Annotated in this window: 103 protein-coding genes and 2 tRNA genes (1 of these 105 only partly in view); 50 read left to right on the forward strand and 55 right to left on the reverse strand. The window is 66.8% G+C overall.

From position 1 onward, the window contains the following. From FOA17_RS19900 to FOA17_RS10735, 8 genes are all read left to right on the forward strand, one after another. On the forward strand, positions 1 to 334 hold a 334-nt coding region (locus FOA17_RS19900), incomplete at its 5' end, for a hypothetical protein (protein ID WP_203232309.1). Between the two features lie 185 nt (positions 335 to 519). Beyond that, a complete protein-coding gene (locus FOA17_RS10705; protein WP_149141487.1) occupies positions 520 to 960 on the forward strand; it encodes a DUF805 domain-containing protein in 441 nt (146 codons plus the stop codon). After that, the gene (locus FOA17_RS10710) at positions 960 to 1,703 is read left to right on the forward strand and encodes a hypothetical protein (RefSeq protein ID WP_149141488.1); all 744 of its coding nucleotides are present in this window, start codon (positions 960 to 962) and stop codon (positions 1,701 to 1,703) included. The genes FOA17_RS10705 and FOA17_RS10710 overlap by 1 nt, the downstream gene beginning before the upstream one ends. Beyond that, positions 1,696 to 3,051, forward strand: coding sequence for a hypothetical protein (locus tag FOA17_RS10715; protein ID WP_149141489.1), 1,356 nt, complete (start codon positions 1,696 to 1,698; stop codon positions 3,049 to 3,051). Before FOA17_RS10710 ends, FOA17_RS10715 begins: the two co-directional genes overlap by 8 nt. Beyond that, the gene (locus tag FOA17_RS10720) at positions 3,038 to 4,033 is read left to right on the forward strand and encodes an AAA family ATPase (protein ID WP_238991791.1); all 996 of its coding nucleotides are present in this window, start codon (positions 3,038 to 3,040) and stop codon (positions 4,031 to 4,033) included. The genes FOA17_RS10715 and FOA17_RS10720 overlap by 14 nt, the downstream gene beginning before the upstream one ends. Beyond that, entirely contained in the window at positions 4,033 to 5,340 is a 1,308-nt protein-coding gene (locus FOA17_RS10725; RefSeq protein ID WP_149141490.1) for a DUF58 domain-containing protein, read from the forward strand. Before FOA17_RS10720 ends, FOA17_RS10725 begins: the two co-directional genes overlap by 1 nt. Further along, positions 5,337 to 6,365: a stage II sporulation protein M gene (locus FOA17_RS10730; protein WP_149141491.1), complete on the forward strand. Its 1,029-nt coding sequence runs from the start codon at positions 5,337 to 5,339 to the stop codon at positions 6,363 to 6,365. Before FOA17_RS10725 ends, FOA17_RS10730 begins: the two co-directional genes overlap by 4 nt. After that, positions 6,362 to 7,255: an RDD family protein gene (locus tag FOA17_RS10735; RefSeq protein WP_149141492.1), complete on the forward strand. Its 894-nt coding sequence runs from the start codon at positions 6,362 to 6,364 to the stop codon at positions 7,253 to 7,255. Before FOA17_RS10730 ends, FOA17_RS10735 begins: the two co-directional genes overlap by 4 nt. Before the next feature lie 35 nt (positions 7,256 to 7,290). Here FOA17_RS10735 and FOA17_RS10740 read toward each other — a convergent pair whose 3' ends face one another. The 10 genes from FOA17_RS10740 to FOA17_RS10785 all read right to left on the reverse strand — a co-directional run bounded on the left by FOA17_RS10740 (position 7,291) and on the right by FOA17_RS10785 (position 18,676). Then, on the reverse strand, positions 7,291 to 7,494 hold the full coding sequence (locus FOA17_RS10740) for a YgaP family membrane protein (RefSeq protein WP_149141493.1): 204 nt from the start codon (positions 7,492 to 7,494) through the stop codon (positions 7,291 to 7,293). A 26-nt stretch (positions 7,495 to 7,520) separates the two neighbouring features. After that, on the reverse strand, positions 7,521 to 8,807 hold the full coding sequence (locus FOA17_RS10745) for an NAD(P)/FAD-dependent oxidoreductase (RefSeq protein WP_149141494.1): 1,287 nt from the start codon (positions 8,805 to 8,807) through the stop codon (positions 7,521 to 7,523). A gap of 92 nt (positions 8,808 to 8,899) precedes the next feature. Then, entirely contained in the window at positions 8,900 to 12,079 is a 3,180-nt protein-coding gene (locus FOA17_RS10750; RefSeq protein ID WP_149141495.1) for an efflux RND transporter permease subunit, read from the reverse strand. Then, positions 12,072 to 13,055, reverse strand: a complete 984-nt coding sequence (locus tag FOA17_RS10755) for an efflux RND transporter periplasmic adaptor subunit (protein ID WP_420841710.1) — start codon at positions 13,053 to 13,055, stop codon at positions 12,072 to 12,074. The genes FOA17_RS10750 and FOA17_RS10755 overlap by 8 nt, the downstream gene beginning before the upstream one ends. A 121-nt stretch (positions 13,056 to 13,176) precedes the next feature. After that, positions 13,177 to 14,241, reverse strand: a complete 1,065-nt coding sequence (locus FOA17_RS10760) for a DUF475 domain-containing protein (RefSeq protein WP_149141497.1) — start codon at positions 14,239 to 14,241, stop codon at positions 13,177 to 13,179. Between the two features lie 221 nt (positions 14,242 to 14,462). Continuing rightward, entirely contained in the window at positions 14,463 to 15,098 is a 636-nt protein-coding gene (locus FOA17_RS10765; RefSeq protein WP_149141498.1) for a response regulator transcription factor, read from the reverse strand. Between the two features lie 30 nt (positions 15,099 to 15,128). After that, entirely contained in the window at positions 15,129 to 15,521 is a 393-nt protein-coding gene (locus FOA17_RS10770) for a hypothetical protein (RefSeq protein WP_203232310.1), read from the reverse strand. A 95-nt stretch (positions 15,522 to 15,616) separates the two neighbouring features. Next, complete coding sequence (locus FOA17_RS10775; protein ID WP_149141500.1) at positions 15,617 to 17,692, reverse strand: hybrid sensor histidine kinase/response regulator; 2,076 nt, start codon at positions 17,690 to 17,692, stop codon at positions 15,617 to 15,619. Further along, a complete protein-coding gene (locus FOA17_RS10780; protein ID WP_162528232.1) occupies positions 17,692 to 18,165 on the reverse strand; it encodes a putative pterin-binding protein in 474 nt (157 codons plus the stop codon). Before FOA17_RS10780 ends, FOA17_RS10775 begins: the two co-directional genes overlap by 1 nt. A gap of 91 nt (positions 18,166 to 18,256) precedes the next feature. Next, the gene (locus FOA17_RS10785) at positions 18,257 to 18,676 is read right to left on the reverse strand and encodes a MarR family winged helix-turn-helix transcriptional regulator (protein ID WP_149141502.1); all 420 of its coding nucleotides are present in this window, start codon (positions 18,674 to 18,676) and stop codon (positions 18,257 to 18,259) included. A 114-nt stretch (positions 18,677 to 18,790) separates the two neighbouring features. Here FOA17_RS10785 and FOA17_RS10790 point away from each other — a divergent pair, with 114 nt between their 5' ends. From FOA17_RS10790 to FOA17_RS10815, 6 genes are all read left to right on the forward strand, one after another. Further along, a complete protein-coding gene (locus FOA17_RS10790; RefSeq protein ID WP_149141503.1) occupies positions 18,791 to 20,131 on the forward strand; it encodes a hypothetical protein in 1,341 nt (446 codons plus the stop codon). 82 nt (positions 20,132 to 20,213) lie between these two features. After that, on the forward strand, positions 20,214 to 21,482 hold the full coding sequence (locus FOA17_RS10795) for an ABC transporter substrate-binding protein (RefSeq protein ID WP_149141504.1): 1,269 nt from the start codon (positions 20,214 to 20,216) through the stop codon (positions 21,480 to 21,482). Positions 21,483 to 21,527: 45 nt separating this feature from the next. Continuing rightward, positions 21,528 to 22,406, forward strand: a complete 879-nt coding sequence (locus tag FOA17_RS10800; RefSeq protein ID WP_149141505.1) for a branched-chain amino acid ABC transporter permease — start codon at positions 21,528 to 21,530, stop codon at positions 22,404 to 22,406. After that, entirely contained in the window at positions 22,403 to 23,332 is a 930-nt protein-coding gene (locus FOA17_RS10805) for a branched-chain amino acid ABC transporter permease (RefSeq protein WP_149141506.1), read from the forward strand. The genes FOA17_RS10800 and FOA17_RS10805 overlap by 4 nt, the downstream gene beginning before the upstream one ends. After that, positions 23,320 to 24,039: an ABC transporter ATP-binding protein gene (locus tag FOA17_RS10810; RefSeq protein WP_149141507.1), complete on the forward strand. Its 720-nt coding sequence runs from the start codon at positions 23,320 to 23,322 to the stop codon at positions 24,037 to 24,039. The genes FOA17_RS10805 and FOA17_RS10810 overlap by 13 nt, the downstream gene beginning before the upstream one ends. Further along, positions 24,026 to 24,721 carry an ABC transporter ATP-binding protein gene (locus tag FOA17_RS10815; RefSeq protein WP_149141508.1) on the forward strand — a complete coding sequence of 232 codons (696 nt, stop codon included), beginning with the start codon at positions 24,026 to 24,028 and terminating at the stop codon, positions 24,719 to 24,721. The genes FOA17_RS10810 and FOA17_RS10815 overlap by 14 nt, the downstream gene beginning before the upstream one ends. A gap of 36 nt (positions 24,722 to 24,757) precedes the next feature. Here the strand turns inward: FOA17_RS10815 and dapD are convergent, their stop codons facing one another. After that, positions 24,758 to 25,582, reverse strand: coding sequence for a 2,3,4,5-tetrahydropyridine-2,6-dicarboxylate N-succinyltransferase (gene dapD / locus FOA17_RS10820; protein ID WP_149141509.1), 825 nt, complete (start codon positions 25,580 to 25,582; stop codon positions 24,758 to 24,760). A gap of 83 nt (positions 25,583 to 25,665) precedes the next feature. Between dapD and FOA17_RS10825 the strand changes: the two genes are divergently transcribed. After that, on the forward strand, positions 25,666 to 26,490 hold the full coding sequence (locus tag FOA17_RS10825; protein WP_149141510.1) for an LOG family protein: 825 nt from the start codon (positions 25,666 to 25,668) through the stop codon (positions 26,488 to 26,490). A gap of 92 nt (positions 26,491 to 26,582) precedes the next feature. Here FOA17_RS10825 and FOA17_RS10830 read toward each other — a convergent pair whose 3' ends face one another. After that, positions 26,583 to 27,785, reverse strand: a complete 1,203-nt coding sequence (locus FOA17_RS10830; RefSeq protein WP_149141511.1) for a winged helix-turn-helix domain-containing protein — start codon at positions 27,783 to 27,785, stop codon at positions 26,583 to 26,585. Between the two features lie 119 nt (positions 27,786 to 27,904). On the opposite strand from FOA17_RS10830, the gene FOA17_RS10835 reads away from it, so the two are divergent. Continuing rightward, a complete protein-coding gene (locus FOA17_RS10835) occupies positions 27,905 to 28,492 on the forward strand; it encodes an EF-hand domain-containing protein (RefSeq protein WP_149141512.1) in 588 nt (195 codons plus the stop codon). 15 nt (positions 28,493 to 28,507) lie between these two features. Here FOA17_RS10835 and rlmN read toward each other — a convergent pair whose 3' ends face one another. Both rlmN and FOA17_RS10845 read right to left on the reverse strand, forming a co-directional pair. Further along, the gene (gene rlmN / locus FOA17_RS10840) at positions 28,508 to 29,704 is read right to left on the reverse strand and encodes a dual-specificity RNA methyltransferase RlmN (protein ID WP_149141513.1); all 1,197 of its coding nucleotides are present in this window, start codon (positions 29,702 to 29,704) and stop codon (positions 28,508 to 28,510) included. A 90-nt stretch (positions 29,705 to 29,794) separates the two neighbouring features. After that, positions 29,795 to 30,334 carry an invasion associated locus B family protein gene (locus FOA17_RS10845; RefSeq protein ID WP_149141514.1) on the reverse strand — a complete coding sequence of 180 codons (540 nt, stop codon included), beginning with the start codon at positions 30,332 to 30,334 and terminating at the stop codon, positions 29,795 to 29,797. 164 nt (positions 30,335 to 30,498) lie between these two features. Between FOA17_RS10845 and FOA17_RS10850 the strand changes: the two genes are divergently transcribed. Together FOA17_RS10850 and FOA17_RS10855 are read left to right on the forward strand one after the other, a co-directional pair. Further along, entirely contained in the window at positions 30,499 to 31,494 is a 996-nt protein-coding gene (locus FOA17_RS10850) for an asparaginase (protein ID WP_149141515.1), read from the forward strand. 240 nt (positions 31,495 to 31,734) lie between these two features. After that, positions 31,735 to 32,091, forward strand: coding sequence for a DUF2794 domain-containing protein (locus tag FOA17_RS10855; protein ID WP_149141516.1), 357 nt, complete (start codon positions 31,735 to 31,737; stop codon positions 32,089 to 32,091). A gap of 9 nt (positions 32,092 to 32,100) precedes the next feature. On the opposite strand, the gene FOA17_RS10860 is transcribed toward FOA17_RS10855, so the two are convergent. From FOA17_RS10860 to FOA17_RS10915, 12 genes are all read right to left on the reverse strand, one after another. Continuing rightward, positions 32,101 to 33,444: a Hint domain-containing protein gene (locus FOA17_RS10860; protein ID WP_149141517.1), complete on the reverse strand. Its 1,344-nt coding sequence runs from the start codon at positions 33,442 to 33,444 to the stop codon at positions 32,101 to 32,103. Beyond that, the gene (locus tag FOA17_RS10865) at positions 33,437 to 34,195 is read right to left on the reverse strand and encodes a hypothetical protein (RefSeq protein ID WP_149141518.1); all 759 of its coding nucleotides are present in this window, start codon (positions 34,193 to 34,195) and stop codon (positions 33,437 to 33,439) included. Before FOA17_RS10865 ends, FOA17_RS10860 begins: the two co-directional genes overlap by 8 nt. 21 nt (positions 34,196 to 34,216) lie before the next feature. Continuing rightward, positions 34,217 to 41,575, reverse strand: coding sequence for a hypothetical protein (locus FOA17_RS20305; protein ID WP_149141519.1), 7,359 nt, complete (start codon positions 41,573 to 41,575; stop codon positions 34,217 to 34,219). 2 nt (positions 41,576 to 41,577) lie between these two features. Further along, positions 41,578 to 41,991 carry a toxin-activating lysine-acyltransferase gene (locus FOA17_RS10875; protein ID WP_162528233.1) on the reverse strand — a complete coding sequence of 138 codons (414 nt, stop codon included), beginning with the start codon at positions 41,989 to 41,991 and terminating at the stop codon, positions 41,578 to 41,580. Beyond that, the gene (locus FOA17_RS10880) at positions 41,988 to 44,198 is read right to left on the reverse strand and encodes an AHH domain-containing protein (RefSeq protein WP_149141521.1); all 2,211 of its coding nucleotides are present in this window, start codon (positions 44,196 to 44,198) and stop codon (positions 41,988 to 41,990) included. The genes FOA17_RS10875 and FOA17_RS10880 overlap by 4 nt, the downstream gene beginning before the upstream one ends. A 39-nt stretch (positions 44,199 to 44,237) precedes the next feature. Continuing rightward, positions 44,238 to 44,870 (reverse strand): hypothetical protein, encoded by a 633-nt coding sequence (locus tag FOA17_RS10885; RefSeq protein WP_149141522.1) that lies wholly within the window; start codon positions 44,868 to 44,870, stop codon positions 44,238 to 44,240. 177 nt (positions 44,871 to 45,047) lie between these two features. Next, entirely contained in the window at positions 45,048 to 46,472 is a 1,425-nt protein-coding gene (locus FOA17_RS10890) for a gamma-aminobutyraldehyde dehydrogenase (RefSeq protein ID WP_149141987.1), read from the reverse strand. A gap of 20 nt (positions 46,473 to 46,492) precedes the next feature. Further along, positions 46,493 to 47,299 (reverse strand): ABC transporter permease, encoded by an 807-nt coding sequence (locus tag FOA17_RS10895; RefSeq protein WP_149141523.1) that lies wholly within the window; start codon positions 47,297 to 47,299, stop codon positions 46,493 to 46,495. Then, complete coding sequence (locus FOA17_RS10900) at positions 47,289 to 48,230, reverse strand: ABC transporter permease (protein WP_149141524.1); 942 nt, start codon at positions 48,228 to 48,230, stop codon at positions 47,289 to 47,291. Before FOA17_RS10900 ends, FOA17_RS10895 begins: the two co-directional genes overlap by 11 nt. Before the next feature lie 2 nt (positions 48,231 to 48,232). After that, positions 48,233 to 49,216, reverse strand: coding sequence for an ABC transporter ATP-binding protein (locus FOA17_RS10905; RefSeq protein ID WP_149141525.1), 984 nt, complete (start codon positions 49,214 to 49,216; stop codon positions 48,233 to 48,235). A gap of 118 nt (positions 49,217 to 49,334) precedes the next feature. Then, on the reverse strand, positions 49,335 to 50,501 hold the full coding sequence (locus tag FOA17_RS10910) for an ABC transporter substrate-binding protein (protein WP_149141526.1): 1,167 nt from the start codon (positions 50,499 to 50,501) through the stop codon (positions 49,335 to 49,337). Positions 50,502 to 50,634: 133 nt separating this feature from the next. Next, positions 50,635 to 51,537 (reverse strand): LysR family transcriptional regulator, encoded by a 903-nt coding sequence (locus tag FOA17_RS10915; protein ID WP_149141527.1) that lies wholly within the window; start codon positions 51,535 to 51,537, stop codon positions 50,635 to 50,637. A 357-nt stretch (positions 51,538 to 51,894) separates the two neighbouring features. Between FOA17_RS10915 and FOA17_RS10920 the strand changes: the two genes are divergently transcribed. Then, the gene (locus tag FOA17_RS10920; protein ID WP_162528234.1) at positions 51,895 to 52,944 is read left to right on the forward strand and encodes an NAD-dependent epimerase/dehydratase family protein; all 1,050 of its coding nucleotides are present in this window, start codon (positions 51,895 to 51,897) and stop codon (positions 52,942 to 52,944) included. On the opposite strand, the gene FOA17_RS10925 is transcribed toward FOA17_RS10920, so the two are convergent. Continuing rightward, positions 52,923 to 53,918 (reverse strand): polysaccharide deacetylase family protein, encoded by a 996-nt coding sequence (locus FOA17_RS10925; protein ID WP_149141529.1) that lies wholly within the window; start codon positions 53,916 to 53,918, stop codon positions 52,923 to 52,925. The two genes, FOA17_RS10920 and FOA17_RS10925, sit on opposite strands and share 22 nt — an antisense overlap. Before the next feature lie 87 nt (positions 53,919 to 54,005). On the opposite strand from FOA17_RS10925, the gene FOA17_RS10930 reads away from it, so the two are divergent. The 3 genes from FOA17_RS10930 to FOA17_RS10940 are packed head-to-tail and all read left to right on the forward strand — an operon-like array spanning position 54,006 to position 57,447. Then, complete coding sequence (locus FOA17_RS10930) at positions 54,006 to 54,998, forward strand: glycosyltransferase family 2 protein (RefSeq protein ID WP_149141530.1); 993 nt, start codon at positions 54,006 to 54,008, stop codon at positions 54,996 to 54,998. Beyond that, positions 54,995 to 56,302 (forward strand): lipopolysaccharide biosynthesis protein, encoded by a 1,308-nt coding sequence (locus FOA17_RS10935; protein ID WP_149141531.1) that lies wholly within the window; start codon positions 54,995 to 54,997, stop codon positions 56,300 to 56,302. The genes FOA17_RS10930 and FOA17_RS10935 overlap by 4 nt, the downstream gene beginning before the upstream one ends. Continuing rightward, entirely contained in the window at positions 56,299 to 57,447 is a 1,149-nt protein-coding gene (locus tag FOA17_RS10940; protein WP_149141532.1) for a glycosyltransferase family 4 protein, read from the forward strand. The genes FOA17_RS10935 and FOA17_RS10940 overlap by 4 nt, the downstream gene beginning before the upstream one ends. Here the strand turns inward: FOA17_RS10940 and FOA17_RS10945 are convergent. Both FOA17_RS10945 and FOA17_RS10950 read right to left on the reverse strand, forming a co-directional pair. Next, positions 57,417 to 58,598, reverse strand: coding sequence for a glycosyltransferase (locus tag FOA17_RS10945; RefSeq protein ID WP_149141533.1), 1,182 nt, complete (start codon positions 58,596 to 58,598; stop codon positions 57,417 to 57,419). The genes FOA17_RS10940 and FOA17_RS10945 overlap by 31 nt on opposite strands. Continuing rightward, positions 58,595 to 60,091, reverse strand: a complete 1,497-nt coding sequence (locus FOA17_RS10950; RefSeq protein WP_149141534.1) for an O-antigen ligase family protein — start codon at positions 60,089 to 60,091, stop codon at positions 58,595 to 58,597. The genes FOA17_RS10945 and FOA17_RS10950 overlap by 4 nt, the downstream gene beginning before the upstream one ends. Positions 60,092 to 60,245: 154 nt before the next feature. Between FOA17_RS10950 and FOA17_RS10955 the strand changes: the two genes are divergently transcribed. Genes FOA17_RS10955 through FOA17_RS10980 form a run of 6 tightly spaced genes read left to right on the forward strand, consistent with a single transcriptional unit; the run spans position 60,246 to position 66,357 of the window. Beyond that, positions 60,246 to 61,142 carry an NAD-dependent epimerase/dehydratase family protein gene (locus FOA17_RS10955; RefSeq protein ID WP_149141535.1) on the forward strand — a complete coding sequence of 299 codons (897 nt, stop codon included), beginning with the start codon at positions 60,246 to 60,248 and terminating at the stop codon, positions 61,140 to 61,142. 39 nt (positions 61,143 to 61,181) lie between these two features. Continuing rightward, complete coding sequence (locus tag FOA17_RS10960) at positions 61,182 to 62,171, forward strand: GDP-mannose 4,6-dehydratase (RefSeq protein ID WP_149141536.1); 990 nt, start codon at positions 61,182 to 61,184, stop codon at positions 62,169 to 62,171. 16 nt (positions 62,172 to 62,187) lie between these two features. Next, a complete protein-coding gene (locus tag FOA17_RS10965; RefSeq protein WP_149141537.1) occupies positions 62,188 to 62,907 on the forward strand; it encodes a nucleotidyltransferase family protein in 720 nt (239 codons plus the stop codon). Continuing rightward, positions 62,904 to 64,103 (forward strand): polysaccharide biosynthesis/export family protein, encoded by a 1,200-nt coding sequence (locus FOA17_RS10970; RefSeq protein ID WP_149141538.1) that lies wholly within the window; start codon positions 62,904 to 62,906, stop codon positions 64,101 to 64,103. The genes FOA17_RS10965 and FOA17_RS10970 overlap by 4 nt, the downstream gene beginning before the upstream one ends. Beyond that, entirely contained in the window at positions 64,100 to 65,749 is a 1,650-nt protein-coding gene (locus FOA17_RS10975) for a GumC family protein (protein WP_149141539.1), read from the forward strand. The genes FOA17_RS10970 and FOA17_RS10975 overlap by 4 nt, the downstream gene beginning before the upstream one ends. Further along, complete coding sequence (locus tag FOA17_RS10980; protein ID WP_149141540.1) at positions 65,746 to 66,357, forward strand: cellulose synthase operon protein YhjQ/BcsQ; 612 nt, start codon at positions 65,746 to 65,748, stop codon at positions 66,355 to 66,357. The genes FOA17_RS10975 and FOA17_RS10980 overlap by 4 nt, the downstream gene beginning before the upstream one ends. A 2-nt stretch (positions 66,358 to 66,359) precedes the next feature. Here FOA17_RS10980 and rfbG read toward each other — a convergent pair whose 3' ends face one another. From rfbG to FOA17_RS10995, 3 genes are read right to left on the reverse strand one after another with little or no spacing between them, the layout of a single operon-like run. Then, positions 66,360 to 67,454: a CDP-glucose 4,6-dehydratase gene (rfbG, locus tag FOA17_RS10985; protein ID WP_149141541.1), complete on the reverse strand. Its 1,095-nt coding sequence runs from the start codon at positions 67,452 to 67,454 to the stop codon at positions 66,360 to 66,362. Then, complete coding sequence (locus FOA17_RS10990) at positions 67,451 to 68,383, reverse strand: NAD-dependent epimerase/dehydratase family protein (RefSeq protein WP_149141542.1); 933 nt, start codon at positions 68,381 to 68,383, stop codon at positions 67,451 to 67,453. The genes rfbG and FOA17_RS10990 overlap by 4 nt, the downstream gene beginning before the upstream one ends. Further along, complete coding sequence (locus tag FOA17_RS10995; protein WP_203232312.1) at positions 68,380 to 69,186, reverse strand: sugar phosphate nucleotidyltransferase; 807 nt, start codon at positions 69,184 to 69,186, stop codon at positions 68,380 to 68,382. Before FOA17_RS10995 ends, FOA17_RS10990 begins: the two co-directional genes overlap by 4 nt. Positions 69,187 to 69,429: 243 nt before the next feature. Here FOA17_RS10995 and FOA17_RS11000 point away from each other — a divergent pair, with 243 nt between their 5' ends. The 5 genes from FOA17_RS11000 (at position 69,430) to FOA17_RS11020 (ending at position 74,770) form a co-directional block, all read left to right on the forward strand. Continuing rightward, entirely contained in the window at positions 69,430 to 70,410 is a 981-nt protein-coding gene (locus FOA17_RS11000) for a glycoside hydrolase family protein (RefSeq protein WP_149141543.1), read from the forward strand. Positions 70,411 to 70,437: 27 nt separating this feature from the next. After that, a complete protein-coding gene (locus FOA17_RS11005; RefSeq protein WP_162528237.1) occupies positions 70,438 to 71,268 on the forward strand; it encodes a class I SAM-dependent methyltransferase in 831 nt (276 codons plus the stop codon). Continuing rightward, entirely contained in the window at positions 71,268 to 72,479 is a 1,212-nt protein-coding gene (locus tag FOA17_RS11010) for a glycosyltransferase (RefSeq protein WP_149141545.1), read from the forward strand. The genes FOA17_RS11005 and FOA17_RS11010 overlap by 1 nt, the downstream gene beginning before the upstream one ends. Then, positions 72,476 to 74,650 (forward strand): sugar transferase, encoded by a 2,175-nt coding sequence (locus tag FOA17_RS11015; RefSeq protein WP_149141546.1) that lies wholly within the window; start codon positions 72,476 to 72,478, stop codon positions 74,648 to 74,650. Before FOA17_RS11010 ends, FOA17_RS11015 begins: the two co-directional genes overlap by 4 nt. A 48-nt stretch (positions 74,651 to 74,698) precedes the next feature. Continuing rightward, positions 74,699 to 74,770, forward strand: a tRNA-Thr gene (locus FOA17_RS11020). A 20-nt stretch (positions 74,771 to 74,790) separates the two neighbouring features. On the opposite strand, the gene FOA17_RS11025 is transcribed toward FOA17_RS11020, so the two are convergent. After that, positions 74,791 to 75,543: an RNA methyltransferase gene (locus FOA17_RS11025; protein WP_149141547.1), complete on the reverse strand. Its 753-nt coding sequence runs from the start codon at positions 75,541 to 75,543 to the stop codon at positions 74,791 to 74,793. A gap of 67 nt (positions 75,544 to 75,610) precedes the next feature. Between FOA17_RS11025 and FOA17_RS11030 the strand changes: the two genes are divergently transcribed. The 5 genes from FOA17_RS11030 to FOA17_RS11050 all read left to right on the forward strand — a co-directional run bounded on the left by FOA17_RS11030 (position 75,611) and on the right by FOA17_RS11050 (position 83,478). Then, on the forward strand, positions 75,611 to 75,961 hold the full coding sequence (locus FOA17_RS11030; protein WP_149141548.1) for a TfoX/Sxy family protein: 351 nt from the start codon (positions 75,611 to 75,613) through the stop codon (positions 75,959 to 75,961). A gap of 39 nt (positions 75,962 to 76,000) precedes the next feature. Next, positions 76,001 to 76,621 (forward strand): thiamine phosphate synthase, encoded by a 621-nt coding sequence (locus tag FOA17_RS11035; RefSeq protein WP_149141549.1) that lies wholly within the window; start codon positions 76,001 to 76,003, stop codon positions 76,619 to 76,621. Positions 76,622 to 76,766: 145 nt separating this feature from the next. Continuing rightward, positions 76,767 to 80,192, forward strand: a complete 3,426-nt coding sequence (locus tag FOA17_RS11040; protein ID WP_149141550.1) for a transglutaminase family protein — start codon at positions 76,767 to 76,769, stop codon at positions 80,190 to 80,192. A gap of 7 nt (positions 80,193 to 80,199) precedes the next feature. After that, complete coding sequence (locus tag FOA17_RS11045; RefSeq protein WP_149141551.1) at positions 80,200 to 82,590, forward strand: circularly permuted type 2 ATP-grasp protein; 2,391 nt, start codon at positions 80,200 to 80,202, stop codon at positions 82,588 to 82,590. Between the two features lie 3 nt (positions 82,591 to 82,593). Beyond that, entirely contained in the window at positions 82,594 to 83,478 is an 885-nt protein-coding gene (locus FOA17_RS11050) for a transglutaminase family protein (protein WP_149141552.1), read from the forward strand. A gap of 102 nt (positions 83,479 to 83,580) precedes the next feature. Here FOA17_RS11050 and clpB read toward each other — a convergent pair whose 3' ends face one another. Further along, positions 83,581 to 86,196 (reverse strand): ATP-dependent chaperone ClpB, encoded by a 2,616-nt coding sequence (gene clpB, locus FOA17_RS11055; protein ID WP_149141553.1) that lies wholly within the window; start codon positions 86,194 to 86,196, stop codon positions 83,581 to 83,583. 331 nt (positions 86,197 to 86,527) lie between these two features. On the opposite strand from clpB, the gene FOA17_RS11060 reads away from it, so the two are divergent. Then, the gene (locus tag FOA17_RS11060; RefSeq protein WP_149141554.1) at positions 86,528 to 86,908 is read left to right on the forward strand and encodes a hypothetical protein; all 381 of its coding nucleotides are present in this window, start codon (positions 86,528 to 86,530) and stop codon (positions 86,906 to 86,908) included. Here FOA17_RS11060 and FOA17_RS11065 read toward each other — a convergent pair. From FOA17_RS11065 to FOA17_RS11080, 4 genes are read right to left on the reverse strand one after another with little or no spacing between them, the layout of a single operon-like run. Then, positions 86,886 to 87,692 (reverse strand): TolB family protein, encoded by an 807-nt coding sequence (locus FOA17_RS11065; protein ID WP_149141555.1) that lies wholly within the window; start codon positions 87,690 to 87,692, stop codon positions 86,886 to 86,888. The two genes, FOA17_RS11060 and FOA17_RS11065, sit on opposite strands and share 23 nt — an antisense overlap. Further along, the gene (locus FOA17_RS11070; RefSeq protein WP_149141556.1) at positions 87,689 to 88,462 is read right to left on the reverse strand and encodes a hypothetical protein; all 774 of its coding nucleotides are present in this window, start codon (positions 88,460 to 88,462) and stop codon (positions 87,689 to 87,691) included. The genes FOA17_RS11065 and FOA17_RS11070 overlap by 4 nt, the downstream gene beginning before the upstream one ends. Before the next feature lie 50 nt (positions 88,463 to 88,512). Further along, positions 88,513 to 89,226 (reverse strand): copper homeostasis protein CutC, encoded by a 714-nt coding sequence (locus FOA17_RS11075; protein ID WP_238991793.1) that lies wholly within the window; start codon positions 89,224 to 89,226, stop codon positions 88,513 to 88,515. Continuing rightward, a complete protein-coding gene (locus FOA17_RS11080; RefSeq protein ID WP_149141558.1) occupies positions 89,220 to 90,107 on the reverse strand; it encodes an ROK family protein in 888 nt (295 codons plus the stop codon). Before FOA17_RS11080 ends, FOA17_RS11075 begins: the two co-directional genes overlap by 7 nt. Before the next feature lie 109 nt (positions 90,108 to 90,216). On the opposite strand from FOA17_RS11080, the gene pyrF reads away from it, so the two are divergent. Further along, positions 90,217 to 90,912 carry an orotidine-5'-phosphate decarboxylase gene (pyrF, locus tag FOA17_RS11085; protein WP_149141559.1) on the forward strand — a complete coding sequence of 232 codons (696 nt, stop codon included), beginning with the start codon at positions 90,217 to 90,219 and terminating at the stop codon, positions 90,910 to 90,912. A gap of 59 nt (positions 90,913 to 90,971) precedes the next feature. Here pyrF and FOA17_RS11090 read toward each other — a convergent pair whose 3' ends face one another. The 3 genes from FOA17_RS11090 to FOA17_RS11100 all read right to left on the reverse strand — a co-directional run bounded on the left by FOA17_RS11090 (position 90,972) and on the right by FOA17_RS11100 (position 92,468). After that, a complete protein-coding gene (locus FOA17_RS11090) occupies positions 90,972 to 91,262 on the reverse strand; it encodes a hypothetical protein (protein ID WP_149141560.1) in 291 nt (96 codons plus the stop codon). Between the two features lie 63 nt (positions 91,263 to 91,325). After that, positions 91,326 to 91,586: an NfeD family protein gene (locus tag FOA17_RS11095; RefSeq protein WP_149141561.1), complete on the reverse strand. Its 261-nt coding sequence runs from the start codon at positions 91,584 to 91,586 to the stop codon at positions 91,326 to 91,328. Between the two features lie 3 nt (positions 91,587 to 91,589). Next, the gene (locus FOA17_RS11100) at positions 91,590 to 92,468 is read right to left on the reverse strand and encodes an SPFH domain-containing protein (RefSeq protein ID WP_149141562.1); all 879 of its coding nucleotides are present in this window, start codon (positions 92,466 to 92,468) and stop codon (positions 91,590 to 91,592) included. A gap of 209 nt (positions 92,469 to 92,677) precedes the next feature. Between FOA17_RS11100 and FOA17_RS11105 the strand changes: the two genes are divergently transcribed. Together FOA17_RS11105 and FOA17_RS11110 are read left to right on the forward strand one after the other, a co-directional pair. Continuing rightward, entirely contained in the window at positions 92,678 to 94,039 is a 1,362-nt protein-coding gene (locus FOA17_RS11105) for a D-amino acid dehydrogenase (protein ID WP_275260031.1), read from the forward strand. Positions 94,040 to 94,138: 99 nt separating this feature from the next. Then, positions 94,139 to 95,392 carry a DNA polymerase IV gene (locus FOA17_RS11110; RefSeq protein WP_149141564.1) on the forward strand — a complete coding sequence of 418 codons (1,254 nt, stop codon included), beginning with the start codon at positions 94,139 to 94,141 and terminating at the stop codon, positions 95,390 to 95,392. A gap of 137 nt (positions 95,393 to 95,529) precedes the next feature. On the opposite strand, the gene FOA17_RS11115 is transcribed toward FOA17_RS11110, so the two are convergent. Together FOA17_RS11115 and FOA17_RS11120 are read right to left on the reverse strand one after the other, a co-directional pair. After that, positions 95,530 to 95,606: transfer RNA gene (locus tag FOA17_RS11115), tRNA-Arg, on the reverse strand. A gap of 90 nt (positions 95,607 to 95,696) precedes the next feature. Beyond that, a complete protein-coding gene (locus tag FOA17_RS11120) occupies positions 95,697 to 97,067 on the reverse strand; it encodes a sensor histidine kinase (protein WP_149141989.1) in 1,371 nt (456 codons plus the stop codon). 371 nt (positions 97,068 to 97,438) lie between these two features. Between FOA17_RS11120 and rpmH the strand changes: the two genes are divergently transcribed. Both rpmH and rnpA read left to right on the forward strand, forming a co-directional pair. Then, positions 97,439 to 97,573 carry a 50S ribosomal protein L34 gene (rpmH, locus tag FOA17_RS11125; protein ID WP_149141565.1) on the forward strand — a complete coding sequence of 45 codons (135 nt, stop codon included), beginning with the start codon at positions 97,439 to 97,441 and terminating at the stop codon, positions 97,571 to 97,573. 40 nt (positions 97,574 to 97,613) lie between these two features. Continuing rightward, positions 97,614 to 98,039, forward strand: a complete 426-nt coding sequence (rnpA, locus tag FOA17_RS11130) for a ribonuclease P protein component (RefSeq protein ID WP_149141566.1) — start codon at positions 97,614 to 97,616, stop codon at positions 98,037 to 98,039. Between the two features lie 26 nt (positions 98,040 to 98,065). Here rnpA and pheT read toward each other — a convergent pair whose 3' ends face one another. The 4 genes from pheT to mobA all read right to left on the reverse strand — a co-directional run bounded on the left by pheT (position 98,066) and on the right by mobA (position 102,738). Further along, a complete protein-coding gene (gene pheT, locus FOA17_RS11135) occupies positions 98,066 to 100,483 on the reverse strand; it encodes a phenylalanine--tRNA ligase subunit beta (protein WP_149141567.1) in 2,418 nt (805 codons plus the stop codon). 256 nt (positions 100,484 to 100,739) lie between these two features. Then, on the reverse strand, positions 100,740 to 101,342 hold the full coding sequence (locus FOA17_RS11140; protein ID WP_149141568.1) for a GNAT family N-acetyltransferase: 603 nt from the start codon (positions 101,340 to 101,342) through the stop codon (positions 100,740 to 100,742). Beyond that, positions 101,342 to 102,178, reverse strand: coding sequence for a molybdopterin guanine dinucleotide synthesis (locus FOA17_RS11145; protein WP_149141569.1), 837 nt, complete (start codon positions 102,176 to 102,178; stop codon positions 101,342 to 101,344). The genes FOA17_RS11140 and FOA17_RS11145 overlap by 1 nt, the downstream gene beginning before the upstream one ends. Then, a complete protein-coding gene (gene mobA, locus FOA17_RS11150; RefSeq protein WP_149141570.1) occupies positions 102,175 to 102,738 on the reverse strand; it encodes a molybdenum cofactor guanylyltransferase MobA in 564 nt (187 codons plus the stop codon). Before mobA ends, FOA17_RS11145 begins: the two co-directional genes overlap by 4 nt. 70 nt (positions 102,739 to 102,808) lie before the next feature. Between mobA and FOA17_RS11155 the strand changes: the two genes are divergently transcribed. Beyond that, positions 102,809 to 103,519: an AzlC family ABC transporter permease gene (locus FOA17_RS11155; RefSeq protein WP_238991794.1), complete on the forward strand. Its 711-nt coding sequence runs from the start codon at positions 102,809 to 102,811 to the stop codon at positions 103,517 to 103,519. Beyond that, a complete protein-coding gene (locus FOA17_RS11160) occupies positions 103,509 to 103,850 on the forward strand; it encodes an AzlD domain-containing protein (protein ID WP_149141571.1) in 342 nt (113 codons plus the stop codon). Before FOA17_RS11155 ends, FOA17_RS11160 begins: the two co-directional genes overlap by 11 nt. Here FOA17_RS11160 and FOA17_RS11165 read toward each other — a convergent pair whose 3' ends face one another. From FOA17_RS11165 to FOA17_RS11185, 5 genes are read right to left on the reverse strand one after another with little or no spacing between them, the layout of a single operon-like run. After that, positions 103,851 to 104,468, reverse strand: a complete 618-nt coding sequence (locus FOA17_RS11165) for a hypothetical protein (protein ID WP_149141572.1) — start codon at positions 104,466 to 104,468, stop codon at positions 103,851 to 103,853. A 35-nt stretch (positions 104,469 to 104,503) separates the two neighbouring features. Then, positions 104,504 to 104,638: an aa3-type cytochrome c oxidase subunit IV gene (locus tag FOA17_RS11170; RefSeq protein ID WP_149141573.1), complete on the reverse strand. Its 135-nt coding sequence runs from the start codon at positions 104,636 to 104,638 to the stop codon at positions 104,504 to 104,506. A gap of 58 nt (positions 104,639 to 104,696) precedes the next feature. After that, the gene (locus FOA17_RS11175) at positions 104,697 to 105,194 is read right to left on the reverse strand and encodes a DUF6173 family protein (protein WP_149141574.1); all 498 of its coding nucleotides are present in this window, start codon (positions 105,192 to 105,194) and stop codon (positions 104,697 to 104,699) included. Then, positions 105,191 to 106,216, reverse strand: coding sequence for an MBL fold metallo-hydrolase (locus tag FOA17_RS11180; protein ID WP_149141575.1), 1,026 nt, complete (start codon positions 106,214 to 106,216; stop codon positions 105,191 to 105,193). The genes FOA17_RS11175 and FOA17_RS11180 overlap by 4 nt, the downstream gene beginning before the upstream one ends. Beyond that, positions 106,213 to 107,913: an acyl-CoA dehydrogenase gene (locus FOA17_RS11185; protein ID WP_149141576.1), complete on the reverse strand. Its 1,701-nt coding sequence runs from the start codon at positions 107,911 to 107,913 to the stop codon at positions 106,213 to 106,215. Before FOA17_RS11185 ends, FOA17_RS11180 begins: the two co-directional genes overlap by 4 nt. Positions 107,914 to 108,029: 116 nt before the next feature. Here FOA17_RS11185 and FOA17_RS11190 point away from each other — a divergent pair, with 116 nt between their 5' ends. After that, a complete protein-coding gene (locus FOA17_RS11190; RefSeq protein WP_149141577.1) occupies positions 108,030 to 108,980 on the forward strand; it encodes an L-threonylcarbamoyladenylate synthase in 951 nt (316 codons plus the stop codon). Here FOA17_RS11190 and yidD read toward each other — a convergent pair. Beyond that, the gene (yidD, locus tag FOA17_RS11195) at positions 108,940 to 109,224 is read right to left on the reverse strand and encodes a membrane protein insertion efficiency factor YidD (protein WP_149141991.1); all 285 of its coding nucleotides are present in this window, start codon (positions 109,222 to 109,224) and stop codon (positions 108,940 to 108,942) included. The two genes, FOA17_RS11190 and yidD, sit on opposite strands and share 41 nt — an antisense overlap. A gap of 144 nt (positions 109,225 to 109,368) precedes the next feature. Here yidD and aroC point away from each other — a divergent pair, with 144 nt between their 5' ends. Then, positions 109,369 to 110,469: a chorismate synthase gene (gene aroC / locus FOA17_RS11200; protein WP_149141578.1), complete on the forward strand. Its 1,101-nt coding sequence runs from the start codon at positions 109,369 to 109,371 to the stop codon at positions 110,467 to 110,469. A gap of 7 nt (positions 110,470 to 110,476) precedes the next feature. Here the strand turns inward: aroC and FOA17_RS11205 are convergent, their stop codons facing one another. Continuing rightward, complete coding sequence (locus FOA17_RS11205) at positions 110,477 to 111,067, reverse strand: TetR/AcrR family transcriptional regulator (RefSeq protein ID WP_149141579.1); 591 nt, start codon at positions 111,065 to 111,067, stop codon at positions 110,477 to 110,479. Positions 111,068 to 111,180: 113 nt separating this feature from the next. Between FOA17_RS11205 and FOA17_RS11210 the strand changes: the two genes are divergently transcribed. Continuing rightward, entirely contained in the window at positions 111,181 to 111,750 is a 570-nt protein-coding gene (locus FOA17_RS11210; RefSeq protein WP_149141580.1) for a carboxymuconolactone decarboxylase family protein, read from the forward strand. A gap of 36 nt (positions 111,751 to 111,786) precedes the next feature. Here the strand turns inward: FOA17_RS11210 and FOA17_RS11215 are convergent, their stop codons facing one another. Continuing rightward, positions 111,787 to 112,521 (reverse strand): esterase/lipase family protein, encoded by a 735-nt coding sequence (locus tag FOA17_RS11215; protein ID WP_149141581.1) that lies wholly within the window; start codon positions 112,519 to 112,521, stop codon positions 111,787 to 111,789. A gap of 24 nt (positions 112,522 to 112,545) precedes the next feature. Between FOA17_RS11215 and FOA17_RS11220 the strand changes: the two genes are divergently transcribed. Further along, positions 112,546 to 112,809, forward strand: partial view of an NUDIX domain-containing protein gene (locus FOA17_RS11220; protein WP_420841705.1) — the 5' portion only. The gene runs 219 nt beyond the window's last position; 264 of the gene's 483 nt are visible here — the first part of the coding sequence; it begins with the start codon at positions 112,546 to 112,548; its stop codon lies beyond the right edge, outside the window.

The raw sequence follows: 112,809 nt of genomic DNA on the forward strand, positions 1-112,809 counted from the left end.
GCCAAGTCCCCTCAGGAACAAGACCCACAAACGTGAAGCTGACACTCACATCATCGCCGAAGCTAGTGAGCCGATATGCAAACGTCCGCCGTCGAAAACGACCAAACCGCCCGCATATCCCTTCATTTCCATCAATGTCAAAGAGCACCCGAAGAACAAAAACCAGCACCGCGCCTCTTACTTGGCGCGCCGCCAACCTCATCTCCAGTCCCGCTTCAGCCTCAACCGCTGCGGTGAAGCGGCTTCTAGACCCACCCAACAAAACCCGCAAGCCAAAAATCACTCCCCAAACGCTTTTTCTTCACCAAACAACAAATCTCCCTTGTTTCATTGAGCCTATGATCAGCATCCAGGCAGCCCAACCACGCGGGAACCAGAACGCCAGCCCCGAGGGCAAGGAGAATCGGCGCAGGATACCGCCTGAACCTGCGCCTGATCTTCGGCTTTCGCATTGGGGTTGCGCGCGGGGTGTAACGGGCGCTAGATTCAATCCGTAGCGATCTTCAGGAGTTCGAAAAAATGGGATTCTCCCAAGCGATTCAAACGGTTCTTGTTCGGAAATATGCGACATTCTCGGGGCGGGCCGCGCGTTCCGAATATTGGTGGTTCGCGCTGTTCACCTTTCTTGCGGTCTTCGTGCTGATGATCCCCGCCATGATGACGATGGATTTCAGCACGGGCGAGCCTTCGACCCTGTCCTTCATCTTCTTCGGCCTGCTCGGGATCTTCTATCTGGCGATTCTGATCCCCACGATCGCCGTGGGCGTGCGCCGGCTGCATGACCGCAACATGTCGGGCTGGTGGTATCTGGGCTTCATCGCGGCGAGCTTCATCCCCTTTGTGGGCTTCCTCGCCTCGATCGCCATGCTGGTGATCTTCTGCCTGAAGGGCACCGATGGCGACAACCGCTTTGGCCCCGATCCGCTGAAGCCGATGGGCCGCGCCGATATCTTCGCCTGATGCGGCGAAGCCTTGCGGGCCCGGCGATCCTCGTCGGGCTTGCGCTTCTGACGCCCGCCGCCCGCGGGCAGGAGCGCGCGAGACTGGATGAGACGGTGACGCCCGCCCGCAGTGCCGCGGGACAGGCGGCGGCGGATCTTGCCGCGCGCCAGGGCATTCATGCCGAAATGACCTATGCGACCCGGATCACAGGCGATCTGTCCACTGGCTGGACCGAGGTCGCGCGCCCGGAAAGCCGCGCCGATCCGGCGGGACTGCGTCCGGTGATGGGGCGGGGTTCCACGCTGGTTGTCGTGCTGGTGCTGCTGGTGGCGCTGCTCTTGTGGTTGCGCTTTGGCGGGGCGGGGATGTTGCTGCGCCGCGCGCCCGAAACCCCGCGCCAAAAGACAGCCGCGCCCGAGGCCTGGAACATCAGCGCCGAAGATCAGGCGGGCGACCCCCGCGCCTTGCTGGAACGGATCGCCGCCATGCCCGACCGGAGCGCGGCGCTGGTGCTGCTGTTGCGGCATTGCCTGCTGGCCGCCGCAGGCGAGACCGATACAAGGCTGGCCCGCGCCGATACGGAACGCACGGCCTTTCGTCGTGTGCCGTCCCCCTGGCGGCAAAGACCCGCGCTGCGCCGCATCCTGGAGGCGGCAGAGCTGGCCCATTATGGCGGGCATCCGGTGACGGAACCGGGCTTTGCCGACGCGCTCGATCTCGGGCGGGGGATCTTGCTGAAGCAGGGGGCGGCGCATGCGTGACCGCGTGCCGCTGATCCTTGTAGCGGTCCTGGTTCTGGGCGGGCTGGCGGGGCTGGTGCTGCTGCGCCCGTCAGAGGAGGGGCGGCTGAACGCCTCGGTCATCGGGGTCGATCTGCTGGCGCCGGTGCTGCGCGCATCGGGGCTGGAGGTCGAGCGGTCGAACCCCCGCATCCGCCCCGATATCGAGGAACTGTCGCTGCGCATCCTGCCGCTATACGACACCGATCTGGCGCAAGAGGCGCGCGAACCCGCCACACAGCGTCAGGCGTTTTACGCCACCACCCTGCGCGATGTGACGCTGTCGGATGTGGCCGCGCGCCATTACGGCATGCCGACGCTGATCATGCTGCCCAAATGGGTGGCGGGCACGGTCACCAGCGAAATCGCGCATGAAAGCGTGCTGATCCCCAAGGCCGGGCTGGCGCGCCTGACCGGCCAGCTGGGGGTGGGCAGTCTGCGCCTGCGTCGCGATATCCATGGCATGTGGCAGGCCCCGCTGGAGCTGGCGCCCGGCGTCCGCGCCACGCTTACCCTGTTCGAGCCGCAATTGTTCGACGCCGCGCGCCTGCCCGATATCTGCAAGCCGGAACTGGCGGTCGATGCGGGGGTGCTGCTGGCGCGCTGTCGCTGGCCGCAAAGCGGCTTTGACAGTTTCGTGCTGTCGGATCCGGATCTGTTGAACAATCACGGGCTGACGCTGGGCGAGAATGCCACCCTCGCGGTCGCGCTGATCCGGCGCCTGTCGGGCGCCGCCGATGACGGCGAAAAGAACATGCGTGCCGCGCCCCTGCCCGCCGCCGAGCGCCGCATCTATATCGACACCGAGGGCGAGAACCTCGTCACCTGGTATGATTATGATGACGAGCGGCGCGCCTATGACCGCGACGCGCTTGACCTCGCGCGGTTCTTCGCGCCGCCCTTTACCGCGCTTTGGGCGATGCTGCTGATCGTGCTGGGCATCGCCTTCTGGCGCGGCAGCCTGCGCTTTGGCCCGGCGCGGCCGGCAACACTGGACACGCCCGAGCAGTCGAAGACCGCCGCGATTGCCACCAATGCCCGGCTGCTGCGGATCGCCGGGCATGATGCGCGCATGGTGGCCGATCTGGTGCAGGCCAACCTGTCCGATCTGGCGCAGACCACCTTTGGCCGCGCCGCCGGCGCCGGGGCGCAGGGCCGGGCGCGGCTGTTTGCCCATCTTGCGCGCCGCGACGCCGCCGCGACCGCCGAATTGCAGGCGGTCGCCGCCCGTCTGACCGACCCCGAACACCGTCTGCCGCCACAGGATCTGCGCCGGCATCTCGATACCTTTCGCCGCTTGCTGGAGAGATTGACCCATGTCCCAGGATGAAATGCCCCCGGTGGTCGCCACCGCGCCGGCCATGACGCTGGAGGGGTTCCAGACCCTTGCCGATGCGCTGCGGCACGAGATTCGCCGGGTGATCCAGGGACAGGATGCCCTGATCGACATGCTGCTGGTGTCGCTGTTCGCGCGCGGGCATTGCCTGCTGGAAGGGCCGCCGGGCACCGCCAAGACCTTGCTGGCGCAATGCCTGTCGCAAGTGTCCACCCTTGCCTTCGGTCGGGTGCAATTCACCCCCGACCTGATGCCGGGCGATGTGCTGGGGGTGAACCTGTTCAACTTCCAGACCGGCGAGTTCCGGCTGACTCGTGGCCCGATCTTCACCGATATCCTGCTGGCCGACGAGATCAACCGCGCCCCGCCCAAGACCCAGTCGGCGCTGTTGCAGGCGATGAACGAACGCGAGGTGACGATCGACGGCACGACCTGGCCGCTGGGGGCCGAGTTCTTTGTGATCGCTACCCAGAACCCGATCGAACAGCACGGCACCTATCCGCTGCCCGAGGCGCAGCTGGACCGTTTCCTGTTCAAGCTGCTGGTCGATTTCCCCGATCGCGAGGCCGAAATCGGCATCCTGTCGCGCGGCACCCGCGCGCCGGTGGGCGATGGCCGCGCACCGCTGGTCGCGGTGATGGATCGCGGCCTGTTGCAGCAGGGGCATGCGCTGGTCGATGCAATCCGGCTGGATGACAGTATCGTGCGCTATATCGTCGATCTGGTCCGCGCGACGCGCACCGATGCCGAGGTGCTGCACGGCGCCTCTACGCGGGCTGCCGCCGCGCTGGCGGGGGCGGTGCGGGCGCGGGCGGCGCTTGACGGGCGCGCCTATGCGCTGCCCGATGACGTGCAGACCCTGTTCCTGCCGGCCATGCGCCATCGCGTGATCCTGGGGCCGACGGCCGAGATCGAGGGTCGCAGCCCCGATGATGTGCTGACCGCGATCCTCAACCGGCAGGACGCGCCGCGCTGATGCGCCCGTCGCGGCATATGCTGGCACTGGTGCTGGGGCTCGCTGCGCTGTCGGTGGGGCTGGTGATCCTGCGGCCGCAGGATCACGGGCTGGTGCTTTTGCCCTGGGCAGGGCTTTTGCTGCTGGCGCTGGCCGATCTGGCGCTCAGCATTCCCGCGCGCGGGCTGCACCCCGCGGTGAGCCTGCCCGCGCAGGGCTTTGCCGGGCAGCGGGTCACGCTGGATGTCACGCTGACGGGCAAGCGCCTGCCGCCCCGGCTGGAACTGCGGCTGGGCCATGACGCCGGCATTGATCCGGTGCCGACCGAGCCCGCCCCCCTGCCGCCCGGCGCCGGGGCGGTCACGCTGCGCCAGCCGCTGATGCTGCGCGACCGGGGCGCGCAGCGGCTGACCCGGCTCTGGCTGCGCTATGCCTCGCGGCTGGGGCTGTTCGAGGTGCTGCCGACCTGGCCGCTCGATCTGTCGATCCGGGTCCTGCCCGATATCGGCCCGATCCTGTCCGGCGCGATCCAGGCGCAGATGCTGCCGCTGCTGGACGGCGCCCATGTCATGCAGTTGCGCGGCGAAGGGTCGGAGTTTCACCAGCTCCGCGATTTTGTCCCCGGGATGGATCCGCGCAGCATCGACTGGAAACGCTCGGCCCGGGTCAATGCGCTGGTCGCCCGGGAAACCCGGGTCGAGCGCAATCACCAGATCGTCCTGTGTCTGGATTGCGGGCATCTGATGGGCGAAAGGCTGGGCGCGCTGTCCAAGCTGGATCACGCGATCCATGCCGCGCTGGCGCTGACCTGGGCCAGCGGCCTTGCGGGCGACAATGTGGGGTTCTACAGCTTTGGCGCGCGCCCGCAGCCCTATATCCCGCCGCGTCCGGGCCGCGCCGCCTTTGGCCAGATCCAGCAGGCCTGCACCGATCTGCATGGCGACGAGGCCGAAACCAACCACACGCTTGGCCTTTCGGTGCTGAACGGCAAGCTGAAGCGGCGGTCGCTGGTCGTGGTGTTTTCCGATTTCGTGGACAGCACCTCGGCCGAGTTGCTGGTGGAAAATCTGGCGGTGATGCAGCGCCAGCATGTCGTGCTCTATGTCGCGCTGCGCGACCCGGCGATGCAGGCGCTGACCCGGCCGGCCGGGTCTGACATGGATGACGTGGCGCAGGCCATCGCGGCGACGCGCATCGCGCAGGAACGGCTGGCGGTGCTGGACCGGCTGAACCGGCTGGGCATCCATTGCCTCGATGCGACGCCGACCGACCTGACCGCCGCGCTGATCTCGCGTTATATCGAGATCAAGGCGAAGGAGATGATATGACCCCCGCCGCGCCCGCCCCTGCCCCCGCCGTCGATCCGATCCGCTCTGCCCGGTTCCGCACCGAGCGCGAGGCGGGCTGGTTGCGGCTGGATGTGCTGTTGCGCAAGGCCGAACGCGACGGCACCGCCGCCCTTGGCTATGACGAGGCCCTGGAGCTGGCCAGCCTTTATCGGCAGGCGATGAACGCGCTGTCGGTGGCGCGGGCCATCTCGATGGACAAGGCGCTGCTGACCTATCTTGATGCGCTTTGCGCCCGGGCCTATCTGGTGGTCTATGCCCCGCAGGAAAGCCTGCGCGGCCTGATCGGGCGGTTGCTGGTGCAGGGCATTCCGCAGGCGGTGCGGCGGTCGCTGCCGGCGCTGCTGATCGGCGCGCTGGCGATGATGCTGGGCGCCGTGCTGGGCGCCGTGCTGTTCGATGTCGATCATAGCTGGTTCTACACCTTCGTGCCCGGCGGGCTGGCCGATGGCCGCACGCCCGAAGCCAGCACCGCCTATCTGCGCAGCACGCTGTTCGATGGCGGGCCGGGCGATCATGACGGGCTGGGCAGTTTCGCGACCTTCCTGTTTTCGCACAATACGCAGATCGCCATCCTGACCTTTGCGCTTGGCGTCTTTCTCACCCTGCCCAGCTTTGTGCTGACCTTTTACAACGGGCTGGTGCTGGGCGCCTTTTGGCAGATGTTCGCGTCCAAGGGGCTGGGCTATGAACTGGCGGGCTGGCTGTCGATCCATGGCGTGACCGAAATCGCCGCGATCTGCATCGCCTGCGCGGGCGGGGCGCAGCTTGGCCTTGCCGTGCTGCTGCCGGGTGACGAGACGCGGCGCGATGCCCTGCGCAGCCGCGGGCGCGACGCGGTGAAGCTGATGATCCTGGCGGGGCTGATGCTGGTCTGTGCGGCGGTGCTGGAGGGGTTCTTTCGCCAGATCGTGCAGACGACCGAGATCCGGCTGGCGGTCGGCTGGGGCATCGGCGCACTGTGGTTTGCCTGGCTGGCGCTTGCCGGGCGGGAGGCGCGGGCATGAAGACCTACGCCCCCACCGGACTGCCCGCATGGGAGGCGCGCGGCCTGCTGCGCCATACCCCGCCGGAAAGCGTGCCGATCACCTTTCGCCTTTCCACCCCGGGCGCGCGGTTCGGGGCACAGACGCTGGATATCCTCATCACCTATGGCGGGGTCTTGCTGGCCATCATCGGGCTGACCTGGACGGGGGCGTTTTCCTGGAACGGGCTGATCACCTTTTACGCCCTGCTCACGTTCTTCATGCGGGTGCCCTATTACATCCTGTCGGAACTGGTCTGGAACGGGCGGACGCTGGGCAAGCGGATGGTCGGTATCCGCGTCATCAGCCTGGACGGGCGGCGGCTGACCCCCCACCAGATCGTCGCGCGCAATCTGATGAAAGAGGTGGAGGTGTTCCTGCCGCTGGCCACGCTGTTCGGTGCCAGCACGATGGATATCTGGCTGGGCGGCGCCCTGTCGGCCTGGATGATCGCCACGCTGCTGGTGCCGGTGTTCAGCAAGCTCAATCAACGGCTGGGCGACATGGTGGCGGGCACGGTGGTGGTGGATAACCCCCGGCCGGTGCTGTTGCCCGATCTTTCGGCGCAGGCCGCCGCGCGGGGCTATGAATTCCGGGCCGAGCATCTGGATATCTACGGCCGCTATGAATTGCAGACCCTGGAGGCGATTCTGCGCGAACCGCCGAAATCGCCCGAGGCGCGCAAGCGGGTCAGCGAGGTGGCCCAGACCATCCGCAAGCGGATCAGCTATGACGAAGACCTGCCCGAAAGCCGCGAATGGGATTTCCTGCTGGAATTCTACCGCCAGCAGCGGGAATATCTGGAAAGCCGCCACCTGTTCGGGGATGCGCGTGAAAACAAGTTCCACGCAGCGACGGGCGGCCAGGGCTGACCGCCCCACCCTGCGGCGGGGCGGTGATCATCCCGTCACTTGAAGGCACAGCCTTCGCGGATGCCAAGCGCCTTGAACAGGCTGGCCGCCGGGCAAAAGCCGGTGAACGAGGACTGGATCAGGTTCAGACCGATGAAGACGGTGAACCAGATGAACAGCGGCGACACGAACATCGTCAGCACCACGCTCAGCAGCACCATGCAGCCGGCGAACAGCATCACGGAACGATCAAGGGTCATGGCTTTCTCCTGTCAAATCCGGGGCCTCAGCCCTCGGAGGTTTCTTTCAGCTTGTCGATGCCCAGCACCTTGAGCGCGAGGCTTTCATAGAACGGTTCCGAGGTGCCGGCCTTCAGCTTGCGCATGAAGTATTTTTCAAAGCCCACCTTGGCCAGATGCACCCATTTGCCCGAAGACGACCAGTTCACGTTGCGCGGCGGGATCTGCGGCTGCGCGACAAAGGCGATGCCCCCGTCGCCGAAATCGGCGAGGCAGACGGCGTTCCACGACCCCACGCGGTCGGGTTCCTTGCCGCGCACCAGATTGCCGATGTTATGGGCGGTGGCCGTCACCATACTTTCGATCATGAAGCCGGTCTTGGGCACGCCGCAGGGCACCGGGGTCGGCCCCATGGGCGGGATCGCGACGCAGACGCCGACGGCAAAGACATTGGGGTATTTCGGATTGCGCTGATGCTTGTCCACGATGGTAAAGCCGCGCGGATTGCTCAGCCCCTCGATGCCGGAGACGGGCTTGATGCCGCGAAACGCGGGCAGCATCATGGAAAAGGCGAAGGGCAGTTCCTTTTCGGCCTTCACGCTGCCATCGTCGGCGATCTCCTCCACCACCATCTTGCCGTCCTCCACCCGTTTCACCCGGGTCGAGGTCATCCATTTGATGTGCTTGCCGCGCATCTCGGATTCGAGCAGGCCCTTGGTATCGCCCACGCCATCCAGCCCCAGATGCCCGACATAGGGTTCCGAGGTGACAAAGGTCATCGGGACGCGGTCGCGCACCTTGGCCTTGCGCAGCGCGGTTTCCAGGATGAACAGAAACTCATAGGCCGGGCCAAAGCAGCTTGCGCCCTGCGCCGCGCCGATGATCACCGGGCCGGGGTTCTTGACCAGCTTTTCAAACACCTCGCGCGCCTGTTCGGCGTGATCGACATGGCAGACCGACTGGGTGAAACCGCCATGCGGGCCAAAGCCCTCGATCTCGTCAAAGGCCAGTTCCGGGCCGGTGGCGATGACCAGATAATCGTAGCTGACCGACTGGCCATCCACCAGTTCGATACGGTTTTCCGCGGCATGCAGGCGTTCGGCGGCGACGGGGATGAAGTCGATCCCCTTGCGCGCCATGGTGGGGGCCAGATCGACGGTGATGTCGTCGCGGTCGCGCCAGCCCACGGCGATCCAGGGGTTCGAGGGCACGAAATGGTATTTCGGATCCTTGGTGACGACCGTCACCTTGTCTTCCTTGCGAAGCTGGTCCTTCAGCTCATAGGCCATGATGGCCCCGCCCAGACCCGCCCCCAGAACGACGACATGCGCCATGGTCTTTCCTCCTGTGAAAGGCCCTGCGCTCTCCTCTTGCGGCGGGCCGGTTTCCTTTGGCCCGCCGCGCGACCGGCGGGCCGGTTCTTTGGTCAGGTGCGGAACACCCGGTAGATGGCCGGAATCACCAGCACCGTCAGCAGGGTCGAGGTCAGCAACCCGAACAGCAGCGAAATGGCGAGGCCCTGAAAGATCGGGTCAGCCAGGATCACCACGGCGCCGATCATCGCGGCGATTGCCGTCAGCAGGATCGGCTTGAACCGGATCACGCCGGCATGGATCAGCGTCTCCACCGTCACGGCGCCTTCGTGGCGGATGAAATCCACCAGCAGGATCGAGTTGCGCACGATGATCCCGGCCAGCGCGATGAAGCCGATCATCGAGGTGGCGCTGAAGGGCGCGCCGAACAGCCAATGCCCGGTCATGATGCCCAGAAAGGTCAGCGGGATCGGCGTCAGGATCACCAGCGGCAGCTTGAACGACCCGAATTGCGCGACCACGAGGATATAGATCCCCAAAAGCGCCACGGCAAAGGCCGCGCCCATGTCGCGGAAGGTGACCCAGGTCACTTCCCATTCGCCATCCCACAGCAGCGTCACGCCGCTTTCATCCTCGGGCTGGCCATGCAACGCGATGGCGGGGGCGCCGGGCTGGCCCTCCAGCGCATCACCCACGGCCAGCATGCCGTAAAGCGGCGCCTCGAAATCACCGGCCAGATCGGCCGTCACCATTTCGGCATAGCGGCCATTATGGCGAAAGATCGGGAAGCTGGCCTTTTCCTCGGTCATGCGGATCACATCGCCCAGTTCGACCACCCCGCGGGCGCCCGGCTGCACATTGGCCGGGATCGGCGTCGTCAGCGCACGTTCATCCAGCACGCGGTCCGATTTCGGCCGCTCCAGCGTGATCGGGATCGGATAGCGCCCGTCGCCGCGATGCGAATAGCCCACCACCTGCCCGGAATTGAGCAAGGCGACCGTATCGAACACGTCCTGTTCCTGTACCCCGAAGAAATCCAGATCGTCCGACGAAATCGTCGCGCGCAGCCGCCGGGCCTGCTGGCCAAAGCTGTTATCCACATCGACGATGAAGGGCACCTGCCGGAAGGCGGCCTCGACCTGCGCGGCGGCGGCGCGGCGGGTTTCGGCATCGGGGCCATAGATCTCGGCCAGCAGCGTGGCCATGACCGGCGGGCCGGGCGGCGGTTCCACCACCTTGAGGCTGGTGCCTTCGGGCAGGCTCAGCGCGGCCAGTTGCGCCCGCAGATCCAGCGCGATGTCATGGCTGGTGCGGTCGCGGTCGGCCTTGGGCGTCAGGTTGATCGCCACCTCGCCCAATTGCGGTTCCTGCCGCAGATAGTAATGCCGCACCAAGCCGTTGAAGTTGAAGGGCGCCGCGGTGCCGGCATGGGTCTGCACGCTGATCGCCTCGGGCAGGCCCATGACGATGCGGCCCACATCCTGCGCCACGCGGTCGGTCGCCTCGGTCGAAGATCCTTCGGGCATGTCGATCATCACCGACAGTTCCGACTTGTTGTCGAAGGGCAGCAGCTTGACCGTCACGTCGCGGGTATAAAGCAGCGACAGCGACCCGAAAGACAGCACGATCGTGACCAGAAGGAAGGTCAGGCTGCGGCGCTTGCTGGCGAGGATCGGCGCGGCGATGCCGGCATAGGCGCGTTCCATCCAGCCGGGCCGGTGGCCCTCGGCATGGCTCTCGTGCAGCGGCGCCTTGCCGGCGATCTTGACCATGAGCCAGGGCGTCACGATCACCGCCACGAAGAACGAAAAGATCATCGCGGCCGAGGCATTGGCCGGAATGGGCGACATATAGGGGCCCATCAGCCCGCTGACGAACAGCATGGGCAGCAATGCGGCCACCACGGTCAGCGTGGCGACGATGGTGGGGTTGCCGACCTCGGACACCGCGTCGATGGCGGCCTTCACCCGGTCGCGCCCGTCCTTCATGCCCCAGTGCCGCGCGATATTCTCGATCACCACAATGGCGTCATCGACCAGAATGCCGATGGAAAAGATCAGCGCGAACAGGCTGACGCGGTTGAGCGTGTAGCCCATGATCCAGGCCGCAAACAGCGTCAGCAGGATCGTCACCGGAATGACGATGGCCACCACGATGCTTTCGCGCCAGCCGATCGCCACCAGCACCAGCGCGATGATCGACACCGTGGCCAGGCCCAGATGGAACAGCAGTTCATTGGCCTTTTCATTGGCCGTCTCGCCGTAGTCGCGGGTGATCGTCAGCGCCACCGTATCGGGGATCAGCCGGCCTTGCAGGCTTTCCACCCGGTGCAGCACCTGTTCGGCCACCACCACCGCATTGGCGCCCGCGCGCTTGGCAATGGCCAGCGTGACCGAGGGGGTGCGCGTGATCCCCGTCTCGCCCCGCGTCAGGGTGGAGACGATGTGATCCGAGGTGTCGGGCACAAAGCTGACCTCGGCCACGTCCGAGACATAGACCGGCCGCCCGTCGCGGGTGGTCAGCAGCAGGTTCGCCACCTCGGCGGGCGCGGTCAGGGTCTGACCCGCGACCAGATCGACCTCTTGCCCCGCGTCGCGCAGCTTGCCCGCGTTCAGCGTGCGATTGGCCTGTTGCACCTTGCCCGCCAGCGCCTGCAAGGTCACGCCATAGAGTGCCAGCCTGTCGGGGTCGGGCGCGATGCGGATCGCCTCGGTCGCCTCGCCGACGATATAGGTCAGGCCGACATTTTCGGTCTTGGTCACCTCGGCTTGCAGGCTGCGGGCGATGCGCGTCAGATCGGCGGGCAGGATATCGGCGCCCGGCTTGCCCGCAAGCGTCAGGTTCAGGATCGCCACATCGTCGATGCCGCGCCCCACGATCAGGGGTTCCGGCACGCCCACCGGGATCCGGTCCATATTGGCGCGGATCTTGTCATGCACCCGCAGCACCGCATCCTCGGCCCGGGTGCCGACCTCGAACCGCGCCATGACCAGCGCGTAATCGTCGCGGGTCTGGGAATAGACATGTTCGACATCGTTGATGCCCTTGACCAGAACCTCCATCGGTTCGGTCACCAGCTTCACCGCGTCTTCGGCCTTCAGCCCCGGCGCCTGCACATGGATATCCACCATGGGGACCGAGATCTGCGGCTCTTCCTCGCGCGGGAGCGAGACCAGCGCGACCAGCCCCGCCGCCAGCGCGGCCAGAATGAACAGCGGCGTCAGCGATGACCGGATGAAGGCCCGCGTCAGGCCGCCAGCGATGCCGAGCGGGTGTTTTTGCAGCTTACTCATGGGCGGCCCCAGCCTCGGGCGCCTGCACCAGCACCTTGTCGCCGGCTTGCAGGCCGGTCAGGATCTCCACCCCGTCGGGCATGTGCTGACCCGGCACCACGGCGCGCAGCATCACGCCCTGGGGCGTTTCGACGCCCACGAAATCCAGCCCGTTGCGGGTGACGATGGCAGAGGCCGGCACCACCAGCGCGTCATGCTGCCCCGAGGGCAGGCGCACCAGCACGCGGGCATCCACGAAACGGTCCGACAGGCCCGGCACATCGACATCGGCGACCACGCGGCCCCCCTCGATCAGCGGATAGACCTTGACGATGCGCCCCTCTGCGCCGTCCTGCGCCGATCCGGCCAGCGCCCCGTCGATGAAGATCGGATCGCCCTCTTGCAGCCCCTGGGCGTGGCGCTCCGGCACGGCCAGACGCAGGAAAGTGCCCCCGCCGCCCAGTGTCGCCACGGCCTCGCCCGGCATGAGAACGGCGCCGCGCGCCACCGGCACATCCAGCACCCGGCCGCCCACCGGCGCCAGCACGCTGCCTTCGGCCTGCTGCTGCAAGACCACATCGGCCTGCGCCACCAGTGCCGCCAGTTGCCCGCGCAGCACATCGACCTGGGTGCGCAGCGCATCCAGCCGCTGCTGGGTGGTCACACCCTGCTGGCGCAGATCCTCGCCGCGCTTGAGGTCGGTTTCGGCATTGGCCAGTTGCGCCTTCAGCGCCGCCTCTTGCGATTGCAGCGACGCGAGCTGGAAGTTCAGCTTTTCATCGACGATCCGCGCCAGCGGCTGCCCCGCCGCGACGGTATCGCCCTCTTGCACCGTCAGTTCGACCAGCGTGCCGCCCAGACGCGCGCGGGCCGGAATGCGGTCACGCGCCTCGACCCGGCCATAGACGGCCTTCCAATCCGTCACCTTTTGCGGTGCCAGTTCCAGCGTTTCAGCGGAGGCCACACCCCAGAGACTCATCAGGACCAGGGCGGACAGGGAAAGGGCAATACGCATGAGTCTCGTCCTCTGACTGTTCGGACCAGACATATATTAATTTTTGAATTTGTAAATATGATGGCAAAGAAAAAGGGCCAGGCTTTCGCCCGGCCCCCCTTTTTCACTCCGCCGGATGCGGATGTGCCCTGTTCCACCGGATCGAGGACCAGAGCGCGATGCCGATCAGCCCCGCGCCGCCCAGGCCCGTGATGACCTCGGGAATATGGACCAGCGTCTGCACATACATGATCACCGACAGGATCAGGATCGCGTAAAACGCCCCATGTTCCAGATAGCGGTATTCGGCCAGCGTGCCGCGTTCGACCAGCATGATGGTCATCGACCGCACATACATCGCCCCGATCCCCAGACCGATCGCGATGACAAACAGGTTCTGGCTCAGCGCAAAGGCACCGATCACCCCGTCAAAGGAAAAGCTGGCATCCAGAACTTCCAGATACAGAAACGCGCCCAGACCGCCCTTGGCCGCCGTCACCGTGGCCTCTTGCGAGCGGTCGAGAAAGCCGCCCAGCACCTCTACCAGCAGGAAGGTCAGCAGGCCGTAGATCGCCGAATAGACAAACACGTCGCGTTCCTCGCCATGCAGCAGGCGCGAGAACAGCAGCGCCACGATCAGCACGAAGGCGATCTCCACCCCCTTGACGCTGGCATATTCCGACATGCGGCGTTCCAGCCAGCCGACCCAGTGGATTTCCTTTTCGTTGTCAAAGAAATAGCTCAGCGCCACCATCATCAGGAAGGTGCCGCCAAAGGCCGCGATCGGCAGATGTGCCTCCTGCATGATGCGGGCATATTCCGCCGGCCGTGCCGCCGCCATGATCAGCGCGTCGATCGGGCCGACATGGGCGGCGATCACCACGATCAGCAGCGGAAACACGATGCGCATGCCAAAGACGGCGATGATGATGCCCCAGGTCAGAAAACGGTGCTGCCAGGCCGGCGTCATATCCTTGAGCTTGTTGGCATTGACGATGGCATTGTCGAAGGAAAGCGAGATCTCCAGCACCGCCAGCACGGCGCAGATGAAGAACACCGTGAACATGCCCGACAGCGTGCCGGTGGCTTCCCAGCCCAGCCAGGCGCCCAGCAGCAGGCCGATCACGGTCGAGATGATCGCCCATTTCAGATAGGCGAACAGGGGTTTACGGGTGATTGCGGTTGTCATGGTCTTGCCCCCGTCAAGGGGCGGGTCGCACCAGTGGCGCAACAGGTGATCGCGGCGGACATGAAAGTCGATCCATCGGCGCGTTTTCCCTCGCAGTGCCGACATCGCAGGAACGCCGATTTTCCTGCCAGAGGGGCCCGGTCACCGAGTGAGCGCGCGGGTCACGTCCCGCGCCGCGCCGCATCTAGCGCGCGTCCGTGCCCGAGTCAATCTGCCCGCGATCAGCTGGGCAGAAGCTCGGCCGCGATGATGGCGGCATGGGTGCGGTTGCGGGCGCGCAGCTTGGTGCAGATCGACCGGACATGCATCTTGACCGTCACCTCGCTGATCGCCATGCGGCCGGCGATTTCCTTGTTCATCGCCCCGGCGCGGATGCAGCCCAGCACCTGCAATTCGCGCGGGGTCAGGCTGTCCAGCGGCGGCGGCAGCCGCGTAGGCCGGTCAAAGCCGGGCGGCAGCCAGACCTTGCCATCGAGGATCTGCCGCAGCGCCGCCGCCAGTTCGCGCGCGGCCGTGCTTTTGGGAATATAGCCGGCAAAGCCCTTGGCCAGCGCGTCATTCACCGTCTCGCGCCGGACCATGCCGGAAAACAGCACCACCGGCCGCCCCCCATGCGCGCGCACCAGATCGGCCGATTCCGCCAGGCTGCGCGAATCTGGCAGCGCGAAATCCAGCAGGATCAGGTCGAAAGGCCCGTTTTCCGCCAGCGCGCTGCGGGCGGCGGCCAGGGTCGGCACCGTCTCCACGCTGAAGCCGCCCTGCGCCGTCAGATGCGCGGCGACAAGGTCGCGCACAAGATCGTGGTCATCCACGATCAACAGGCGCACCGGGGCGGCCAGGGCTTCGGGTTCGGTCATGCGGTCCACTTCCTCCTGCGTGGCGGCAGACTAGCACCAATCGCCCGCAGGAACAGCGCTTTCCGGCAGCAGATGGGCCGGTAGTTCCGCCAGCGCGCGCGCCCAGATCCCGCGCATCTCGGCCAGTGCGGCATCGGGGCGGGTGCCGGCGCGCAACGCGGCCTCCAGCCGCTCCAGCCCCGCCAGGGGGGCGACAAGGCCCGCCATGGCGGCCGAGCCACGCAGGCGGTGAATCTGTTCGGCCTGCGCCTCGGGTGACTGCCCGCCGTCATGCAGCGCGGCGGCCCCCTCTTGGTGCAGGCGGTCGATCAGCGCCCGCCGCTGCGCCAGCGGCAACAGCGCCCGCAGATCGGCGATCACGCGCGCGTCCATGTCTTGCCCGGCGGCCGCGGTCCCGTTCTGCACCGCCTGCCCCGCGATCACCGGCCGCAACCCGGCAAGGGTCAGCGGCTTGGCCAGAATTTCGGTCAGCCCCTCGGCGCGGAAACGTTCCAGCTCTTCCGGCAGGCCATGCGCGGTCAGGGCGACGATGCGCGCCTGACCCGAGGCCCCCCGGCCCGGATGGCACGGGTCGCGGTCAGCCCGTCCATCCCGGGCATGGAAATATCCATCAGGATCAGGTCAAAGGGATAAAGCCGGGCCAGCGCGACCGCCTCGGCGCCGTCGGCGGCTTCGGTCACGTTCTGGCCCAGATGGCGCAGCATCTCGCGCAGGACCAGCCGGTTGGTCGGGTTGTCCTCGACGATCAGGATTTCCTGCGCGGGCAGCACCCCCTCATCGGGCAGCGGCGCGCGGTCACCCGGGGCGACGGGGGTGCCGGGCGGCAGCGGCACAGCAAAGCGAAACACGCTGCCCTGCCCCGGCGCGCTGGAAACGCCCAGCGTGCCCCCCATCCGTTCGACCATGCGGCGCGCGATGCCAAGGCCCAGGCCGGTGCCCTCGGTCGCGCGGTCATAGCCGGTTTCCAGCCGCTCGAACGGATCAAAGATCGTCTCCAGCCGATCGGCGGCGATGCCGGCGCCGGTATCAACGACCTCGACCGTCAGCATCTGGTCGCGCGCCCCGCCGGCAAGTCCCGCACGCAGGGTAATGGCGCCGTTCTGGGTGAATTTGGCGGCATTGCCCACCAGATTGGTCAACACCCGTTTCAGGCTGCGGCGCGGCCCGTGCAGCCAGACCCCCGCCAGATCGGGCGCCTCGACCGTGATGCTGTTGCCATGGCGGGCGGCCAGCGGCGCCATCTCCTCCGCCAGATCGCGCAGCAGCGCGGCCATGTCGAAATCGGTCGCGGCTTCCAGCACCGAATCGTCGCCCAGCCGGGCGAGTTCCAGCACGTCATTCACCTGATCCAGCGCCGATGCCGCCGCGCGTTCGGCGATTTCCAGAAAGCGTTGCTGCTTGCGGTTGGGCCTTGCGGTGCGCATCAGGATATCCAGCGCGGCGATCACCCCGTTCAGGGGCGTGCGCATTTCGTGGCTCATCATGGCAAGGAAGCGGGTCTTGGCCTCTGCCGCCTGCACGGCGGCATCGCGCGCGGCACGCAACGAGGTTTCGTGCCGGCGCTGCTCTGACACGTCTTGCAGGAACAGAAAGCGCAGCGGCGCGCCGTCGGTATCCTGACCGGCGGCGATGACCAGTTCGGTCGGGCGTTCGGTGCCGTCGGGCAGCAGCACGCCCACCTCCACCCGCCGTTCGTCGGGGGCGTCGATGCCCATCCCGGCAGGATCGAGCGCGCCTTCCCGCAGCCCCCCCGCCGGCAGGGCCAGCAGCCGCGCGACGGGTTGGCCGATCACCGCGCTGTCGGGCCGCCCCAACAGCCGGGTCGCCGCCGCGTTGACGCCGCGCACATGGCCACCCGGGCCGATCACGATCACCCCGTCGCCCGTCGCGGCCAGCAGGCTTTCCAGATTGCTGCGGGCGCGGGCGGCCTCGGCATGGCGCAGGCGCAGCCGGTCGCCCAGCGACCGCAGCATCCAGGCGGTGCTCAGCAACAGCAGGATCAGCGTGATGCCCACCAGCGCGCTGCCGGTAAGCAAATCCGCCAGGCTTTCGCGCGACCGGGTCGCCGCCTCGATCTGAAGCGCCAGCGCCTGCAACGCGAATTGCCGCATGGGGCGGCGCAGCGCCGCGGTTTCATGGCGGGCGGCGGGCAGGTTCATCGCCAGCAACGCATCGGGCACGTCGATCAGCCGACGCAGCCGCTCGCTCCCCTCCAGCACGCGCTGCCAGTCATCGCCGCCCTGCAACACGCCCAGGACCGGCGCGCGGGCCATATAGCGGTCCACGGTCGCGATCCGGCTCAGATAGATGTCGACCGCTTCGCGCAGCGGGGTCAGAGCGGCCTGCGGACGGGTCGTGCCCAGCACGATATCCAGCTTCAGCAGTTCCACCTCGGTCTGCGCGACAAGCCAGGTCGTGTTGTCGGTCTGGGCGCTGCGGGCATCGTCCAACCGCAGGCTGATCGTATAGCCGATGGCGATCAGCACGCCGATCCCCACCAGCACGACGATGGTGATCGACCAGAGCCGATCCTGCAACCAGCGCAGCCGCCGCGCCAGGGGCGAGGCGGCCCCGCTGCCGGCCTCATCGGCCATCAGGGCAGGCCCACGACGGCCACAAGCTGCCAGACACTTGCGGCATAGATGCCTTCGTCGGCAAATTCCGTCCCCCGGTCATAGGGGTAGACCAGCCAGAGCGGGCCGTTGTCGCGCACGCCAAAAGGGGCGCCGTCGCGGCGGGTGGCGATGATGGGCCAGCCCTCGGTCAGATCGGCCAGGTCCAGATCGGCGAAATAGTCGTTCAGCGCCCAAAGCTCGACCTTGCCGGCGGTGATACCGGCCTTGCGCAGCACCGTCAGCAGGGCGGGGCCGGCAAAGCGGACCTTGCCCTCGGTCCAGATGGTCGAGGTTTCAAAGCTGATCTGCGGCAGTGATTCCAGCGTGGCGCGGTCAAAGGCCACCTCCTGCCCATTGGGGGTGGTGACGCGCAACAGCACGTCCTGCGCCTGCGACATGGTGCCGGCAAGCAGCATCAGGATCACCGACATGAGCGCGGCAAGAACCCTCACCCCATTGCCCCCGGATTGGCCATACCCCTTGCGCCTAGCGCGACTCCCCGCGCGGGTAAAGCACTCTTATGGTCAGGTGGCGGGTGCGCGCTCAGGTCAGGCGCGACAGAAGCGCCATCAGCGTGGCCTGTTCGGCCCGGTTCAGCGGTGCCAGCCCCTGTTCCATCGCCGTCACGGCCGGCGCATAAAGCCGCCGCACCAGATCGCGGCCGCTTTCGGTGATTTCGACCGTCAGGCGGCGGCGGTCGGCGGGGTCGGCGCGGCGGCGCACATGGCCCAGCTTTTCCAGCCGGCCCACCACGCCCTTGACCGTCGCCGCATCCATCGAGGCCTCGCGCCCGAGATGGTTCTGGCTCAGCGCGCCCATCTGATCGAGCCGCACGAGCGCCGCGAATTGCATCGTGGTCACTTCGGGGATCAGCCGGGCAAAGATGCCCTGATAGCGCTGCACCGCGCGGCGCAGCTGATAGCCATACTGGTCTTCCAGGATATAGGGCGCGGGCTCTGTCATGATCCGCCCCTAAACGATGCGCCGCCCGGCTGGCAAGGCTTTTGGCGGTTTTGCCTTGATCCCGCGGGCGGCTTGCGCGCATCTGGCGCGAACCGTAACGCCCGGGGGTCTGTCATGCACCGCCTGCCCGTCCTTGCCGCGCTGATCCTGCTGGCAGGCCCCGCGCTGGCCTGCGCGCTGCCGCCGTCGATCGTGCTGACCCTGCCCACCGGCTATTACATGGCCGCCGCCGCCGCGACGGTGGCGCTGACCGCCTGGCTGGCGCGGCACGGGGCGCCGGCGGGTCTGGCGCCGCGCGTGCTGTGGACGGCGCGCTGGACGCCGCCGCTGATGCTGACCTCTTACCTGTCGCTGCTGGGCTTGATCGGGCTGCTGTTCCTGGGCTTTGCCGGCGCGCGCGATCCGATGCACAACCTGCTGACGCTGATCGTCTGGACCGGGATCTGGGTCGCGCTGCCGCTGGCCTCGATGCTGCTGGGCAATCTGTGGCAAGGGCTGAACCCCTGGACCGGGATCGTCCGGCTGACCCGGCAGATGCTGGGGCGGCAGGGCGGTATCGGGCTGGCGCGGCTGGGGCATTGGCCGGCCGTGGCGGGGCTGCTGGCCTTTGGCTGGTTCATGCTGGTCTCGCTGTCGCCCGACGATCCGCTGGTGCTGGCGCGGGTGATCACCGTCTATCTGCTGGTGATCTACATTCTGGCCGTGCTGGAGGGCGAAGACTGGCTCGCGAGGGGGGAGTTCCTGACCGTCTACCTGACCGCGCTGTCGCGGCTGGCGCCGATCTGGCGCGAAGGTGGGCGGCGGTTGATCGGCCTGCCCGGCGCGCAGATTCCGGGTCTGCCGCCGCTGACACGGTCAGAGATCGCGTTCCTTACGCTGATTCTGGCGATCCTGACCTTTGACGGGCTGATGGAGACGTTTTTCTGGCTGGCCCTGATCGGGGAAAACCCGCTGGAATTCACCGGCCGTTCCGCCGTGCGCGGGGTGAATAGCGCCGGCCTGCTGGCCGCCTGGGCGCTGACCGCCGCCACCATTCTGGGCGCGGCCCGCTGGGGGGCGCATCTCGGACGGGTGCCGGTGCCGGCGGGGGCGGTGCTGCTGTCCTTTCTGGCCATCGCGGCGGGGTATCACGCCGCGCATTACCTGCTGACGCTGCTGACCGCCGGGCAATACACGCTGTCGGCGCTGAACGATCCGTTCTTTCGCGGCGATGCGCTGCTGGGGCTGGAGCCGTTCTATGTCTCCATGGGGTTCCTGACCGACCCCGCCACCATGCGCCTGATCTGGAACCTGCAATTCGCGCTGATCCTGGGCGCGCATCTGCTGGCGCTGGTGCTGGCGCAGCGGCTGACCCCGGCCGGCACGGCGCCCCGCGCGCATCTGCCGATGACCATCCTGATGGTGCTTTACACGGTTCTGGGGCTCTGGCTCTTGTCAACCGCCCGGGGGCTGTGACATAACTATCTGCAAACATTGATAAATTCATGTGCGCACCAACAATATCGGCCCGGCCCAGCCGGCCCCATTGGAGACGACCATGACCCATCTTCCCCGCCGCTGTGTTCTGGCCGGACTGGCCGCCGGCTCGGCGCTGGCGCTGTCGCCCGCGCGTTTCGCGATGGCGCAAAGCGCCGCCCCGATCAAGCTGGGCTTCCAGTTGCACCGCACCGGGATCGGCGCCTCGTATGGCCGCTGGTATGAACGCACCGCTCAGGCCGCGCTGACCCGGGTGAATGCCGCCGGCGGCATCAATGGTCGCCCCGTCGAAATCGTGTTCGAGGATGACGGCACCGACCCCAAGCGCGGCGCCGAGGTGGTGGACAAGCTGGTGTCGCAACATGGCTGCGACCTGATCTTCGGGCCGCTGTTTTCGCATGTGGTGATCGGTTCGGCGCCGCGCGCGGGCGAGTTGAAGGTGCCCTATCTGGTCTGCTCCGAAGGCTATCACGTCGCCTCGGGCATGCTGAACCGCTGGACGCTGCAACCGGGCATCACCGATGTCCGCGCGCAGGTCAGTTCGATGGCGCCCTGGGTCACCTCGACCCTGGGCAAGAAGGTGACGATGGTCTTCCCCGACTATGCCTTTGGCCATGACCACCGCGATTTCTTTACCGCCGCAGTCGAGGCTCAGGGCGGGCAGATCGTGGCCAAGATCGCGGTGCCGCCGACCGAAACCTCGTTCACCCGCTATTTCCCGCAGATCCCGGCCGATACGGATGTGCTGTATCACGTCATGGTCGGCCCGGCGGTGCTGACCTTCGTGAAAGAACTGGGCGAATTCTACGGCAGCGGCGCGCGCCCGCAGATCTTTGGCTTCATCGACAGTCTGGAAGCGGTCGATCTGGCCGGGCCGGGGCTGGAATTCCTGGAAGGCACGCATTTCTGGGAGGGGCATTGCCGCGTGAAACAGGCCGATGCCCCGGCATGGGAAGGCGAATACCGCGCCGCCGTGGGCGTCGATGACAATGGCGCCTCGGTCTCGGATGCCAAGGACGTCGCGACCTATGCGCATATGTTCTCGGTCTGGGAAACGCTGTCGGTCATCAAGCAGGGGATGGAGGCCGCGGGCTATCAATCCACCGCCGACCGACAGAAATTCGTCGAGGCGGTCGAGGCGATGACAGGCTTTGACGCCGGGCTGGACCATGTGCAGGGCACCAAGACCTTCAACGGCAAGACCCACCAGGTCTTCGGGCAGCAGTTCATCTCGAAGGTCGAGGGGGGCAAGCTGATCCGCGTGCATGCAACCGCGATCGAGGATGGTCTTTATCCCGATGCCGTGGATTATACCACGCAGAGCTTCTGACCGAAGCGGGGGCCGCCAAGGCCCCCGCCGCTTTTCGAGGGAACCATGGGCACCGGACCACTTCTGCTTCTTGCCACGCTGGAGGGCACGGTGATGGCCGCCGTTCTGGCGCTGGCCGCCGTGGGCCTGAGCCTGACCTTCGGGGTGATGCGCGTCGTCAATGTCGCGCATGGCGAGTTTTACATGCTGGGCGCCGTGCTGGCCTGGGCGGTGGCGCAGGCCGTACCCTCGGCGCCGCTGGGCTTTGTCGCGGCTTTGCTGATCGCGCCGCCGCTGGTGGCCGCGCTGGCCTGGGTCACGGATACGACGCTGCTGAAGCGGCTGAACTACGACCCGGAATCGACCATCGTCGCCACCATCGGCCTGTCATACCTGCTGCAACAGGGCGCGCTCAGCTTCTTTGGGCCGGATGCGCGGCCAGTGGCGGCGCCGTTCAGCCTGCGGCTGCAATTCCCGTGGTTCGGCTATTCGGGCTACAAGCTGTTTGTCGTGCTGGCGGCGCTGCTGGTGCTGGGGGCGGTATGGCTGTTCCTGCGGCGCAGCAAGGCCGGGCTGGTGATGCGCGCGACGCAGGTGGACCGCAACACCGCCCGCGCCTTCGGCATCAATGTGGACCGGGTCTATGCCGGCACCTTCGCGCTTGGGGCGGGGCTGGCGGCGCTGGCCGCGGTGCTGGTGGTGCCGATCTCGCAGGCGCATTACCTGATGGGGCATGATCCGCTGCTGCTCAGCTTCATCGTCGTCATCATCGGCGGGCTGGGCAGCCTGCGCGGCACGCTGATCGCGGCGCTGATCATCGGGCTGGCCGATGGCATCCTGTCGATGCTCTACCCGCCGACACTGGCCAAGATCGTGGCGACGCTGGCGGTGGCGCTGGTGCTGGTGTTCCGCCCGCAGGGCCTGTTCGGGGCACCGGCACGATGAAGGCGCTTGTCCTGCATCTGGCGGTTCTGGCGGCGCTGGCCGCGATGGGGTTTCTGCTGCCCCCCTATCATCACGGCATGATGGCGCGGGTGCTGGTCATGGCGGTCTTTGCCATCGGTTATAACATCGCCTTCGGCTATACCGGGCTGCTGAGCCTGGGCCATGCGCTGCATTTCTGCGCCGGGATGATGGCCTGCGGCATCGCGATGCGCGAAGGCGTCGCGGCGGGGCCGGCGTTGTTGCTGGGCCTGGCCGCCGGCGGGGTCACGGCGCTGGCGACCGGGCTGCTGGCGCTGCGCACCGCCGGGGTCAGCTTCATGATCGTCACGCTGATGTTCGCGCAGGCCTTTCATCTGGCGCTGCTGTATTACGGGGGCTTTACCGGCGGGGATGAGGGCTTTCCCCTGCCCGGCGCCGCACGGCGGCTGTTCGGGCTGGATCTGACGCAGGCCGGGCCGCGCTATGCCGTGGCGCTGGTGCTGTTCGGGCTGGTCTTGCTGGCGCAATGGGGGCTGGTAAGCAGCCGCTTTGGCCGCAGCCTGATCGCCATGCGCGAGAATGAGGAACGCTCGCGCATGCTGGGCTACAACCCGTTCACGACGAAACTGGCGGCGCTGGTGATCTCGGGCCTTTGCGCGGGCATCGCGGGGGCGGCCTATGGCGTGCTGTTCGGCTATGTCGGCGCCAGCTTTGGCACCACGCAATATTCCATCCTGCCCATGCTTTATGTGCTGCTGGGCGGTGCCGGCACCACGCTGGGGCCGCTTCTGGGCGCCGGGCTGATGGCCTGGCTGATCGACGCGGCCTCGGGGTTGACCGACAGCCCGCTGGCGGTGATCGGCGTCACGCTGATCGGGCTGGTGGTCTTTGCGCCCCGGGGCATTCTGGGCACGCTGCGGCAGAGGGGGCTGAAATGGCTGCCGTGATCCTGGAGGCGCAGGGCCTGTCGCGCGCCTTTGGCGGGTTGCGCGCGGTGGATAATGTCGATCTCACCTTGCAGGAGGGCGAGGTTCACGCCCTGATCGGCCCGAATGGCGCGGGCAAGACCACGCTGGTCAGCCTGCTGTCGGGGCGGCTGACGCCGGATGCCGGGCACATCCGTTTTGACGGGCAGGATATCACCCGCCTGCCCGCCCATGCCCGGGTCGCGCGCGGCATCGCCTATACGTTCCAGATCACCTCGATCTATGCCGGGCTTTCGGTCTTTGACAATCTGGCGCTGGCCGTGCAGCGCAGCCGTCCGCGCGATCTGACCGCTGCCGTGCAGGCGGCCGCCCTGCGCGTGGGGCTGGAGGGCGAATTGCAGGCCGAGGCCGGTGCGCTCAGCTACGGGCATCAGCGGTTGCTGGAGATCGGGATGGGGCTGGCACTGGCGCCCCGGCTGCTGATCCTGGATGAACCCACGCAGGGCCTTGCGAATGGCGAGATCAACGATTTCATGACGCTGGTGCGCGGGTTGAAGGGCACGACCGTCCTGCTGATCGAACATAACATGGATGTGGTCATGGCGCTGGCCGACCGTATCACCGTGCTGCATTTCGGGCAGGTGCTGGCCAGTGGCAGCCCGGCGGCGATCCGCGCCGATGCGGCGGTGCAGGCGGCCTATCTGGGGGGCGCCGATGCTGCGGATTGAGGGGCTGACCGCCGGTTACGGCGACAAGATCGTGCTGCGCGGGGTGGATCTGCGGGCCGAACCCGGCCACGTGACCTGTGTCATGGGCCGCAATGGCGCGGGCAAAACCACGCTTTTGCGCAGCATCATGGGCCAGACCCGGCGTCATGCCGGCATCATTCACCTGAATGCCACGCCCCTGCATGACCTGCCCGCGCATGAGGTGCCGCGCCACGGCATCGGCTATGTGCCACAGGGGCGGCGGCTGTTCGGGCCGCTCAGCGTCGCGGAAAACCTGGAGATCGGGCTGATGGTGCGGGCGCATGACCCCGCCACGCGCGAAAGGGTGCTGACGCTGTTTCCGCGCCTGCGCGAACGGCTGGACCAGCCCGCGGGCACGCTGTCCGGGGGCGAACAGCAGATGCTGGCGCTGGCCCGCGCGCTGTGTCTGGAACCGGCGGTGCTGTTGCTGGATGAGCCGACCGAGGGGCTGCAACCCTCGATGATCCGGCTGATCCGCGACAGCGTGACCACGCTGAAGGCCGCGGGCGTCGCCATCGTGCTGGTGGAACAGCGGGTGGAGGCGGTGCTGTCGATCGCCGATACGGTGGTGTTCATGGCACAGGGCCAGATCGCCGAGACCCTGCCGGCCGCCGGGCTGACACCCGATGCCGAGCCATTTCGCCGTCATATCGGCATCTGACCGGGCGCCGGAGATCCGGCACCCGGCAAGGCGGTATCAGTCGCGCAGCAATTCGTTGATCGAGGTCTTGGACCGGGTCTGCGCATCGACCTTTTTCACGATGACCGCGCAATAGAGGTTGATGCCGTTCTTCGACGGCATCGACCCCGCCACCACGACCGACCCCGCCGGAACCTCGCCATACATCACCGCTCCGGTTTCCCGATCGACGATCTTGGTCGATTTACCGATGAACACGCCCATGCCCAGAACCGAGCCTTCGCGCACGATGCAGCCCTCGACCACCTCGGACCGGGCGCCGATGAAGCAATTGTCCTCGATGATGGTCGGGCCGGCCTGCATCGGCTCCAGCACGCCGCCGATGCCGACGCCGCCCGACAGATGGACGTTCTTGCCGATCTGCGCGCAGGAACCGACGGTGGCCCAGGTATCGACCATGGTGCCCTCATCGACAAAGGCGCCAAGGTTCACGAAGCTGGGCATCAGCACCACGCCCTTGGCGATATGCGCCGATTTGCGGACGATGCAGTTCGGCACGGCGCGAAAGCCGGCGGCCTTGAACTCGGCCTCGCCCCAGCCAAGGAACTTGCTGTCCACCTTGTCCCACCAGCTGCCGCCTTGCGGGCCGCCGGATTGCAGTTCCATGTCCTTGAGGCGAAAGCCCAGCAGCACCGCCTTTTTGGCCCATTGGTTCACATGCCAGTCGGCGCCGCGCTTTTCCGCCACGCGCAGGGTGCCGGCGCCGAGTGCGGCCAGCGTCGCCTCGACGGCATCGCGGGCCTCGCCCTTGGTGGCCGGGGTGATGGAATCGCGCGATTCCCATGCGGCTTCGATGGCGGTTTCCAAGGCAGCGTTGGACATGGGCGTTCCCTTCCCTATGGCGATCAATCGGGCAAAGCTATAGACGTGGCGGCAGGCCCGCGCAACGCCGACAGGAGCATGCCATGACCGATGACACCCGCAGCCACCCGTTCCGCGACAGTGTGCAGGACGTGGCGGCGACCCATCGCATTCCCGACACGCCGCAGACCCGCGCGCCGGCCTATCGGCTGGCCTTTACCGATACCGATTTCCTGATGCGCGAGGAATTGCGCCCGGTGCGGCTTCAACTGGAGCTGTTGAAGCCGCAGATGATTCTCGATGAGCGCGGCATTCGGTCAACGATCGTGCTGTTCGGCGGCGCCCGCATCCCGCGCCCCGAAGACGCCGGCACGGCCCGCACGCCGATGCTGGCGGAACTGTCGAAATACTATGACGAGGCCCGGCGATTTGCCGCGATGATGACGGTGCGCAGCCTGGAAAGCTATGGCCGCGACGATGTGATCGTGACGGGCGGCGGCCCCGGCGTGATGGAGGCCGGGAACCTGGGCGCGCATGAGGCGGGCGGGCAGTCGATCGGGCTGAACATCGTCTTGCCGCATGAACAGGCGCCCAATGCCTATGTCACGCCGGATCTGTCGTTCAACTTCCACTATTTCGCGATCCGCAAGATGCATTTCCTGATGCGGGCCAAGGCGATCTGCATCTTTCCCGGCGGGTTCGGCACGCTGGACGAAATGTTTGAATCGTTGACCCTGATCCAGACGCGGCGGATGAAGCGGGTGCCGTTCCTGTTGTTCGGGCGGGCCTTCTGGGAAAAGGTGCTGAACTGGGAAACGCTGGCCGAGGCCGGCACGATCAGCCCCGAGGATCTGGACCTGTTCCAGTATGTCGAGACCGCCGAGGAGGCGGTGGCGGCAATCGACTCCTTTGTGACGCCCTGCCCCTGAATTTCAGACCGTTGCCCTGCCTGGCGCGCCCGGAGGGGTTTTGCACCCCTCCGGACCTCCCCGCAGGATATTTTTGAACAGATGAAAGCAGGTCAGAGCGGGTCGCGCTGCCAGTCCGGGCTGAAATCAAGTCTTGAGACGCCGGCAAAGCGGGCGAGGCGGGCCAGCTCGGCCTCCAGCCGTGCGAGGCGGTTGCGGGAGGCGCGCAGGCCGCGTTCGTGCCAGAAGGCGCGGATGCGCAGGCAGTCTTCGTCGCGAAAGGCCTTGGCGTCGATGCGGCCGACAAGGCGCGCGCCCTCCATCACCGGAAAGACGTAATAGCCGTATTTGCGCTGTGGTTCAGGCACGAAGACCTCGATCCGGTAATGGAAGCCGAACAGGCGTTCGGCGCGTTTGCGGTCCCGCAGGGCGGGGTCGAAGGGCGACAGGATGCGCAGTCTTGTGGCGGGCTCGGGCGTGGGGGCGGCCAGTGTTTCGGGGTGGATCAGGTGGCGGCGCGGGGCGCCGTCGGCGCCGGCAATGATGACCTCCTGCACCCGGCCCGCGCGCAGGGCCGATTGCGCCCAGTCGCGTGCCTCATCAGGGGTCACGGCGCCCCAATAGGCCGCGATCTCGCCCGGGGTGGCGAAACCGAGCCGGTCGAGCGCGGCGGCGCAGAGCGCCTCGGTGCTGTCGGCGGCCGAGGGTTCGGCACCGCGTTCGGCGGCGGGGATCACCCGTTCGGTCAGGTCATAGACCTTGCGAAAGCCGTCGCGCCGCGTGATCGACAGATCGCCCACCCGCCAGAGATATTCCAGCGCCGCCTTCGAGGGATGCCAGTCCCACCAGCCACCGGCGCCGCGGGCCTCGCCCTCGCCGACATCGGCCGAGGTGACGGGCCCATGATCGGCCACGCGGCGCAGCACCTCGTCGAATTTTTCGTGAAAACCGTCCCGCTGCCAGCCCGTCCAGCGGGCGACCAGTCGGGCGCGGTCGCGGGCAAAGCGGTGGCGCCAATGCGGAAACAGGTGCATCGGCAGGATCGAGGCGTCATGCGTCCAGTGTTCCCAGACCGCGCGCTGCGCATGCAGGCGGTCAAGCGCCGCGGGTTTGTAGGCCTGGCGGCGCGACCACAGGATCATCTGATGCGCGCGGGCAACCGTGTTGATGCTATCGACCTGCACGAAACCGATGCGGTCGATCAGCGCGGCCAGATCGCCGCCCTTGCAGGGGCCGGCAGGGGGTTCGGCCAGCGCGTGTCGATCGAGAAACAGCGCGCGGGCATCGGCATTGGAAAGGTGTGGAAGCGTGGACATGGCGACATGCTAACAGGCGGGTTGCGTCTGGCAAGCGTCATGTTCCCGTTTTGATCCATGCCACATTTGCGCCCGAATGACCGCGCAACATACAGCCCCAGATTGTGATGGAGAAATATATGCCCGCATTGAAATTCATCGCCGCCATCGGCGGCGTGCTGGCTTGCGCGATGCCCGCGCTTGCGCAGGATGTGGCGGCGGATCTGGCGCTGCTGGAAAGCCGCGCCGCGGCTGACCCGGAGCTTGGCAGAGTTATGGAAGCCCTGCGCGGCAATCGCAGCACCCAGCCGGTGGAACAGAAGCTGGAGATGACGGTCGAGCGGGCGTTTCTGCGCGACGGGGCATTGCCGATGCATTACCGGCTTGCAGGACAGATGCGGATCGCATCGAACCGCGCGCAGATGGTCGCCGAGATCTTGCGCAGCGATCTGGACGGCGATTGGCAGATCACCCGGGACGAGCTGAAGGCCACCCTGACACAGCACGGACGCGGCAACGGGGGTAGTGCGGCGGCCTTTGTGCTGGGCGATGCCGATGGCAATGGCGTGCTGGATACGACAGAGATCAAGCAGGCGGTCGAGGCCATGCAGCGCGATCAAGGTCATCTGCGCGGTCAGGAGGCGATGCCCCGGCTGTTCGACCTGGATGACGACGGCATCCTGACCAGGGCAGAATATGACCGGGCGGTTGCCGCCCTGAAAAGCTGAGCCGACCAGCGGGGCTTACAGCCCCGCCTCTGCCGCGATTTCGGCACGCGACTTGCGCGCGCGTTCGGTGGCCGATTTCAGCTGCCCGCAGGCCGCCATGATATCCTCGCCGCGCGGGGTGCGGATCGGGCTGGCGTAACCGGCCTTGTAGACGATATCGGCAAAAGCCTCGATCCGGTCCCAATCCGACCGCTGATAAGGTGCGCCGGGCCATTCGTTGAAGGGGATGAGGTTGATCTTGGCCGGGATGCCCGCGATCAGCTTGACCAGACGTTTGGCGTCGGCATCGCTGTCATTCACGTCCTTGAGCATCACATATTCAAAGGTGATGCGCTCGCTGTTCGACAGGCGCGGATAGTCGCGCAGCGTGTCGAGCAGGGTCGCGATGTTCCATTTCTTGTTCACCGGCACCAGACGGTCGCGCACCTCGTCGGTGGTGGCGTGAAAGCTGATGGCCAGGAGGCAGCCGATTTCCTCGGCCGTCTTGGCGATTTCGGGCACGATGCCGCTGGTGGAAAGGGTGATGCGGCGGCGCGACAGGCTGATGCCTTCGCCATCCATCACGACCTTCATCGCGTCGCGGACATTGTCGAAATTGTAGAGCGGCTCGCCCATGCCCATCAGCACGACATTGCTGACCAGACGGGTTTCATCCTTGGGCGCGCCGGGCACCGGCCATTCGCCCAGATCGTCGCGCGCCACCATGACCTGACCGACGATTTCCGCCGCCGTCAGGTTGCGCACCAGCTTTTGCGTGCCGGTATGGCAGAAGGAACAGGTCAGCGTGCAGCCGACCTGCGAACTGATGCAGAGCGTGCCGCGCGTTTCCTCGGGGATATAGACCGCCTCGACCTCGTGCCCGCCGGCGATGCGCAGCAGATATTTGCGCGTGCCATCGGCCGAGACCTGACGGGTGACCACCTCGGGCACCTCGATCACGAAATGCTCGGCCAGCAGGGCGCGGTATTCCTTGGCCAGATTGGTCATGGCGGCGAAATCGCGCACGCCCCAATGGTAGATCCATTGCCAGATCTGGCCTACGCGCATCTTGGCCTGCCGCTCGGGCGTGCCGGCGGCGATCAGGGCATCGCGCAACTGGTCGCGCGTCAGGCCGACGAGATTGGCCTTGCCCCCCTCCGGCAGCTTGCGCGGGATGGTCAGCACGTCTTGCGTGATCGGCGCCTGCGGCGGCGTCAGATTCGGGGCGGTCATGGCAGATTCCTTCGGATGAAGGCGCGTCATACATGAAAATGCCGCGCTTGCCAAATGGCGGCGCGGCATCAGGTGATCTGGGCGTGCAGGTTACTTGCAGCGCTTGGAGGCGTCTTCCATCGCGGCGGTGAAGCCGCGCAGCGAAAACGTGTCTTGCGTCTGGGTGCCCTTGCCCGAACGGGCGGTCAGCACGGCGGTCGAGCCACGCTTGAGCGCGGTCATGATCGCATTGTCCTGATCGGCATTGGCGGTCCAGGCAAATTCACCATCGGTGAACAGTTCGAACGCGGTGCCATCGACATTCACATTGACGGTGGAGCCGGGCGCAAAGGGATAGCCGCCGGTAAAGCTCACCTCGCCACGGCCACCGCCGCCGGCACGATAGGTGACGAACAGCAGGATATCGCCACGGCGCACCGAGACGGGCTTGCCATCCTTGCTGTTCACCGTCTCCTTCGGGCTGGAAACACCCCAGCATTCCTTGGGCGTGCCTTCCTTGGGTTCGGTAAAGACCGACCAGTCGGTCATCACCGCCACCTGATTGGTCGATTCCTGTTGCGCCAGGGCGCCGGTCGCCGCGGTCACCGCCAGCGCGGCGCCGCCAAGGGTGCGAGCGATCAACGATTTCATGCCTCAGCCTCCAGCCGAATGTGCCTCTGGCCGCCCCGGCCCCGCTTGGACGCGGCTTTTCGGTGGCGGCGCGAATTTCAACCCGATATCCCTGCATATCAGCAAAATGGCAAGGCGCGAAAGGCTGATAGGCAGGGAATCGCGCAACTGTTATGGGGAATGACATGGTGAATGCGGTGCCGATGGCCGGGTTGTGGCGCGGTGGAATGCTGGAAAGCACACATCTTGGGCATGCGGTGATCTGTGATGCCGCCGGCGAGATCGTGGAGGCCTGGGGCAACCCCGACCGGGTGATCTTTCCCCGGTCGTCCTGCAAGATGCTGCAAGCCCTGCCGCTGGTGGAAAGCGGCGCCGCCGATGCCGCCGGCCTGACCGAGGCGCAACTGGCGCTGTCTTGCGCGAGCCATCAGGGCGCGGCGCTGCATGTGACGGCGGTGCGCGACTGGCTGGAAACGCTGGGTCTGGCCGAGACCGATCTGCGCTGCGGCGCGCATGAACCCTATGACCGGACGGAACGCAATCGCCTGATCAAGACCGATGACAGCCCCTGCCAGTTTCACAACAACTGTTCGGGCAAACATGCCGGCATGCTGACCTGGACGCGCCATGCCAAGGCGGGGCCGGAATATGTGGAACCCGACCACCCGCTGCAACGCGCCATCCGCGAGGCATTCGAGGCGACGACCGGCGCGCCCTCGCCCGGTTTCGGGATCGACGGCTGTTCGGCGCCGAACTTTGCCTGCACCGTGGCGGGCCTCGGGCGTGCCATGGCCTATTTCGCCGCGGCCCCCGCCGATGGCTCGGCGCGCGACCGTGCCGCCCATCGGCTGACCCGCGCCATGGCGGCATTCCCGGAAATGGTGGCGGGCGAGGGCCGCGCCTGCACCATCCTGATGCGCGAGATGGGCGGCCGCGTCGCGATCAAGACCGGGGCAGAGGCGGTCTTCGTGGCGATCGTGCCGGAAAAGCGGCTGGGCATCGCGCTGAAGATCGAGGATGGCAATTCCCGCGCGTCAGAGGCCGCAATCGCGGCGCTGCTGCATCATGTGGGCGTGCTGTCCGAGACGGCGGCGCGGCGCTATACGGCGGCGGCGCAGATCAATTGCCGCGGCCTGCACGCCGCGGAGATGCGTCTGGCGCCCGGCTTTCCGGCTGCTTGAAACAGGAAAAGCCCCCGCCTGACAGGCGAGGGCTACCTGAAAGCAAGAACCCGGCAGCACAGGCTGGGTGGGGGCAATCGTCCGCGCCACCGGGCTTTGTTGCACTTGCTACACCCCTGTTATGGCCGGGCGGCGTGGCGAAATTGCGCTGGCGACCTGCGATCCGGGGGTATTTTCGCGGCAGTTTCATGGCGGCGCAGAAGTGTTGATTTGAACCCCTGTTGGTGTCAGCATCATGACATGACGATGATGCCGCCTGTCCCGCCGCAGCCCATCCCCTTTACCCCGCGCGAGGTTGAGGTGGTCAGCTTTGACCGGCACGAGTTGGGCGCCATCCTGTCGGTCTATGGGCGCATGGTCGCAGCCGGCGAATGGCGCGATTACGGGATTGCGGCGCTGAAGGATGTCGCGGTCTTTTCGATCTTTCGCCGCACGGCCGAGGTGCCGCTGTTCCGCATCGAGAAACGTCCGAAACTGCGTCACCGGCAGGGGCTTTATGCCGTGCTGGGCGAGGGCGGGCAGGTCTTGCGGCGCGGGCACGATCTGGCGGCGGTGCTGCGCCACTTTGACCGCAAGATGATCCGCCCGATCGACTGACCCCCGCGCTCAGACCGGGCGCAGCGCCCCGCCGAACCACAGCGCGGGTGCCTGATCTTCGGGCTGGTCGGCGATATCGGCCAGCGTCAGCCCGGCGCAGGACAGAAGATAGTCTTCGGGCGCGGGCAGGCGATGCCCCCCGGGCCAATGCAGCACCAGATCCGCCAGAAGACGGCCATCCGGCAGACGCCCATCGGCGGGAATGGGGCCTAGCGCGGCCACCAACCCCTCCAGCAACGAGACATCGGCGCCGGCCGCATCGCGAAACCGCGTGCCAAGCCGCAACATCCCGGTCGCGCTGACCTGCACGCGATCACCCACCAGCGGGCCGGCGACGACGCGCACCCGCCGGTCAGGCAGGGTGCCGACCTCGGCCCCGGTGGCGGCCCGCAGCCGGCGCCCGCCTTGCGTGACCACCACGCCATCGCGGCGCAGAATGTCGATCAGCGGCAGATGCCTCCCCGCCATGGGCCCGTCGCCACACAGGAACAGGTGGCCCGGCGTGACCCCGGTGCCCCAGAAATCCAGCAGATGCGGCGCCAGCTTGCGAAAGACCCGCGTGACCCGCCCCGGCACCAGCCGCCCCTGCGCATCATAGGAACAGACCAGATCGCGCGGGCGGATCGCCTCGATCGGCTTGTGCCAGCGGCGACCGTCGGATCGCGGCCACATCTCGATAAGGGTGTCGGCGGTGAAGCAATTGTTCTCGGTCTCGCGCAGCGCCTGGATCACCAGATGCAACAGGGGGCTGCCGGGCCCCATCCGCGCCATCGCCTCGATCGCCTGTTCGGGGGTCAGGCCACCCGAATCCAGCAGGCCAAGCACCTGCGCCTTGAACAGCACCCCCAAGGCGCCGGTCGCGCCCAGATCGTCCAGCGTCAGCCGTTCGGCCGACTGGCGCGAGGGTTCGATCTGCAAGAGGGCCGCCCAATCCACATAGCCGGCAAAGCCGGTATTGATCAGCAGGTCGATTGCCAGTTCCGGCGGCAGGCCGTTTTTGGTCAGCGCGTTGTAATAGGAGGTCTCGATCTCATAGGTGTCGGGAAGCTCATAAAAGGTCAGGCCGCCGGGGGCGGTAAAGGCGCCGTCGAGGATATAGTTCAGGTAATTCTGCTGATGGACTGCGGCCACCTGCATGAACATCGTCTCGCGCGCGCCGGGGGCGCCGTAATCCCACAGGTTCGGCACCAGAAAATCGAAGATGCCGGTATGGTCGTCATTGGTGATGAGCCAGGCATTCGCCGCATAGACATCGCCCGCATCCGCCAGCACCCGATAGGCATCGGCGATGCGGCCCTGGTTATGCAGCTCTTGCGCGCGGTTCAGATATTCGACCCGGATGATGTCAGCCATTGCCGTCCCCCGCCAGAAGGTAAAGTTGCGCCCGCGCGGTCGCGTCGATCTCGCCGCCGTCGCGATACAGATGCGCGGCGAAGCAACTGCCGGTGCTCGTGGCGCGCTCGGCCAGGCGCGCGACGACCTCGCCCAGATGCGCCAGCAGCTCTGGCGCGGCGATGGCGGCAAGGCCGGTCACGCTCAGCTCCACCGGGCAGTCAGGCGGGGCCGGGGTCAGGTTCAGCTCGCAGGAACGCGCCACGCCGCCCATCCGGGTGCAGGTCAACCAGCCCTGCACCCGGCCCCCCTGCGGGCCGGTCTGCCAGATCAGGAACAGCACATCCTCTTGCGGCACGAGCGGCGAGCTGCGCAGCAGGCAGGGCGCGACCGGGGCCGCAGCGCCGGTAACAAGGCCGCGCCCCGCCGGCAACGTGCGCGCCGCCCCTGCCGCCGCGCGCAGTTCGGCGGTCAGCCTGGGCAGGGAACAGCGCGTCCCCGCTTCGGCCGCGATGGTTTGCGCCCGGCTGGCCAGCGCCCGGGGCAAAACCGTAAGATCGGGGGTGATCAGATCAAGCCCCGGCCGGTCCGCCGCCGGTTCATGCGCCACCACGAAAAGCGGATAGGCACAGCCCGCCGCCCCCGCCTCGGCACAGGCGGCAAAGACTTTGGCCGCGGGGATGAGGCCCTTGTAATGCACCAGGTCGTCCGCATGCAGCGGCAGCGCCAGCAGCCCCGCCAGCGCGCCCCCCGCCATGATCCGCCTCCACATCGCCGTCGCCCCTTTGCCAGATCAGGCCGTCAACACCATGTCATCGGCCAGCGCCGCAAGCGTGATGTTGCGCAGCGTGAGCATACCGCCGGTGCCGAAATTGAACACGACATCCGCCCCTGACTGGCTGGCATAGGCCGAGATCTGCGCAAAGGTCGTCACCCCGAAACCGCGCAGATCCAGCAGATCCTCGTTATCGGCAAAGTCGGTGATGATGTCCGCCCCCTCATTCTTGGCAAAGATGAAGCGATCGGCCCCGCCCTGCCCGACCAGCACATCGTTACCGCCCCGGCCCATCAGGCTGTCATTGCCCAAACCGCCCCAGATCGTATTGGCCCCGGCATTGCCGCGCAGGGCATCATTGCCTTCGCTGCCTTGCAGGTTCTCGATGCTGGTATAGGTGTCGCCCGCCGCCGCGCCGGTATTGGCGGCGGCATTCTGAAGGTCGGCCACCACGGCCCCGGTGCCGGAATAGGTCGCCCGGTCCGTGCCATTGCCGCCATCCAGACTGTCGGCCCCAAGGCCGCCGATCAGGATGTCATTGCCCTCGCCGCCGCTCAGCGTGTCATCGCCGTCGCGGCCATAAAGCAGGTCGTCGCCGCCGTCGCTGAACAGGTTGTTGTCTGCCGCGTCGCCACGCAGCGTGTCGGCGGCATAGCCGGAGACCAGCGCCTCGACCCCGGCAAAGGTGGTTCCCGCCGCGATGCCGGTATTGAGCGCGGCATTTTCCAGATCGACCACCATGCCCGCCTGCACACCGAACGAGAATTCATAGAGGTTGACCGTATCGAAACCCGCGCCGCCATCGATCACCTGCCCGGCGGCAGAGACCCAGATCAGGTCAGCGCCCGCGCCGCCATAGATCTGATGCCCGGTGCCGCCATAGGCCCAGATGGTATCGGCGCCATTGCCGCCCTCAAAGCGGTTGCTGCCCTCGAAATCCATCAGCGCGTCGTTGCCGTCATCGCCTTGCAGCGTGTCATCGCCGGCGCCACCCGACAGCGTGTTGTTGCCGTCATTGCCGGTCAGGATGTTGTCGGCCGCATTGCCGGTGCCGGTGATATTGCCGGTGCCGGTCAGCAAGAGGTTCTCCACCTCGGCGCCCAGCGTGTAGTTGAAGCCGACCTGCACGCGGTCGATCCCTTCATTCGCGGCCTCGACCACGCGGTCGCTGCTGCTGTCCAGCACATAGACATCATTGCCGACGCCGCCGACCAGACTGTCGGCGCCGCTGTTGCCGTTCAGGAAATCGTCGCCCGCCCCGCCATAAAGCGTGTCATTGCCATCCCAGCCATGCAGGCTGTCATTGCCGGCATCGCCCACCAGCACATTGGCCAGCGTATCGCCGACCAGCGTGTCGTTCTTTTGCGAGCCGTGCAGATGTTCGATTCCGATCAGCACATCGCCTTCGGCATCGCCCCCCTTGTTGCCCCAGCCGGTCGCGCCGCGCAGATCGACCTGCACGCCCAGGGTCGAATGGTGGTAATCGGCGCGGTCGATACCCGCCCCGCCATCCAGCGTATCGGCCCCCAGCCCGCCAAACAGCGTGTCGTCGCCCGCCTCGCCCGAAAGCCCGTCATCGCCGGCGCGGCCCTGAATCAGGTCATTGCCGTTGCGCCCCAGAATGTCGTCATTGCCCGATGAGCCGAACAGCGTATCGGCATAGCCGGTCGCCAGCAGCGCCTCGATATCGGTAAAGACATCGCCCCGCGCGATGCCGCGGCTTTCCGATGCGGTGGCCATGTCGATGCGCAGCCCTTCGGTCGCCGCGGCGTAATCGACCTGGTCATAGCCCGCCCCGCCATCATAGAGATCGGCCCCCGCCGCATCGCGAAAGGTATCGTTGCCGCCCATGCCCAGCAGGGTGTCGGCGCCAGCCATCCCGTTCAGGATATTGGCCGCGTCATTGCCGGTGATGCGGTTCGCCCCGGCATTGCCGGTGCCATTCACATTGCCGGTGCCGGTCAGTTGCAGCTGCTCCACATGGGCGGCCAGCGTATAGCTGACGGCGGCGCGGATGCTGTCATCACCCTGGCCCTCCTGCTCCACCACCCGGTCGCCGGTATTATCGACGACATAGATATCCGATCCGGTGCCGCCCTCCAGCAGATCGACGCCGGTATTGCCGCTCAGGAAATCGGCGCCGCTGCCACCATAGAGCGTGTCATTGCCATTCCAGCCATGCAGGCTGTCGCGCCCGGCCCCGCCGGTCAGCCGGTTGCCCAGATCATCGCCGACAAAGACATCGTCCAGATCGGTGCCGATCAGGTTGGTAATGCGCAGCAGCACATCGCCCGCCGCGGCATATTTGTTTTCCCACCAGCCCGCGGTCGCGGGGCCGCGCAGATCGACCTGCGCCCGGGTCGTCTCGGCGGAATAATCCACCGTGTCGGTGCCGGTGCCGCCATCCAGCGTGTCGCTGCCGGCGCCGCCGATCAGGATATCATTGCCCGCCCCGCCCGACAGGCTGTCATTGCCGCCGCCGCCGGTCAGCACATTGCCATAGTCATTGCCCAGCAAGCGGTCGGCAAGCTGCGACCCTTCGAGATTGAGGATCCAGCTATAGACATCCTGCGCCGCATCGCCGGTGCCTGCCACCGTGCCCGACAGATCGGCGGTCACGCCGGTCGTGGCGGTGCGGTAGCTGGCATAGGCATTGCTGCTGCGCGCATCCGCCAGCGATTGCGCCAGCGTCTCGCTGCCAAAGCCAAGCGACAGGAGCGTGTTGCTTTGCCCATAGAGATAGTCGCGCCCGGCGCCGCCGATCAGCCGCGCGCCGAAATCGTAGCCATAGAGGTAATCGTTGCCGGCGCCGCCATAGAGTTCGTCCTCCGACCCGTCCCAGGCATTGATGCCGCCGCTGCGCTGCCGGGCATAAAGCGTGTCATCGCCCAGCCCGCCATACAGGCTGTCGGCGCCGCCCAGACCGCTTTCCAGCAGGTCGCTTGCCTCTTGCCCCCAGAGCGCGTTGCTCAGGGAGTTGCCGGTCAGCCGGTCGCCCAGGGCGCTGCCCGAAAGGTTTTCGATATTGACGTAGACATCGCCCGCCGCCTCGCCCGTCGCGCCGGGATTGCCGGTTTCGAGCGACGCGATGACCCCGGTTGCGGCACCGGCATAATCGGCGGTGTCCAGCCCGTCTTCACCATTGAGCGTATCGGCCCCCAGGCCGCCGCGCAGGGTATCATCCTCGGCCCCGCCATAAAGCGTGTCATTGCCGGCCTGACCCAGCACCAGATCGGCGCCGCGCGCCCCCCAGACCACGTTGCCCGCCGCATCGCCCAGCAGCGTATCGTCAAAGTTCGACCCATGCAGGTTCTGGATATTGACGAAGCTGTCGCCCGCCGCGATGCCGCTATTCGTCGTGGCATCGCCCAGATCGACCCGCAGCCCGGCCGTTGCGTCGCTGTATTGCGCACGGTCGGTGCCGCCCCCGCCATTCAGCGCATCGGCGCCTTCGCCGCCGAACAGGATATCGTTGCCGCTATTGCCGTTCACCCGGTCATCGCCGACGCCGCCATAAAGCGTGTCATTGCCGTTCCAGCCATGCAGCCCGTCATCGCCCGCACCGCCGGAAATCAGGTTGTCAGCATCGTCACCGACCAGCGCATCGGCAAAGCCGGACCCCGCCAGGTTCTCGATCCCGTTCAGCACATCGCCGGTCGCGTCGCCGCCACGCAAGCTCCACCAGCCGTCGAAATCGGGGCCGCGCAAATCGACCGTTACCCCGCTGGCAGAGGTGGCATAGGCGGCGGTGTCGATCCCGTCGCCGCCAAACAGCAGATCGGCGCCCAGGCCGCCATAGAGCGTGTCATTGTCCTGATTGCCATAGAGCGTGTCATCATCGTCGCGGCCATAGATCACATCGCGGCCAGTCCAGCCGGAGACGATATTGGCCGCGGCATCGCCGCGCAGGTTGTCGTTGAAGGCCGATCCATACAGATCCTCGACCTGGCTGTAGCGGTCGCCCGCCGCCTCGCCGCTATTGCCGCCGGGGCTTTGCAGATCGGCCAGCACGCCGGCCAGCGCCAGTTCATAGCTGGCCGTATCGCGCTGATTGCCGCCGACCAGACTGTCGGCCCCGTCGCCGCCGATCAGGCGGTCATTGCCGTCCTGGCCCAGCAGGGTGTCGTTGCCCTCGCCCCCCAGCAGGCGATCGCCGCCGCCGCCGCCGGAAAGCGAATCGTCGCCCGCATCGCCATCCAGCAGATTGGCGCCGCCATTGCCCAAAAGGTTGTCATCATGGGCGGAACCGCGCAGATTCTCGATGCCGATCAGCACATCGCCCTGAGCCTCGCCTTGCAGATTGCCCAGCCAGCCAGCGGTCGCAGGATCGCGCAGATCGACCTGAACCCCGGTGGCGGAGCGGGCATAATCCGCGGTGTCGATGCCGTCGCCGCCGATCAGCGTATCGGCCCCGCCGCCACCCAGCAGCGTGTCATCGCCCAGCCCGCCATCCACGCTGTCGGCGCCGCCGCCGCTGATGACGATATCGTCACCGGCATCGGCCAGCAGCGTTTCGGCGCCATTGCCGGTCAGCAGCAGGTCATTGGCGGCGGTGCCATTGCCGACGCGGATGCGCCGGGCCACGTCGCCCTCCATATATTCCACCGCCTCGATCGAAGTATAGGTGACGCTGCCCCCCCGCCAGGAAATCCGCAGCGTGCCGGCCGCGACGCTGGCGATGGTCAGGTCGCGATAGTCGATCCCCTCGGCCAGCCGCAGCGTATCCGTGCCCTCGCCCGCGGTTTCGCGGATCGTGCGGTCGCCCATGGCGCCGCGCAGCACAAAGAGGTCATTGCCCGCGCCGCCGATCAGCGTGTCGTCGCCGCTGCCGCCATTGAGCGTGTCATTGCCGGTGCCGCCATAGAGAATATCCGCGCCGTCGCCGCCATACAGCAGGTCATTGTCGGCATCGCCATGCAGCGTGTCTTCGCCGGCATATCCCCGGATCGTGTCATTGCCGCCGCCGCCGCGGATCAGGTCATTGCCGGCCGAGGCAAGGTAATTGTTGTCCGCCGCCCCGCCCGAGGCGGTATAGCCGTCGGTCAGGCCCAGCCGCTCTGCCTCCATGAAGGTCAGCGCCCAGCCGCGCGCAAAGGCGCTGTCCGGTCCGGCCGCGGCGATGGCGGCATCATAGGCCGATTTGTTTTCCAGATATTCCTGGTATTCGGCCGCGATCTGCATGTTATAGACCAGCGTCGAATACAGTTCCGCATCGGTCTTGATCGTCAGGCGCGAATCCTTCAGCGCGACGATCATCTCTTCGCGGGTGGCAAAGCTGTAATCGTCATTCATCAGGGTGACGGCCAGCGCGCGCAGATACAGCACATCGCCCAGCACATCGACCGCCTTGGCCTTGTCGGGCAGGAAATAGGTCCAGCCGTCGCCGTCGCTGCCACCCGTCGTGTGGTTGGATCCGATCAGCATCCGCGTGGCCCAGTCGCTGCCGACGATCCGTTCCACGATGCGCTGAAGGCCCACGACATCGGTGATGCTGGCCATCTTCAGGTCGGAATAGATCGTGTTGGCCCGCGCCACGATACTGGCCAGAATATTGCCGCCCTCGGCGATATCCCAGTTTTCGACCACTTCCACCAGACCGGCATTGTCCATCCCGTCGGCGGCATCGCCGTTGATCTCGGTATAGACGGTCTTCTTGGAAATCTTGATGCCGAGGAATTTCTTCCAGTAGGAATAGGCGCCGAACTTGTGGATATCGTTCACAAGATTGGCGTCCTCGATGATCTCGTCCATCGACTCGATGGTCTTCAGGTCGCCGTCGATGAATTCAAGCTCCTGGATCGTGTCGATGATTCGCGATTGCAGCGCCTCCTGCATCGTGTCGAAGCTGCGCGCGGCACCATTGCGGATGACATCCTCGTAATGGCCAAAGACCAGCCGCAGCGTATCGGCCACTTCGGCGGCGTTGTTCTCGTTCGACTGTGCCTGATCCAGCAGACCGTTCATGAACTTCACATAGGATTCGGCCATCTGCTTGCCGATTTCCTTGTTGCCGCCATCGTCGCTCCAGCTGGTGCCCAGTTCAAACCGGCCGGTCGTGTCGTTGAAGATCACGTTGGTATAGGCTTCGGGATGTTTCTCGAACAGCGCGTCGAACAGTTTGCCGACCAGCGTCGAGACGATCATGATCACCGGATTGAACGACCCGATGATCCCCATCAGCCCGCCGCCCATCTGGATGCCGCTGGTGAATGCCACCGTGAACTTGTCGAGGAAATTCGCAAAGGTATTGAGCGCGAGCGAGGTCAGCCCCGAGGCGATCTGCCCTTCGATCGTCTCGATTTCCGGCAAAAGCCGCTGGAAGCCGATCTTCAGCGTCAGCGACGCAATGCCCGAGAACGAGAACAGGCCGGCGGTCATCGCCTCTTGCGTGCCATCCAGACTGCCGAACAGGTAATCCGTGTCAAATTCCGAAAGGCCAAGCTTGCTCAGGATCGCGTCGTCGAGGCCCAGAAGGTCGCTCGCGATTTCATACATGCCCGCGCCGACCAGATAGCTGACGCCCTGGCTTGCCAGCGAGTTGAACACCTCGCCGCCATAGCTGTCATCGGCGAACTGGCCGAAGACCTCCAGCATGATCCAGTTGGTCAGCTCCTGTCGGGTGTAATCGACGACATTGGCGCCCAGATCGGTGACGATGTCGCGGAAGGTCAGGTTGATGATATTGTCCAGGATATCATCCTGACGACCGCCCGAGGCGATCTGGTCATGGATATAGCCGCCCGTCGCCTCGAACAGGTTTTCCAGGAAGGTGCCAATGATCGAATTGGCCGCGATCCGCTGGAACGGGTTGGTATCGTCGCCCAGCAGGGCCGAGGTCAGGAAGGGGGTCAGCAGGCTGCCCGCATCCTCGCCGAACTTGGCGCCGGTCAGCGAGATCAGCTTGACCGATTCAGGAATGATGTTGTTGTCGGCATCGCGCAGGAACTGCGCCTGCATCAGGTTGCCGTTTTCATCCAGATAGGTGTGATAGATCTCCAGCACCAGCTGGCCGCCCACCGTGACCATCTTGTAGGCGGTCTTGCCCGATCCGTCTGGCATGTCGAGCGTGATGTAATCCGGCCCGGCGATCGAGTTTTGCAGATCCTTCAGGTTTTCCAGCCCGCCCATGGCCAGGGCCTGCATCTCCTCGGGGCTGAGCATGCCGAGGATCGAGGTGTTATGCACCCGGAACCCGTCGGCGATATAGGTGTGGGTCTCCTCCACCTCGAAATTGAACACCAGATGACCGGCGATCCCCGGCAGCATGTCACCCGCCAGCGGGCGCGGCGCGGCGGATTCTGTCGGGAGGGCGCCAAGGGCAAGCGCCTGCATCGGGTCAAAGGCGGCAAGGCGGTGGCTGGCAAACGGATGGGACATGATCAACGATCCTCTGCTTTGGCAGGGGTGAACCCGGACTCGTGCAACTGCTCCTGAAACAGCGCCTCGAATTTCTCGCGCGGGGCAAAGGGGGATATGCAATCGACCACGATGATGTCGGGCCCCGATCGCCAATCCTGCATGCGCATGCGGAATTGCGGGAATTGCAGCGCCTGGCGGATGCTTTCCGACACGCCCGCCCAGGTCAGCGCCGCGATGGGGCGCGGGCCTTCGGTATAGATGCGCACCTGACGCAGCATCAGCGGCACCTGGATGCGGGCCTCGATCTCGTGGATGGGCAGGTCGCGATGGCTGTCCGACAGACCCATGAGCCAGGTGATTTGGCCCAGGCTGCGCAGGAATTCCTCCGACCCCGGGGTCAGCGGGGCGGCATGGGGCGGCGGGGCGTCGGTCATGACAGCCTCCGGCCCGCCGGATGGCCCGGTGCCGTCAGACGCGGCGGCGCATCCTCCCATTCCGCCGCGTCAAAGATGGCGGCAAGGTCGGTGCCGCTGCGGGCCAGAACGTAATCCTCGGGGCGGGGCAGCTGGTCCGACAGGGTCCAGTGGAACATCCGTTCCTGCCCGTCGGGCATGCGCACCAGCCCCGCCTCGGTCAGGGTCGCGCCCGCGGCCACCAGCATGTCGGCCAGCGACAGGTCGCGCCCGTCGGGCAGACAGACCCGCGTGGCCGCACGCATCTGCCGCGCATCGCGCACCAGCAGCCCACCTGCGGCATCCAGCGTGCCAAGCGCCACCCAGATCAGCGCCACGTCCCCCTCGGACCCGACCGGCGCGCCGGTCGCGGCACGGATCAGGCCGCCGTCGCGCGCCACCACCGCCCCGTCGCTGCGCAGGATGTCGATCAGCGCCACATATTGCCCGGCAAACCGCCCCTCGCCACAAAGATAGACATGGCCGGGGGTGACCCTGGTGCCATGAAAATCGAGCAGTTGCGTCGCGCGTTTGGCAAAGACCCGCGCCACCCGCCCCGGCACCAAGGCGCCCTGCGCATCGAAGGACAACACCATGTCCCCCGCCACGATCCGCTCCACCGGCTTGTGACTGCCATCCGCCATGTCGATCAGGGTGCCGGCGGCAAAACAGTAGCTGGGCGGCATCATGGCGAACAAAGCCGGATTGTCGGCATAAAAGCCGCCCTCGACCATCGCCGCCTCAAAGGCCTGTTGCAGGGTCTTGCCGTCCTTGCTGGCGCCCGCGGCTAGCAGTTCAAGCAGAATTTCAAGATTGGTGGCCGGCAGCCCAAAAGGATTTGGGACCAGTTCGGGGTGTTTCTCCAGAATGTAATCGCGCAGCATCGACCCAATGGTCCACAACGGATCATTGCCCGCCGTCGTGGACAGACCCGAGAAGCTCTGCGTCAGCAGATCGGCGAACTGTTCATATTCGGGCACATAGTTGCGATTGCCGCCATGGGCGGGATCAAACCAGCTGTCCAGCGTGGCTTCGACCCCGATCACCATGTCATTCAGCTGCTTGATCAGCGCACTGTCGCCATATTGCGCCGCCACGGCCAGCGCGGCCTTGAGCCCGTCGATGCTCTGATAAATCTCATAGCCCTTCCACAGCAGCCCGACGCCCAGCATGGTGGCAATGCTGCTGATCAGAACCTCTTTCCCGATATCGAGGGCGATATTGTCGATCTTGTCGCCGATCACGCTTGCGATATTCGAATTGCCCAGCAGGCGGATCATGCTGGACACATCCAGATCGCTCAGCACGCCGCTCTCCACGAAGGCATAGCCCAGCAGGGTCAGCGACAGGCCATCGACAAGGGCAGAACCTTTGTCCATGCCCCCGATCACATGAACGGCGGCTTGGGCCATATCCGGGCTGAACAGGCTGAATGCACCGGCACCCGCGCCGAATGTCAGCACCTTTGGTCCGGTGCCGTTCAGGAAGTTGGAGACGAAGCCTGGCGTGTATTTCGCGTCACCATAGGCCATTTCGTGCAACAGGACACCTGCCGCCTCACGAGCGTAGATGTTGCCGGAAACCAGCTTTTGCCGCGCCTCCAGCGAAAGCTTGTCATATTCGGCGTCCAGCGCACGCACATAGGCCTGAAGCTCCTGCGCCCTGACTGCCGGGTCCATGCTGGTCACGGCCGAGAACGCGCCGGAGTAGATGGGGCTTTTGCTGTCCACCCAGACCGGAATGGCGATACCGGCAACCCCGAGCTGGTATTCCAGCTTGTTCTCGATGGTCGCCATTGTGGTGTTCATGAAGAACCCCGACCCGTCGCCGTCAAACTTGTGCAGCGAAATCTCACTGCGATAGTCGAGGAACTGGGACTTCAGGTAGTTGTTGACGCCGATCAGTTCGCGCGCGAATTCGGCAAGTTTCGCTGTCCGCGCGGCGCCGGTCAGTCCTTCCAGTTCTTCCTGCATTCCCGAAAGAATGCTGTCGCGATACCAATCGGTATAAGCCCCATGTGGACCGGAATGGACATTGAGGCCGAGCACATTCGATGTATTGGGCAGGCCAATCAGGTTGAAATCACGACTGTTCTGATACCACAGCCCTCGCGTCTGCATTTCACGAAGGAACGCGAATTCATTGAAAAGTTGTGTCGGAAGGATGTGATGCGCCTGCGTATCCGCCATAATGGCCCTCTCAAACTCTAGACTGACGGGATGTGCCGCTCAGATTTCGGTGCAAAGCCCGAAATCGAGGCCCAGTGTTCCCCCCAGGGCTTCGGCGCGGTGTTTGAAATCGTCGGTGCAGAAGATCGTTCCGGTCACCTCATCGGCCCAGAGGCTCCGCCCGGTGGCGGTGGCGGCGTGGACGACCCTTTGCAAGGGATAGGTCGCGGAAAGCCGGATCGAGGTCTTGTCCAGATGCGGCAGGTAGGTGCGCATGATCCGCGACTTTTCCAGATCGACCGTCGGCGCGTAATCCATGATCAGTGCGGCCAGATAGCGCCCGGGCGAGGGTTCCCTGGCCTTTTGAAACCAGACATCCGACAGCGGCACGAATTGGTGCCGGCCCGGCGCCATCACCTCGGCCAGGGCGGCGAATTCGGTGCTGACGATCATCAGGTTCTTGTGGATGCCGGCGCTGTGCAGCGGGCGCGCGGGGGTTTGCATCAGCTCGATCCGGCTGCGCTGCAACAGCGACACCTCGGCATCGTTCAGCGCACGGGGGCCGTTCAGGCTGGGCGAGAAAGAGAACAGTTCCGCGTCCTCGTCACCGGGATCCTTGCCATCGGGCGGCCAGATATGCGCGCCGATATGATGGGCCGCGACCAGAGATACATCGACGCGAAAAATTGTCATACGCTTGCACGAACCGACAGCGCGGCATGACAGGTATCACGCCGCGAAGAATGTCAGCCCACTGTCCCCACAGGTTGATCTTTGCACCCATTGATTGTCTGGCCCCCCGACGAAAATCAAGGAGATTTTCGCCGGGCGCCGCGGGCGTTCCAGGCGGGGCCAGGCAGGGCAAAAGGGTCAGCCGTGCTTGATCATCACATGCCGCACCACGGTATAATCTTCCAGCGCGTAAGAGGACATGTCCTTGCCATAGCCGGACTGTTTCAGCCCACCATGCGGCATTTCATTGACCAGCATGAAATGCGTGTTGACCCAGGTGCAGCCGTAACGCAGCCGCGCCGCCGTGGACATGGCGCGGCCGACATCGCGGGTCCAGACGCTGCTGGCCAGGCCATAATCGCTGTCATTGGCCCAGCTCACCGCCTGATCCACATCCGAAAACGGCGTGATGGACACGACGGGGCCGAAAACCTCGCGCCGGACGATCTCGTCTTCCTGCCGCGCGCCGGCGATGACGGTGGGGCGGTAGTAAAAGCCCTGATCCATCGCCGCACCGCCGGTCGTCACCTCGACATGGCTCAACTCGCGCGCGCGGTTCACGAAACTGGCGACACGGTCGCGCTGGCGCAGGCTGATCAGGGGGCCGATCTCGTTGGTGGCGTCGTCGTCATTGCCCAGCTGAATCGAGCCGACAGCGGCGGTCAGATCGGCGACCAGACGGTCATAGACCTTCTTGCCGGCATAGATCCGGCAGGCGGCGGTGCAATCCTGCCCGGCATTGTAATAGCCAAAGGCGCGCAGCCCCTCGACCACCTCGGCGATATCGGCATCGTCGAACACCACGACCGGCGCCTTGCCGCCCAGTTCCAGATGGGTGCGCTTCACCGTTCGGGCGGCGGCGTCCAGCATCTTGCGCCCGGTCGCCACATCGCCGGTCAGGCTGATCATATCCACACCGGGATGGTTGATGAGGTAATTGCCCACGGTCTGCCCGCGCCCGGTGATGACGTTCACCACGCCTTCGGGCAGTTCCTCGGCCAGGATGCGCGCCAGTTTCAGCGCGGTCAGCGGCGTCTGTTCGCTGGGCTTGAACACCACCGCATTGCCGCCGCCGATCGCCGGGGCCAGTTTCCAGGCCATCATCATCAGCGGGTAATTCCAGGGTGCGATACTGGCCACCACGCCAATGGCATCGCGGCGGATCATGCTGGTATGGCCGGCCAGATATTCACCCGCCGCCTGCCCATGCTGGGTGCGCACCGCGCCCGCGAAAAAGCGGAAGCAATCGACGATGGCGGGGATCTCGTCATTGGTGGCGGCGTTGATCGGCTTGCCGCAGTTCAGCGCCTCCAGCGCGGCAAAGGCGGTGGCCTCGGCCTCGATCCGGTCGGCGATGCGCAACAGCGCCGCCGCGCGTTCGCCGGGGGTGGTGCGGCTCCAGCCGTCAAAGGCGCGGCGGGCGGCGACGACCGCCGCATCCACCTGCGCGGTCGAGGCCTCGGGCACGTTCAGGATCAGCGCGCCGGTGCGGGGGTTCAGGATCGGCTCGGGCGCCTCGGTGCCGGGCTCGAAGCGCGCGCCGATCAGCAGCGCGGTGTCGATCTGGGTCATCTCTCTCTCCCTCATTTGCCCGAACCGGCGATGTCGCTGCCGTTGCGGGTCAGGTAATAGGCGGTCAGGATGGGCAGGAAGGTGGCGGCGAAGACCACGATGGCCACCACATTGGTCACGGGCCGCTGACGCGGGCGGACCAGTTCCTGCAACATCCAGATCGGCAGGGTGGATTGCTGGCCGGCGGTGAAGGTGGTCACGATCACCTCGTCAAAGGACAGCGCGAAGGCCAGCATGCCGCCGGCCAGCAGGGCCGAGCCCAGATTGGGCAGCAGCACATGGCGAAAGGTCTGGAACCCGTTGGCGCCCAGATCGGCGCTGGCCTCCAGCACCCCGCCCGACAGGCGGCGAAACCGCGCGACGGCGTTGTTGTAGACGATCACGATGCAGAAGGTCGCGTGGCCCAGGATGATGGTCCAGACCGAATAGGGGATGTCCATCACCGAAAAGGCCGACCGCAGCGCCATGCCGGTGATGACCCCGGGCAGGGCAATCGGCAGCAGGATCAGCAGGCTGATCTGTTCGCGCCCGAAGAACCGGCTTTGCGCCATGGCGGCGGCGACCAGCGTGCCCAGGATCATCGCGACCAGCGTCGCCACCGCCGCCACCTGCACCGAAAGCCAGAGCGGCGGCCAGATATCGGCGCGGTGCCAGGCCACGCCAAACCATTTCAGCGTCAGGCCCGGCGGCGGGAACTGATAGCTTTTCTCCTCGGTGGTGAAGGCATAGAGGAAGATCAGCAGGATCGGCAGATGCAGGAACAAAAGCCCCCCGATTGCCGCCAGCCGCAGGCCAAAGGATGCGCGGTCAGAGTGCATCGAACGCCCCCATCCGTTTTGCAATCGCCAGATAGGCCAGCATGATCAGGATCGGCACCACCGCAAAGGCCGCCGCCAGCGGGATGTTCCCGGCCGTGCCCTGCAACTGATAGACCGCCAGCCCGATGAACCGCGCCGAGGTGCCGATGATTTGCGGGATGATGTAATCGCCCAGCGTCAGCGAAAAGGTGAAGATCGACCCCGCGACGATGCCGGGCAGCGCCAGCGGCAGGATGACCGTGCGCAGGGTCTGGCCCCGGCTGGCCCCCAGATCGGCGCTGGCCTCCAGCATCGACAGCGGCACCCGTTCCAGCGCGGCCTGCATCGGCAGGATCATGTAGGGCAGCCAGATATAGACGAACACGATGAAGGTGCCCAGGGGCGAGGTGGAGAGCGAATTGCCCCCCAGCCCCGGAATGGCCAGCACCCCGTTCAGGATCATCGACAGGCCCAGCCCGTCGGCGGCCCAGGTCACGATGCCCTCTTTCGCAAGGATCAGCTTCCACGCATAGACCTTGACCAGATAGGATGACCAGAGCGGCAGCATCACCCCCAGATAGAACAGCGCCTTCATCCGCCCCCGGGCAAAACGCGCGGCGAAATAGGCGATGGGAAAGGCGATCAGCGCGCAGGCCAGCGTCACCGCCGCCGCCATGGCCACGGTGCGCAGGATGATGTCGAGGTTCTGCGCGCGGAACAGCTCTGCATAGGTCTTGAGGGTGAATTCCTCTTTCACCACGCCGGAAAATTCGTCGATGGAATAAAAGCTCTGCACCAGCAGCGCCGCCAGCGACCCCAGATAGACCAGCCCCAGCCAGATCAGCGGCGGGGTCAGCAAGATCAGCAGCAACAGACGCGGATGGCGCCAGAACAGCGCGGTCAGCCGGTCGGCGGGCCCGCGTTCAGGCAAGATGGCGGGGGTGGTCTGCATGATCAGCCCTCCATCACATGCAGATCGGCGGGGGCGAAGGCAAAGCCCGTCTCGGCGCCCGGATCGGGCAGCGGCTGGCCTGCCGGCACCAGCACCGCGATTTCGGCCCCGGCCACCTGCACCGTGACGCGCGACCCCGCGCCCAGATAGCGGATCGCGGTGACGATGCCGCGCCCCTGCCCCTGATCCGTCAGGCGCAGCGCCTCGGGGCGCAGGCTGGACCAGCGGGCAGGGCCGCCCAGCGCCGCCGTCACCTCGGGCGCCAGCACATTGGACGATCCGACGAAATCAGCCACGAACCGGCTTTGCGGCCGGGCATAGACATCTTGCGGCGTGCCGATCTGCGCGATGCGCCCGTCATGGAATACCGCCAGACTGTCGGCCATCGACAACGCCTCGTGCTGGTCATGCGTCACGAAGACAAAGGTGATGCCCAGCCGCTGTTGCAGGGCCTTCAGCTCATCCTGCATCGCCTCGCGCAGCTTGAGGTCCAGCGCGCCCAGCGGCTCGTCCAGCAGCAGCACCTTGGGTTCGTTCACCAGCGCCCGGGCCAGCGCGACGCGCTGCCGCTGGCCACCGGAAAGCTGCGCGGGCTTGCGGTCGCCAAAGCCGGGCAGCTTGACCAGGTCCAGCATCTCCTCGGCGCGGTCCAGCCGGCTGCGGCGGTCGATGCCCTTGACCATCAGCCCATAGGCCACGTTGTCGCGCACGGTCATATGCGGGAACAGCGCGTAATCCTGAAAGACCGTGTTCACGTTGCGCCGGTTCGGCGGCACGTCGCTGACATCCTGACCAAAGATGCGGATCGCGCCGGAGGTCGGCTTTTCAAAGCCCGAGATCAGCCGCAGGCAGGTGGTCTTGCCCGATCCCGACGGGCCGAGCATGGCAAAGAATGCGCCTTCGGCGATGGTCAGATCCACGCCATCCACGGCGCGGACGGTGCCGAAATGGCGCGCGACGCTTTGAAATTCGACCGCAGGAGTCATGAGAGGGCAATCCGATGGCGGCGCGCGCGGAACAGGCGGCCGCACGCGGTTGGAGGGAGGGGGTGGGGAAGGGCGCGCCCGGGACGGTGACCGATCATGGCCCCGGGCGCGTGGCGGCTCAGCGCCCGCCGATCACGCCGATATAGTCGCTGACCCAGCGGTAATAGGGCACGCAGGCACCTTCGCCCTGGGCACAATTGGCGACCGGGGTCTGCCAGAAGCGGATCCTGTCAAAATCCTTCAACCCGTTGGCATCGCAGCCTTCCTGCGTCTGCATCCCGCGCCCGTCGGTGCAGGCCGCCGGCACCGAAGGCACCGCGCCGAACCAGACCGAAAGGTCGGATTGCAGGTTCGACGACAGCTGATGGTCGAACCACATATAGGCGCAGTTCGGGTGCTGGCTGTCGGCATGCAGCATGGTCGTATCGGCCCAGCCCGTCGCGCCCTCTTGCGGGATGGTGCTGGCAACCGGCACGCCATCGGCCTTGAGCAGATTGACCTGGAAGGGCCAGGAGCCCGAGGCGACCACGCCCTCGTTCTTGAAATCGTCGATCTGGATGAAGGCGTCGTGCCAGTAGCGGCCGACCAGCGTGCGCTGGACGCGCAGCAGATCGAGCGCGGCCTTGTATTGATCCTCGTTCAGCTCATAGGGCGAGGTGATGCCCAGTTCCGGCTTGTGCGCCATCAGGAACTGCGCGGCATCGGCGATATGGATCGGGCCGTCATAGGCCTGCACGCGGCCCTCGTTCGACTTGCCATCCGGCAGGTCCATCTTTTCGAACACCACGTTCCACGAGGTCGGCGCCTCCTTGAAGACCTCGGTGTTATACATCAGCACATTCGGCCCCCACATATAGGGCACGCCGTAATGCTTGCCGCCCACGGTATGCCAGGGCGCATCCTGAAGGCGCGGGTCGATGGTGGACCAGGACGGGACCAGATCCTTGTTGATCTCCTGCACCTTGCCGCCGGCGATCAGCCGCAGCGAGGCATCGCCCGAGGCCGTGACCAGATCGAAGCCCCCTTCGTTCATCAGGGCGACCATCTCGTCGCTGGTATTGGCGGTCTTGATGGTGACCTTGCAGCCGGTGCTGGCCTCGAACTTGGTCACCCAGTCGAATTTCGGATCGGTCTCGCCGCGCTCGACATAGCCGGCCCATGCCACGATCGACAGCGCGCCTTCGCCCTGCCCCAGCGCGGTCATCTGCGCCGCTGCCGGCAAGGCGCCGATGGCCAGCGCCATAAGGCTGGTTCCGGCCAGTTTCAGTCTCTGCACCTTCGTCATCGGAAATCTCCCTGTTTGGTCGCGCGGTCGGGCGCGCGGAACGCCGGTCTTCCGGTCTGGGAAAAAGGTGCGGCGACGGCCGAGCTTTCGCAAACACAAAAACAAGATGCCATGTATCGGAAAAACCGAACGCTCAGCGCGGCGGGATCGCGGTCTGGGCCGAGCGCACGAAATTCAGCGCCGGGGCTGCAAGCGGCGCGCCCCGGCGCCAGGCCAGCCCCACCTGCACCGTGGGCAGATCGCCCGACACGTCGCGGATCTCGATCCGGTCACCTTCCAGCGACCAGGGGCGGTAGACCAGACTGGGCAGGATCGCGAGGCCGGCGCCGGTGGCGACCAGGCTGCGCACCGCCTCCACGCTGCGGGTGCGGAAGGCGATCTCGGGCTTGACCGGCAGGGCGGCGGTCAGGCGGCGGGTGCTTTCCTCGATCTCGTCCACCATCAGCTGAATCATCGGCAGACCCGCCAGTTCCTCCAGCGCGATGGCCTCTTGCTGCGCCAGCGGGTGCCCCAGTGGCAACCACAGCCGATAGGGCGAGACGAGCAGCGTCTCCACATGCAGGGCCATGCGGTCACGCACCGACCAGGTCAGCAGCACCGCCACATCCAGCTCGCCCCCGATCAGCAGATGTTGCAGATAATCGCCGGTATCCTCGATCACGTTCAACTCTACCAGGGGATGGGCGCGGCGAAAGCGTTGCAGGATATCCGACAGAACATAGCCCGCCACCAGCGAGGTCACCCCGAGCGACAGCCGCCCCGTAGCCTGTTCGGCCTCGTCGCGAAAGGCGCTGCGGGCGGCGGCGACATCGGCGAGGATCTGGCGCGCATGGCGCAGGAAGGCCGATCCCTTGTGCGTGATCATCAACCCCCGCGCCTGCCGGTCGAACAGGGTGACGCCCAGATCATCCTCCAGCGCGCGGATCGCCTCGGTCACCGAGGATTGCGAGATCGACAATTCCCGTGCCGCGCCCGAAACGCTGCCCGCCTCGGCCGCGGCCACAAAGAACTGAAGCTGTCGAAAGGTAAAGGCCATGGACGGCGATCAGGTCGGATCGGCCGGGGGCTGTCAAGCGAAAGGTCGGGCGCCCGGGTTGCGGAAAATTCGTCCAGAAAACCGACAATTCGCGCCCGTGCCCGGTAAAAGTTACCAATTCGTTAACAGAATCCTTGGCAATGCGCGGCTGGCTGCGTTACGTTCAAGGGGTGCGGGCATGGCGTTCCGATTTTGGAACATTTCCATCCCATGTGCATTGTGACGAGTCATTCATCCCTTTCCCGGCCGTTTTGGCCTTTGTGATTGCCATGGTTCACGCGTGGCAGAAGCCACCGTAAAAACACATATCGAGCAAGGATTGTCAGGGAGCAGGCCCCTAAAAACGGGAGTGCCACCGTGCGTAAAGTCATTCTGACCGGAGGGGCCGGATTCCTCGGATCCCATCTGACCGAACATTTTCTCACCCTTTATCCCAAGGCCGATTTCGTCATCATTGATGCCATGACCTATGCCGCCCGCCGCGAATATCTGCGGCCGGCGCTTCAGCAATCCAATGTGACCTTTGTGCAGGCCTCGATCTGCAACCGGCGCGAGATGCTGCGCCAGTTGCGCGGGGCCGATCTGGTGCTGCATGCGGCGGCGGAATCGCATGTGGACAATTCCTATGCCGACAGCCGCCCCTTTCTGCGCAGCAATATCGAGGGGACCGTGACGCTGTTGCAGGCGGCGGTGGAAAACGGTGTGTCGCATTTCGTGCATGTCAGCACCGACGAGGTCTATGGCGATTGCCGGGGTTTTGACGCGACCGAACGGTCGCTGCTCAATCCGACCAACCCCTATTCGGCCAGCAAGGCCGCCGCCGAGATGTTCGTGAAATGTTTTGCCCAGTCCTTCGGGCTGGCGACGCGCGTCGTGCGGGCGAACAACATCTATGGCACGCGGCAATATCCCGAAAAGCTGATCCCCAAGCTGATCGTGGATGCGCTGGCGGGCCGGCGGTTCCGCGTGCATGGATCGGGCATGGCGCGGCGGCCCTTCCTGCATGTGCGCGACCTGTGCCGCGCGATCGAGACGGTGGTGACCCATGGCGATGACGGGGCGATCTACAACGTGCCGGCCGCGCGGGATTACAGCGTGAACGAGGTGGTGAACCTGGTCTGCGCCGCGATGCACATCCCGCGCGAAAGCTTTGTCGAACATGGCACCGACCGGCCGCATAATGACAGCCGCTATGGCATGACCGGCGAGGCGATCCACAGCCTCGGCTGGGAAGCCGAGCGCGAATTGTCGGAAGACCTGCCCGCCATCGTGCAATGGTATCGCGAGAACCTCGCGCTTTATCTGCGCGAGCCGGCCCAGGTGATGCGGATGCCCGCGCGGCTTGGCTATCGCTTTGTGCCGGCCCGGCGGGGCGAGGGCAGCACCTATGTCGGCAGCGGGGGCTGAGCGGTTTGGGCCGCGTCGTGCAACAGGGCGCGGCAGGCCCGGGCGGCCTGCCCCTGCCCCCAGCCCGGCCGCGCCAGCGCAAGCCGCGTTTCACGGGACATGACACCATGGCGCAGCGACAGAAAGCGTCCGATCGCCAGACGGCCCGGCAGATCGGCGATCTGCCCCGGCGGGGTGGCATGCGGCAGGCAGGTGACGCCCGCCCGCAGCCCGCAATCGCGCGCGATGCGCAGCGTCTCGCCGGTGGCCCCGCCATTGGGATAGGCGATGACCTGCGGCGCCCGGCCGCAGAGCCGCGCCAGATCGGCCTGCGCGCCCGCGATTTCGGCCCGCTGGCCCGCCGCGTCCAGCACGGGCAGAATGGCATGGGCGCGGGTATGGTTGCCGATCTCGATCAGCGGATCGGCGGCGAAATGCGCCAGCTCCTCCGGGGTCATCGGGCGGTCCTGCGCGCCCTGCGCGATCAGGGCATCGGCACCGAATTCCGCCAGAATCCGGGCGCGGATCGCCGCGGGCGGCAGCGCCTTGAGCGCCTCGCGCCGGCGGGCGGCGATATCGGGGGCCAGGCCGCGCCGGCACGACTCGCGGTGCAGCGCATCCCACCAGAACGCTTCGCCCGACAGGATATTGCCGCTGGTGACAAAGACCGTCGCCGGCACGCCATGGCGGCGCAGCACCGGCAACAGGCCCAGGTTGTTGGCATAGCCGTCGTCAAATGTCAGCCAGGCCGCGCGCGGGGGCAGTGGCGCCGCCAGATCGCGCGCGGTGATGCAGCGATAGCCCCGGTCGCGCAGCAGGCCGATCAGCCGGTCCAGATCATCGGGGGTCAGCACCTGATACGGATCGGCGCCCGCCTCGGCCCCGGCCCCCTCAGGCCACAACCCGTGAAAGCCAAAGGTCACCAGCCGGGCAGGCCCTGCCCCCGGCAGGGCCGAAAGCGCCAGATCCACCGCCTTGACCAGCTTGCCCCGCATGCCCCGCCTTTCCGCTGCCGTTACGGCATCATGGCGGCGGCGGGCGCGCATTTCCAGCCCGCAGTTCCGACCCGAAAGGAATGACCCATGACCACGCCCATGGTTTCCGTCATCATCCCGACCTACAACGCCGCGCGCTGGCTGGGGCTGGCGGTCGATTCCGCCCTGGCCCAGACCCTGACCGAGATCGAGGTGCTGGTCTTCGACAATGCCTCGACAGATTCCACGCCCGAGGTGATGGCGCGCTATCACGACCCGCGGCTGCGGTATGAGCGGGCAGATCGGAATGTCGGATTCGCGGGGAATGTGACGCGCGGCATTCAGGCGGCGCAGGGACGCTATTTCATGGTTCTGGGCGCCGATGACGTGCTGGAGCCGCAATTCCTGGCCGCCGCCGTCGCCCGGCTGGAGGCCGAGCCGCGCGCCGCGATGCTGCATGGCGCAGCGATCTGGATCGACGATGACGGCCGCGCCACCGGCCATTCCGGCGGGCACTGGCCACCGCGCAGCACCGGGGCAGAGGCATTCCTGCGCTGCTTTACCGACGGGTTCTGCTATTCCACGGTGATTTCGCGCAGCGCCCCGGTCAAGGCCCTGGGGGCGATGGATGAAACCTGGGGCATGATCTCGGATAGCTGGCTGTTCCTCAAGCTCTGCCTTGTGGGAGAGGTGCTGTTTCTCAAAGAGGAACTGGTGCGCTACCGGGTGCGCGAAACCAGTCTTTCCTTTGAGCTTTATGCCGATGGCAAGATGTTCGACGATCATCTGCGCGGGCTGGAAGAGGCCTTTGCCTGGCCCGAGGCGCGCGGGTTGGCCGCGCTGCGCGGCGAGGCGCGGGTAGCGGTCGCGCAACAGGCGCTGGATACGCTGCACATGACACGGCTGGGCAGCGGCTGGTGGGCCGCGATGCGCAAGGCCGCCAGCGTGGCAGGGAGGGTGCCGGCGGTGCTGCTGGCGCCGCGGGCCTGGGCGCGCATCCTGTTCGCCGCACTGCCCGCTCCGGCGATCCGTATGCTCAGGGCGCGGCGCAAGCGCATCGCCATGGGGCCGGGCGGTGCCCTTGCGCCGGAAAAGGCGTGACCGCGCTTTCGCATCATGGCGCCGGCATGGCGCCGACCGAGACGCTGGCCCCCGCGCTGCGCCGTGCGGCGGTGGTCACGGTCTTGCGCATCGGGCTGCTGGGTCTGTGGTTCTTCGCGCTGATCCGGGCCTATCGCGCCATCGGCGACCTGCCCGGCGGTCTGGCCGAGGCAGGGACGCTCGCCTTGCTCATGGCGGGGATCAAGCTTTTCACCTCCGCGCTGTCCGATCCGTTCGACCTGCGGGTCGTCGGTCAGGTGCCGGCGCTGGCCGAGGGGCCGGCCCGCGTGGCAATCTGGCGCGCGGCGCAGCAGGGGCGGCTGCTGGCGGCGGCGCTGGTATTGCTGGCGGGGCTGGCGCTGGCCGGGCCGCTGGCGCGGCATCTGCTGCATGCGCCCGACGCGGCCGGGGCGGTACGGCTGGCCGCATTGGCCGCCGCGCTGGAAATGGCCTATCGCGGATATCTGTCCGACAACCAGTCGCGCGAACGCTTTGGCCGATTCCTCGCGCTGGAGGCCGCCTTGCAGCTGCTGCGCATCGCAGGATTGCTGATCGTGGCGCGGGTGGCCGGGCTGACCGCGGCCGGGTTTCTGTTCGCCTATGCCGGGGCGACGGCGCTGGTCTTGCTGCCGGCCATTCTGCTGTCAGGCGCGGCGCGGGCGCGGCTGTGGCAGGTGGTGCCGGGCGATCTGGCGGCCTGCTGGGCCTATCTGCGCTGGATCGTGCCCGCCATGCTGCTGGCCGCCCTGGTCGAGCGGCTGGACATCTTTCTGCTGACCAGCCTGCGCGGCGCCGCCGAGGCGGGGCTTTACGGCGCGCTGCTGCCACTTTTGCTGGTGCCTGAGATGGTGGCGGGCTTTGCCGCCCATGCGCTGCAACCCCGCATCGCCGAGATGATGGCGCGCGGGCAATTGCTGCGCTTCTGGGGTGGCGTTCTGCGGCTGACCGTGCCGCTGGCGGCGCTGGTCGGGCTGGGGGTCGCCTTGCTGCCAGGCGCGGTGATCGCGGCAACGATCGGCCCGGCCTATGCCGAGGCGGCCCCTGCGCTGCGGTTGCTGGTGCTGGCGGTGATGGCCTGGGTCGCGGTGGTGCCGGTGCCGCTTTCGGCGGTGGCGATGGCGCGGCCACGCCTCACGCTGACCATTACCGTCGTGCAGGCGGGGCTGATCGCGGTGGCGGGGCTGGCGCTGATCCCGTCGCATGGCGCGACAGGCGCGGCGGTGGCGGTGCTGATCATGCGGCTGGGCGTGGGCGCCATGGTCTGCGCCGCCGCGCTGCGCCTCCCGGCGGAGCCGGTGCCATGACGCTGCGCATCGGTCATGTGAAGGGCAATTACGGCCAGGTGGGCGGCATCGAATCCATGCTGGAGGGGGTGATGCCGCATCTGGCGGATCAGCCCGGGGCAGAGCCGGTGGTCTATTTCCTGACCCGCACGCGCGACCCGGCGCTGGAGGCGCGATTGTCGGCGGGCGGGCGGGTCACGCTGCGCCCGATCCGCTGGCGCGGGCTGGCCGCCGCGCCGCTGGCGGCACGGGCGCTGGCGCGGGCCATGGCGGCGGATGGCGTGGCGGTGATGCACAGCCATGACATGCGCGCCAATCTGCTGGCGGCGCTGCAACAGCCCTTTTCGCGCAGGCGGTGGATTTGCCATATCCATGGCTGGCTGGGCGCCACGCATCGCCCGCTTTACCGTGCTTTCGAGGCGGTGGACCGTGCCCTGATGCGCCGCGCCGATCTGGTGCTGACCGGGTCGCATGCCACGCTGGCCGAGGTGCAGGCCGCCGGCGCGCGGCAGGCGCGGATGCTGCCCAATGCCATCGCGCTGCCGCCCGATCTGCCGCAGGCCGAAGCGCGGGTGCGGCTGGGCCTGCCGCCCGGCGCGGTGATCTTTACGGTGATGGGGCGGCTGCATCCCGGCAAGGGGCAGGATCTGTTCCTGCGCGCCCTTGCCGCCCTGCCGCGCGAGGCCAACTGGCATGGTGTCCTGACGGGCACCGGCCCCGAGGATGCGGCGCTGAAATCGCTGGCCGGCGATCTGGGCATCGCCGCGCGGCTGCGCTTTACCGGCTTTGTGGAGGCGACGGCCCCCTGGGTCGCCGCCAGCGACGTGATCGCCGTGCCCTCGCGCAAGGAAAGCCTGCCGCTGACCTGCCTGGAGGGGATGGCGGCGGCGCGGGCCGTCGTCGCGGCGGCGGCGGGCGACCTGCCGCGCGTGATCTCAGATGGCCAAAGCGGGCTGATCGTGCCGATTGACGATGCGGGCGCGCTGGCCACCGCCTTTGCCCGGCTGCTGCCCGATGCCGCGCTGCGCGCCCGGCTCGGCGCCGAGGCCCGGGCGCAGATCCTGCGCGACCACACCGCCGAGGGGCTGGCCCGGCGCATGACCGACGCGGCCCGCGATCTGGTCGCGCCCGAGGCTCAGCCCGCGACGGCCACCGTGCGGTCATAGATATCCGACAGGCGCTGACGAAAGCGCGGAACGGAAAATTCATCCTCTTGCCGCGCGCGTCCGGCTGTGCCGATGCGGCGCGCAAGATCGGGGTCGTTCAGCAGCCGCAGCACCGCGACCTCCAGCGCGCCGGCATCGCCCGGCGGCGTGAGCAGGCCCGACAGACCCGGCTCGATGATCGACAGCGGGCCGCCCGCGGCGGTGGCGATGACCGGGGTTTCCACCGCCATCGCCTCGATCAGCACCAGACCAAAGGGTTCTGGCTGGATCGAGGTGTGGCAGAACAGATCGAACCCCGCCATCACATCGGCCATGTCGGCCAGCCGGTAGCGCCAGCCCAGAAAATGCAGCCGGTCCGGCCCCAGACCCAGCCGGGCGGCCTGGGCATGCAGTTCGGCCTCATGCGCCTCAAGCCCGGCAGGTGCGCCGCCCGCGATGACAAAGACCGCATCGGGCCGCGCCTGCGCCACCCGGGCCGCCGCCTCCAGAAACACCGGCAGGCCCTTCCAGGGATCAAGCCGCGCCGCCGCCCCCACAATGGGGCGGCCCGGCGCGATGCCCAGTTCGCGGCGCAGCCGGCCACGATCCAGCCCGGCGCGAAAGGCAGGGCCATCCAGCGCGTCGGGCATGGTCACCGCATGGGTCGGCCAGCCCCGCGGATAGAGCGGATCGAGACAGGCCGGCGTCATCGCCAGCACCGTGTCGGACAGCGCCGACAGCATACCGGCATAGGCCCGCGTCAAGAGCGGCACGCGCGGCGCCATTTCGCGCACATGCCACAGATAGGGCACCCGCGCCCGCCGCGCGGCAAAGGCGCCATACAGGCAATAGAGCGAATTGCCATGCACCAGATCCGGCCCGATCTGCCGCATCAGCGCCGCCAACCGCCGCACCGTGCCGGGAAAGCGCCCCAGATAGCGCGCCTGATAGGCCGGCGAAGGCAGCGTGCGCAATTGCTGCATCGGCAGGAAATGCAGCTCTGCCCCGGCGGCGCGCAGGCGCGGCACCAGGGGTCCGTCGCCCGGCAGCACGACCGATGAGCGCTGCCCGGTTTCGGCCATCGCCTCGATCGTGCGGGCCAGCGCGATGTCGGATCCGCCCACCTCGGAATTGGGCTGCACATACAGCACATGGCGGCCCGGCGCGGTCATTCGCCCCGGCTCAGCAAGCTGCGGCTGCCGCTCTCGCCCATGAGCCCGACGCGCCGCGCGGCAAGCAGCAGGCCGATCATGATCCAGAGGATCTTGAGATATTTGTTATGGCCCAGAAAACCGCAGACCAGAAAGGCGACCAGCCCCGCCTTTATGCAGATCGCGAGCAGCCGCAGATGCGGCGGGCCGGTCTGTTCCAGCCGCGTCGCCTCGCGCCAGACGATGCCGATCATCAGGGCATAAAGGCCCAGCCCGACCAGCCCGTATTCCACCAGCAATTCCAGCGCCAGATTATGCGCACCGATATTGGTGACCAGTTCCCGCCCGTCGCGCACCGCAGAGACGGTATCGGCGGCCCAGGCCTCCAGCCGGGGATCCTCGGGCAGGCGCGTCTGCATGTCTTCGTAGAATTTCGGTCCAAAGGATTTGAACCCCGACCCCAGAAAGGGATGCTCGGCGAACATCCCCCACGCTTCGGTGACGAAAAAGGTGCGCAGCGGGGTGGAGCCTTCTTTCAGGTAGCGCGACGAAAACATCCGGTCGGCAAAGCCTGCCGGCATGGCCACCATGGCGACGATGGCCACCGCGCCCAGGGCCGCCAGCAGCGGACGCAGCGGCACCACGCCGCGCAGGATGAGGTAAAGCCCCGCAAAGCCCAACCCCAGAAACCCGGTGCGCGTATAGCTGAACACCAGCGCGATCATCTGAAGCCCGGCCAGCCCCAGAAACAGCGCCCGCATCCAGAAGCCCGGCCAGCGTTGCCAGCAATAGATCAGCAGCGGCAGCACGATGGCGATGGTATAGGCCAGCCAGTTGGCATCACCGATGCCGCCGGTGATGCGCTTCAACACCACGCCTTCCAGCGATTCCCGGTCGATCACACCGCCCAGGGCACCCGCCGCGACCTTGGGGTCGTCGGATTCCACCGCCAGCGAGGGCAGGAAATGTTCGGCCGCACCGATGATGCCGCAAAGCGCGATGGCCGCGAAAATCGCGACCACCGTCTGGTCCAGCGCGCGTTGCCCCTGCCCGCCGATCGTGGCGATCAGCCAGCACAGCAGCGCCATCTGCACAAAGCGGCCTGTGCCCTCCAGCGTCGCGATCTCGGGGTGATAGGGAAAGAAATCCCAGATCAGCACCGGCACCGCATAGGCCAGCATCGCCGCATAGACCGGCGAGGCAGTGATCTTCCAGTTGGCAAAGATCTGGTGCAGCAGGATCGCCACAAGCGAGACCATCGCAAAGACCTTGGACAGGCTGGCCGGCGCCCCGGTCACCGGCGCGCTGCCCAGCACCTGAAGCGAGGTATTGGCAAAGATGTTGATCCACAGCCCAACCATGGGCGAGGCAAGGCTGAAGGCAACCGCGGCCAGCCCGATCAGCGCGATGGTAGCCTTCATCGGGTCGAGCAGCGCCGATAGCAGCAGCCAGCACAGGACCAGACCGCCGATCATGAGGCCTTGCGTGGGCCCGAAATCCAAACGATGGCGCAAGCGGAACAAAACGATCCTCCGGCAATCGGGACAATAAAATGGCGACGGAATCTGAAAACTCGGGTTAGGCTAATGCAGGAAAGCCAATTCTTGCAAAGAAATTCCGGATGAAGGGCCGTTTTCACCCCCGCTACGCCCGGAAGGGCGGCAGATCATGACCGTCGCGCCCGACCTGCCGCCCGGCGACCGGGTGCTGGTGACCGGGGCGACCGGCTTTGTCGGGCGCCATCTCTGCGCGGCGCTGCGGGCCGGCGGGGGTGAGGTCATCGCGCTCAGCCGGTCAGGCGCGGGGGACGGGGGGCTGGCCTGCGATCTGGCGCAGGAACCGCCGGCGCGGCTGGCGGCGATGCGCCCCGCCGGCACGGTGTTTCACTGCGCGGGCGTGACCCGTGGCAGTCTGGCCGAGCTGGAGGCCGGCAATGTCACCGCCACCGCCCGCCTGCTGGAGGCCGTGGCGGCATGGCGACCGGCGCCGCGTTTCGTCATCCTGTCATCGGCGGCGATCTGGGCGCCGATGGCCCCCGACCAGAGCGCGATCGACGAAAGCCACCCCTTCGGCCCCGTCGGCGCCTATGGGGAGACCAAGCTGCGGATGACCGAACTGGCGCTGGCCTCGGGGCTGGATGTGGCGGCGGCCTGCCCCTTCAACATCATCGGCCCGGGCCAGCCCGACTGGCAGGTGCCGCAGGCGCTGTTGCAGGAGTTGCGGGCCGATCCGCATCGCATCGCGCTGCGCGATCCGGCGGTCATCCGCGACTGGATCGACGTGCGCGATGTGGTCGCGGCGCTGCGGCTGCTGGCCCGGCCCGGCACGCCGGGTGGGCTGTTCAACATCTGCACCGGGCGCGGGCTGTCGCTGCGGGCGATTCTGTCGGATCTGTGCCGGATCACGGGATTTTCGCCGCAGATCGACGCCCCCGAGGGGCCTTCCACCGCTTCAAATGCCCGCAGTATCGGCAATCCGGGGCGAATCTTCCGGGCAACCGGATGGAAGGCCGATATCGGGCTGGACTCATCGCTTTTCGATATGGTTCACTTTGCAGGTGCCTGATTTTGGCGGCATTGTCGTTAACGTATTTGAGCAGATCAGATGTTTTGGAACGGTAAGAAAGTCCTCGTGACCGGGGGCGCCGGTTTCATTGGTAGTCATTTGTCCGAGTCCTTGCTGGCATCCGGCGCCGAGGTGACGATTTTCACGCGCTATTCCTCGAACGGGATTCAGGGCGCCCTTCTTGATGTGCCGCCGCAAACCTTTGCGCGGCTGCGGATCGTCGCCGGCGACCTGCGCGATGCCTCGGGCGTGGATCAGGCGGTGGCGGGGCAGGATGTGGTGTTCCATCTGGCCGCGCATATCGGCATTCCCTATTCCTATGTGCATCCCAATGACGTGGTGCAGGTCAACATGAACGGCACCGCCAATGTGCTGGAGGCCTGCCGTCGTCATGGCACCGCGCGGCTGGTGTCCTTTTCCACCTCCGAGGTCTATGGCACCGCGCAATATGTGCCGATCGACGAGGCGCATCCGCTGCATCCGCAATCGCCCTATGCCGCGACCAAGGTCGGCGCCGATCAGCTTTGCCTGTCTTACCACCGCTCTTTCGGGCTGCCGGTGACGGTGTGCCGGCCGTTCAACACCTATGGCCCGCGCCAGCCGCCGCGCGCGGTGCTGCCCACGATCATCTCGCAGGCGCTGGCCGGGGACGAGATCCGCCTCGGGTCGCTGACACCCCGGCGCGATCTGGTCTATGTCGGCGATACGGTTTCCGGCGCGATGGCCCTGGCGCAATGCGACGCGGCCCTGGGCGAGGTGGTGAACCTCGCCACCGGCAGCGATGTCGCCGTGGGCGATCTGGCCGAAACGGTGATCCGCCTGTTGGGCGGGGGCAAGCGCATCGTCACCGACAGCGCCCGCATCCGCCCCACCGCATCCGAGGTGATGCAATTGCTGGGCGGCGCCGAAAAGGCACGGGCGCTGACCGGCTGGACCGCCGCCACGACACTGGACGATGGGCTGGGGCGCACCATTGAATGGGTGCGCCGCAACCCGCAGATTTTCAAGGATCTTTCTTACAGAATCTGATTGAACGGAGGGCATCATGAAGGCTGTCATTCTGGCCGGCGGACAGGGAAAGCGGCTCAGGCCCTTTACTTCCGTGCTGCCCAAGCCGCTGATCCCCATCGACGACCGCCCGATCCTCGACATTCTGCTGAACCAGTTGGCCAATCACGGCGTGACCGAGGTGGTCATCGCGCTCAATTACCTCGGATCGCTGATCCAGTCCTATCTGGAGGCGTCGGAGGTTGGGAAGCGGCTGAAGATCCGCTATCACTGGGAAAGCCAGCCGCTTGGCACCGCCGGCGCCATCGGGACGGTGGAAGACATCGCCGACGCGCCCTTTCTGGTGATGAACGGCGATCTGCTGACCACGCTGAACTTTGCCGAAATGTATGCGGCGCATCTGGCGCAGGGGGCGGATCTGACGGTGGGCACCACGCGGCTGTCGGTGCAGGTGCAACTGGGCGTGCTGGATATCAGCGAGGCGGGGCTGATCACCGGCTATCACGAAAAACCAAGGCTGGATTATGCCGCCAGCATGGGGGTTTACGTCTATTCGCCCGGCATCCTGCCCTTTATCCGGCCCAATACCTATCTCGATGCGCCAACCCTGGTGGTGAACCTGATCGAGGCGGGGCGCAAGGTCTATGCCCACGCGCCCGACTGCCGCTGGATCGACATGGGCAACCCCGGCGAACATGAACGCGCCTGCGAGGAATTCATCACCCATCGCGATCTTTACCTGCCGGGTGCGGCATGAAACGGCTGCTGGTCCTGCTCGCGCTGATCGGTGCTGCGCCGCTGGCCGTGATGGCGGGGCCGCAGCTTGACGAAGGCGATGTGCTGACCCTGCGCATTGCCGGGATGGCCGATATTTCGGGCGACTGGCCGGTGGGGCCGGGGCGCAGCCTGACCATCCCGGGCCTTGGGCGTATCGACGATCTGGCCGATGTCGAAGACCTGAACGGGCGCTTGACCACCCTGCTGGCCGAAAGGCTGGGCGCGCCGGGGGTCAGCTTTTCGCTGGTGGTGCGCAGCTATCGGCCGGTGCTGGTGGGCGGCGCGGTCGGCACCCCGGGGCCGGTGACCTATCGCCCCGGCCTGCGCGTGATCGAGGCGGCGGCGCTGGCCGGGGCCTCGGGCGGGGGGGATCTGGCGCGCCAGATCACCATCCAGCAGGAACGCGACCGCCTGTTGCAAGCCGAGGCGCGGCTGGCCCGTGCCCTGGTGCGTGCCGCCCGTCTGGGCGCGGAAATGGCCGGGCAGGAATTCACCGCCGATCCGATGCCCGAGGTTGCCGCGCTGATCGGCGCGGAGGAGGCCACCCGCCTCATCGCGGCGGAGCGCGAGATCGCGACCACCCGCGCCGAGACCCGGCGCCTTGCGCTGAGCCGGATCGAAAGCAGCCTGACCATCGGCGCCGAGGATATCACCGCGCAAGAGGCGGTGAATGCCAGCCTCGAACAGCAACTGGTGCTGGTGCGCGACAATCTGGTCAAGTTGCAGCCGCTGTTCGACACCGGATCGCTGACCGGCGCCCGCATCCTGGAACTGCGCCGCGATTTCGTCGATATCGAGGGCCGGGTGGGCGAGGCGCGCGCCACGCTTGCCAAGGCGCGCACCGGACAGGCCGTGCTGGCCGAGGAACGCGACGCCTTTGATTTGTCGATCCGGCTGGATCTGCTGGATCAATGGATCCAGACCCAGTTGCAGATCGCCGAGGCCGAGGCCGCACAGGATACCGCCGCGACCGCGCTGACCGCGGCGGGGCTGGGCGGCGGCGCCACGCGCCCCGGCGATTGCCAAACCACGATCCTGCGCCGCAAGGCCGATGGCACGCCCGACCTGCTGCCGGCCGAAGCAATGACCGAAGTGTTACCGGGTGACTTTGTTCAGATCGGGCGCGCGACCCGCGCCTGTCCGCAATTCCTCCTGCTGGGAGAACCCGGACCATGAACTCTGCCTTTCAGAAGCGCCGGTCGGAACAGACCGCCTTCGACACGACCCCGCCCCGCGCCACCCCGGCGTCGCTGACCTGGACACCGCCCGATGTGCTGCGCCTGATGGCCGCGCTTGGCGGTGCGTGGCGGCAGATCCTGCTCTGGCCGCTGGTGGCCCTGGTCGCGGCGGTGATCTATCTGATCGCCTCGAACCCGACCTATACGATCAGCGCCCAGCTCATGCTGCGGCCCGGGGCGGAACTGGCGACGCCGGCCACCGTGTCGGTGCAGACCAACCAGCCCAATAGCGGCGGCATGACCCGGATCGAGGATGTGACCGCCGAGGTGCAGATCATCAAGGATCCGGCCCTGGTGCATGCGGTGGTCGCGGAACTGGGCGAGGATTTCTTTTTTGGCGATGACCCGCCGCAGGGCTTTTTCCAGACGGTGAAGCATTACGCCAAGGCCAGCGTCGCCTGGCTGAAATCTTCGGCCCGGGGGGTGCTGGTCTGGATCGGGCTGCTCAAGGATCTGTCGCGCGACGACATGGCCGAACTGATGCTGCAACGCGCGCTTGAGGTGACGCAGGTCACACGGTCGGATATCGTGGAACTGTCGCTGGCCTATCCCGATCCGGTGGCGGGCAAGGTGGTGCTGGATACGTTTCTGGCGCGCTATCAGGCGCGGCGGGCCGAGATTTATCGCGACACCCGCCTGCCCGATTATTTCACCGGCCAGTTGGACGGCATCGCCACCCGCCTGCATGAAACCGAAGACCGCTACCGCGACACACGCGCGCGGCTCAAGGCCTGGTCGGTCGAGGAACAGCGCACCATCACCGTGCAGCGGCGCGAAAAGCTGGTGGAGGCGCTGGCCCTTGCCGCCGTCGAAACCCAGGAAACCGAGGCCCGGTTGGCAGAGATCGACCGCCTGCTGGCCGAGGCGCCCGATCAGGTGGAATCGAGCCTGGCCGAAAGCACCAATCCGGTGGTGACCGACCTGCACCGCCAGCGGATCAAACTGCAACTCGACCTTGCGGTGGAACGGCGGCTGCGCGGCGAAGGGTCGGCGCAGGGGCTGGTTCTGGCGCAGCAACTGGCTGAGGTGGACAGGTTTCTGGACTCCGAGCCCGCACGGGTGGCGGGCGACAGCATCACCCAGGCCAACCCGATCCGCGACAGGCTGCTGGCCGATCAATCCGACAGCGCGCTGAAACTGGCAACCCTGCGCGAACGCAGCGCCGCACAGCGCGCCGAGCTGGCGCAACTGGAGGACCGCCTGCATGAGGTGGATGCCGCCGCTGTCGATCTGGCACGGATGGAGCGTGATCTGGCACAGCTGCGCGCCAGTCAGGATCGGTTCCAGCGCGGACTGCAAGAGGCCCGGATCGCCACCGATCTGTCCGAGGCGCGCATCTCGAACCTGGTGGTGCTGGCCGAACCCAAGGCCGGCCTTGCCCCCGACAAACCGCGTGTGTCGCGCGTGCTGATGGTGGTGCTGGTCGGCGCGCTGGTCATGGTCATGGGCTGGATCCTGCTGCAAGACGCGCTGCACCCGCGCCTGCGCGCCAATGGTGACATTCGCGCCATCGTCGGCCCCGATGTCATCGTGCGCGCCGCCGGCGAACGGCGGGCCACCCCCTCCGAGGAGGGCCGGTCATGACCCTGTTTGCCCGAAAACAGCCGCGCGAATGGCCCGATCCGGTGGCCGAGACCGCCGCACGGGTCTGGCTGGATCTGCGGCGCCACAGCCTGAAAAGCCTGGTCGTGACCGGCTGTCGTGGCGGCGAGGGCGCGACCACCCTGGCCGAGGCCCTGGCCCGCGTGGCGCAGCAGATCGACGGGCGGCGCGTGCTGCTGATCGACGCCAATCCGATCGCGCCCGATCTGTCTTCGCGGCTGGCCGCGGGCGCCGACCGCGAAGACCCCGCCGCGCGGATCACCATCGCGCCGGGGATCACGCTTTGCCCCGGACTTGCCGCAGGCAGCGTCCTGCCGCCCGATGCCGAACTGACGCGGTTTCAGGATCAGGCGCAAAAGGCGCATGACCTGCTGATCTGGGACAGCCGCGCGATCAGCCTGTCGCTGGATACAAGGCGATTGATCGGGCTGGTGGGGCTGGTCGTGCTGGTCACGCAATCGGATGTGACGCGGGCCGATCACCTTGCCGCTGCGATGAACGAAATCGCGGCCCTGTCGGCCCGGCCGCTGGCGGTGATCCGCAACCGGGCGGGGCGCACGCCATTTTCCATCAGCGCCGTGCAGGATTGACCTCAGCGCAGCGCGGCGACCGGGCTTTCCGCGCGATAGGCCGCCAGTTGCCGCAGGCTGGTGGCGCGCATGTCCTCCGCCCGGGCATGGGCGGCATACCAGGCCGCGGTTTCCGCGATGGCGCGGCTGGCGGGCCAGGCCGCCTGCCAGCCCAGAACCCGCTGCGCCAGACTGGAATCGACGCGCAGCACCGCCGCCTCGCCGGCCTGCGGATCCTCTTGCACGATGACGCGGGTGGCGGGCGCGCCCATCTCGGCCACGAAATGCCGGGCCACTGTCTCCACATCCGGCATTCTGGTTTCGGTCGGGCCGAAATTCAGCGCGGGGGGCAGATCCGCCCCGGCCAGCAACCCCGCGCCGAACAGAAGGTAGCCGCCCAGCGGTTCCAGCACATGTTGCCAGGGGCGGGTGGCCCGGGGCTGGCGGATGGTCTGGTCGCGCCCTTCGGCGATGGCGCGGACGAAATCGGGGATCAGCCGATCCGCCGCCCAATCGCCGCCGCCGATCACATTGCCCGCCCGCGCCGTGCCGATGCGCGGCACGGATACCGACCCCGCCGCGCGGTGAAAGGCGGCCGCGCGATAGGTCTCGGTCACGATTTCGGCCGCGGCCTTGCTGGTGCCATAGGGTTCGTGTCCGCCCAGGCGGTCACCCTCGCGAAAAGCCCAGGGGCCACCGTCATTGGCATAGACCTTGTCCGAGGTGACCACGACCACCGCCTGAACCGTGGGGCAATGCCGCGCCGCCTCCAGCACCGCCACCGTGCCAACGACATTGGTCATCACCGTGCAGACCGGATCGCGGAACCCTGCCCGCACGATGGGCTGCGCGGCGAGGTGGAACACGATGCGCGGCGCGGCAGCGGCCATGGCGGCGCGGACGGCCGGGGCCTCGGCGATCTCGCCGCGCCCGTCGGTCAGGTGATTGGCCAGATGCATGAGATCAAAGGCCGCAGGCTGTGTCGGAACCGACAGGCTGTAGCCGCTGACCCGCGCGCCCAGTTCCGTCAGCCAGAGCGCCAGCCACGCCCCCTTGAAGCCGGTATGGCCCGTCAGAAACACCGGACAGCCGGCATAGGTTTCGGCAATGGTGGTCATGCGTCCCGCCCCCAATCGGCCATTACCCCGGCCAATCCCTGCGACAGGCTGATCTGTGGCGCCCAGCCCAGGGCGCGCAGCCGGTCGGCATTCGAAATCTTGACCGAGGTTTCGCCCGGCGCGTCATCGGTGATGACCGGATGCAGGTCGGGCCGGCCAAAGGCGCGCAGCGCGGTCTGCGTGATTTCCAGCGTGGTCATCGGCGGGTCGCCTGACAGGTTGAAGGCCGTGCCGGCAATGCCCGGCTCACCCGCGCGCGCAACCAGAAGCCGCAGCCCCGCTACGCAATCCATGACATTCAGCAAGGCCCGGACCGCCCGCCCGCCGCCGCGCAGTTGCGGCGGCACGCCGGCGCGGACGGCGGCGGCAATGCCGGGGATGATCCGCGCGCCATTGGCATCGCCCGGCCCATAGACATTGCCCAGCCGCGCGATGGTCACCGGCAGGCCATAGGTGCGGGCAAAGCTGACCGCCGCCAGTTCGGCCATATGCTTGCTGATCTCGTAGGGGCCTTGCGCACGCAGCGGGGCCTCCTCCGTCACGGCCTGGCCGCCGGTCTCGCCATAAAGGCTGTCGGTCGAGGCCAGCACGCAGCGCGCGGCGGGGGCATGGCGGCGCAGCGCCTCCAGCAGGGTCCAGGTGGTGCGGGCATTGGCCTCATAGACGGTCAGCGGGTTCTGCATCGCCGCGCCGATCTGGCTGAAGCCTGCCAGATGATACACCATGTCCGGCGCGGCCCGCGCCACCGCCCCGGTCATATCGGGGTCGATCACGGGCGTCACCTGCGGGTGATCCACCAGACCCAACCTGCAAAACAGCGCCGAGGGCGCGCCGCGCATCTGCGCCACGACCGGAATACCATCGGCGGCCAGCGTCGCGGTCAGCCAGCAGCCGACAAAGCCCGACGCCCCGGTGACCAGCGCCGTCATCCCTGCCCGTCCGGCACCCGCCAGGGCGCATTGCCGTCCGCCCAGAGCGCGTTGAGCATCCGGTAATCCTTGAACGTGTCCATGCACTGCCAGAATCCGGCGTGATCATAGACCTTCAATTCGTCACGCTCTGCCAGTGATTCCAGCGGCTCCTTTTCCAGAATGCACTCCGAATCATTGCCGATGGTTTCCAGAAATCGTTGTTCAAAGACGAAGAATCCGCCATTCACCAGCGATTTCAGCGGCGGCTTTTCGACGAATGCGCGCACAGAATCACCCTGACAAATCAATTCGCCGAATTGCGACCGGGTATGAACGCCGGTCAGCGTGCCGGTCTTGCCATGCGCCAGATGAAAGGACATGAGCGAGGCGAGGTTTATATCCGAAACGCCATCGCCATAGGTCAGGCAGAAACGATCGTGCCGGATATGCGGCGCCACACGTTTTACGCGAGCGCCGGTTTGCGTAGTCGCGCCTGTTTCGGCAAAGGTGATTTCCCAATCCAGATGCTGCGACTGGCCGAGGAACTCTTGCCGACCATCCGACATATGCAGCCGCAAATCGCGTTGCCGCAATTCACGTTCCAGAAAATATTCTTTTATCATCAGCCCCTTGTAGCCGATGCACAGAATGAATTTGCGAAAGCCGTAGCTGGCGTAATGGCGCATGATATGCACCAGGATCGGCTCCTCCCCCAGGCAAATCAGCGGCTTTGGCGTATCCTGGGTGAGGGCGCCAAATCGCGTCCCTTCGCCACCGCAGAGAATGACCACCGGAATTTCGGCAAAGCTGTCATATTTCATGCAGGCCTCGGAAAATTAAACGCCCCGGCCGCTACCGACGGATTGACAAGACATTTCCGGCAGAAACCGTTACGCAGAAAAATATTGATTGAACGTAATAAGGGTATAAGCTGACCTTACTTTCGTCAAGCTCGTCAGGGCTGCCATTCATTTGAATAACGGGGCTGCATTATGCGTTTCGCATGGCAATGTGGTGCCTTATACAGTTGCATGATTTTTTTCGGTCTGGCGCAAATTCCTCTTGTGCCACTGCACCTTGATGCGGCCATGGCCGAGACCTCGCCCGCCATGCGCAAGAGCGGGAAGTTCTATCGCGGCACCATCATCGCCTCGGATCCCAGCATCGAGGTGACCGAGGGCGGGCTGGTCATGGTCTATACCGATCTGGACATGACAACCGGCCGCACGGTGATCGCGCGGGCGGTCTCCTCCGACGGGCGGTCCTGGCAGCCCGAGGGCGGGGGCGGCGCGGTGAAGGGCATGATCATGGCCGGGCGGCCCGATGCCTGGGATCAGAATGTCGAGAGCGCCGAACTGGTGCGCCACGGCCGGCAATGGGAGCTGTTCTTCGCCGGTTATCGCGACGAGGGGGTGCCGGCCAAGGGCTTTCCCGCGGCCTTATGGATGGCAACCTCGGCCGACGGGCGAAATTTCACCCGGGTTAGCGACGATCCGGTGATGCGACCGACGCCCGGCTGGTATGACAATGACGCGATCTACAGCCCGTCGATCTGGTTCGACGGCACGACCTATCACATGGTCTATGTCGGCCATGCCTACAGCGATTTTTCGCGCATAGGCTCAGGCGGGGTGTTCTTGCTGGGCGCCACGTCAAGCGATGGCCGCAACTGGACCAAATCGCCCGAGCCGATCGCCCGCCCGGGGCAGTTCAAGGGCTGGCGGCGTGACGGGCTGGCCGAACCCTGGCTGGTGCCCAACCCCGAAGGCGGGTTCCTGCTGTTCTATACCGGCCTGCACGACGAGGATCGCGCCATTGGCGTGGCAACCGGCCCCTCGCCCGACGGACCCTGGGATTTCGGCGCGCGCCCGCTGATTGACAAGGGCAAGCGGCGCGACCGGGACGGCCATCAGGTGCTGGCGCCGTCGGCCGTGGTGCAGAATGGCGTGCTGCGGCTGTGGTATCTGGCCGCCGATCGCAAAGGCGCCTTGACCATTGGCGAGGCGGAGGGCGCGCTGCCCGAGGCCATCGTCTCTACCAAGTGAAACCGCATGCGGGAGAAACCCATGCCCATGCCCGACCACAGAGCCGCCGCCAAGCAGGACCGCGAGGCCGCCTTCTGGGATGATGTCGCGGACCGCGCCGAGACGGATGACCACACGCTGCGGGTGCAGCGCCAGGACGGGCATGACCGCACGATGCCCTGGCTCGATCATTTCGACATGGCCGTCTTCCTTGACGCGATCGTCGCCCATATCGACCTGCGGCCCGGGCTGCGGGTGCTGGATCTGGGCTGTGGCCGGGGTTTTCTGTCGGTCGCACTGGCGCATCGCGGCGCCGAGGTGACGGGGGTCGATATCTCTCCCCGTTCGGTCACCACGGCGCAGCATCGCGCGGTGATTTCAGGCGTATCGCCGCGCTGCCGTTTTTGCGTGATGGATTGCGAGAACCTGGATTTCCCCGATGCCAGCTTTGACGCGGTGGCCGGCAGCTGCGTCCTGCATCACCTCGATCTGCACCGCGCCGCGACCGAAGTCGGCCGCGTGCTGCGCCCTGGCGGCAAGGCGGCCTTTATCGAATCCATGGGCCTCAATCCGCTGCTGATGGCGGCGCGGGCGCTGCTGCCCGGCCGTTTTGGCATCGAAAAGGCCTCCAGCAGTGACGAATATCCGCTGACCAAGCGCCGTCTGGCCCAATTGCGCCGCAGCTTTGACGGTGAATTGCGGCATCTGTTTCCGCAGGTGGTGTTCCTGCGCATGGGTGCCTATCTGCCCTTCCTGCGCTCGCCGCTTGCCGAACGCACGCTGCGCGGGCTGGACCACGGTTTGAACACGATCCCCTTTTGCAAATCCCTTGGCTATTTCGGACTGATTGCCGCAGAAAAACGAAGGAATGTTCACTAATGCAGGATGAACGCCCGACAGGCGTTTCGCGTCCTCCGCCCGTTCTTGCACCCGGCACACTGGATTTTGTCTGTATCGCGGTGTCGAACTGGGGGGTTGTCGCCTCGAACCCCGATTACACCATCCGCCATCTCGCGCGGCTGGGGCATCGCGTTCTGGTCGTGGAGCCTTTTGAATCGCTGTCCTCCTGGGTGCGCAGCGCGCGTATCCAGAAACGCAAGCGCGCGGCCGGCACGGCGCTGCGCGAGGTGGAGCCGAATATCTGGGTCTATCGCCCGCCACCGCTGGCGATGATCGGCCAGTCGCGCCACCCCGCCGCCGCCCGGATCAGCGGGCGGCTGCTCTCGCGGCTGGTGCGGCGGGTGACGCGGCGGCTGGGCTTTCGCGACATCTGCCTGTGGAGCTTCATGTATAACACCGGCACGCTGCTGCGGGATTTTCCGGCGCGGCTGAAAATCTATGAATGCGGCGATGACGATGCCGCGTTGGCCCGGACCGAGGCGCAGCGACGCACCGTGCGCCAATTGGATGCCGAGGTTTGCGCCGCCGCCGATCTGGTCTTTGCGGTGACCGAGGAGCTGTGCGCGCCGCGTCGCGCCACCAACCCCGACACGCACGAGGTGAATTGCGGGGCCGATATCGGGTTCTTTGGTCAGGCCCTGCGCCCCGAAACCCCGGTGCCTGCCGCGATTGCCGGGCTGAAACACCCGGTCATCGGCTATTTCGGCGGGCTCGACCCGTGGAAGATCGACATACCGCTGATCGCCGCCATGGCGCGGCTGCGGCCCGACTGGTCTTTTGCCTTTGTGGGCTATGTCTGGTTCGGCTTTGATCCGGCGGTATTCGGCGGGGTCAGCAATGTCCATATCCTTGGCCCGCAGGATTATGCGCGCATTCCGGGCTTCATGAAGGGGATGGATCTGGGGCTGATGCCCTTTCCGCTCAATGACATCACGCGCAATGGCGATGCGCTGAAATGCTACGAATACCTCGCGGCCGGCTTGCCGGTGGTGGGGCGCGACGTGCCGGTGGCGCGGCGGCTGCGGTCGCTGGTCGCCGTGGGTGACACACCCGAGGAATTCATCGCCGCCTGCGAGGCCCAACTGGCCAGCCCCGTCACCCGCGCCGCGCGGGCCAGCGCCATGGCGGGGCATGACTGGTCGGTGCGGGTGGAACGCAAGTTGCGCCTGATCGCGGAGCGGCTGCCATGACGATCGGACAGCGCTTTGCCGAAACCGCGTCCCAGACCGCCGCGCCGGATCTGTCGATCCTCTTGGTCAGCCATGGCCATGGCGATTTCGTGCGCGATTGTCTGGCCTCGCTGGATGCGGCGGCGCTGCATGGCCTGCGGCACGAGGTGATCGTGCTGGACAACCTGCACGAACCCGATTTCGCCACCCGGATCGGCGGTCTGCACCCGGGGCTGATCTTGCTGCACAATACGCAGCCGATGGGCTTTGGCGCAAACATGAATAAATGTGCGGAAATAGCGACGGGGCGGGTCTTGCTGATCCTGAACCCCGACACGGCCTATCATGCCGGCGATCTCGCACAGGCGCTGCGCCTGCTGGAGGATGACCCCGCCTGTGGCATCGTCGCGGCGCGGCTGGTGAACGAAGATGGCAGCGATCAGCGCAATTTCCGGCACTTTCCGACGGCAGCGATCACCGCGCTGCGCGGCTTTGGCGTGCAGGACTGGGCGCGCCAGCCCGGCTTTTATCGCCGCTACATGATGGAGGACCGGCCGCTGGACGGCCCGACCGAGGTCGATTGGGTCTATGGGTCGTTCATGCTGATCCGGCGCAGCACCTTTGCGGCGCTTGGCGGCTTTGATCCCGGCTATTTCATGTATTACGAGGATGTCGATCTCTGCCTGCGGCTGCGGCGGGCGGGGCTGAAGATCGTCGTCGATCCGCAGTTGCAGTTCTTGCATCACCATCAGCGCAGCTCGGCCCAGCGTGGCGAAACGCGGCTGCGCGCGCATCACCTGCGCAGCTTTCGGCGCTATCTGTGGCGCAGCCATGCCTGCCTGTTTCCGCCCGCCACCTCGGACCGGCCCGATCCGGTACCGCAGCCGCTGCGCGGGGCGCTGCCGTTTCTGCTGGCCGCGGCGCAACTGGGCGCGGTCTGGCTGGCCGGGGGGCTGGCCGCCGCGCTGGCGCCGGCGGGAACGGGCAGTTTTCACGCCTTCGGACTGGGGCTGCTGCTGGTGCTGGCGCAGTATACGCTGGCGGAATATGCGCCCACGCGGCTGGGCGACACGCCGCGCCGGGTGATCGGCGTGCTGGAGGGGCTGGTGCTGGCCAGCCTGCCCTGGATCCTGCTGCGGTTGATCCCCGGCGGGGCGCCGCCCTCTTTTCTGGCGCTGGCGGGGTTTCTGGCGCTGGCCGCGCTGCTGGCGGCCGGGGTGACCTATGGGGTGACACTGGCGATCCCTGCGACCGGGCTGCGGATGGCGGTCGTGACCGATGGCAGGGCCGGCGGGCTGGCGCAGGGGCTGGGCCGGCCGGTGCCGGTCGCGATGACGGTGATCGAGAGCCAGGACATCGCCGCGGGCACCGGCGCGGTGGCGCAGGCCATCGCCGCGGCGCTGCGGGCCGGGCGGATCGACGCGGTGCTGCTGGTCCTGCCCGAGGCGCGCGACGAACGCGCGCTGCGGCTGGTGCGGGCGCTGTCGATGTTCGACCTGCCGATCTGGCATCTGCGCCGCGAACCGGGTCAGCCCCCCGACCGCCCGATCCTGCTGCGCGGCCCGCTGCGGTCGCGCACGCGCGAGGGGTTGAAGCGCGGGCTAGACCTGCTGCTGGGCCTGTCGGCGCTGGCGGTGCTGGCAGTGCCGATGCTGATCGTCGCCGCGCTGATCAAGCTGGAGGATGGCGGCCCGGTCTTCTTTGCCCAGCCGCGTGACGGGCGCAACCAACAGCCCTTCGCGATGCTCAAGTTCCGCACGATGAAGGCCCGCGATACCGACCGGCGCGGCGATCTGCTGACCCTGCGCAACGATGCCCGCATCACCCGGATCGGGGCCTTTCTGCGCAAGACCTCGATCGACGAATTGCCCCAGCTTTTCAACGTTGTGGCGGGGCATATGTCGATCGTCGGGCCGCGCCCCCTGCCGCTGCATTTCCACTTTCACGAGGTGCTGTTCGAGGCGGTCGTGCCCGACTGGCACCACCGCCACCGCGTCAAGCCGGGCATCACCGGCCTGTCGCAGCTGCGCGGCCTGCGCGGCACGCCCGAAACCGCCGAGGGCGCGATCCGCATGATGACGGACCGGGGGCTTTACGACAATCTCTACATCGACAACTGGACGATCTGGCTTGATCTGCGGATCATCGTCATGACACTCCTGTCGGGGGCTTTCATGGCCGGGGCCTATTAGACGCGCCCTTGCCAGACAGCCGCCACGCCGCTAAACCGTTCCGGCGTGGCCCCGTTAGCACAGTGGTAGTGCAGCGCTCTTGTAAAGCGAAGGTCGTTCGTTCAAATCGGACACGGGGCACGCCGGTCCACCCGCCCGCCTCAGCCCTCGCCGGGGTCGCTTTTGGCCTGACCCAGCTTGAAGGCGATCTGCCGCAACATGCCGTGAAAGGTGCGCACCTCGGCCGTGGTCAGCGGCAGGCGCGACCACATGTTGCGCAGCGACACCTTCATCCCCGGCGCCTTGGCCGGCGGGAAGAAAAAGCCCGCCTGCTCCAGCCGCTCCTCGAAATGATTGGCCAGTGCCTCCACCTCATGCGCGCGGGCATATTCGGTACGGGCAAAGTTCATCACCTCGGGGGCGACCTCGGCCTTTTGCCGCGCCCATTCATAGCCCATCAGCAGCACGCATTGGCCCAGATTGAGCGAGGGGAAATCCGGGTTCACCGGCACGGTCACGATGGCATTGGCCAGCACGACATCCTCATTCTCCAGCCCCGCACGTTCGGGGCCGAACAGGATACCGACGCGCTTGCCCTCGGCGCTCAGCGCGCGGGCATATTCCATCGCGCGTTCGGGGGTCATCACGGGCTTGGTCAACTCGCGCCCGCGGGCGGTGGTGGCAAAGACGAAATCGCAATCGGCGATGGCGGCCGGCAGATCGGCGAACAGGCCCGCATCATCCAGCACACGGCCGGCGCCGCTGGCCATGGCCACGGCACGCGGATTGGGCCAGCCGTCGCGCGGGCCGACGATGCGCATCCGGGTCAGGCCGAAATTCAGCATCGCCCGCGCCGCCGCGCCGATATTCTCGCCCATCTGGGGCCGCACGAGGATGAGAACGGGGTCGGTCATGCGTTTCCTCTGGATTTGCCGCGCGGACGCCTTACGCTCAAACCCCCAGCAAAACAAGGAGCGGGCCATGGCTTATGAGGAAGGGCTGGCGCAATTGCTGCGCGACGATCTGGGCGATGCGGCGTTCACCGAACAGAAGATGTTCGGGGGTCTGGCCTTTCTCATCGGCGGCAACATGGTCTGCGGCGTCCACAAGGGCGGCGCGATGTTCCGCCTCGGCAAGGAACGGATGGACCAGGCGCTGACGCTGCCGGGCGTCGCGCAGATGGCGATGGCGGGCCGCGCCATGACCGGCATGGCCGAATGCCCGCCCGAGGTGCTGGCACAGGATGCAACGCGCGGGGCGCTGATGGCGCTGGCGCTCGACTGCGTGCGGGCGCTGCCGCCAAAAGTAGCCAAAGCCCCGAAAACCCGGTAAAGGGCGGCAAATCGCACCCATTCGCCCGAGAGCCATCGCATGTCCGACGCCGACCGCCCGCAGCTTTACATCGTCACCCCGCCCGAATTCGATCTCGATCTCTTTCCCGACCGGCTGGCCGCCGTGCTGGACAGCGCCGAGGTTGCCTGTGTGCGGCTGGCGCTGGCCGCACGGGATGAGGATCGCGTGGCCCGCGCCGCCGATGCGCTGCGCGAGCTGTGCCATGCCCGCGACGTGGCGCTGGTGATCGAGCGTCATGTGCTGCTGGTGGAACGTCTGGGCCTCGATGGCGTTCACCTGACCGATGGCGGGCGCAATGTGCGCAAGCTGCGCAAGGATCTGGGCGAGGATGCGATCATCGGCGCCTTTTGCGGCACCACCCGCCACGAAGGCATGGCTGCGGCCGAGGCCGGCGCGGATTATGTCAGCTTCGGCCCCGTAGGCGAGACGCCGCTGGGCGACGGGTCGCGCGCCGAAGCCGATCTGTTTCAGTGGTGGTCGGAGATGATCGAGGTGCCGGTGGTGGCCGAAGGGGCGCTGACCGCCGCCCTGGTCGAAAAGCTGGGCCCGATCACCGACTTTTTCGGCGTGGGCGAAGAGATCTGGACGGCAGATGACCCCGCCGCCGCGCTTCGCGCCTTGCTGGCGCCGCTCAGCTAATCTGCCCAAAAAACGGGCATTTGTAGCACCGCCGCCCAATCGGGCGGCGGTTTTGCGTGACAAGGGGCGCAAAGCGCGCAGGATGGGCAGAAGCCCCGTCCGCGCTGACTAGACTGGGGCCAGCGCGACCAACAGGGGCCCCATCATGGCGATCCATGCCAGCATCCATCACCTGACCCATTACAAATACGACCGCCCGGTGACGCTGGGCCCGCAGATCATCCGGCTGCGCCCGGCGCCGCAATCGCGGACCAAGGTGCTGTCGCACAGTCTCAAGGTGTCGCCCGGCGGGCATTTCGTGAACCACCAGCAGGATCCCTATGGCAACTGGCTGGCGCGGTTCGTCTTTCCCGAGCCCGTGACCGAATTTCGGATCGAGGTCGATCTGGTGGCCGACATGTCGGTCTATAATCCCTTCGATTTCTTCGTCGAAGACAGCGCCGAATTCTGGCCCTTTGAATATCCGCGCGATCTGGCCGATGATCTGGTGATCTACCGCACGCCAGAACCCGCCGGCCCGCTGCTGGAATCGTTTCTGGAAACCGTGCCGCGCGACAAGGCCCGCACCACCGATTTTCTGGTGGCACTGAATGCGCGGGTGAATGGCGTGGTGAATTACACCATCCGCATGGAGCCCGGCGTCCAGACCCCCGAAGAGACGCTGCATGCCAAATCCGGCTCGTGCCGCGATTCGAGCTGGCTTCTGGTGCAGGCGCTGCGGCATCTCGGTTTCGCGGCGCGCTTTGTCTCGGGCTATCTGATCCAGTTGGCGCCGGATGTGAAATCGCTTGATGGCCCTTCGGGGACCGAGGTCGATTTCACCGATCTTCACGCCTGGGTGGAGGTCTATATTCCCGGTGCGGGCTGGATCGGGCTGGATCCGACCAGCGGCCTTTTGACCGGCGAAAGCCATATTCCGCTGGCGGCCACCCCGCATTACCGCAACGCCGCGCCAATCTCGGGCGGGTTTTCGGCGGTCGGCACGCCCGAGGTCAGCTTCGATTTCGACATGCAGGTGCGGCGGGTCGCCGAACATCCGCGCATCACCAAACCCTTCAGCGATACCGCCTGGGAGGATCTGAACGCGCTTGGCCGGAAGGTGGATGAAAGCCTGCGCGACAGCGATCTGCGCCTGACCATGGGGGGCGAGCCGACCTTCGTGTCGATCGACGATTTCGAGGGGGCAGAGTGGAACACCGCTGCCGTCGGCCCGCAAAAGCGCGACCGCGCCGATGACCTGATCCGCCGCTTGCGCAGCCGCTTTGCGCCGGGTGGTTTCCTGCATTACGGGCAAGGCAAGTGGTATCCCGGCGAAAGCCTGCCGCGCTGGACCTTCTCGCTCTATTGGCGGCGCGACGGGATGCCGGTCTGGCAGAACCCCGATCTCGTCGCGCGCGAGGCGCAGGATTACCAGGTCGGCGCCGCTGAGGCGGGGCGGTTCATGGAGGGGTTCGCCGAACGGCTGGGCATTTCGCCCGAACACGCGCAGCCCGCCTATGAGGATCCGGCGGAATGGATCCTGAAAGAGGCCAATCTACCGCCCAATGTCAGCCCCGAGAACAGCAAGCTGAAGGATGCCGAGGAACGGTCGCGCTTCGCCCGGGTGTTTTCGCGCGGGTTGACCGAACCGTCGGGCTTTGTCCTGCCGATCCAGCGCTGGCAATCGCAGGCCAGTGGACCACGCTGGCGGTCGGAGATGTGGAAGCCCCGGCGCGGGCATCTGTTCCTGGTGCCCGGTGACAGCCCGGTGGGCTATCGCCTGCCGCTGGCGGGGCTGCCCTATATCCCGCCGGCGCAATATCCCTACAGCTATCCGGCCGATACCTCGATCCCGCTGGCGCCGCTGCCCGATTTCCACGCGGCGCTCGCCGCCCGCCGCGCCGAGGTGCAGGCGGAAATCGACCGTCTGGCGCGAGAGGAGGCGCTGGAGCAGGCCGCCATGCTGCCCGAGGTCAGCGCCGATTTCGCCCAGCCGGGCGCGGTGAAGGCCGATACCGGCCGCCGACAGCCGGTCGTGGCGCAGATGGGCGTGGACCCCGCGCAAGGCTGGGTGCGCACCGCCATCGCGATGGAGCCCCGCGACGGGCGGCTCTGTCTGTTCATGCCGCCCTGCGAGACGCTGGAGGATTACCTTGAATTGCTGGCGACCGCCGAGGCGACGGCGGCCGATCTGAACCTGCCGGTGCATATCGAGGGCTATGCCCCGCCGCATGACGCGCGGCTGAATGTGATCCGCGTGGCGCCCGATCCCGGCGTGATCGAGGTGAACATCCACCCCGCCCATAGCTGGGAAGATTGCGTCGCCACCACCGAGGCAATCTATGAGGAGGCACGGCAAAGCCGTCTGGGCGCCGACAAGTTCATGATCGACGGGCGCCATACCGGCACAGGCGGCGGCAACCATGTGGTTGTCGGTGGCGCCACGATGGAAGACAGCCCCTTTCTGCGCCGCCCCGATCTGCTGAAATCGCTGATCCTGATCTGGCAGCGGCACCCTTCGCTGTCCTATCTGTTCTCGGGCCTGTTCATCGGCCCGACCAGCCAGGCCCCCCGCATCGACGAGGCGCGGCATGACAGCCTGTATGAACTGGAAATCGCGCTGGCCCAGATCGGCGATCCGGTGGCGGGCGGCCCCTTGCCGCCGCCCTGGCTGGTGGACCGGCTGCTGCGCAACATCCTGATCGACGTGACCGGCAATACCCACCGGGCCGAGATCTGCATCGACAAGCTTTATTCGCCCGATGGCCCGACCGGGCGGCTGGGTCTGGTGGAATTCCGCGGCTTCGAGATGCCGCCGCATCCGCGCATGAACCTCGCGCAGCAATTGCTGATCCGGGCGCTGATCGCGCGCTGCGCCAAGGCGCCGGTGCGGGGCAAGCCGGTCCGCTGGGGCACGGTGCTGCATGACCGTTTCATGCTGCCGCATTACATCTGGGCCGATTTCCTGTCGCTGCTCGACGATCTGGCGCAACATGGGTTCAAACTGGATCCGGTCTGGTATCAGGCGCAGGCCGAATTCCGCTTTCCCTTCTGCGGTCAGATCGAGGTGGAGGGCGTGCATCTGGAACTGCGGCAGGCGTTGGAGCCGTGGCATGTGCTGGGCGAAACCGGTGCCATCGGCGGCACGGTGCGCTATACCGACAGCTCGGTCGAACGGTTGCAGGTGCGCATGACCACCCTGTCGCAAGACCGCTACCGCATCATGTGCAACCGCCGCCCGGTGCCGCTGACCCGCACCACGACCAGCGGCGAAAGCGTGGGGGGCGTGCGGTTCAAGGCCTGGCAGCCGGCGGCCGCCCTGCATCCGGTCCTACCGGTCAATGCGCCACTGACCTTTGACATCTATGATGACTGGTCGGGCCGGGCCATCGGCGGCTGTGTCTATCACGTCGCCCATCCGGGCGGGCGGAATTACGACACCTTCCCCGTGAACGGATACGAGGCCGAGGCACGGCGGCTGGCACGGTTCGAGGCGCATGGCCATGCGCCCGGCAGCTATGTCCCCGCGACCGAGGCGCCGCATCCGGAATTTCCGATGACGCTCGACCTGCGGCGCGCGCCATGGATATAACGGGGGCATGAACATCGCCACCGCCGCCCCCGATCTGCCCGAAATCCTTCGGGGTTATGTGCCGCAACCCGGCGTGGCGGACGAATTGTTCGACGCGCAGGGCGTCATGCGGCCGGTCTGGGCGCCCTTCATCGCCCAGTTGGCCGGCCTGTCGGCCGAGGATGTGGCGGCGCGTTTTGCCCGGGGCGAGCAGTATCTGCGCGATGCGGGCGTCTATTTCCGGCTCTATAGCGGCGGCCCGGCGCAAGAGCGCGAATGGCCGCTGTCGCATGTGCCGGTGCTGCTTTCCGATGCCGACTGGCAGGGCATCTGCGACGGGCTGGCCCAGCGGGCAGAGCTGCTGGAACAGGTCATGGCCGATCTCTACGGCCCGGGGCGTCTGGTGGCCGAGGGTCATCTGCCGGCCGAACTTGTCGCGCAGAACCCGAGCTGGCTGCGCCCGCTGGTCGGCGTTGTGCCACGGTCGGGCCACTGGCTGCATCATCTGGCCTTCGAGATCGGGCGCTCGCCCGACGGGTCGTTCTTTGTGCTGGGCGACCGGGCGCAGGCGCCCTCCGGTTCGGGCTTCGCGCTGGAAAACCGCATGGCGACCATGCGCATCTTCTCCGACCCGTTCCCCCGCGCCAATGTGCGGCGTCTGGCCGGGTTCTTTCGCGGCTTCCGGCAGGCGATGGAGGATCAGGCCGGGCCGGGCCGGCGCATGGCGATCCTGACGCCGGGGCCGAATAACGATACCTATTACGAACATACCTATATCGCCCGCTACCTTGGCATGACCCTGCTGGAGGGCGAGGATCTGATCGTGCGCGACGGCGAAGCCATGGTGCGCACCGTGCGGGGGCTGGAGCCGCTGGGCCTGCTCTGGCGCCGCATCGACAGCGAATTCGCTGATCCGCTGGAACTGAACGAGGGCTCGCAGATCGGCACCCCCGGCCTGATCGAGGCGCTGCGGCAGGGCAATCTGGGCCTGGTCAATGCGCTCGGCTCAGGGGTGATCGAGGCGCGGGCGATGATGGCCTTCCTGCCCCGCATCAGCGAGGTCTTGCTGGGCGCGCCGCTCAAGCTGCCGAATATCGCGACCTGGTGGTGCGGTCAGCCGCTGGAACGCGCCTATGTCGAACAGAACGCGGCCGGCATGATGATCGGCGCGGCGCTTGATCCGGCCTTGCCCTTTGCGATCGGCGCCGAAACCGTGCTGGGCGGACAATTTCGCGGCAGTGCCAGCCCCGGCCCCCTGCCCGAATGGCTGGCCCGCGAAGGGTCGCGGCTGGTCGGGCAAGAGGCGGTCACCCTGTCCACCACCCCGGCCTGGAGCGAGGGGCGCCTGGTGCCGCGCCCGATGACGATCCGCGTCTTTGCCGCCCGCACCCCCGAGGGCTGGACCTTCATGCCCGGCGGCTATGCCCGCATCGGCAAATCCGACGATACGACCGCGCTGGCCATGCAGGCGGGCGGGTCGGTCGCCGATGTCTGGGTGGTGGCGCCGCGCGCCGTGGCGCCCGACAGTCTGGTCCCCGGCAGTAGCTTCGAGCGCAGCCCGCCCGGCATCCTGCCTTCACGCGCGGCCGACAACCTTTATTGGCTGGGCCGCTATATCGAACGGACAGAAGGCGCGATCCGCCTGCTGCGCGCCTGGCATCTGCGGCTGGCCGAGACCGGTGACCGCGATGAGCCGCGGTTGCAACTCATGTCGGCGCATATGGCGGCGCGCGGGCTCAACCCTGATTTGCCGATCCCCGAAGGGCTCGCACTGCTGATCGGGGCGGCACGCATTTCGGCCGCGCGCGTGCGCGACCGTTTCTCGCCCGATGGCTGGGGGGCGCTGAACGATCTGGCGCGCACCGCCGACAAGCTGGCCGCCAAGGTGAGCGATGGCGATGACGCCGCGCTGGCCATGTCGATCCTGTTGCGCAAGATCTCGGGCTTTTCGGGGCTGGTGCATGAAAACATGTATCACTTTGCCGGCTGGCGCTTTCTGTCGCTGGGCCGGGCGCAGGAACGCGCCGATGGCACGCTGATGTCGCTTCAGGCCTTTGCCGACCCCGCTGCCCCGCCCGGCACGCTGGATGTCGCGATCGAGATCGGCGACAGCACCATGACGCATCAGCGCCGCTACCGCTTTGGCCCCAGCCGCGAGACCGTGCTGGATCTGCTGCTGCTGGATGCGCAGAACCCGCGCTCGGTGCTGTATCAGATTGCGCAGATGCGCCACCATGTCGGCAAGCTGCCGCAGGCCGGCAGCGGCGGGCGCCTGTCGCCCCTGGAACGCGCCCTGCTGCTGCTCGATACCGATCTGCGGGTCTTCGGGCCGTCGGACGTGACGCCCGCGCAGCTTGACGACCTGCGCGCCCGCCTGGCCGAGGTGTTCGACCTGCTCGCGCTGTCTTTCCTGAGGTAGCCGATGCGCTATGACATCCAGCTGACCATCGACTATCACTATGACGCACCTTCGGACCATGCGCGCAACATCCTGCGGCTCTTGCCGCTGGAGACACCGCAGCAGACCGTCACCGCGCGGTTGCTGACAGTCGATCCGCCCCCCGATGAACGTCGCGACCAGCAGGATTTCTTTGGCAATGCCATGACCACCGTCGCCTGGCATCAGCCGGTCGAAAAGATCAGCTTTCGCCTGCGCGCCCGGGCCGAGCGGCACCCCCAGCCCGTCAGTGACCTGTCGGCGCCGCTGGCCGATCTGGCGGCGGATCTGGAACAGGCGGGGCTTGAACCGGCCTCGCCGCTGCATTTCCTTGGTGCCTCGCCCCGCATCCCACCCGAGGCAGAGATTACCGCCTTTGTCCGCGCCGCCCTTCCCCCTGCCCCCAGCACCCGCGCCGCGGTCGAGGCCATCGGTCGCGCCTTGCATGAGGTGATGACCTATGACGCCGAGGCGACCGATGTCGGCACCACGCCGCAGGCGGCCTTTGCCCTGCGGCGCGGGGTTTGCCAGGATTTCGCGCAGATCATGATCGCGGGGCTGCGCGCGCTTGGCATTCCGGCGGGCTATGTCTCGGGGTTTCTGCGCACCTATCCGCCGCCGGGCCAACCTCGGCTGGAGGGGGTGGATGCCATGCATGCCTGGGTTGCCGCCTGGTGCGGGGCGGCGCAGGGATGGGTGGAATATGACCCGACCAATGCGCAATGGGCGGGCGAGGATTACATCACCGTGGCAATGGGTCGCGACTATGCCGATGTGGCGCCGGTGCGTGGCGCGCTGCGCTCCGCCGGTGGGCAGGACAGCACGCAGGCGGTGGACGTGATCCCCCTCGACACCCCGACACCCGGCTGAAGGCACGCGCGGGGGCGACCGCGACCGGCTGCTGCCGGCGGGCGCGATCTGCCGGGTCGCCCCTGTCTGACAAAAAGGGGGCCGTGTGGCCCCCTTTCTGCGTCAATGCACCCTTGCTTCGGCCGGTTTTTCGCGGCGCGAGGCGATCACCCGGTCGCCCAGGATCAGGCCATCCGGCCCGGCAGTCACCGTCACTTCGCTGCCATCCAGCACATCGCCGGCCAGGAGCATCTCGGCCAGCGGGTCTTGCAGGTTGCGCTGGATCACCCGCTTCAGCGGGCGGGCGCCAAAGACCGGGTCATAGCCTTCATCGGCCAGCCATGTCTTCGCCGCGTCATCCAGCGCCAGCGCGATCTTGCGATGCGCCAGCCGTTTCTCCAGCCGTTTCAGCTGGATTTCCACGATGCCGCCCATATCCGCCCGGTTCAGCCGGTCGAAGATGATCTGCTCATCCAGACGGTTGAGGAATTCGGGGCGGAAATGCGTCCGCACCGCCTCCATCACCTCGGCCCGCGCCGCCCCGGCATCCGCGCCCTCGGGGAGTTCGCTCAGCGACCGCGCGCCCAGGTTCGATGTCAGGATGATCAGCGTCTGCTTGAAGTCCACCGTGCGGCCCTGACCATCGGTCAGGATCCCGTCATCCAGCACCTGCAACAGCACGTTGAACACGTCGGGATGGGCCTTTTCCACCTCGTCGAACAGAACGACCTGATAGGGCCGGCGCCGCACCGCCTCGGTCAGCACGCCGCCCTCGTCATAGCCGACATAGCCGGGCGGGGCGCCGATCAGCCGCGCGACAGAGTGCTTCTCCATGAATTCGCTCATGTCGATGCGCACCATCGCGGTTTCATCGTCGAACAGGTATTCGGCCAGCGCCTTGGTCAGTTCGGTCTTGCCGACGCCGGTCGGGCCGAGGAACAGGAAACTGCCCAGCGGGCGGTTCTCGTCATTCAGCCCGGCGCGGGCCCGCCGCACCGCCTTGGACACGGCCTCGACCGCCGGTCTCTGGCCGACGACGCGCTTGCCCAGCTCGTCCTCCATGCGCAGCAGCTTTTCCTTTTCGCCTTCCAGCATCTTGGTCGTGGGAATGCCGGTCCAGCGTTCGACCACCTCGGCGATCTGTTCGGGGCGCACGGCCTCGGCAACCAGGGCATCGCCCTGCTTCGCCTCGGCCTCGGTCAACTGCTTTTCCAGGCCCGGAATACGGCCATATTGCAGCTCGCCCGCCTTGGCGAAATCGCCCTCGCGCTTGGCCTGTTCCAGTTCGGCCCGGGCGCGGTCAAGCTGTTCCTTCAGCTCGCGCGCCTGTTCCAGCGTGTCGCGTTCGGCCTGCCATTTGGCGGTCATGGTCGCCGACTGATCCTGAAGATCGGCCAGTTCCTTTTCCAGCTTTTCCAGCCGATCGCGCGAGGCGGCGTCATCTTCCTTCTTCAGCGCCTCGGCCTCGATCTGGAGTTGCAGGATCTGGCGATCCAGCGCGTCCAGTTCCTCGGGCTTGCTGTCCACTTCCATGCGCAGGCGGCTGGCGGCCTCATCCACCAGGTCGATCGCCTTGTCGGGCAGGAAACGGTCGGTGATGTAGCGATGCGACAGCGTGGCCGCCGCGACCAGCGCCGCGTCGGAGATGCGCACGCCGTGGTGCATCTCGTATTTTTCCTTGATGCCGCGCAGGATGGAGATCGTGTCCTCCACCGTCGGCTCCTCGACCATCACCGGCTGAAAACGCCGCGCCAGCGCCGGATCCTTCTCCACATATTTGCGGTATTCATCCAGCGTGGTCGCGCCGATGCAGTGCAATTCGCCCCGCGCCAGCGCCGGCTTGATCAGGTTTGCCGCATCCATCGCGCCATCGGATTTGCCGGCGCCGACCAGGGTGTGCATCTCGTCGATGAACAGGATCACCTCGCCCGCCGCGGCCTCGATTTCCTTGAGGATTGCTTTCAGGCGTTCCTCGAATTCACCGCGATATTTCGCCCCGGCAATCAGCGCGCCCATGTCCAGCGCCATCAGTTTCTTGTTGCGCAGGCTCTCCGGCACGTCGCCATCGACGATGCGCAGCGCGAGGCCCTCGGCGATGGCGGTCTTGCCCACGCCGGGTTCGCCGATCAGCACCGGGTTGTTCTTGGTGCGGCGCGACAGAACCTGCATGGCGCGGCGAATTTCCTCGTCGCGGCCGATGATCGGGTCGATCTTGCCCTCTGCCGCCGCGTCGGTCAGGTCGCGGGCGTATTTCTTCAGGGCCTCCATCGTGTCTTCGCTGGAGGCGCTGTCGGCTGTGCGGCCCTTGCGGATATCATTGATCGCGGCATTCAGACCCTGCGCGGTGACAGCCCCCGCCGAAAGCGCATCCTTGGCGCGGGTATTCACCAGCGCCAGCGCCGTCAGCAGCCGTTCCACCGGCACGAAGGCGTCGCCCGCCTTCTTGGCGACCTGCTCTGCCTCATCCAGCACCCGCACCAGCGAGGGGTCGATATAGGCCTGCCCGTCACCGCCCGAAACCTTGGGCTGCTTGGCGATGGTGGCATTGACGGCCTCGTTCACGCGCTCGGGCGCGCCGCCGGCACGGCGGATCAGGTTCGAGGCCAGCCCCTGTTCGTCATCCATCAGCGCCTTGAGCAGATGTTCGGGCAGCACGCGCTGATGGCTTTCCCGCATCGCGATGGTCTGCGCCGCCTGAAGGAAACCGCGCGACCGTTCCGTGAATTTCTCCAAATTCATCGGCATTCTCTCCTTTCAAAAGCACCGTTCACGACCGCCCCCGAAAGGCACGGTCCCTCGGCCTTGTTCCTCAGATGGGATGATCATGCCCGCCCCGCAAGCCCGCCGCCATGACCTGCGACAACTTTTCGTTCGCGGCTTTCCGCCCATGGCCGGCGGGCGCATGGGGTGCGGGCATTTCCCCGCCGATGCGGCGGGCCCCGATCGGCGGGCTTTGGCAGCAGGGCGCCGGGCGGCGCGGCTTTCGCTTGCTGCGGGCGGCGGCAGGACGCAGGCTCGCCCGTAACCGGAAACACCGTTCACGAAACGCCATCCCCACGCGCGAGGCCCGATGCAGCACGCCCTTCACCCCATTCTCAGCAAGGCCCGCGTGCATGGGTTGGCGATCAATGTCGCGAAATCGGGGCTTTGCCTGAACGACCCCGCCGAATTGCGCATCACCGATGAGGGCGTGCTGGAGGTGCACGCCATCATCCGCCGGCCGCTTCTGGGCCTGATCCCGCGCGCGGCGCGGTTGCCGCTGGGCCATCTGGGGCCGCATACCGTGGCGCGGATCGCGCCCTATCTGCGCGACGAGACGCCGCTCCGGCTGCGCATCGTCGGGCTGACGCCGGAATATATCGCCCAGCCCGAGATTTTCGTGTCGATCTGGGGGGCGTTCCGGCCGGAATTTCCCGGCCCCGCGCCGCTTACGCCGCCTGATAGCGCATGAAGGCAAAGGCCCGCCCGTCGGGCGACCAGCAGGGCACGTTCAGGCTGCCCTGCCCGCCGTAAAGGTCGATCACCGGGCGCCGGTCGCGACCATCGGGGGTCATGAGCCAGAGCTGCACCTCGAGATCGCGGGGATGGCCCTCGGTGCCGGGCGGGTAGGACAGATAGACCACCCGCCGCCCGTCGGGCGAGGGGTGGGGAAACCAGTTCACCCGGTCATCGACAAAGACCTGCGCCGCCGCGCCGCCCTCTGGTCCGCCCTCTGGCCCGATCCGCCAGATCTGCGCATGCCCGCTGGCATCGCTGTTGAACCAGATCGCGCCATCGGGGGCGAAATCCGGCCCGTCGTGATGGGCGGTGCCGGGGGTCAGGATCCGCTCCTGCCCGGTGTCGAGATCCATCACCGCGATGCGCACCACCCGGTCGCCCCGCGCGCAGGCATAGGCGATACGGTTGCCCTGCGCGCCATGCCACCAGCTTGGCCGCAGCGGCACGATCTGCCCGGCACCCAGCACATAGATGCCCGCGCCATGGCCATCATGGGCGGAAAACACGATCTCACCCCCCGGCAGAAAGCCGTGATCGTTGTTGCAACGCAGCCCTTCAGGCGTGGGGATCGGGGTCAGCCCCGCCGCCGTGGCACGCCAGAGCCGCCCCTCGCCATTGACCAGAAACCACCCCTCCGGGTGCCAGTTCGGCGCCTCGATCAGGCGGGGTGTGCGCAGCACCACGCGGGTTTCGCCGCTGGCGATGTCATGCACCTCCAGCGACGACCGCCAGGTCATTCGCGGGCTTTCGGGGTCAGCAATTTCGCCGGGCGCAACGCCTCGGCCGCCTTGAACAGGCCGAAGGTCTGGTTGACGTAATTCACCACGCCGCCGATCTGTTCCAGGTATTTCTGCAATTCGGGCGTCCGCTCGGCCTCCATCACCTGCACCGGGCGGTCGGGGCCGTCGCCCTCGAACTGCACATAGAACAGCGGCTCGCCGCGTTTCAGCACGATATCCTTTTCCGGCTCGTGCCATTCAAAGGCCCACATCAGCGGGCGCGGCCAGACATTCAGCGGGAAACGCCCGCCAAAGATCGTGCCGGGCAGCGGATCGCGGCGGTAATGCATGAAGGCCGAAAGCTGCGTCACATAGACCAGCTCATCGGCGATGAAGCAGTAGGGCAGCGACAGCTGGATCGTCGGGCGGTCGGGGTAGCGCCATTCGACCTCGTTCACCAGGGTCAGCACCTCGCCCAGCTTGTTGGCGCGGATGGTCGAGGCGGCACCGGCCCGGTTGATCAGATGTGGCTTGCCCTTGTCGTCGCGGCCAAAGCCGATCTGGATGTCAAAGGGGCATTTGACCATGAAATACCGGCTTTCCAGCTGAATCACGCCGGGGCAGCGGCTGGCGGATTTGGCATGGGCGCGGTTGGTCTGGCGAAAGCTGACCCGTTCGGGCGGGTCATACAAAACCGCGCCCTTGTCAGAGGTCAGGAACCAGCCCACGTTGATCGGGCCGGATTTCGGCCCCTCGTCGGGCCGGTCGAAACTCAGGTTGATCTGCATCGTTACGCCTCACTTGTTTGGGCAAAGCGTCCATCGCGGCGCGGCGGATGTCAACGCGGCGCTTGGGCCGCGGCAAGCAGCGCTGCCACGCGGTCGGCGCGGGTCTGGCGGGGGCAGGGCGGGGCAAATCCAAACGCCGTCACGCGCGGGTCCGCCGGCATTTCGGCCGCGCAAGAGGCGTGCAGTTCGGCAAAGCCCGCCGCCGCGAAACGCGCCGCATTGGCCGGGGTGATGCCCGACCCGGGCAGGATCACGATCCGCCCCGCCGCCTGCGCGCGCAAGGCGACCAGCCTGTCGAACCCGTCCTCGGCCCGCAGCGCCTGACCCGAGGTCAGGATATGGTCAAAGCCAAGCGCGATGGCGGTTTCCAGCGCCGCCTGCCAATCGGGCACCAGATCGAAACAGCGATGCAGCGTGCGGCCCATGCCCTGCGCGGCGGCGGCCATTTCGGACAGGGCCGCAGCATCCAGCCGCCCATCGGGATGCGAGGCACCCAGCACCACCCCCTCCAGCCCCGCCGCGCGGGCCGTGGCGATATCATGCAGGATCGCGTCCCGCTCCGCCGCAGACCAGACGAAATCGCCGTCACGCGGGCGCATCATCGCGCGGATCGGCAGATGGTGGGCGACAGCAGCCCGCATCAGCCCGGCAGAGGGGGTCAGCCCGCCCAGAGCCAGCGCCGAACACAGTTCGATCCGCCCGGCCCCGCCCGCCACAGCCTCGGCCAGACCCGCGGCGGTATCAACGCAAACCTCGATCAGCACAGCGCGCCCCAACCGCCATGCGAGGCGCCGATCAGCCCGGGTTCAACCGTCAGCGCGGCGGGGCGGATGACGCCCTCTTGCGGCCAGAGCCGCCGCGCGGCAACCGCCTTGTCCAGCGCGGCGACCAGGGGCAGCGCGCGGCCCAACCCGCCGCCCACCGGCACGGCGGTCGCCCCCACCACGTTCAGCACCATGGCCAGCGGGCCGGCCATGATCTCCAGCCAGATCGCCACGGTTTCGGCGGCGGCCGCCGCGCCGGATTGCCAGCCCGCCACGATTTCCTCCGATCGCAGGCTTTGGCCGCTCAGATGGCGATGCAGTTTCTCGATCCCGCGCGCCGATCCGATGGCGTCCAGACAGCCGACCTGCCCGCAGCCGCAGGTCATGCGCGGCACGTCGCGGCCCAGCGGGCGGCTGTCCTGCACCGGGCCATGCCCCCATTCGCCGGCAAAGCCGCCCGCGCCGGTGACCAGCCGCCGGTCGATCACCAGACCGCCCCCGACCCCGGTGCCCAGGATGACCCCGAACACCGTGCGATGGCCGCGTGCGGCACCGCTGCCGGCCTCGGCCAGGGCAAAGCAATCGGCGTCATTGCCGATCCAGACCGGCAGGCCCAGTTCCGCCGCCAGATCCTCGGCCAGCGCGCGCCCGTCGAGACAGGGGATATTGGCGATGCGCATCCGCCCGGTTTCGGGGTCGATGCAGCCCGCGATGGAGATGGCCACCCCCCGCGCCCCCGCGCTCATGCCGGCCAGCACCGTGGCAAAGGCGTTGAAATCGTCGCGCGGGGTGGGCGCCTCGTTCACCGGGCCAAGCTGGCCCGGGGCGGGTGACAGCGTGCCCCGGATGCGTGTGCCGCCGATATCAAAGATTGCCAGCATCATCGCCCCCCTGTGCCGCGCCCGCCCTTCCTAGCATCGGATGGCGCCGCTTGACAGCGCGCCGATCCCGCCGCAAACCGCCGCAAACCCGACAGCGAAGGAGAAGCCGATGAGCGATGACCGTCTGATCGTGGCACTGGATGTGCCGAATGTGGTGCAGGGCCTCGCACTGGCCGACCGGATCGGGGATGCCGCAAGCTTTTACAAGATCGGGTTGGGCATGCTGACCGGGGGCGGCTTCGCGCTGGCAAACGAGCTGAAGCATGAACGCGGCAAGCGGGTGTTTCTGGACATGAAGCTGTTCGACATCGGCGCCACGATCGAGGCCGCGGTGCGGGGTATTGCCCAGCACGGGCTGGATTTCCTGACGGTGCATGGCGACCCGCAGGTGGTGCGGGCGGCCGCCCAGGGCAAGGCGGGCACCGACCTCAAAATCCTCGGGGTGACGGTGCTGACCTCGCTTGACCGGGCGGATCTGGATGCCAACCTGATCGTGCCGGGCGACATTCACCAGATCACGCTGGAACGCGCCGCCCGCGCGTTGGAGGCCGGGGCCGATGGCGTCATCGCCAGCCCGCAAGAGGCCGCGATGATCCGCGCCCTGCCGCAGGCGGCGGGCAAGTTGATCGTCACGCCGGGCGTGCGTCCGGCGGGGGCGGCGCTTGGCGATCAAAAGCGGGTGGCGACGCCGGCGCAGGCCATCGGCGATGGTGCCGATCACATCGTGGTGGGCCGCCCGATCTGGCAGGCCGCCGATCCGGCCGCAGCCGCGCGGGCGGTGATTGCCGAATTGCCGCGCCGATAGGAAAACGGCCCCCGAAACGGGGGCCGTTCACGCGGTCATTCAAGCGACCCGCCCGGCGATCAGTTGCCTTGTTGGGCCGGGGCGGCGGGCTGTTCGGCCGCCGGGGCGGTTTCTGCCGGGGCGGCCGGGGCCGGGGTGGGGGTGTCCACGGTCACATTCACCTCGGACGGGGCCGAGGGCGTAGCGGAACCGCTGTCCAGCCCCGGAACGCCGTTGGCGATCCAGATCACCCCCAGCAGCGCGACGACGCCGCCCAGGATGAACAGAATGAAAGAGGTGGCGCCGCCGCCGCTCTTTTCGGTTTCGATGACGGTGGTGCCGCGCGTGTCGGTCGTGCGATAGTCGGTCATGGCGTTGCTCCTGCAAGGGATACTTGGCAAAGGAACGTGCGCCGGCCGCCGATGGTTCCCCGATCAGTCGTTGATATCGCGCGTCCAGCGCTTCACCTCGCCGCGCTCATAGCGCAAGACGGCACGCAGCACCGCCCAGGCCAGCAGCGACAGCACGGCAAACAGCGCGAGCTGCGCCGCCAGCGACAGCGTCACCCAGCCGGTCCAGAGCAAGCCGCCCACCAGCACCGCACCGATGGCGAAACCCAGAAAGACATAGCCGGGCATGAACAGCTCCAGCCCGCCCAAGGCCATGCCCGCCACGATCCACATCCACCAGGTCATCGGTCATTTCCCCCGGAACATGGCAAAGGCATTGGCAAAGGCCTCGGCCGCCTGCGCCGGCAGGACCAGCGTATGCTTGCCCTCGCCCTCGGCCAGCTTGGCCAGCGCCTCGACCTGCTTGAGCGCCACCTGATACTGTGCCGCCTCAATGCCGTTGTTCTTGATCGCCTCGGCGATGACGCCGGTCGAATAGGCCTCGGCCTCGGCCAGGACGCGGCGGGCCTTGGCCAGCTGTTCGGCGGCGTAAAGCTCGGCATCCGCGTTCAACTCGACCGCGCGGCGCTTGCCCTCGGCCTCGGTCACCTGGGCGCGGCGGGCGCGTTCGGCGTTCAGCTGCTGCAACATCGCGGCGCGGGTCGCATCGTCGAGATTGACATCCAGCACCTCGGCCCGCGTCACCTCGATGCCCCAGTCATCGACCATGGCCGCGACCTGTTCACGCACCTTGGTAATCAGATCGGCGCGGTTCGACTGCACCTGATCCAGCTCCATCTTGCCGATCTCGCTGCGCACGATCCCCGCCACGGTGGTGGCAATCGCACCATCCACATCGCGGATCCGGTAGACGGTCTTTTCCGGCTCGATCACCCGGTAAAAGACCGAGGTTTCCACCTTGACCAGCACGTTGTCGGCGGTGATCGCGTCCTGGGTCGCATTGGGCAATTGCCGTTCCAGCACCGAAACCTTGTGCGCGACGGAATCGATGAAGGGCACGATCAGGTTGATGCCCGGCCCCAGCACGGCGCGCAGCTTGCCAAAGCGTTCGATCACATATTTCTGGCTTTGCGGCACGATCTTGACCGCCCAGAACACGACGAGAATGACAAGCGCGGCCAGCCCCAGCAACACGGCATTGCCGCCCAGAAATCCCTCAAAATCCATCATCAAATCTCCTCATGGTCCTGTGCGCAGGATGATCTTCACAAGTCGCTCAATCAATAGGCAGTTGATTCTGCCCAGAATCAGCCAAATAGCCGTGCGATCTTGCGCCCCAGTATTGATAGTCGGAAATTTATTCGAACATAGCACCAATATGCAGTGATTTCTTCGATCAAATCCCTGCGCCGCGCCGAAGGACGCCAAGAAATTCCATCTGTTTCAGATATCATTTCTTCAAGCCTTCCAGACAGCCCTTCCAGACAGCGGAGCGACCCATGAAGATCGTCATCCTCGGCGCCGGTGTGATCGGTGTGACCTCGGCCTGGTATCTGAGCCGCCAGGGCCATGAGGTGACGGTGATCGACCGCCAGCCCGCGCCCGCGCTGGAAACCAGCTTTGCCAATGCCGGCGAGGTCAGCCCCGGCTATTCCGCCCCCTGGGCCGCGCCGGGCATCCCGCTCAAGGCGCTGAAATGGATGTTCCAGAAACACGCGCCGCTGGTCATCCAGCCGCGCCCCGATCTCGCCAAACTGTCCTGGATGGCGAAGATGCTGATGAACTGCACCGCCGATGCCTATCATGTGAACAAGTCGCGCATGGTGCGGCTGGCCGAATATTCGCGCGATTGCCTGGGTGAGCTGCGCGCCGAGACTGGCATCGCCTATGACGAACGCATGCAGGGCACGCTGCAACTGTTCCGCACGCAAAAGCAGGTGGAAGGCGCCGCGAAGGATATCGAAGTGCTGCGCGAGGATGGCGTGGCCTTCGAGGTGATGGACCGCGCGGGCTGCGTCGCGGCCGAGCCGGGCCTGGCTGCCAGCGCCGACAAGATCATGGGCGGGCTGCGCCTGCCGGGCGACGAGACCGGCGATTGCTTCAAGTTCACCAACCGGCTTGCGGAAATGGCCACCGCTGCCGGGGTGAAATTCCGCTGGGGCGTGGCGATCAAGCGCATCCATGTGGAAATGGGGCGCGTGGCCTTTGTCGAAACCTCGGAAGGGCGGGTGCATGCGGACAGCTATGTGCTGGCCATGGGATCGTATTCGCCGCTGCTGGCCGGACCGCTGGGCATCAAGCTGCCGGTCTATCCGCTCAAGGGCTATTCGATCACCGTGCCGATCCTCGACGAAAGCCGCGCCCCGGTCTCTACGGTGATGGACGAAACCTACAAGATCGCGATCACGCGGCTAGGCGACCGGATCCGCGTCGGCGGCATGGCCGAGATCGCGGGCTTCGACATGTCGCTGAACCCCAAGCGTCAGGCCACGCTGACCCATTCGGTCGAGGATCTGTTCGGCGGCGCGGGCGATCAGGCCCGGGCAGAATTCTGGACCGGCCTGCGCCCGATGACACCCGATGGCACGCCGATCGTCGGCCGTTCGCCCATCGGCAACCTGTTCCTGAACACCGGCCATGGCACGCTGGGCTGGACGATGTCCTGCGGCTCGGGGCGGGTGCTGGCCGATATCATCTCGGGCCGCCTGCCCGAGATCGAGCATGCCGATCTGGGTTATGCCCGCTATGAACGCCAGGGCGCCATCCGCCCGGTCCTGCGCCCCGCCCCGGCGGCCTGACCCGCGCAGCCTGACTTTGCGGCCTGACCCGCGCGAGGCGCAAATTTTCGACGAAAATTTGCGCCTCGCGCCCGGCGGGGGGCGTGGTATCCTGCGGCCATGCCCGCGCTTTGCCGTTCTTGCCTCTGTCAGTTCGAAACCGGGCCGCGCTGCCCGGAATGCCGCAGTCCGCGCATTCTGGCCCATCCCGAGTTGTTCACGCTGTCCATCGCGCATATGGATTGCGACGCCTTCTATGCCTCGGTCGAAAAGCGCGATAATCCCGATCTGCGCGACAAGCCGGTGATCGTGGGCGGCGGGCAGCGCGGGGTCGTCTCCACCTGCTGCTATATCGCGCGCATCTCGGGCGTGCGGTCGGCCATGCCGATGTTCCAGGCGCTGAAGCTGTGCCCCGAGGCCGTGGTGGTCAAGCCCCGGATACAGGTCTATGCCGAGGTCAGCCGCGCCATCCGCGCCATGATGCAGGAACTGACCCCCGCGATCGAACCGCTGAGCCTGGACGAAGCCTTTCTCGATCTGACCGGCACCGCCCGGCTGCATGGCGCCCCGCCAGCGGTCACCCTGGCGCGGCTGGTGCGGCGGATGGAGGCAGAGCTGGGCGTCTCCGGCTCCATCGGTCTGTCGCATAACAAGTTTCTGGCCAAGATCGCCTCCGATCTCGACAAGCCGCGCGGGTTTTCGGCGATCGGCCGGGCCGATACCGCGGCCTTCCTCACGCCGCGCCCGGTGCGCATCATCTGGGGGGTCGGCACTGCCACCCAGACCGCGCTGGAACAGGCAGGCATCCGCAGCATTGCCGACCTCCTCCGTTGGGACAAGGCCGACCTGACCACGCGTTTCGGCCATATGGGCGCGCGGCTGTGGCATCTGGCGCGGGGTGAGGATCAGCGCCGCGTCACCCCTGATGAGCGGATCAAGTCGATCTCCAAGGAGACCACCTTTCTGGAGGATACCGCCGATGCCGATCTGCTGGACGGGCATCTGTGGCGGCTGGCGGTCGCTGTGTCCGACCGGGCCAAGGCCAAGGATCTGGCCGGGCGGACCGTCACGCTCAAGCTCAAGCGCGCCGATTTCACCACGATCACCCGGCGGCATGTGCTGGCCGCGCCCAGCCAGATGGCCGACCGCATCTATCGCGAGGCACGGGCGCTGTTTGACCAGGTGCCAAAAGGCGCGGCTTATCGGCTGATCGGCTGCGGCATCTCGGATCTGGTGCCGGGGGCCACGGCTGACAGCACGGGTGACCTGCTCGACCCGCAGGCAACCACCCGCGCCCGGGCCGAGGCCGCAACCGATGCGATCCGCGCACGCTTTGGCCGCGAGGCGATCATCAAGGGCCGCGCCCTGCGCTGAAGCCGGGCCTCTTCGGCCAGATCTTCGGCGATCCGCCGAATTGCGCGTAGCGTCCGGGCCACAGCCTTCTGGGGACACCCAAGCGTGCCACAAAATGAAAAGGGCTCAGGCATTTCAGCCTAAGCCCTTGAATTTCATGGCGGACCCGGAGCGATTCGAACGCCCGACCCTCAGATTCGTAGTCTGATGCTCTATCCAGCTGAGCTACGGGTCCGTCTTGAGCGCGGATTTAGCGGCAGCGGGGCGGGGATGCAAGGGACAAACGCATTGCGCGGCAACTTTCTTTTGGGCAGCGCGCGGCGGGTCAGGCCGGGTGATCGGCGCCGGCGGGGCTGTCTTCGCCCGCGTCGATCCCGCCGGAGCGCGGCAGATGCAGCATGAATTCGGTGCCTTCGGCATCGCTGCGCACCAGATCAAGCCGGCCGCCATGGCCGCGCACAAGTTCGGCCGCGATGGCAAGACCAAGGCCGGAGCCTCCCTTGCGGGCCGAACCCTGAAAGGCCATGAACAGATGCTCGCGCGCCTTGGGCGGCAGGCCGGGGCCGGTATCGCCGACGCGAATCCACCAATCCTGTTCGCCCTCGCCGCCCGACAGCTCGATCGTGCCGGGCTGGCCGGTTGCCTCGATCGCCTGCCGGGCATTGCGCACCAGATTGGACAGAACCCGGTGCAGCTGTTCGGCATCAGCGCGGATCATCATCCCGGCGGGCGCGTCGATCAGGCAGGCGGGATCGGTCTCGCGCGACAGGCCCTCGGCCTCGGCCACCTCCTCCAGCAGGGGGCGCAGGGCAAAGCGGGTCAGGCGTGGCGGATGTTCCTCGGCCTTGCCGAAGGCCAGCGTCGATTCGCACAGATTGACCGCCCGCGTGATGGAATTGAGCAGCTTGGGCGCGGCGCGGGCCACGCCGGGATCGGCGCTCTGCTCGATCCGGTCGGCGAAAAGCTGGGCCGAAGTCAGGATATTACGCAGGTCATGCGCAATCTTGGCCACGGCGCCGCCCAACTGTGCCAGCCGTTCCTTCTGGCGGAAGGCGGCGATCAGCTCGGTCTGCATCTGACCAAGCGCCTGTTCGGCGTCGCGCAATTCGCGCACCCGCGCATTGGGGGTGATAACGAGGCGGGCATCCTCGGGCGCGGCGGCATAGGCCTGCATATGCCGCACCACCCGGCGAATCGGCACCACCATCAGCCGGCGCACCGCAAAGAACAGCATCGCCGCCGTGATGACCGAGATCAGCGCCGACAAAAGCAGGATCCGCAGCCCGTAATCCAGCATCTCGCCGCGCAGCGGCCCCTGGCGCAGCGTCACCTCGATCAGTAGCCCGGCCTGCTGCACCGGCTGGCCGATGACGCGGATCACCGGGTCTTTCGGCGTCCACAGCACGTCGAGCGCGTCGCGGATCAGATCGAAAGGGCCAGCCATGCGCAGGTCGTAGGTGGCAGCGACGGGTTCGGGAATGGGCGAGGACAGCGCAAGCTGGCGCACCTCATCGCGCCGCAGCACCACGTTGAAGACGCCGGCATTCGCCAGCAGTTCACGTTCCAGATCGGCGCCGACCACGCCGCCCGCCTCCAGCGCCAGCGAGGCGATCTGTGCCTTTTCCAGCCGCGCCTGAAGGTAGTCGAGCCGGAAACGCGCGATCGAGGGCACAAAGATCAGCACCTCGGCCAGCATGACAAAGGCGACGGTCAGCAACAGGAACCGCCCCGAAAGCGTGTTCAGAATGCGCGCTGCCAGCCGACCTATCACCTTGCCGCCCCTTGCCGGGCCGCCGATGCGCGCCCCTTGCGCAAGGAATATCAAAGAGTTTTGACAAAAGACAGGTGCGCCGAGGGCGGGCGGCGGGGCGTGCGACAGTCGAAACCGCGTGCGGATGTCACAAGGGGCCGGGAATGTTGTCGCAAAGGCGGAAAATTCGGGATTCCCGCCTGGCTTGGCGTTGACTTGGGGCCGTGCCGCCCTTAAGGAACGGGCCTCAGTTGCCGCGGCCCTCGAATCTTTCGGGGTTCGGGCTGCATATGAACGCTCGGTTACGGAGAGCCGCGATGAAACGCACGTATCAACCGTCGAACCTGGTGCGCAAGCGCCGCCATGGTTTCCGCGCCCGCATGGCCACCAAAGGCGGCCGTCTGGTGCTGGCTGCCCGCCGTCGCGTGGGCCGCAAGAAGCTGTCGGCCTGATTTCCCTCTGGTCCCTTCGGGCCGGACAAGGAGACACGACATGACACCGCCGCAGGCAGAGGAAGCAGACCGCATCGCGGAGGCTTCCGACAGCCAAGCGGCGGTTTCGTCATGCGCGGGTTACACGATTCTGGCCAAGCGCGCCGATTTCCTGCGCGCGGCCTCGGCCCGGCGGCAGGGGACCGGCGGTTTCCTGTTGCAGGCGCGCGAACGCCGCGACGGCAGCGATGCGATTCGCGTGGGCTTCACCTGTTCCAAGAAGATCGGCAATGCGGTGATGCGCAACCGCGCCCGGCGCAGGCTGCGCGAGATCGTCCGCGCCGTGCTGCCGGGCCTGGCGCAGCCGGGTTGGGATTATGTCCTGGTGGGGCGACCCGGCGCCACGATCGAGCGCGACTTCGCCACGCTCAAGACCGATCTGGAGGGTGCGCTGCGCCAGATCCACCGCCCGCGCAGCGCGGCATGAAAAAGGGGCCTCGCGGCCCCTTTTCCTTATTTCCGCAGCGCGCCGCCGGTGGCCTTGGCGACCTTTTCGACGATCTTGGCCGACACGGCCTCGATATCCTTGTCGGTCAGCGTGGCCTGTTGCGGTTGCAGCCGCACCGTGATCGCGATGGATTTCTTGCCCGCCCCCATCTGCGCCTCGGCCTTGTCGCCGGTGAACTGGTCAAAGACCCGCACGCTGTCGATCAGCGCCTTGTCCGACCCGGCGGCGGCATTGACCAGGGTCAGCGCCTCGACCCCCGCATCCACCACGAAGGCGAAATCGCGTTCCACCGCTTGCAGGTCGGAAATCGCCAGCGCGGGGCGGGTCGGTGTCTTGACCTTGGGCTGCGGGACATTGGCGATCTGCACGGTAAAGGCCACGGCGGGGCCCTTCACGTCAAAGGCTTGCAGGAGGCGCGGATGCACCTCGCCAAAGGTGGCCAGCACGTTCGGCCCCAGCCCGATCACCCCGGCGCGGCCGGGATGGAACCAGGCCGGCACCTTGCGGGTGATCTGCACCTTGGCCGGAGCGCCGATGGCGGCCAGCGCCGCCTCGGCATCGGCCTTGGCGTCGAACACATCCACCGCACGGCGCGAGCCATAGGGATCACGCGCGGCCGAGGCCCCGATCAGCAAGCCCGTCGCCACCGTCACCTGTTCGCCCGGCTCACCGCCCGAAAAGACCGGCCCCACCTCGAACAGCGCCAGATCCATAAAGCCGCGCGCCTGATTGCGGGCCGCCGCCCGCAGCAGGCCCGGCAGCAGATCGGGGCGCAGATGGGTCATTTCCGACGAGATCGGGTTTTCCACCCGCACCGCATCGGCACCGCCCCCAAAGGCAGCCGCCGCCGTCTGGTCGATGAAGCTGTAGGTCACGCATTCATTGTAGCCCAGAGCCGCAATGGCCCGGCGCACCGCCTTTTCGCGGGTCTGAAGCGGGGTCAGAATCGGCTTTGGCACGCCCGGCTGGCGGCGCGACATCGGCTTGCCCACCAGTTTCGACAGCGAGGCGACGCGCGCCACCTCCTCCACCAGATCGGCCTCGCCCTGCACATCGGGGCGCCAAGAGGGCGGCGCGGCCTGATCGCCGGTCAGGGTGAAGCCCAGAGCCGTGAGCGTGGCGCGTTGATCGGCCTCGGGGATTTCCATCCCCACCAGCCGCTCCACCCGCGCGGGATCAAAGCGATAGCTGCGGGCGGTATCGGGCACCGCGCCATCGACCACGATTTCCGACGCCTCGCCGCCGCAGAGATCCAGAATCATCTGCGTCGCCAGATCCAGCCCCGGCAGGGTGAAAGCCGGGTCCACCCCGCGTTCAAACCGATAGCGCGCATCGGAATTGATCTTCAGCGCGCGGCCCGTGGTGGCGATGGTGATCGGATCCCAATAGGCGGATTCGAGGAAGACATCGGTCGTATCCTCGGTGCAGCCCGACAGTTCGCCCCCCATGATGCCGGCAAGGCTTTCGGGTTGGGCATCGTCGGAAATCAGCATCATCCCGGGTTTCAGCGCATAGGTCTTGCCGTCCAGCGCCAGCAGTTCCTCGCCGCCCGCCGCCGGGTGGATCCGCAGATCGCCCTTCACCTTGGCCACGTCAAAGACATGCAGCGGGCGGTTCAGCCCGAAGGTGAAGTAATTGGTGATATCGACCAGCGCCGAGATCGGCCGCAGCCCGATCGCCTTGAGCCGCGCCTGCATCCAGTCGGGCGAGGGGCCGTTCTTCATGCCGCGAATGGTGCGGCCGGCAAAGAGCGGGCAGCCCCGGGCCTTCAGGCTGTCGTCGATCTTCACCCCGACGGGCGAGGCAAACCCGCCCTTGATCGCCGGGATTTCCAGCGCCTTCAGCGTGCCGAGACCGCGCGCCGCCAGATCGCGCGCCAGACCGCGCACGCCCAGGCCATCGGGGCGGTTCGGCGTGATCTTCACATAGATCATCGGGTCGTTCAGGCCGCGATAGTCGATGAAACGCATGCCAACCGGCGCATCCTCGGGCAGGTCGATGATGCCGTTATGATCGTCCGACAGTTCCAGTTCGCGTTCCGAACACAGCATGCCATTGCTGTCCACGCCGCGGATATTGCCGGGTTTCAGGTCAACCCCGGTGCCCGGAACATGGGTGCCGGCGGGGGCAAAGACGCCCACCAGCCCGGTGCGCGCATTGGGCGCGCCGCAGACGACCTGCACCTCCTCCATCGCGCCCTCGGGGCCGTTGGGCCAGGTCGCCACGCGGCAGACGCGCAGGCGGTCGGCATTGGGGTGCTGCACCGCCTCGATCACGCGGCAGATGCGAAAGGCGCCCAGCCGGGCCTCCGGGTTCGACACGTCCTCGACCTCGTGGCCAAGGTCGGTCAACGCGGTCAGAATCGCGTCAAGCGTGGCGTCGGTGTCCAGATGATCCTTCAGCCAGGACAGGGTGAATTTCATGGCGGGCCTCTGCGGAATGGGTCGCACTGGCCTTAGCGCATCGCGGCGCCAAGGGGAAGGGCGGGCCAGAGGCACGTTTCCGGGGTGGAAACACCTTGTCGCGCATAGGGGATGCGAAAATTTACCATTGCGTCAGAACTATGGCGTAAAATCGGCGCATGGATGACTGGCTTCGCATTCCCAAGGATCGGCCCCGCCCCCACCCTGTCCGGTGGTCGCTGACGCTTGGCATGTTCATCCTGCTGCTGCTGATCCGCTACGGGCGCGTGGTGGACTGATCGCCGGGCAGGTCGCGGATCATCGTCGCGGCACCCTCAAACCCGAAGGCGTGCCGTAAAAGACCCAGCCTGTCATGGCCGATCACGCGAAAGCCCATCCGCTCATAAAGCTGGCGGGCGCGGATATTGCGGTCGATCACCTCCAGTTGCACTGCGCCATAGCCCCGGCGCACCGCCTCGGCGCAAAGCGCGTCAATCAGCGCGCGGCCGATGCCCTGCCCCCGCACCCCCCGCGCGACACAGATGCCATCGACCAGAAAGCGGCTGTTATCCACCTCGCGCATCAGCGCCGACAACAGCGCCAGACGCCAGAACGCCCCGATAGGGCCATAGACGGCGCGCAGATCCTGCCAGCCGCCATCGGCAAAGGCGCCCTGCGGCGACTTGAAACCGGCGAGGCCCAGCAACTCGTCCCCGACTTCGGCGATCAGCACATGGTCGGCCTGCATCACCCGTTCCAGGTAGGCCAGCGCCTTGCGCTCCGGCCCCATGACGCGGCCCAGCTTGCTGCCGAAGGCCTCCCAATACAGACGGGCGGCGGCGGCGCGGTGGTGGTCGGGCAGGCCCCGCGACAGCCGCATCACAAGGCCCCCGCCAGCGCGGCGCGATGGCCGGCACCCAGAATCCAGCCCTCTTCGCGGGCGATGGCCGGCACCGACCAGAGCGGCGCCAGATCGCCCCTGCCCGCCAGCCGCGCCAGGGCACGGGCCAGAAGGCGCACCTGTGCGCGGTCCTTGATCGCATCGCCCGCCGCCCGCACCTCGGGCGCGAGGATCGAGGGATAGACCTCGGCCAGCGTGACGCGCGCCAGCGGGCCGGGCGGCGCAAAGGGCCAGACCGCGACCCCTGCCCGGCGCGCCAGCCGCGCGATCAGCGGCAGTCCGGTCAGGCTCTGCGATCCGACCGACCCGGTGGTATAGAGCTTCCAGACCGGCTGGGCGCCAGGCACCGCGCGCTCCACCGCGCGACGTTCGGCAAGGCCGAGCGCGGGATAATCCACCAGCTTGCGCGGCGGCAGGTCGGGCAGATCGAGCCCCGCCGGGCGGCCCCAGAACGGCCCTTGCCCAAAGCGGCGGTTGATCCCGGCGGCCACTTCAAAGCGGTTGTTGCGGTTGCGCGGGCCGTCGATGATGCGCGCGTCCAGCCAATCCCACACCGCGCGGGCGGTGGCCTGCCCGGTCAGCCGCGCCGCGAAACCTGTCGGATAGCCCATCGGGAAATCGAACCCGACCAGCCATTGCCCCGTCGCGGTCAGGCCGGTCAGCAGCGCCTCGGCCTCGGCCCGGCTGCGCAGGTAATGCACGGCCTCGCCCTCGGGGGTGCAGGTGCCGATCCAGATCGCGTCGGCCGAGGGCGCGCGGGGCGAAAGCTGCGCCGCCGCCGACCAATCGACCACCGCCACCCGCAGCGCCATCATGCCAGCGCCTGTTCCGCCAGGGCCAGGTCTTCGGCGGTGTTGATGTTGAAGAACGGGTCGGGCGTGGTGGCGGCAAAGCGGGCCACCGCCGCACCGGCGCAGAATTCCATCAGCCGGGCGCCACCGCCGGCGAGAAAGGCGCGCAGCCGGTCGCGCTCCGTCCGGGGCCAGAGCGCGCAGGTCGGGTGCAGGCGGCCCGCGCTTTGCGCCACCGCCAGCCCGCCATCGCCGGCCAGCCAGAGCTGCGGCACCAGATCGCCGGGCAGAAAGGGCGTATCGACCGAGACCGACACGACGGCATCCGCAGCTTCGGCCCAGTCCAGCGCCGCCAACACGCCCGAAAGCGGGCCCTGCGATTGCGCATCGGGCAGCACCGTCAGGCCGGCAAAGGCCAGGCGCGCGGGGTCGCCATTGGCCGAAAGCGCCAGTTCCTCTACCTGCGGGGCAAAGCGGTCTTGCACATGGCGCAGCAGCGGCTGGCCGTGCAGCGTCACCAGTGCCTTGTCCGCGCCCAGACGCCGCCCCGCCCCGCCGGCCAGGATCACCCCGAAAATCCGCACCCCTGCCCCCGTTGCAACTGCCTGTCGCAAGGCCTAAGCCTTCGGTCACCTTCCGTAAAGCGGTCCGTCCATGTCAGCCTTCCCGCGCCACATCTTTCGTCAGGGCCTGATGGCCTCGGCCCCGTTCACCCTGATGATCGTGCCCTTTGGCGCGCTGTTCGGGGTGCTGGCCACCGCGCAGGGCATGACCGTGACCGAGGCGATGGCCTTTTCGATCGTGGTCATTGCCGGCGCGTCGCAATTCGCGGCGCTGCAACTGATGCAGGAAGGCGCGCCGATCCTGATCATCATCCTGACGGCGACGGCGGTCAATCTGCGCATGGCGATGTATTCGGTGGCGCTGACCCCGCATCTGGGCCGGGCAAGCCTGTGGCAGCGCATCCTCGTGTCGTATTTCCTGATCGACCAGAGCTATGTGCTGGGCGCCGCGGAATTCGACCGCCGCCCGGATTGGGGTCTGGCCGAGAAGCTGACTTTCTACTTTGGCGTCATCACCCCGATCTGCGGCCTGTGGTATCTGGCGACCTGGGTCGGCGCCAGTTTCGGCCGTGCATTGCCGGCGGGCTGGCCGCTGGATTTCATCGTGCCGGTCAGCTTTCTAGCCATGGTATCGCCGCTGTTGCAGACCCGGGCGCAGCGGGTGGCGGCCGGGGTTTCGGCCGGGGGCACGCTGCTCTTGTGGTGGATGCCCTATTCCAGCGGGCTGCTGGTGGCCGCGCTGGCGGCGATGATCGCCGGGGCCGTCGTCGAAACCCAGGAGGAGCGCCGCCATGCCGGTTGAGGCCATCGCCGACAAGGGCCAGCTCTGGACCATCATCCTGGGCCTGGGCCTGGGCACCTATCTGCTGCGGTTTTCCTTCCTCGGGCTGATCGGCAATCGCAGCCTGCCGCCGCTGGTGCTGCGGATGCTGCGCTATACGCCGATGGCGGTGATTCCGGGGCTGGTGGCGCCGGCCGCGGTCTGGCCCGCCGCCACCGGGGGCGAGACCGACCCCGCCCGGCTGATCGCGGTCGTGGTCACCGTGCTGGTCGGGATCCGCACCCGCAACACGCTCTGGGCGATGGTCGCGGGGGCGGTGACGCTGGGGCTGGGCCTCTGGGCGCTTGGCTGATCACTCGGTCAGGCGGGGATCGCCCGCCTGCACCATCAGGATACCGTGATTGTCATCGGCATCGTCATCGGTGATCGTGCGTTCGGTCACGCCCGGCAGCCGGCCAAAGGCCTTCATGAAGGTCTTGGGGAACATGGTGGTCGGGAGCGTTTCAAAGCCCGGCACGCCATGCAGGATTTCTGAAATGGAATCGGTGCAATGGGCCTTGGGCACGGCGCCATAGGCCATGGCGCGCTGCATCACCAGTTCGGCCACGCCGGCCGGCACCTGCACGGTCTGTTCGACCACATTATAGGTCTCGCGGGCGTGGTAATCTATGTAGAAGTTGACCATCTTTTCGGTCATGCCGAAATGCACGTCATTGCGTTCGGCCAGACGCGGCAGTTTCCAGCTTCCGGCCGGATCGAACATGATGCGCTGCGATCCGTTGATCATCAGCCCCGAATGCGCGCCCGACTGGTTGGAATTGCTGATCACCGTGAACAGCGTGATCGCGGGCGGGCCGTCATGCACATAGCGCGCCTTGGCGACGGCCTCGTCCGGGGCCCAGGTGGGTTCGGCGGCACCACAGGCCGCCAATGCGCCGCACAGCGCAAGCACGATCAGATTGCGGCGCATCCGCACACCTCGGCTATTCGTCAGAAAACAGGAAATCAGGCGTTCACAAGCGCCATGAAGATCAGCACGCCGATGGCGATGGCCGCACCCCAGGTGGTGAACTTGATGAAGGCCGCGAAGGTCTTTTCCTGGGCGCGGATGTCCATGCTGCCCTGCTGATGCTCGGCCATGACCGATCTCTCCTGTGATTGCGCGTTTTCCGCCTGTTAGCCGATTCAGGCGGGTCTGTCACGCCCCCTGCTGTGCGACCTCGGCCTCGGGGGCGGTCGGTGTGTCCCAATCGGGGGCAAGTCGAAATCCGATGCGGCGGGCGGGCATTTCCGGCTCGGCATGGGGCACCGCGCGCAAGACGACATTGAGCTGCGTGACATGCTGCACCAGCTGCATCTTCTGCCCGTCCTCGTCGCGGCCGTAGAAGGTGACCAGATCGGGGTCGAAATAACCCAGCCCCTCGATCATCAAGACCCCGGCCTCGCCGCCGGCAAAACCCATGGCAACCTCGTGCCGGGCGTCAAGCTGGCTTTCAAAGTTGCGGATATACAGGATCAGCCGCTCATAGGCCCATTGCGCCTCGCTTTTCTCCTCGACCGGCTGGCGGGCCAGCGCGGCGGGAAGGGGCTGCTGTTCAGGCGTGAGGGGTGCGTTCGGGTCGGCATGCACGACGCCCGCACAGGGCAGGGCCGCATCCTCCAGCATCTCGGCCGAGGTCTTGATCTCGTCGGTCATGCGCGCTCCCACAGCCAGACACCTTCGGCTGTCAGGAAGCGACGGACCTGCCCGCGATGCAAGAGGTAATTCAGATGCGCGACGGCCTCGACCATGGCCAGCCCGTATTCCGCCGGGCCGATCTGGCGGCGGAACAGCGCCGGAAAGCAATCGCAGGCAGAGAGGGGCGCGCGCAGGTGATCCAGCAGGCGGGCGATGGCGGAATGGTGGTTTTCCTCCATCTGGCGCAGGCGCAGCGGCAGGCCGGTGAAGGGCAGCTTGTGGCCCGGCAGGACGTGGTGGCGATCCTCCGCCAGGGCGGCAAAGCGGGTGCAAGAGGCGATCCAGTCGCCCAGCGGATCGGCCATCGGTTCGGTCGGATAGACCCCGATATTGGGCGAGATCGACGGCAAGAGCTGATCGCCGCCGATCACCAGATCGTCCTGCGCGCTCCAGAAAGTCGCGTGTTCGGGGGCGTGGCCATCCCCCATATGCACCCGCCAGTCACGCCCCGCCATGGTGATGCGGTCGCCCTCGGCGATGCGGATAAAGCCCAGCGGCAGCGGATGCACCATATCGGCAAAGTTGAAGGGGCGTTCGGCGGCGCGCTGTGCCAGCACATCCGGCGCCATGCCGGCGCCGCGCCAGAAGGCCATTTGCTCGGCCGTGGCCTGGGGCTGTTCATCCAGCGTCAGCATCCGGGCATAAAGCCAGGCGGTGCGGGTGGTCACCAGCTCGGCGCCACGCGCCTGAAACCAGCCCGCCAGCCCGACATGATCGGGGTGGTGATGCGTGACCACCACGCGCCGCAGCGGGCGCCCCGCCAGCGGTCCGGCCAGAAAACCCTCCCATATGGCGCGGGTCTTGCGGCTGTCAAAGCCGGTATCGACGATGGTCCAGCCATCGTCATCGGCCAGCGCATAGACATTGACGTGATCCAGCGCCATGGGCAGCGGCAGGCGCAGCCACAAGACGCCTTCGGCCAGTTCCACGGCGGAACCGGCCTCGGGCGCCTCGCGCGGGTAACGCAGCGCGGCGGTCATGAAGCCAGCAGATCGGGCGTCAGCGCGTAAAGCCCGGCGGCCCCTTCACGCATCTGCGCGATCAGCGCGGCATGTTCCGGCAGCAGGCGCTTGATCGCCACCGCGGCCAGCGGCAGGCGGGCCGGGTCGGCCAGCGCGGCCTTGAGGTGGTAATGCCCGCCCAGCACCCGGGCAAAGGCGCGCAGATAGGCGGTGGCGCCGGCATTGCGGTCATTGGCATCCTGCGCGACCAGCCATTCGGTTGCCTCGCGCAGCGCCTCGGCCGCGTTCCAGACCGCGCCGGCCAGATCGGGATTGGCCTCGCGCGCCTCGCGGGCGTGGTCCTCTACCTCTTGCAGCAGGCGATAGGCGGCGGCCCCTCCATCCATCATCTTGCGGCCCACCAGATCCATCGCCTGAATGCCGTTCGTGCCCTCATAGATCGCGGTCACCCGCACATCGCGGGCGAATTGCGCGGCGCCGGTTTCCTCGATGAAGCCCATGCCGCCATGGACCTGCACCCCCATCTGCGCCACCTCATTGCCGATATCGGTGCCAAAGGCCTTGGCGATCGGGGTCAGCAGCGCGGCGCGCGCCTGCCAGTCGGCATTGCCGGTGGCACGGCCCATGTCGATGGCCACCGCACAGGCCAGCGCGATGGCGCGGGCGGCAAAGGTTTCGGCCTTCATCACCGCCAGCATCCGGCGCACATCGGCATGGTCGATGATCGCGCCCTCGCCCAGCGGGGTCTTGCCCTGCTTGCGTTCCTGCGCATAGTCCAGCGCCTTCTGAAACGCGGCCTCGGCCACGGCCACGCCCTGCATGCCCACGCCCAGACGCGCGTTGTTCATCATGGTGAACATGGCGGCCATGCCCTTGTGTTCCTCGCCGATCAGCCAGCCGGTCGCGCCGTCATAGGCCATGACCGCCGTGGGCGAGCCGTGCAGGCCCAGCTTGTGTTCCAGGCTGACCACCTTGAGGCTGTTGCGCGGGCCGGGGTTGCCCGCCGCATCGGGCAGGAATTTCGGCACCATGAACAGGCTGATGCCGCGCGTGCCCGGCGCGCCATCGGGCAGGCGGGCCAGCACCAGATGGCAGATATTGCCGGCGAAATCGTTGTCGCCCCAGGTGATGAAGATCTTTTGCCCGGTGATCGCATAGGTGCCGTCGCCATTGCGTTCGGCCCTGGTGCGCAGCGCGCCGACATCCGACCCGGCCCCGCCTTCGGTCAGGTTCATCGTGCCGCACCATTCGCCCGAAATCAGCTTGGGGATATACAGCTCCTTGATCGCGTCGCTGGCGTGATGTTCCAGCGCCTCGATCTGGCCTTGCGTCATCAGCGGGTTCAGTTGCAGCGCCAGACAGGCCGACCCCATCATCTCGTTCACTGCGGTCGCGACCGAGATCGGCAGGCCCATGCCGCCATATTCCGGGTCGGCCGACATGCCGACCCAGCCGCCCTCGACAATCGCCTGATAGCCTTCGGCAAAGCCGGGCGAGGTGCGCACCACGCCGTTTTCCAGCCGCGCCGGCGTCAGATCGCCCGCGCGGTTCAGCGGCGCCAGCACATCGGAACACAGCTTGCCCGCCTCGGACAGGATCGCCTCGACGGTTTCGCCGGTCGCCTCGGCGAACAGATCGGTCGCAGAGACCTGTTCCAGCCCGACCACATGGTCAAAGACGAAACGATATTCGGAAACCGGGGCGCGATAGGGCATCTTCTCTCCTTCACCGCGCTTGGCTTCGGGCGGGCGCGGGTCTATCTGGGGGGCAGGTCTTGCGGCCAGAGATTAACGCAAGGTCACATCGCCTCAACATCAACGCTGCGTCACGAATGCCCGAAACCCTTCATCTTGCCGCCACGTCCGACGGGATCGCACAGGCCGCCGCGTTGCTTCGGGCGGGCGGGCTGGTCGCGATGCCGACCGAAACGGTCTATGGGCTGGCTGCCGATGCACGCGATGACCGGGCGGTCGCGCGGATCTACGCGGCCAAGAACCGGCCCGCCTTCAACCCGTTGATCGTGCATCTGCCCGATCTGGCCAGCGCCGAACGGATCGCGCGGCTGTCGCCCGAGGCGCGGGCGCTGGCGGCGTCGTTCTGGCCGGGGCCGCTGACCATGGTCTTGCCGTTGCGCCCGGATGCCGGCCTGTCGCCGCTGGTGACGGCGGGGCTGGACACCGTCGCGATTCGCCTGCCCGCGCATCTGGTCGCGCGTGATCTGCTGCGCGCCGCCGGGATTCCGCTGGCCGCACCTTCGGCCAATCCGTCGGGCCGCGTATCGCCCACGCGGGCCGAACATGTGCTGGCCGGCCTTTCGGGGCGGATCGAGGCGGTGCTGGATGGCGGCGCCTGTGCCGTGGGGGTGGAAAGCACCATTCTGGGGCTGGACGGCCCGCCCGCCCTGCTGCGCCCCGGCGGCGTGCCGGTCGAGGCGATCGAGGCGGTTCTGGGCGCCCCCCTCGCCTTGCCGGGCGACCCGACCCTGCCCAAGGCGCCCGGGCAGCTTGCCTCGCATTACGCGCCCGAGGCGCGGCTGCGGCTGAACGCGACCGAGGCGCGGGCGGGCGAGGTTCTGGTGGGCTTTGGCCCGGTGGCGGGCGCGTTGACCCTGTCGGCGCAAGGCGATCTGCTGGAGGCGGCGGCGAACCTGTTTCACCTCTTGCGCGAGGCCGATGCCCTGGCGGGCCCCGGCGGCGCCATCGCCTTTGCGCCCGTGCCTGAAACCGGACTGGGGCTTGCCATCAACGATCGTTTGCGCCGGGCCGCCGCGCCGCGCCCCTGATCTGCGCGTCATGATCCGGGTCGGCGCCCGGCACGGGGTCATAGCCGCTGCCGCCCCAGGGGTGGCACCGGCAGACCCGATGCACCATCAGCCAGCCGCCGCGCAGCCCGCCATGACGTTCCAGCGCCTCCAGCGCATAGGCGGAACAGGTGGGTTGATAGCGGCAGCCATGCCCGACCCAGGGGCTGAGAACCAGCCGATAGGCATGGACGGGCGCGGCCAGCACACGCGCCAGCGCCGTCATTCCCTGCGGCTGTTTCGCGACCATCGCGCACCTACCCTTCTGCCCCGCCATCCTCGCCCGGCACGCGGCCAAGGTCCAGCCCGCTTCGGGGTTTCGCGGCGCGGCGCTTTGCCCTAAAAGCGGGGCGATCATCAGGAGGCAGGCATGAGCTTCAACACCTTCGGGCATCTGTTCCGCGTCACCACCTGGGGCGAAAGCCACGGGCCGGCGCTTGGCGCCACGGTGGATGGCTGCCCGCCGGGGGTGGAGATCGACGCCGCCGCCCTGCAACACTGGCTGGACCGGCGCAAACCCGGGCAGAACAAGTTCACCACCCAGCGGCAGGAACCCGACGCGGTCAGGATCCTGTCGGGCACTTTCGAGGGGCGTTCGACCGGCACGCCGATCCAGTTGATGATCGAGAATACCGACCAGCGATCCAAGGATTACGGCGATATCGCCCGGTCGTTCCGGCCCGGCCATGCCGATATCACCTATCACCAGAAATACGGGCTGCGTGACTATCGCGGCGGTGGCCGGTCCAGCGCGCGGGAAACCGCGGCGCGGGTTGCGGCCGGGGGTGTGGCCCGGGCGGCGCTGGCCGCGCTAGCGCCCGGGCTGACGATCCGTGGCTATATGGTGCAGGTCGGCCCGCATCAGATCGACCGCAGCCGGTTCGATCCTGCCGAGATCGAGCGCAACCCCTTCTGGTGCCCCGACCCGGTCGCGGCGGCGGAATGGGCGGCCTATCTCGATGACCTGCGGCTGAACCACAATTCGGTCGGCGCGGTGATCGAGGTTGTGGCCTCGGGCGTGCCGGCGGGGCTTGGCGCGCCGATCTATGCCAAGCTCGATAGCGATCTCGCCGCCGCGATGATGACGATCAACGCCGTCAAGGCGGTGGAGATCGGCGAGGGCATGGCCGCCGCCGCCCTGACCGGGGTGGAAAATGCCGACGAGATCCGCATGGGGCCGAACGGGCCGGAATTCCTGTCGAACCATGCGGGCGGCATTCTGGGCGGCATCTCGACCGGGCAGGATGTGGTGGTGCGTTTCGCGGTGAAACCGACCTCGTCGATCCTGACCCCGCGCAAGACCATCACCACGACGGGCGATGAGACCGAACTCATCACCAAGGGCCGGCACGACCCCTGCGTCGGCATCCGCGCCGTGCCGGTGGGCGAGGCGATGATGGCCTGCGTGCTGCTGGATCATCTGCTGCTGGATCGCGGGCAGACCGGCGGCCAGCGCGGCGCGATCGGCTGACCGCGCCTCAGGCCAGCGCCTCGATATCGGAGGCGATGTCTTCGGCCAGACGCGCCACGCGGTCGGCGGCATCGGTGCGCTGCGCATAGGCCCGCAGCCCGAAGATCGACGCCTGCAACCGGCTGGCTAGGCGCGCCGTATCCTGATCCGGGCCAAGCTGACCGGCGGCGCGGGCGGCCTGAAATGCCGCCTCGAACTGCGCCTCGATCCCGCGCATCATGTCTTCGGTCAGGCCCCGCAGCGCCGGGTCATCGTCAGGCGTTTCCAGCAGGGTCTTGACCAACATGCAAGCGCGCGAGGGCGCCGCCTTGCGTGCGGGGCTGCCAAGCTGGCGCACATGGGCGGCCAGCCCGGCCAGAGGTGACGGCGCCGCGGCCAGCGTCGCCTGCAATTGCCGCTCCGATTCGGCGGCATAGCGGCGCAGGGTTTCGGCAAACAGCGCCTCTTTCGATCCGAAGGCCGCGTAGATCGAGCCCGGGCGCATATCCAGCGCGGTCTCCAGATCCTTCAGCGAGGTGGCGTGATAGCCCTTGGCCCAGAACAGCGCCTGCGCCTTTTGCAGCACCTCGTCGCGATTGTAACTGGCCTGTCTGGGCATTCCGCCATCCGCTGAATTTTGAGTGATCGTTCAATTTATATCTTGAGTGATTGCTCAAGTAAAGCTATTCACCGGAATCATTATTGAGCAATCACTCAAGAAAGGAACCCGCCATGACCGCCTTCCCGATCCACAGCATCGAAACCGCCCCCGAGGCCAGCCGCGCGCTTCTGGAACAATCGAAAGCCGCCTTTGGCCGTGTGCCCGGCCTGCATGGCGTGATGGCCGAAGCGCCGGCCCTCCTGGACGGCTACAAACACCTGCACCGCCTGTTTGCCGAGGAGACAAGCTTTGACAAGGATGAGCTGACGGTGGTCTGGCAGAGCATCAATGTCGAACATGAATGCCATTATTGCGTGCCGGCCCATACCGGCATCGCCCGGATGATGAAGGTGGATGACGCGATCAGCACCGCGCTGCGCGACGAAACTCCGCTGCCGACCCCGCGGCTGGAGGCGCTGCGCCGCTTTACCCTGCAAGTCGTGCGTCAGCGCGGCGCGCTGGAGGAGGCGCAGGTTCAGGCTTTCCTTGATGCCGGCTTTACCCGGCAGCAGATTCTGGAGGTGATCCTCGGCGTGGCGCAAAAGGTGATGTCGAACTACACCAACCATATGGCGCAGACGCCGGTCGATGCGGTGATGCAGCCCTTCGCCTGGCGGAAGGCCACCCCGAACGCCGCGTGACGGCAGGGGTGCGGGCGTGCCCTGCCGCCCGCGCCTTCACGGCGCCGCGCCCAGGCTGATCTCCACCGCGCGGGCATAGCTCAGCTCGGGGTCGAAACGGCCCTCGTTCAGGAACAGGATGGTCTGGGCGATCACCTCGGGGTTCAGCATCATGAAGGTATGCGTCACCGGCAGGGTCAGATGCGCCTTCATGCCCGCCACCTTGGTAGACAGGACTGAAACCTTGCCATCATCCGGCCCCGCGATGATCGAGGAATAGATGGGATTGAGCGAACGGTTGCCCGCGATCACCCCCAGTTCGAAATCCGGCAGCGGCAGGGCGCGCGGCACCGATTGGCCGTCGGTGCCCAGCTCCATCCCCGCCGGGCCGTTCAGCCATTCAAACGCCCCCACCTCGCCAAAGGCATCGACCAGTTCCGACCCGTGATTGGGCGGGGCCAGCATCACCACCCGGCCCATCAGCGGCGGATGGTTGTCGCGCAGCCAGGCGCGCAGCAGGATGCCACCCATCGAATGCGTGACGAAATCCACCCGGTCGGCGCCGCATTGCGCCACCGCTTCGCCCACCCGGGGCGCCAGATCGGCAATCGTGGCCGAGGTCGAGGGGTAGCCCTCATTCACCACGCGATAGCCTTGCGCGGCCAGCGCGCTTTCCATCGCCAGCAGCGATTGCTCGGTCCGCGCCAGGCCGTGCAGCAGCACCACGCAATCGGCCCGCAGCGCGCCTGCGGGCGCCAGAAACACAAGGATCAGAAACAGGATACGCGCCATGGGTCACCTCTCTTGCCGGAAAAGATGGACAAAGCCGGGCGGCTCGGCAAGTGTCGGGCGATGAAGACGCCCTCACCCCGCCTGGCCGTGCGCGGCCTGATCCTGCATGAAAACCGCTTGCTTCTGGTCAATGCCTGGGGCGGCGGAGTGTCCGATTTGTGGTGCGCCCCCGGCGGCGGGGTGGAGCGTGGCGCCTCGCTGCCCGACAACCTGATCCGCGAGATCCGCGAGGAATGCGGGCTGACCGTCGCGGTGGGTGACCCCTGTCTGGTCAACGAATTTCACGAC

This window comes from Gemmobacter caeruleus (genome assembly GCF_008271655.1).
Lineage (GTDB): Bacteria > Pseudomonadota > Alphaproteobacteria > Rhodobacterales > Rhodobacteraceae > Gemmobacter > Gemmobacter caeruleus.

Bases quoted from the DNA above. Each gene is read 5' to 3' on its own strand.
- FOA17_RS10705 (WP_149141487.1), top strand. From the start codon at position 520: ATGGGATTCTCCCAAGCGATTCAAACGGTTCTTGTTCGGAAATATGCG.
- FOA17_RS10710 (WP_149141488.1), top strand. From the start codon at position 960: ATGCGGCGAAGCCTTGCGGGCCCGGCGATCCTCGTCGGGCTTGCGCTT.
- FOA17_RS10715 (WP_149141489.1), top strand. From the start codon at position 1,696: ATGCGTGACCGCGTGCCGCTGATCCTTGTAGCGGTCCTGGTTCTGGGC.
- FOA17_RS10720 (WP_238991791.1), top strand. From the start codon at position 3,038: ATGTCCCAGGATGAAATGCCCCCGGTGGTCGCCACCGCGCCGGCCATG.
- FOA17_RS10725 (WP_149141490.1), top strand. From the start codon at position 4,033: ATGCGCCCGTCGCGGCATATGCTGGCACTGGTGCTGGGGCTCGCTGCG.
- FOA17_RS10730 (WP_149141491.1), top strand. From the start codon at position 5,337: ATGACCCCCGCCGCGCCCGCCCCTGCCCCCGCCGTCGATCCGATCCGC.
- FOA17_RS10735 (WP_149141492.1), top strand. From the start codon at position 6,362: ATGAAGACCTACGCCCCCACCGGACTGCCCGCATGGGAGGCGCGCGGC.
- FOA17_RS10740 (WP_149141493.1), bottom strand. From the start codon at position 7,494: ATGACCCTTGATCGTTCCGTGATGCTGTTCGCCGGCTGCATGGTGCTG.
- FOA17_RS10745 (WP_149141494.1), bottom strand. From the start codon at position 8,807: ATGGCGCATGTCGTCGTTCTGGGGGCGGGTCTGGGCGGGGCCATCATG.
- FOA17_RS10750 (WP_149141495.1), bottom strand. From the start codon at position 12,079: ATGAGTAAGCTGCAAAAACACCCGCTCGGCATCGCTGGCGGCCTGACG.
- FOA17_RS10760 (WP_149141497.1), bottom strand. From the start codon at position 14,241: ATGACAACCGCAATCACCCGTAAACCCCTGTTCGCCTATCTGAAATGG.
- FOA17_RS10765 (WP_149141498.1), bottom strand. From the start codon at position 15,098: ATGACCGAACCCGAAGCCCTGGCCGCCCCGGTGCGCCTGTTGATCGTG.
- FOA17_RS10775 (WP_149141500.1), bottom strand. From the start codon at position 17,692: ATGGCCGATGAGGCCGGCAGCGGGGCCGCCTCGCCCCTGGCGCGGCGG.
- FOA17_RS10785 (WP_149141502.1), bottom strand. From the start codon at position 18,676: ATGACAGAGCCCGCGCCCTATATCCTGGAAGACCAGTATGGCTATCAG.
- FOA17_RS10790 (WP_149141503.1), top strand. From the start codon at position 18,791: ATGCACCGCCTGCCCGTCCTTGCCGCGCTGATCCTGCTGGCAGGCCCC.
- FOA17_RS10795 (WP_149141504.1), top strand. From the start codon at position 20,214: ATGACCCATCTTCCCCGCCGCTGTGTTCTGGCCGGACTGGCCGCCGGC.
- FOA17_RS10800 (WP_149141505.1), top strand. From the start codon at position 21,528: ATGGGCACCGGACCACTTCTGCTTCTTGCCACGCTGGAGGGCACGGTG.
- FOA17_RS10805 (WP_149141506.1), top strand. From the start codon at position 22,403: ATGAAGGCGCTTGTCCTGCATCTGGCGGTTCTGGCGGCGCTGGCCGCG.
- FOA17_RS10810 (WP_149141507.1), top strand. From the start codon at position 23,320: ATGGCTGCCGTGATCCTGGAGGCGCAGGGCCTGTCGCGCGCCTTTGGC.
- FOA17_RS10815 (WP_149141508.1), top strand. From the start codon at position 24,026: ATGCTGCGGATTGAGGGGCTGACCGCCGGTTACGGCGACAAGATCGTG.
- dapD (WP_149141509.1), bottom strand. From the start codon at position 25,582: ATGTCCAACGCTGCCTTGGAAACCGCCATCGAAGCCGCATGGGAATCG.
- FOA17_RS10825 (WP_149141510.1), top strand. From the start codon at position 25,666: ATGACCGATGACACCCGCAGCCACCCGTTCCGCGACAGTGTGCAGGAC.
- FOA17_RS10830 (WP_149141511.1), bottom strand. From the start codon at position 27,785: ATGTCCACGCTTCCACACCTTTCCAATGCCGATGCCCGCGCGCTGTTT.
- FOA17_RS10835 (WP_149141512.1), top strand. From the start codon at position 27,905: ATGCCCGCATTGAAATTCATCGCCGCCATCGGCGGCGTGCTGGCTTGC.
- rlmN (WP_149141513.1), bottom strand. From the start codon at position 29,704: ATGACCGCCCCGAATCTGACGCCGCCGCAGGCGCCGATCACGCAAGAC.
- FOA17_RS10845 (WP_149141514.1), bottom strand. From the start codon at position 30,334: ATGAAATCGTTGATCGCTCGCACCCTTGGCGGCGCCGCGCTGGCGGTG.
- FOA17_RS10850 (WP_149141515.1), top strand. From the start codon at position 30,499: ATGGTGAATGCGGTGCCGATGGCCGGGTTGTGGCGCGGTGGAATGCTG.
- FOA17_RS10855 (WP_149141516.1), top strand. From the start codon at position 31,735: ATGACGATGATGCCGCCTGTCCCGCCGCAGCCCATCCCCTTTACCCCG.
- FOA17_RS10860 (WP_149141517.1), bottom strand. From the start codon at position 33,444: ATGGCTGACATCATCCGGGTCGAATATCTGAACCGCGCGCAAGAGCTG.
- FOA17_RS10865 (WP_149141518.1), bottom strand. From the start codon at position 34,195: ATGTGGAGGCGGATCATGGCGGGGGGCGCGCTGGCGGGGCTGCTGGCG.
- FOA17_RS20305 (WP_149141519.1), bottom strand. From the start codon at position 41,575: ATGTCCCATCCGTTTGCCAGCCACCGCCTTGCCGCCTTTGACCCGATG.
- FOA17_RS10875 (WP_162528233.1), bottom strand. From the start codon at position 41,991: ATGACCGACGCCCCGCCGCCCCATGCCGCCCCGCTGACCCCGGGGTCG.
- FOA17_RS10880 (WP_149141521.1), bottom strand. From the start codon at position 44,198: ATGGCGGATACGCAGGCGCATCACATCCTTCCGACACAACTTTTCAAT.
- FOA17_RS10885 (WP_149141522.1), bottom strand. From the start codon at position 44,870: ATGACAATTTTTCGCGTCGATGTATCTCTGGTCGCGGCCCATCATATC.
- FOA17_RS10895 (WP_149141523.1), bottom strand. From the start codon at position 47,299: ATGCACTCTGACCGCGCATCCTTTGGCCTGCGGCTGGCGGCAATCGGG.
- FOA17_RS10900 (WP_149141524.1), bottom strand. From the start codon at position 48,230: ATGCAGACCACCCCCGCCATCTTGCCTGAACGCGGGCCCGCCGACCGG.
- FOA17_RS10905 (WP_149141525.1), bottom strand. From the start codon at position 49,216: ATGACTCCTGCGGTCGAATTTCAAAGCGTCGCGCGCCATTTCGGCACC.
- FOA17_RS10910 (WP_149141526.1), bottom strand. From the start codon at position 50,501: ATGACGAAGGTGCAGAGACTGAAACTGGCCGGAACCAGCCTTATGGCG.
- FOA17_RS10915 (WP_149141527.1), bottom strand. From the start codon at position 51,537: ATGGCCTTTACCTTTCGACAGCTTCAGTTCTTTGTGGCCGCGGCCGAG.
- FOA17_RS10925 (WP_149141529.1), bottom strand. From the start codon at position 53,918: ATGCGGGGCAAGCTGGTCAAGGCGGTGGATCTGGCGCTTTCGGCCCTG.
- FOA17_RS10930 (WP_149141530.1), top strand. From the start codon at position 54,006: ATGACCACGCCCATGGTTTCCGTCATCATCCCGACCTACAACGCCGCG.
- FOA17_RS10940 (WP_149141532.1), top strand. From the start codon at position 56,299: ATGACGCTGCGCATCGGTCATGTGAAGGGCAATTACGGCCAGGTGGGC.
- FOA17_RS10945 (WP_149141533.1), bottom strand. From the start codon at position 58,598: ATGACCGCGCCGGGCCGCCATGTGCTGTATGTGCAGCCCAATTCCGAG.
- FOA17_RS10955 (WP_149141535.1), top strand. From the start codon at position 60,246: ATGACCGTCGCGCCCGACCTGCCGCCCGGCGACCGGGTGCTGGTGACC.
- FOA17_RS10960 (WP_149141536.1), top strand. From the start codon at position 61,182: ATGTTTTGGAACGGTAAGAAAGTCCTCGTGACCGGGGGCGCCGGTTTC.
- FOA17_RS10965 (WP_149141537.1), top strand. From the start codon at position 62,188: ATGAAGGCTGTCATTCTGGCCGGCGGACAGGGAAAGCGGCTCAGGCCC.
- FOA17_RS10970 (WP_149141538.1), top strand. From the start codon at position 62,904: ATGAAACGGCTGCTGGTCCTGCTCGCGCTGATCGGTGCTGCGCCGCTG.
- FOA17_RS10975 (WP_149141539.1), top strand. From the start codon at position 64,100: ATGAACTCTGCCTTTCAGAAGCGCCGGTCGGAACAGACCGCCTTCGAC.
- FOA17_RS10980 (WP_149141540.1), top strand. From the start codon at position 65,746: ATGACCCTGTTTGCCCGAAAACAGCCGCGCGAATGGCCCGATCCGGTG.
- rfbG (WP_149141541.1), bottom strand. From the start codon at position 67,454: ATGACCACCATTGCCGAAACCTATGCCGGCTGTCCGGTGTTTCTGACG.
- FOA17_RS10990 (WP_149141542.1), bottom strand. From the start codon at position 68,383: ATGACGGCGCTGGTCACCGGGGCGTCGGGCTTTGTCGGCTGCTGGCTG.
- FOA17_RS10995 (WP_203232312.1), bottom strand. From the start codon at position 69,186: ATGAAATATGACAGCTTTGCCGAAATTCCGGTGGTCATTCTCTGCGGT.
- FOA17_RS11005 (WP_162528237.1), top strand. From the start codon at position 70,438: ATGCCCGACCACAGAGCCGCCGCCAAGCAGGACCGCGAGGCCGCCTTC.
- FOA17_RS11010 (WP_149141545.1), top strand. From the start codon at position 71,268: ATGCAGGATGAACGCCCGACAGGCGTTTCGCGTCCTCCGCCCGTTCTT.
- FOA17_RS11015 (WP_149141546.1), top strand. From the start codon at position 72,476: ATGACGATCGGACAGCGCTTTGCCGAAACCGCGTCCCAGACCGCCGCG.
- FOA17_RS11025 (WP_149141547.1), bottom strand. From the start codon at position 75,543: ATGACCGACCCCGTTCTCATCCTCGTGCGGCCCCAGATGGGCGAGAAT.
- FOA17_RS11030 (WP_149141548.1), top strand. From the start codon at position 75,611: ATGGCTTATGAGGAAGGGCTGGCGCAATTGCTGCGCGACGATCTGGGC.
- FOA17_RS11035 (WP_149141549.1), top strand. From the start codon at position 76,001: ATGTCCGACGCCGACCGCCCGCAGCTTTACATCGTCACCCCGCCCGAA.
- FOA17_RS11040 (WP_149141550.1), top strand. From the start codon at position 76,767: ATGGCGATCCATGCCAGCATCCATCACCTGACCCATTACAAATACGAC.
- FOA17_RS11045 (WP_149141551.1), top strand. From the start codon at position 80,200: ATGAACATCGCCACCGCCGCCCCCGATCTGCCCGAAATCCTTCGGGGT.
- FOA17_RS11050 (WP_149141552.1), top strand. From the start codon at position 82,594: ATGCGCTATGACATCCAGCTGACCATCGACTATCACTATGACGCACCT.
- clpB (WP_149141553.1), bottom strand. From the start codon at position 86,196: ATGAATTTGGAGAAATTCACGGAACGGTCGCGCGGTTTCCTTCAGGCG.
- FOA17_RS11060 (WP_149141554.1), top strand. From the start codon at position 86,528: ATGCAGCACGCCCTTCACCCCATTCTCAGCAAGGCCCGCGTGCATGGG.
- FOA17_RS11065 (WP_149141555.1), bottom strand. From the start codon at position 87,692: ATGACCTGGCGGTCGTCGCTGGAGGTGCATGACATCGCCAGCGGCGAA.
- FOA17_RS11070 (WP_149141556.1), bottom strand. From the start codon at position 88,462: ATGCAGATCAACCTGAGTTTCGACCGGCCCGACGAGGGGCCGAAATCC.
- FOA17_RS11080 (WP_149141558.1), bottom strand. From the start codon at position 90,107: ATGCTGGCAATCTTTGATATCGGCGGCACACGCATCCGGGGCACGCTG.
- pyrF (WP_149141559.1), top strand. From the start codon at position 90,217: ATGAGCGATGACCGTCTGATCGTGGCACTGGATGTGCCGAATGTGGTG.
- FOA17_RS11090 (WP_149141560.1), bottom strand. From the start codon at position 91,262: ATGACCGACTATCGCACGACCGACACGCGCGGCACCACCGTCATCGAA.
- FOA17_RS11095 (WP_149141561.1), bottom strand. From the start codon at position 91,586: ATGACCTGGTGGATGTGGATCGTGGCGGGCATGGCCTTGGGCGGGCTG.
- FOA17_RS11100 (WP_149141562.1), bottom strand. From the start codon at position 92,468: ATGGATTTTGAGGGATTTCTGGGCGGCAATGCCGTGTTGCTGGGGCTG.
- FOA17_RS11110 (WP_149141564.1), top strand. From the start codon at position 94,139: ATGCCCGCGCTTTGCCGTTCTTGCCTCTGTCAGTTCGAAACCGGGCCG.
- FOA17_RS11120 (WP_149141989.1), bottom strand. From the start codon at position 97,067: ATGCTGGCCGAGGTGCTGATCTTTGTGCCCTCGATCGCGCGTTTCCGG.
- rpmH (WP_149141565.1), top strand. From the start codon at position 97,439: ATGAAACGCACGTATCAACCGTCGAACCTGGTGCGCAAGCGCCGCCAT.
- rnpA (WP_149141566.1), top strand. From the start codon at position 97,614: ATGACACCGCCGCAGGCAGAGGAAGCAGACCGCATCGCGGAGGCTTCC.
- pheT (WP_149141567.1), bottom strand. From the start codon at position 100,483: ATGAAATTCACCCTGTCCTGGCTGAAGGATCATCTGGACACCGACGCC.
- FOA17_RS11140 (WP_149141568.1), bottom strand. From the start codon at position 101,342: ATGCGGCTGTCGCGGGGCCTGCCCGACCACCACCGCGCCGCCGCCGCC.
- FOA17_RS11145 (WP_149141569.1), bottom strand. From the start codon at position 102,178: ATGATGGCGCTGCGGGTGGCGGTGGTCGATTGGTCGGCGGCGGCGCAG.
- FOA17_RS11155 (WP_238991794.1), top strand. From the start codon at position 102,809: ATGTCAGCCTTCCCGCGCCACATCTTTCGTCAGGGCCTGATGGCCTCG.
- FOA17_RS11160 (WP_149141571.1), top strand. From the start codon at position 103,509: ATGCCGGTTGAGGCCATCGCCGACAAGGGCCAGCTCTGGACCATCATC.
- FOA17_RS11165 (WP_149141572.1), bottom strand. From the start codon at position 104,468: ATGCGCCGCAATCTGATCGTGCTTGCGCTGTGCGGCGCATTGGCGGCC.
- FOA17_RS11170 (WP_149141573.1), bottom strand. From the start codon at position 104,638: ATGGCCGAGCATCAGCAGGGCAGCATGGACATCCGCGCCCAGGAAAAG.
- FOA17_RS11175 (WP_149141574.1), bottom strand. From the start codon at position 105,194: ATGACCGACGAGATCAAGACCTCGGCCGAGATGCTGGAGGATGCGGCC.
- FOA17_RS11180 (WP_149141575.1), bottom strand. From the start codon at position 106,216: ATGACCGCCGCGCTGCGTTACCCGCGCGAGGCGCCCGAGGCCGGTTCC.
- FOA17_RS11185 (WP_149141576.1), bottom strand. From the start codon at position 107,913: ATGCCCTATCGCGCCCCGGTTTCCGAATATCGTTTCGTCTTTGACCAT.
- FOA17_RS11190 (WP_149141577.1), top strand. From the start codon at position 108,030: ATGCCCGAAACCCTTCATCTTGCCGCCACGTCCGACGGGATCGCACAG.
- yidD (WP_149141991.1), bottom strand. From the start codon at position 109,224: ATGACGGCGCTGGCGCGTGTGCTGGCCGCGCCCGTCCATGCCTATCGG.
- aroC (WP_149141578.1), top strand. From the start codon at position 109,369: ATGAGCTTCAACACCTTCGGGCATCTGTTCCGCGTCACCACCTGGGGC.
- FOA17_RS11205 (WP_149141579.1), bottom strand. From the start codon at position 111,067: ATGCCCAGACAGGCCAGTTACAATCGCGACGAGGTGCTGCAAAAGGCG.
- FOA17_RS11210 (WP_149141580.1), top strand. From the start codon at position 111,181: ATGACCGCCTTCCCGATCCACAGCATCGAAACCGCCCCCGAGGCCAGC.
- FOA17_RS11215 (WP_149141581.1), bottom strand. From the start codon at position 112,521: ATGGCGCGTATCCTGTTTCTGATCCTTGTGTTTCTGGCGCCCGCAGGC.